This is a genomic window from Massilia sp. Masssp94 (genome assembly GCF_059491305.1).
Window position 1 is genome coordinate 5,578,896 of record NZ_CP168501.1, and the last position, 115,343, is coordinate 5,694,238.

General features: G+C 66.1%; 96 protein-coding genes (2 of these 96 cut by a window edge). 62 read left to right on the forward strand and 34 right to left on the reverse strand.

Translation table 11 applies throughout. The features are described from left to right. The 6 genes in view from smc to ACEN9G_RS24840 are tightly spaced (at most 17 nt apart) and all read left to right on the forward strand, a layout consistent with a single transcriptional unit that may run on beyond the window. Positions 1–1,083: the 3' portion of a chromosome segregation protein SMC gene (gene smc, locus ACEN9G_RS24815; RefSeq protein ID WP_413674711.1), read on the forward strand. It extends 2,442 nt beyond the left edge of the window; only the last 1,083 of its 3,525 coding nucleotides appear in the window; its start codon lies off the left edge, out of view; its stop codon occupies positions 1,081–1,083. Next, on the forward strand, positions 1,080–2,258 hold the full coding sequence (locus ACEN9G_RS24820; RefSeq protein WP_413674712.1) for a cell division protein ZipA C-terminal FtsZ-binding domain-containing protein: 1,179 nt from the start codon (positions 1,080–1,082) through the stop codon (positions 2,256–2,258). Before smc ends, ACEN9G_RS24820 begins: the two co-directional genes overlap by 4 nt. A gap of 7 nt (positions 2,259–2,265) precedes the next feature. After that, complete coding sequence (gene ligA / locus ACEN9G_RS24825) at positions 2,266–4,608, forward strand: NAD-dependent DNA ligase LigA (protein WP_413674713.1); 2,343 nt, start codon at positions 2,266–2,268, stop codon at positions 4,606–4,608. Between the two features lie 17 nt (positions 4,609–4,625). Beyond that, complete coding sequence (gene galU / locus ACEN9G_RS24830) at positions 4,626–5,516, forward strand: UTP--glucose-1-phosphate uridylyltransferase GalU (protein ID WP_413342295.1); 891 nt, start codon at positions 4,626–4,628, stop codon at positions 5,514–5,516. Beyond that, the gene (gene def, locus ACEN9G_RS24835; protein ID WP_413342293.1) at positions 5,513–6,049 is read left to right on the forward strand and encodes a peptide deformylase; all 537 of its coding nucleotides are present in this window, start codon (positions 5,513–5,515) and stop codon (positions 6,047–6,049) included. The genes galU and def overlap by 4 nt, the downstream gene beginning before the upstream one ends. After that, a complete protein-coding gene (locus ACEN9G_RS24840; protein ID WP_413342292.1) occupies positions 6,046–6,528 on the forward strand; it encodes a hypothetical protein in 483 nt (160 codons plus the stop codon). Before def ends, ACEN9G_RS24840 begins: the two co-directional genes overlap by 4 nt. Here the strand turns inward: ACEN9G_RS24840 and ACEN9G_RS24845 are convergent. Then, a complete protein-coding gene (locus tag ACEN9G_RS24845; protein WP_413342290.1) occupies positions 6,520–8,304 on the reverse strand; it encodes a DUF885 domain-containing protein in 1,785 nt (594 codons plus the stop codon). The genes ACEN9G_RS24840 and ACEN9G_RS24845 overlap by 9 nt on opposite strands. A gap of 104 nt (positions 8,305–8,408) precedes the next feature. Continuing rightward, positions 8,409–10,025 carry a M28 family peptidase gene (locus tag ACEN9G_RS24850; RefSeq protein WP_413674714.1) on the reverse strand — a complete coding sequence of 539 codons (1,617 nt, stop codon included), beginning with the start codon at positions 10,023–10,025 and terminating at the stop codon, positions 8,409–8,411. 174 nt (positions 10,026–10,199) lie between these two features. On the opposite strand from ACEN9G_RS24850, the gene ACEN9G_RS24855 reads away from it, so the two are divergent. Genes ACEN9G_RS24855 through ACEN9G_RS24865 form a run of 3 tightly spaced genes read left to right on the forward strand, consistent with a single transcriptional unit; the run spans position 10,200 to position 13,344 of the window. Further along, positions 10,200–10,595 (forward strand): hypothetical protein, encoded by a 396-nt coding sequence (locus tag ACEN9G_RS24855; protein ID WP_413345376.1) that lies wholly within the window; start codon positions 10,200–10,202, stop codon positions 10,593–10,595. Further along, complete coding sequence (locus tag ACEN9G_RS24860; RefSeq protein WP_413345374.1) at positions 10,592–12,052, forward strand: ATPase domain-containing protein; 1,461 nt, start codon at positions 10,592–10,594, stop codon at positions 12,050–12,052. Before ACEN9G_RS24855 ends, ACEN9G_RS24860 begins: the two co-directional genes overlap by 4 nt. An 8-nt stretch (positions 12,053–12,060) precedes the next feature. Then, a complete protein-coding gene (locus tag ACEN9G_RS24865) occupies positions 12,061–13,344 on the forward strand; it encodes a hybrid sensor histidine kinase/response regulator (RefSeq protein ID WP_483127113.1) in 1,284 nt (427 codons plus the stop codon). Here the strand turns inward: ACEN9G_RS24865 and ACEN9G_RS24870 are convergent. From ACEN9G_RS24870 to ACEN9G_RS24885, 4 genes are all read right to left on the reverse strand, one after another. After that, positions 13,334–14,530, reverse strand: coding sequence for a pyridoxal phosphate-dependent aminotransferase (locus ACEN9G_RS24870; RefSeq protein ID WP_483127114.1), 1,197 nt, complete (start codon positions 14,528–14,530; stop codon positions 13,334–13,336). The two genes, ACEN9G_RS24865 and ACEN9G_RS24870, sit on opposite strands and share 11 nt — an antisense overlap. A 43-nt stretch (positions 14,531–14,573) precedes the next feature. After that, entirely contained in the window at positions 14,574–17,432 is a 2,859-nt protein-coding gene (locus ACEN9G_RS24875; RefSeq protein WP_495605464.1) for a putative bifunctional diguanylate cyclase/phosphodiesterase, read from the reverse strand. Between the two features lie 4 nt (positions 17,433–17,436). Beyond that, positions 17,437–18,291: a phosphate/phosphite/phosphonate ABC transporter substrate-binding protein gene (locus ACEN9G_RS24880; RefSeq protein ID WP_483127116.1), complete on the reverse strand. Its 855-nt coding sequence runs from the start codon at positions 18,289–18,291 to the stop codon at positions 17,437–17,439. Positions 18,292–18,445: 154 nt separating this feature from the next. Next, the gene (locus ACEN9G_RS24885; RefSeq protein WP_413344553.1) at positions 18,446–19,948 is read right to left on the reverse strand and encodes a peptide MFS transporter; all 1,503 of its coding nucleotides are present in this window, start codon (positions 19,946–19,948) and stop codon (positions 18,446–18,448) included. 164 nt (positions 19,949–20,112) lie between these two features. Here ACEN9G_RS24885 and ACEN9G_RS24890 point away from each other — a divergent pair, with 164 nt between their 5' ends. The 3 genes from ACEN9G_RS24890 to ACEN9G_RS24900 all read left to right on the forward strand — a co-directional run bounded on the left by ACEN9G_RS24890 (position 20,113) and on the right by ACEN9G_RS24900 (position 26,336). Next, complete coding sequence (locus ACEN9G_RS24890; RefSeq protein ID WP_483127117.1) at positions 20,113–22,317, forward strand: hybrid sensor histidine kinase/response regulator; 2,205 nt, start codon at positions 20,113–20,115, stop codon at positions 22,315–22,317. A 254-nt stretch (positions 22,318–22,571) separates the two neighbouring features. Beyond that, positions 22,572–25,865, forward strand: coding sequence for a PAS domain-containing hybrid sensor histidine kinase/response regulator (locus tag ACEN9G_RS24895; protein WP_495605465.1), 3,294 nt, complete (start codon positions 22,572–22,574; stop codon positions 25,863–25,865). Between the two features lie 150 nt (positions 25,866–26,015). Then, positions 26,016–26,336 carry a hypothetical protein gene (locus ACEN9G_RS24900; protein WP_413339911.1) on the forward strand — a complete coding sequence of 107 codons (321 nt, stop codon included), beginning with the start codon at positions 26,016–26,018 and terminating at the stop codon, positions 26,334–26,336. Between the two features lie 34 nt (positions 26,337–26,370). On the opposite strand, the gene ACEN9G_RS24905 is transcribed toward ACEN9G_RS24900, so the two are convergent. The 3 genes from ACEN9G_RS24905 to map form a co-directional block, all read right to left on the reverse strand. After that, complete coding sequence (locus ACEN9G_RS24905) at positions 26,371–27,117, reverse strand: pseudouridine synthase (RefSeq protein WP_413339910.1); 747 nt, start codon at positions 27,115–27,117, stop codon at positions 26,371–26,373. 167 nt (positions 27,118–27,284) lie between these two features. Continuing rightward, positions 27,285–29,879 (reverse strand): [protein-PII] uridylyltransferase, encoded by a 2,595-nt coding sequence (locus ACEN9G_RS24910; protein WP_413339908.1) that lies wholly within the window; start codon positions 29,877–29,879, stop codon positions 27,285–27,287. Positions 29,880–29,888: 9 nt separating this feature from the next. Continuing rightward, the gene (gene map / locus ACEN9G_RS24915) at positions 29,889–30,713 is read right to left on the reverse strand and encodes a type I methionyl aminopeptidase (protein ID WP_413339906.1); all 825 of its coding nucleotides are present in this window, start codon (positions 30,711–30,713) and stop codon (positions 29,889–29,891) included. Positions 30,714–30,967: 254 nt separating this feature from the next. Here map and rpsB point away from each other — a divergent pair, with 254 nt between their 5' ends. From rpsB to ACEN9G_RS25000, 17 genes are all read left to right on the forward strand, one after another. Further along, complete coding sequence (gene rpsB, locus ACEN9G_RS24920) at positions 30,968–31,714, forward strand: 30S ribosomal protein S2 (protein ID WP_036228556.1); 747 nt, start codon at positions 30,968–30,970, stop codon at positions 31,712–31,714. A gap of 146 nt (positions 31,715–31,860) precedes the next feature. Then, positions 31,861–32,769 (forward strand): translation elongation factor Ts, encoded by a 909-nt coding sequence (gene tsf / locus ACEN9G_RS24925; RefSeq protein WP_371762385.1) that lies wholly within the window; start codon positions 31,861–31,863, stop codon positions 32,767–32,769. Positions 32,770–32,866: 97 nt separating this feature from the next. Next, positions 32,867–33,583, forward strand: a complete 717-nt coding sequence (gene pyrH / locus ACEN9G_RS24930; RefSeq protein ID WP_036228558.1) for a UMP kinase — start codon at positions 32,867–32,869, stop codon at positions 33,581–33,583. Between the two features lie 28 nt (positions 33,584–33,611). After that, positions 33,612–34,172, forward strand: coding sequence for a ribosome recycling factor (gene frr / locus ACEN9G_RS24935; RefSeq protein WP_036228560.1), 561 nt, complete (start codon positions 33,612–33,614; stop codon positions 34,170–34,172). Between the two features lie 108 nt (positions 34,173–34,280). Next, positions 34,281–35,039 (forward strand): polyprenyl diphosphate synthase, encoded by a 759-nt coding sequence (uppS, locus tag ACEN9G_RS24940; RefSeq protein ID WP_413339903.1) that lies wholly within the window; start codon positions 34,281–34,283, stop codon positions 35,037–35,039. Positions 35,040–35,045: 6 nt separating this feature from the next. Then, positions 35,046–35,873, forward strand: a complete 828-nt coding sequence (locus ACEN9G_RS24945) for a phosphatidate cytidylyltransferase (protein ID WP_413339901.1) — start codon at positions 35,046–35,048, stop codon at positions 35,871–35,873. A gap of 127 nt (positions 35,874–36,000) precedes the next feature. Further along, complete coding sequence (gene ispC, locus ACEN9G_RS24950; protein WP_483127119.1) at positions 36,001–37,176, forward strand: 1-deoxy-D-xylulose-5-phosphate reductoisomerase; 1,176 nt, start codon at positions 36,001–36,003, stop codon at positions 37,174–37,176. Positions 37,177–37,204: 28 nt separating this feature from the next. After that, entirely contained in the window at positions 37,205–38,551 is a 1,347-nt protein-coding gene (gene rseP / locus ACEN9G_RS24955; RefSeq protein ID WP_483127120.1) for an RIP metalloprotease RseP, read from the forward strand. A 123-nt stretch (positions 38,552–38,674) separates the two neighbouring features. After that, positions 38,675–41,035 carry an outer membrane protein assembly factor BamA gene (bamA, locus tag ACEN9G_RS24960; RefSeq protein ID WP_413339634.1) on the forward strand — a complete coding sequence of 787 codons (2,361 nt, stop codon included), beginning with the start codon at positions 38,675–38,677 and terminating at the stop codon, positions 41,033–41,035. Positions 41,036–41,073: 38 nt separating this feature from the next. Further along, positions 41,074–41,592 (forward strand): OmpH/Skp family outer membrane protein, encoded by a 519-nt coding sequence (locus ACEN9G_RS24965; RefSeq protein WP_413339633.1) that lies wholly within the window; start codon positions 41,074–41,076, stop codon positions 41,590–41,592. 91 nt (positions 41,593–41,683) lie between these two features. Beyond that, positions 41,684–42,742, forward strand: a complete 1,059-nt coding sequence (gene lpxD, locus ACEN9G_RS24970; protein ID WP_413339631.1) for a UDP-3-O-(3-hydroxymyristoyl)glucosamine N-acyltransferase — start codon at positions 41,684–41,686, stop codon at positions 42,740–42,742. Then, on the forward strand, positions 42,739–43,224 hold the full coding sequence (gene fabZ, locus ACEN9G_RS24975) for a 3-hydroxyacyl-ACP dehydratase FabZ (RefSeq protein ID WP_371760538.1): 486 nt from the start codon (positions 42,739–42,741) through the stop codon (positions 43,222–43,224). The genes lpxD and fabZ overlap by 4 nt, the downstream gene beginning before the upstream one ends. After that, the gene (gene lpxA / locus ACEN9G_RS24980; protein ID WP_056135241.1) at positions 43,224–44,012 is read left to right on the forward strand and encodes an acyl-ACP--UDP-N-acetylglucosamine O-acyltransferase; all 789 of its coding nucleotides are present in this window, start codon (positions 43,224–43,226) and stop codon (positions 44,010–44,012) included. Before fabZ ends, lpxA begins: the two co-directional genes overlap by 1 nt. Next, a complete protein-coding gene (gene lpxB / locus ACEN9G_RS24985) occupies positions 43,996–45,156 on the forward strand; it encodes a lipid-A-disaccharide synthase (protein ID WP_413339629.1) in 1,161 nt (386 codons plus the stop codon). The genes lpxA and lpxB overlap by 17 nt, the downstream gene beginning before the upstream one ends. Beyond that, positions 45,153–45,818 (forward strand): ribonuclease HII, encoded by a 666-nt coding sequence (rnhB, locus tag ACEN9G_RS24990; protein WP_413339627.1) that lies wholly within the window; start codon positions 45,153–45,155, stop codon positions 45,816–45,818. The genes lpxB and rnhB overlap by 4 nt, the downstream gene beginning before the upstream one ends. Further along, entirely contained in the window at positions 45,815–46,594 is a 780-nt protein-coding gene (locus ACEN9G_RS24995; RefSeq protein ID WP_413339626.1) for a TrmH family RNA methyltransferase, read from the forward strand. The genes rnhB and ACEN9G_RS24995 overlap by 4 nt, the downstream gene beginning before the upstream one ends. Positions 46,595–46,645: 51 nt before the next feature. Beyond that, entirely contained in the window at positions 46,646–47,857 is a 1,212-nt protein-coding gene (locus ACEN9G_RS25000) for an EAL domain-containing response regulator (RefSeq protein WP_413339624.1), read from the forward strand. Here ACEN9G_RS25000 and ppsR read toward each other — a convergent pair. Continuing rightward, positions 47,854–48,702 (reverse strand): posphoenolpyruvate synthetase regulatory kinase/phosphorylase PpsR, encoded by an 849-nt coding sequence (gene ppsR, locus ACEN9G_RS25005; protein WP_056135226.1) that lies wholly within the window; start codon positions 48,700–48,702, stop codon positions 47,854–47,856. The two genes, ACEN9G_RS25000 and ppsR, sit on opposite strands and share 4 nt — an antisense overlap. Before the next feature lie 370 nt (positions 48,703–49,072). On the opposite strand from ppsR, the gene ppsA reads away from it, so the two are divergent. Beyond that, positions 49,073–51,430: a phosphoenolpyruvate synthase gene (gene ppsA / locus ACEN9G_RS25010; protein ID WP_413339638.1), complete on the forward strand. Its 2,358-nt coding sequence runs from the start codon at positions 49,073–49,075 to the stop codon at positions 51,428–51,430. 59 nt (positions 51,431–51,489) lie between these two features. Here the strand turns inward: ppsA and ACEN9G_RS25015 are convergent, their stop codons facing one another. Beyond that, positions 51,490–52,443 (reverse strand): tetratricopeptide repeat protein, encoded by a 954-nt coding sequence (locus tag ACEN9G_RS25015; protein WP_483127121.1) that lies wholly within the window; start codon positions 52,441–52,443, stop codon positions 51,490–51,492. Between ACEN9G_RS25015 and ACEN9G_RS25020 the strand changes: the two genes are divergently transcribed. The 6 genes from ACEN9G_RS25020 (at position 52,442) to ACEN9G_RS25045 (ending at position 55,225) form a co-directional block, all read left to right on the forward strand. Next, the gene (locus ACEN9G_RS25020; RefSeq protein WP_413346410.1) at positions 52,442–52,633 is read left to right on the forward strand and encodes a hypothetical protein; all 192 of its coding nucleotides are present in this window, start codon (positions 52,442–52,444) and stop codon (positions 52,631–52,633) included. The two genes, ACEN9G_RS25015 and ACEN9G_RS25020, sit on opposite strands and share 2 nt — an antisense overlap. Next, a complete protein-coding gene (locus ACEN9G_RS25025; protein ID WP_413346412.1) occupies positions 52,634–52,951 on the forward strand; it encodes a hypothetical protein in 318 nt (105 codons plus the stop codon). 102 nt (positions 52,952–53,053) lie between these two features. After that, positions 53,054–53,476: an NfeD family protein gene (locus ACEN9G_RS25030; protein ID WP_483127122.1), complete on the forward strand. Its 423-nt coding sequence runs from the start codon at positions 53,054–53,056 to the stop codon at positions 53,474–53,476. Beyond that, positions 53,473–53,832 (forward strand): hypothetical protein, encoded by a 360-nt coding sequence (locus ACEN9G_RS25035; RefSeq protein WP_413345738.1) that lies wholly within the window; start codon positions 53,473–53,475, stop codon positions 53,830–53,832. The genes ACEN9G_RS25030 and ACEN9G_RS25035 overlap by 4 nt, the downstream gene beginning before the upstream one ends. Before the next feature lie 28 nt (positions 53,833–53,860). Next, complete coding sequence (locus tag ACEN9G_RS25040; protein ID WP_413345740.1) at positions 53,861–54,784, forward strand: SPFH domain-containing protein; 924 nt, start codon at positions 53,861–53,863, stop codon at positions 54,782–54,784. 90 nt (positions 54,785–54,874) lie between these two features. Then, positions 54,875–55,225, forward strand: coding sequence for a hypothetical protein (locus ACEN9G_RS25045; protein WP_440962520.1), 351 nt, complete (start codon positions 54,875–54,877; stop codon positions 55,223–55,225). 24 nt (positions 55,226–55,249) lie between these two features. Here ACEN9G_RS25045 and ACEN9G_RS25050 read toward each other — a convergent pair whose 3' ends face one another. Beyond that, complete coding sequence (locus tag ACEN9G_RS25050) at positions 55,250–57,424, reverse strand: TonB-dependent receptor (RefSeq protein WP_483127123.1); 2,175 nt, start codon at positions 57,422–57,424, stop codon at positions 55,250–55,252. A gap of 117 nt (positions 57,425–57,541) precedes the next feature. Here ACEN9G_RS25050 and ACEN9G_RS25055 point away from each other — a divergent pair, with 117 nt between their 5' ends. The 7 genes from ACEN9G_RS25055 to ACEN9G_RS25085 all read left to right on the forward strand — a co-directional run bounded on the left by ACEN9G_RS25055 (position 57,542) and on the right by ACEN9G_RS25085 (position 63,042). After that, positions 57,542–58,699, forward strand: coding sequence for a PepSY-associated TM helix domain-containing protein (locus tag ACEN9G_RS25055; protein WP_483127124.1), 1,158 nt, complete (start codon positions 57,542–57,544; stop codon positions 58,697–58,699). Further along, positions 58,696–58,887, forward strand: a complete 192-nt coding sequence (locus ACEN9G_RS25060) for a hypothetical protein (protein ID WP_483127125.1) — start codon at positions 58,696–58,698, stop codon at positions 58,885–58,887. The genes ACEN9G_RS25055 and ACEN9G_RS25060 overlap by 4 nt, the downstream gene beginning before the upstream one ends. A gap of 309 nt (positions 58,888–59,196) precedes the next feature. Beyond that, positions 59,197–59,478 carry an alpha/beta hydrolase family protein gene (locus ACEN9G_RS25065; protein ID WP_413346018.1) on the forward strand — a complete coding sequence of 94 codons (282 nt, stop codon included), beginning with the start codon at positions 59,197–59,199 and terminating at the stop codon, positions 59,476–59,478. Positions 59,479–59,572: 94 nt separating this feature from the next. Next, complete coding sequence (gene lepB, locus ACEN9G_RS25070; protein WP_413346016.1) at positions 59,573–60,259, forward strand: signal peptidase I; 687 nt, start codon at positions 59,573–59,575, stop codon at positions 60,257–60,259. 164 nt (positions 60,260–60,423) lie between these two features. Further along, positions 60,424–61,620: a multidrug effflux MFS transporter gene (locus ACEN9G_RS25075; protein WP_413344026.1), complete on the forward strand. Its 1,197-nt coding sequence runs from the start codon at positions 60,424–60,426 to the stop codon at positions 61,618–61,620. 82 nt (positions 61,621–61,702) lie between these two features. Then, positions 61,703–62,440 (forward strand): hypothetical protein, encoded by a 738-nt coding sequence (locus tag ACEN9G_RS25080; RefSeq protein ID WP_413344028.1) that lies wholly within the window; start codon positions 61,703–61,705, stop codon positions 62,438–62,440. Positions 62,441–62,598: 158 nt separating this feature from the next. Then, positions 62,599–63,042, forward strand: coding sequence for an SgcJ/EcaC family oxidoreductase (locus ACEN9G_RS25085; RefSeq protein WP_413344030.1), 444 nt, complete (start codon positions 62,599–62,601; stop codon positions 63,040–63,042). Positions 63,043–63,048: 6 nt separating this feature from the next. On the opposite strand, the gene smpB is transcribed toward ACEN9G_RS25085, so the two are convergent. Continuing rightward, positions 63,049–63,498, reverse strand: a complete 450-nt coding sequence (gene smpB / locus ACEN9G_RS25090) for an SsrA-binding protein SmpB (RefSeq protein ID WP_413344032.1) — start codon at positions 63,496–63,498, stop codon at positions 63,049–63,051. 101 nt (positions 63,499–63,599) lie between these two features. Here smpB and ACEN9G_RS25095 point away from each other — a divergent pair, with 101 nt between their 5' ends. Further along, complete coding sequence (locus ACEN9G_RS25095; RefSeq protein ID WP_413344034.1) at positions 63,600–64,031, forward strand: type II toxin-antitoxin system RatA family toxin; 432 nt, start codon at positions 63,600–63,602, stop codon at positions 64,029–64,031. Next, on the forward strand, positions 64,024–64,323 hold the full coding sequence (locus tag ACEN9G_RS25100) for an RnfH family protein (RefSeq protein ID WP_413344036.1): 300 nt from the start codon (positions 64,024–64,026) through the stop codon (positions 64,321–64,323). The genes ACEN9G_RS25095 and ACEN9G_RS25100 overlap by 8 nt, the downstream gene beginning before the upstream one ends. A gap of 73 nt (positions 64,324–64,396) precedes the next feature. On the opposite strand, the gene ACEN9G_RS25105 is transcribed toward ACEN9G_RS25100, so the two are convergent. Next, positions 64,397–64,882 (reverse strand): hypothetical protein, encoded by a 486-nt coding sequence (locus tag ACEN9G_RS25105; RefSeq protein WP_495605466.1) that lies wholly within the window; start codon positions 64,880–64,882, stop codon positions 64,397–64,399. 117 nt (positions 64,883–64,999) lie between these two features. Here ACEN9G_RS25105 and guaB point away from each other — a divergent pair, with 117 nt between their 5' ends. Together guaB and guaA are read left to right on the forward strand one after the other, a co-directional pair. Next, positions 65,000–66,460, forward strand: a complete 1,461-nt coding sequence (gene guaB / locus ACEN9G_RS25110) for an IMP dehydrogenase (RefSeq protein ID WP_413342975.1) — start codon at positions 65,000–65,002, stop codon at positions 66,458–66,460. 56 nt (positions 66,461–66,516) lie between these two features. Further along, on the forward strand, positions 66,517–68,127 hold the full coding sequence (guaA, locus tag ACEN9G_RS25115; protein ID WP_413342973.1) for a glutamine-hydrolyzing GMP synthase: 1,611 nt from the start codon (positions 66,517–66,519) through the stop codon (positions 68,125–68,127). A gap of 307 nt (positions 68,128–68,434) precedes the next feature. On the opposite strand, the gene ACEN9G_RS25120 is transcribed toward guaA, so the two are convergent. From ACEN9G_RS25120 to ACEN9G_RS25135, 4 genes are read right to left on the reverse strand one after another with little or no spacing between them, the layout of a single operon-like run. Continuing rightward, positions 68,435–69,910, reverse strand: a complete 1,476-nt coding sequence (locus tag ACEN9G_RS25120) for a heavy metal sensor histidine kinase (RefSeq protein ID WP_413342971.1) — start codon at positions 69,908–69,910, stop codon at positions 68,435–68,437. Then, entirely contained in the window at positions 69,888–70,595 is a 708-nt protein-coding gene (locus tag ACEN9G_RS25125; RefSeq protein WP_483127127.1) for a heavy metal response regulator transcription factor, read from the reverse strand. The genes ACEN9G_RS25120 and ACEN9G_RS25125 overlap by 23 nt, the downstream gene beginning before the upstream one ends. 25 nt (positions 70,596–70,620) lie before the next feature. After that, positions 70,621–73,713, reverse strand: a complete 3,093-nt coding sequence (locus tag ACEN9G_RS25130; RefSeq protein WP_483127128.1) for an efflux RND transporter permease subunit — start codon at positions 73,711–73,713, stop codon at positions 70,621–70,623. Beyond that, entirely contained in the window at positions 73,710–74,834 is a 1,125-nt protein-coding gene (locus ACEN9G_RS25135; protein WP_483127129.1) for an efflux RND transporter periplasmic adaptor subunit, read from the reverse strand. The genes ACEN9G_RS25130 and ACEN9G_RS25135 overlap by 4 nt, the downstream gene beginning before the upstream one ends. A 145-nt stretch (positions 74,835–74,979) precedes the next feature. Between ACEN9G_RS25135 and ACEN9G_RS25140 the strand changes: the two genes are divergently transcribed. From ACEN9G_RS25140 to ACEN9G_RS25155, 4 genes are all read left to right on the forward strand, one after another. Then, a complete protein-coding gene (locus ACEN9G_RS25140; RefSeq protein WP_483127130.1) occupies positions 74,980–75,630 on the forward strand; it encodes a VTT domain-containing protein in 651 nt (216 codons plus the stop codon). A gap of 66 nt (positions 75,631–75,696) precedes the next feature. Next, positions 75,697–76,455, forward strand: a complete 759-nt coding sequence (locus tag ACEN9G_RS25145) for a COG4705 family protein (RefSeq protein ID WP_413338166.1) — start codon at positions 75,697–75,699, stop codon at positions 76,453–76,455. A gap of 187 nt (positions 76,456–76,642) precedes the next feature. Beyond that, entirely contained in the window at positions 76,643–78,244 is a 1,602-nt protein-coding gene (gene eptA / locus ACEN9G_RS25150) for a phosphoethanolamine--lipid A transferase EptA (protein WP_413338168.1), read from the forward strand. After that, positions 78,241–78,816, forward strand: coding sequence for a phosphatase PAP2 family protein (locus ACEN9G_RS25155; RefSeq protein ID WP_413338170.1), 576 nt, complete (start codon positions 78,241–78,243; stop codon positions 78,814–78,816). Before eptA ends, ACEN9G_RS25155 begins: the two co-directional genes overlap by 4 nt. Positions 78,817–79,317: 501 nt before the next feature. Here ACEN9G_RS25155 and ACEN9G_RS25160 read toward each other — a convergent pair. After that, on the reverse strand, positions 79,318–80,205 hold the full coding sequence (locus ACEN9G_RS25160; RefSeq protein ID WP_413338172.1) for a LysR family transcriptional regulator: 888 nt from the start codon (positions 80,203–80,205) through the stop codon (positions 79,318–79,320). A 228-nt stretch (positions 80,206–80,433) separates the two neighbouring features. Here ACEN9G_RS25160 and ACEN9G_RS25165 point away from each other — a divergent pair, with 228 nt between their 5' ends. The 5 genes from ACEN9G_RS25165 (at position 80,434) to ACEN9G_RS25185 (ending at position 85,155) form a co-directional block, all read left to right on the forward strand. Then, on the forward strand, positions 80,434–81,846 hold the full coding sequence (locus tag ACEN9G_RS25165) for a KamA family radical SAM protein (RefSeq protein ID WP_413338174.1): 1,413 nt from the start codon (positions 80,434–80,436) through the stop codon (positions 81,844–81,846). A gap of 1 nt (position 81,847) precedes the next feature. Continuing rightward, positions 81,848–83,191, forward strand: coding sequence for an aspartate aminotransferase family protein (locus tag ACEN9G_RS25170; RefSeq protein ID WP_413338176.1), 1,344 nt, complete (start codon positions 81,848–81,850; stop codon positions 83,189–83,191). 34 nt (positions 83,192–83,225) lie between these two features. Then, the gene (locus tag ACEN9G_RS25175; protein WP_413338177.1) at positions 83,226–83,786 is read left to right on the forward strand and encodes a carboxymuconolactone decarboxylase family protein; all 561 of its coding nucleotides are present in this window, start codon (positions 83,226–83,228) and stop codon (positions 83,784–83,786) included. A 12-nt stretch (positions 83,787–83,798) separates the two neighbouring features. Then, positions 83,799–84,137, forward strand: coding sequence for a ferredoxin FdxA (gene fdxA / locus ACEN9G_RS25180; RefSeq protein ID WP_413338179.1), 339 nt, complete (start codon positions 83,799–83,801; stop codon positions 84,135–84,137). 148 nt (positions 84,138–84,285) lie between these two features. Beyond that, positions 84,286–85,155, forward strand: a complete 870-nt coding sequence (locus tag ACEN9G_RS25185) for an SGNH/GDSL hydrolase family protein (RefSeq protein ID WP_413338181.1) — start codon at positions 84,286–84,288, stop codon at positions 85,153–85,155. A gap of 58 nt (positions 85,156–85,213) precedes the next feature. Here the strand turns inward: ACEN9G_RS25185 and ACEN9G_RS25190 are convergent, their stop codons facing one another. The 3 genes from ACEN9G_RS25190 to ACEN9G_RS25200 all read right to left on the reverse strand — a co-directional run bounded on the left by ACEN9G_RS25190 (position 85,214) and on the right by ACEN9G_RS25200 (position 88,793). Continuing rightward, complete coding sequence (locus ACEN9G_RS25190) at positions 85,214–86,644, reverse strand: right-handed parallel beta-helix repeat-containing protein (protein ID WP_413338183.1); 1,431 nt, start codon at positions 86,642–86,644, stop codon at positions 85,214–85,216. A 70-nt stretch (positions 86,645–86,714) separates the two neighbouring features. Next, the gene (locus tag ACEN9G_RS25195; RefSeq protein ID WP_413338185.1) at positions 86,715–87,494 is read right to left on the reverse strand and encodes a rhamnogalacturonan acetylesterase; all 780 of its coding nucleotides are present in this window, start codon (positions 87,492–87,494) and stop codon (positions 86,715–86,717) included. Between the two features lie 264 nt (positions 87,495–87,758). Continuing rightward, a complete protein-coding gene (locus ACEN9G_RS25200; RefSeq protein ID WP_413338187.1) occupies positions 87,759–88,793 on the reverse strand; it encodes a LacI family DNA-binding transcriptional regulator in 1,035 nt (344 codons plus the stop codon). Between the two features lie 295 nt (positions 88,794–89,088). On the opposite strand from ACEN9G_RS25200, the gene aroE reads away from it, so the two are divergent. The 3 genes from aroE to ACEN9G_RS25215 all read left to right on the forward strand — a co-directional run bounded on the left by aroE (position 89,089) and on the right by ACEN9G_RS25215 (position 91,760). Further along, positions 89,089–89,940 carry a shikimate dehydrogenase gene (gene aroE / locus ACEN9G_RS25205; RefSeq protein ID WP_413338189.1) on the forward strand — a complete coding sequence of 284 codons (852 nt, stop codon included), beginning with the start codon at positions 89,089–89,091 and terminating at the stop codon, positions 89,938–89,940. 94 nt (positions 89,941–90,034) lie between these two features. Next, the gene (locus ACEN9G_RS25210; protein WP_413338190.1) at positions 90,035–90,757 is read left to right on the forward strand and encodes a ribonuclease activity regulator RraA; all 723 of its coding nucleotides are present in this window, start codon (positions 90,035–90,037) and stop codon (positions 90,755–90,757) included. Between the two features lie 97 nt (positions 90,758–90,854). Next, positions 90,855–91,760, forward strand: coding sequence for an SMP-30/gluconolactonase/LRE family protein (locus tag ACEN9G_RS25215; RefSeq protein WP_413338192.1), 906 nt, complete (start codon positions 90,855–90,857; stop codon positions 91,758–91,760). Between the two features lie 82 nt (positions 91,761–91,842). Here ACEN9G_RS25215 and ACEN9G_RS25220 read toward each other — a convergent pair whose 3' ends face one another. From ACEN9G_RS25220 to ACEN9G_RS25270, 11 genes are all read right to left on the reverse strand, one after another. Then, entirely contained in the window at positions 91,843–94,569 is a 2,727-nt protein-coding gene (locus tag ACEN9G_RS25220; protein WP_413338194.1) for a TonB-dependent receptor plug domain-containing protein, read from the reverse strand. A 29-nt stretch (positions 94,570–94,598) separates the two neighbouring features. Continuing rightward, on the reverse strand, positions 94,599–95,330 hold the full coding sequence (locus tag ACEN9G_RS25225) for a ribonuclease activity regulator RraA (RefSeq protein ID WP_483127131.1): 732 nt from the start codon (positions 95,328–95,330) through the stop codon (positions 94,599–94,601). Continuing rightward, a complete protein-coding gene (locus ACEN9G_RS25230) occupies positions 95,327–96,109 on the reverse strand; it encodes a polysaccharide lyase family 7 protein (protein ID WP_483127132.1) in 783 nt (260 codons plus the stop codon). Before ACEN9G_RS25230 ends, ACEN9G_RS25225 begins: the two co-directional genes overlap by 4 nt. After that, on the reverse strand, positions 96,106–96,864 hold the full coding sequence (locus ACEN9G_RS25235; protein ID WP_413344694.1) for a GDSL-type esterase/lipase family protein: 759 nt from the start codon (positions 96,862–96,864) through the stop codon (positions 96,106–96,108). Before ACEN9G_RS25235 ends, ACEN9G_RS25230 begins: the two co-directional genes overlap by 4 nt. Beyond that, complete coding sequence (locus ACEN9G_RS25240) at positions 96,845–98,155, reverse strand: MFS transporter (protein WP_413344696.1); 1,311 nt, start codon at positions 98,153–98,155, stop codon at positions 96,845–96,847. Before ACEN9G_RS25240 ends, ACEN9G_RS25235 begins: the two co-directional genes overlap by 20 nt. Continuing rightward, complete coding sequence (locus tag ACEN9G_RS25245; RefSeq protein WP_483127133.1) at positions 98,152–99,141, reverse strand: sugar kinase; 990 nt, start codon at positions 99,139–99,141, stop codon at positions 98,152–98,154. The genes ACEN9G_RS25240 and ACEN9G_RS25245 overlap by 4 nt, the downstream gene beginning before the upstream one ends. Then, entirely contained in the window at positions 99,138–101,144 is a 2,007-nt protein-coding gene (locus tag ACEN9G_RS25250) for a DUF4962 domain-containing protein (protein WP_483127134.1), read from the reverse strand. Before ACEN9G_RS25250 ends, ACEN9G_RS25245 begins: the two co-directional genes overlap by 4 nt. A 17-nt stretch (positions 101,145–101,161) precedes the next feature. Then, positions 101,162–101,917, reverse strand: a complete 756-nt coding sequence (locus ACEN9G_RS25255; RefSeq protein WP_483127135.1) for an SDR family NAD(P)-dependent oxidoreductase — start codon at positions 101,915–101,917, stop codon at positions 101,162–101,164. Between the two features lie 34 nt (positions 101,918–101,951). Then, a complete protein-coding gene (locus ACEN9G_RS25260; protein ID WP_413339445.1) occupies positions 101,952–102,992 on the reverse strand; it encodes a LacI family DNA-binding transcriptional regulator in 1,041 nt (346 codons plus the stop codon). 16 nt (positions 102,993–103,008) lie between these two features. After that, positions 103,009–105,465 (reverse strand): TonB-dependent receptor, encoded by a 2,457-nt coding sequence (locus ACEN9G_RS25265; protein WP_413339444.1) that lies wholly within the window; start codon positions 105,463–105,465, stop codon positions 103,009–103,011. A 368-nt stretch (positions 105,466–105,833) separates the two neighbouring features. After that, positions 105,834–107,354: a hypothetical protein gene (locus ACEN9G_RS25270; RefSeq protein ID WP_483127136.1), complete on the reverse strand. Its 1,521-nt coding sequence runs from the start codon at positions 107,352–107,354 to the stop codon at positions 105,834–105,836. Positions 107,355–107,752: 398 nt separating this feature from the next. Between ACEN9G_RS25270 and ACEN9G_RS25275 the strand changes: the two genes are divergently transcribed. Next, on the forward strand, positions 107,753–108,439 hold the full coding sequence (locus tag ACEN9G_RS25275; RefSeq protein ID WP_483127137.1) for a CE1 family esterase: 687 nt from the start codon (positions 107,753–107,755) through the stop codon (positions 108,437–108,439). A gap of 78 nt (positions 108,440–108,517) precedes the next feature. Here ACEN9G_RS25275 and ACEN9G_RS25280 read toward each other — a convergent pair whose 3' ends face one another. Then, the gene (locus tag ACEN9G_RS25280) at positions 108,518–109,951 is read right to left on the reverse strand and encodes a sugar porter family MFS transporter (protein WP_413339438.1); all 1,434 of its coding nucleotides are present in this window, start codon (positions 109,949–109,951) and stop codon (positions 108,518–108,520) included. Positions 109,952–110,187: 236 nt separating this feature from the next. On the opposite strand from ACEN9G_RS25280, the gene ACEN9G_RS25285 reads away from it, so the two are divergent. Beyond that, positions 110,188–112,380, forward strand: a complete 2,193-nt coding sequence (locus ACEN9G_RS25285; RefSeq protein ID WP_413339437.1) for an OsmC domain/YcaO domain-containing protein — start codon at positions 110,188–110,190, stop codon at positions 112,378–112,380. Positions 112,381–112,694: 314 nt separating this feature from the next. Next, positions 112,695–115,343: the 5' portion of a TonB-dependent receptor gene (locus ACEN9G_RS25290; protein ID WP_413339435.1), read on the forward strand. 66 nt of this gene lie beyond the right edge of the window; only the first 2,649 of its 2,715 coding nucleotides appear in the window; the start codon lies at positions 112,695–112,697; its stop codon lies beyond the right edge, outside the window.

The window sequence follows — 115,343 nt, forward strand, 5'->3', positions numbered from 1 at the left end:
ACGCAGCGCACGCGCATCGAGGAACTCCGCCGCACGATCGCCACCGCCCAGCAGCAGGCGCAGCAAGTCCTGGAAAGCATCGCCGCCGGCAAGCTGGAACTGGAAGCGCTGGAATCCGGCGCGGCGGCCGAGGGCCTGCAAGGCCTGCTGGCAAGGCGCACGGAGCAGGAACGGCTGCTTTCCGATGCGCGCCACGAACTGGACCAGCTCACGCAGCAGTTGCGCGCGGCGGAAGAAGCCCGCATGGCGGCGGAGCGCGGCCTGCAGCCGCAGCGCGAGCGCATCACCGAGATGCAGCTGAAGGAACAGGCCGCGCGCCTGAACCAGGAACAGTTCGCGGAAGCGTTGTCGGCCACGGGTGCCGACGAGGCCGCGCTGTCGGAAAAGCTCGATCCGGAGCTGAAGCCGTCGTACCTGCAGGGCGAGGTCACGCGCCTGACGAATGCCATCGCGTCGCTCGGTGCCGTCAACCTCGCGGCAGTGGAAGAGCTGGCGCAGGCGACGGAGAGAAAGCGCTTCCTCGACGCGCAGAACAACGACCTGCTGGAGGCGATCGGCACGCTGGAAGGCGCGATCTCCCGCATCGACCGCGAATCGCGCGACCTGCTGCAGGACACGTTCGACCGCGTCAACCTGCATTTCTCCGAACTGTTTCCGATCCTGTTCGGCGGCGGCCAGGCCAAGCTCGTGATGACGGGGGACGAAATCCTCGACTCGGGCGTGCAGGTGATGGCCCAGCCGCCCGGCAAGAAGAACGCGACGATCCATCTGCTGTCCGGCGGCGAGAAGGCGCTGACGGCGACGGCGCTCGTGTTCTCGATGTTCCGCCTGAACCCGGCGCCGTTCTGCCTCCTCGACGAGGTCGACGCGCCGCTGGACGACGCCAATACCGAGCGCTTCTGCCGCATGGTGAAGCGCATGTCGGACCATACCCAATTCCTCTTCATCTCGCACAACAAGATCGCGATGGAGATGGCCAACCAACTGATCGGTGTGACGATGCAGGAGCAGGGCGTGTCGCGCATCGTGGCGGTGGACATGGAGTCCGCCGCGAATTTCGCTACTGAGGCACAAGCAGCATGACAGACTTTCAAATGAGCCTGATCGCGGCCGGCGGCGTCTTCGTCGTCGGCGTCATTAGTTACAACAAGTGGCAGGAGTACAAGGCCCGCAAGAGCGTCGAGCGCGCGTTTTCGCACGACCACGACGACGTGCTGATGAACGGCGGCTCGAGCGAGCGCGCGGAACCGCACGTCCAGCGGCACGAGCCCGTGCTGGACGGCGGCCCCGTGCCGGATCACGACGTGCTGATCGAGCCGGGCATCGTCGCCGAGCCGTTCCAGCACGCCGCGCCGGGCCCCACACCCGCGGCCGCGCCGGTGCCCGCGGCCGCGGCTGCGCTCGACCCGGCCGCCGAGCTGCCGGCCGTGAAGCCGGACACGCCGCCCGCGCAACTGGCCGAGAACCTCGTCGACCCGCTGATCGACTGCCTGATCCCGCTGAATTCGGAAGGCCCGCTGCGCGGCGACCGCATCCTGCCCGCGCTGCTGAAACTGCGCCGCGTCGGCAACAAGCCCGTGCACTTCGTCGGCCTCGCGGTGAACGGCGACTGGGAACCGATCGTGCACGGCGGCGTGTACACGAAGCTGCAGGCCGGCGTCCAGCTGGCCACGCGCACGACGGCGCTGAACGAGCTGGAGTACTCGGAGATGGTCACGCGCCTGCGCGCCGTCGCCGACGAGATTGGCGCCGAGCCGGAAGTGCCGGACATGATCGAAGTGATGAGCGAAGCGAAGACGCTGCACCGCTTCGTCGCCGGCCACGATGCGCAACTGGGCGTGAACCTCGCGTCCAAAGGCGCGCCATGGGCAATGGCCACGTTGATCGGTGCGCTGGAAAACGCGGGCTTCGACGTGCGCCCGGACGGCAAGTTCGTCATGCTGGACAAGGAAGAGGGCGGCGGCACCCTGTTCACGCTGTCGACCAACGTCACGCTCGGCGCCGATACGACGTCGCGCCTGACGCTCCTTTTGGACGTACCGTGCGTGGCCCCGGCCCGCGACGGCTTCGGCAAGATGGTCGCGTGCGCGAAAGACCTCGAGCAGCGCCTGGAGGCCGCTATCGTCGACGACTTCGACCAGCCGCTGACGGATGCGGCGCTGGAAGAAATCGCGGGCCAGGTGCGCGAGTTCTACCAGGAGATGGACACGGCCGACGTCGCCGCCGGTTCCACCCGCGCGCTGCGCCTGTTCAGCTGAGGTGAGCATGGCCGACCTGGAACGGATGGCGTGGCTCGTCAAGGAATTGAACCACCACATCTACAACTACCACGTGCTCGACGCGCCGACGATTCCCGACGCCGAGTACGACAAGCTGTTCCGCGAACTGCAGGCGCTGGAAGCGCAGCATCCCGAAGCCGTGTCGGTGGATTCGCCGACGTCGCGCGTGGGCGCCGCGCCGATCCCGGAGTTCAAGCAGGTCACGCATGCGGTGCCCATGCTGTCGCTGAACAACGGCTTTTCCGACGAAGACATCGACAACTTCGACCGGCGCGTGCGCGATGGCCTCGGCCACGCGCAGGTGCGGTATGCGGCCGAGCTGAAATTCGACGGCCTCGCGATGAGCCTGCGCTACGAGAACGGCGTGTTCGTGCAGGCCGCCACACGCGGCGACGGCTACACGGGCGAGGACGTCACCGCCAATATCCGCACGGTGAAGGTGATCCCGTTGCGCCTGCGCGGCGACGATATTCCGGCCGTGCTGGAAGTGCGCGGCGAAGTCCTGATGTTCAAGGAGGACTTCGAACGTCTGAACCAGCGCCAGCGCGACGCGGGCCAGAAGGAATTCGCGAACCCGCGCAACGCGGCCGCGGGCAGCCTGCGCCAGCTCGACGCGCGCATCACGGCGCAGCGCCGCCTGCGCTTCTTCGCCTACGGCATCGGCCTGCTCGAAGGCGCGCCGCTGCCGGAATCGCATTCGAAGGCACTGGACTGGCTCGACCAGCTTGGTCTCCCCGTGTCGAAGGAACGCGCGGTGGTCACCGGATGCGAAGGCCTGCTGGGCTACTTCCACGACATCGGCGCGCGCCGCAAGTCGCTGCCGTACGAGATCGACGGCGTCGTGTACAAGGTCGACCGATTGTCGGACCAGCGCGAGCTGGGTTTTGTCTCGCGCGCGCCCCGTTTCGCGCTTGCGCATAAGTTCCCCGCCGAGGAAGCGCTGACGACGGTGTCCGCCATCGACGTGCAGGTGGGCCGCACCGGCGCGATCACGCCGGTGGCGCGCCTCGTGCCCGTCTCGGTCGGCGGCGTGACCGTCACGAATGCGACCCTGCACAACGAGGACGAGGTGCGCCGCAAGGACGTGCGCGTGGGCGACACGGTCGTCGTGCGCCGCGCGGGCGACGTCATCCCCGAGGTGCTGTCCGTCGTGCTGGAGCGCCGCCCGACGCCGGTACCGCCCGTGTACGAGCTGCCGAAGACGTGCCCCGTGTGCGGCTCGCACGTCGTGCGCGAAGAGGGAGAGGCCGTTGCGCGCTGCTCCGGCGGCCTGACGTGCGCCGCACAACGCAAGGAAGCGATCCGCCATTTCGCGGGCCGCCGCATGATGGACATCGAAGGGCTGGGCGACCGCTATATCGACAGCCTCGTGGAAGCGAACCTGATCCGCGGCGTGGCCGACCTGTATCGGCTCACCCTGGACGACCTGTTGAAGATGAAGCGCCTCGCGGACGAGCGCGACGGCACGACGCCGGAGACGGTCAAGCAGGGCAAGGTCGCGACGAAGTGGGCGGACAACCTGCTGGCCGCCATCGCCGCCAGCAAGCATCCGCCGCTGGAACGCCTGCTGTTCGCGCTGGGCATCCGCCACGTGGGCGAGTCGACGGCGAAGACGCTGGCCGACTGGCTCGGCAGCCTGGCGCTCGTGCGCCGTGCGCCGGCCGCGCTGCTGCGCGTACTGCCCGACATCGGCGGCACCGTCGCGGAAGCAATCGCCGACTTCTTCGCGGAAGAGAAGAACCAGCAGGCGCTGAACGATTTGCTGGCCGCCGGCGTCGCGCCGCAGGGCGAGCATCCGCCGCGCGCGCAGCTGCGCGAAAAACTCGACGACGTGGGCCTGCTGGCCGCGCTCGGGATCCCGAAACTCACGGAGCCGCGCGCGCGCCAGCTGCTGGCCGACGGCCGCACGCTGGACGACCTCGCGCACCTGAAGATCTTCAGCGTGTTCGGCCTGCCGGAAGGCGTCGTCACGGCGCTGGAGCAGTGGATGGCGGTGCCGGGCAACCGCGCGATGCTGGCCGCGCTGGCGGCGCTGCGCACCGAGCTGCTGGCGCTGCTGCCGCAGGATGCCGTCGACGCGGCCGGTCCGCTGGCCGGCAAGACGTTCGTGCTGACCGGGACGTTGCCGACGATGTCGCGCGATGCCGCGGGCGCGCTGATCGAACAGGCGGGCGGCAAGGTGTCCGGGTCGGTGTCGAAGAAGACGTCGTACGTCGTCGCGGGCGCGGAGGCGGGCAGCAAGCTGGAAAAGGCCGAGCAGCTCGGCGTGACCGTGCTGGACGAGGCGGGCCTGCTGGCCCTGCTGGGCGCACAGAATTCAACTCAATAATCAGACGGAGCTTCACAATGACCGCAATCAAGAAAGCCGTATTCCCGGTCGCCGGCCTCGGTAGCCGCTTCCTGCCGGCCACCAAGGCGCAGCCGAAGGAAATGCTGCCCATCGTCGACAAGCCGCTGATCCAGTACGCGGTCGAGGAAGCCGTGGCCGCCGGCATCACGGAACTCGTGTTCATCACGGGACGCAACAAGCGCGCCATCGAAGACCATTTCGACAAGGCCTACGAGCTGGAATCGGAACTGGAAGCGGCCGGCAAGCAGGAACTGCTGAAGCTCGTGCAGCAGGTCATTCCGAAGAACGTCAACTGCATCTACATCCGCCAGCCCGCCGCGCTGGGCCTGGGCCATGCCGTGCTGTGTGCCCGTCCCGTGATCGGCAACGAGCCGTTCGCCGTGCTGCTCGCGGACGACTTCATGGACACGGCCGACGGCCACAAGCCGGTGCTGGCGCAGATGACGGACCTGTACGCGTACGAGAAGTGCAGCGTGCTCGCCGTACAGGACGTGCCGCGCGCGAACACGCGCCAGTACGGCATCGTCAGCGCGCGCGCCTACCGTCCGGACCTGGAGCTGGTGTCCGGGATCATCGAGAAACCGAAGCCCGAGGATGCGCCGTCGACCCTGGCCGTCGTGGGCCGCTACGTGCTGTCCGGCGCCATCTTCGAACACCTGGAAAACCTGGGGACCGGTGCCGGCGGCGAAATCCAGCTGACCGACGGCATCGCGTCGCTGATGTCGCGCGAACGCGTGCTGGCCTACCGCTATGCCGGCACGCGCTACGACTGCGGCTCCAAGCTGGGCTACCTGAAGGCGACGGCCGCCATCGGCATGAAGCACCCGGAGACGGCCGAAGGCTACCGCGAATTCCTCACGCACCTGTGCGCGGACCTGCCGAAATGACGATCCGCGAGATCCTCAAAATGGGCGACCCGCGCCTGCTGCGCGTGGCGGAGCCCGTGCGCGAGTTCGATACGCCCGAACTGCACGCACTCGTTGCCGACATGTTCGAGACGATGCACGCCGTCGACGGCGCCGGCCTGGCCGCGCCGCAGATCGGCGTCAACCTGCAGCTGGTGATCTTCGGCTTCGGCAGGAACCAGCGCTACCCGGACGCGCCCGCCGTGCCGGAGACGGTGCTGATCAACCCGGTGCTCAAGCCTCTGTCGGAAGAAATGGAAGAGGGCTTCGAAGGCTGTTTGTCGGTGCCGGGCCTGCGCGGCAGCGTGCCGCGCTACACGCGCCTGCATTACGAGGGCGTCGACCAGTACGGCAAGCCGATCAGCCGCGACGTGGACGGTTTTCACGCGCGCGTCGTGCAGCACGAGGTGGATCACCTGCTGGGCATCCTGTACCCGATGCGGATCCGCGACTTTACCCGCTTCGGTTTTACGGAAGTGATGTTCCCCGATCTCGATCCGAAGGCCGACGATTGAAAACGCGTTCTCTATTCGCCTTGCTGGCGCTGCTCGGCACCGGCGCCCATGCCGACGACCTGTTCACGAAGATCGACGCCGATCCGAAGAGCGAACTGTGGATCGACAGCGGCTTCGCGACGTACCACTTCGACCGCGACAAGAACCTCAACGGCGGCAACCGCGGCCTCGGGTTCGAATACCGTTTCTCCGGCACGATGGCCGCGGCGGCGGGGCGCTTCGTCAACAGCGACCGCTATTACTCGAATTACGCGGGCGTGCTGTGGCAGCCGTATGCGCTGGGCCCCGTGCGCCTCGGCGCGGCGATCGCGATGTTCGACGGGTACCCGAAGATGCGCGACCGCGGCTGGTTCCCGGCCGTCGTGCCCACGTTTACGTACGAGTATCAGCGCGTGGGCGTGAACGTCGGCGTGATCCCGTCGTACAAGGATCGTCTGTACGGCGGCATCTCGGTGCAGCTGAAGGTCAAGTTATTTTGACGTCGGAGGATACGGCGATTTCCCGCCGTCCTTGATGAACGTATCGATCCGCGCCTTCAGCACCGGCAGCGGCACGGCCCCGAGCTGCAGCACCGTGTCGTGGAACGCGCGGATGTCGAACCTGTCGCCCAGCGCCGCCTCGGCCTTCCGGCGCGACTCGACGATCGCCATCTCGCCCAGGTAATACGACAGCGCCTGCCCCGGCCAGGAAATGTAGCGGTCGACCTCCGTCTGGATCTCGTGGTCGGACAGCGCCGTGTTGTCGTGCATGTAGGCCTGCGCCTGTTCGCGCGTCCAGCCCAGCGCGTGGATGCCCGTGTCGACGACGAGGCGGCTCGCGCGCCACGCCTGGTAGCTCAGCATGCCGAACGTTTCGTACGGCGTCTCGTACATCCCCATCTCGCTGCCCAGGCGCTCGCAATACAGCGCCCAGCCTTCGCCGTACGCGGAAATGTACGCGCGGCGGAATGGCGGCACGCCCTGCTGTTCCAGCGCCACCGGCATCTGGAACGCGTGGCCCGGTGCCGATTCGTGCAAGGTCAGCGCGGGGAGGCTGTACAGCGCGCGCGCCGGCAGGTTGTACGTGTTGACGAGGTAGATGCCCGGGCCGCCGCGCGCCGACGTGTAGTACGGCGCCTGGTCCGGCGGCACCGGCACGATGGCGAAGCGGCGGCGCGGCAGGTAGCCGAAGTACTGGTCGGCCTTGCCGTCGAATTTCTTGGAAATCCACGCCGCGCGCATCAACAGTTCTTCCGGCGTCTTCGCATAGAACTGCGGATCGCTGCGCAGGAAAGCGAGGAAGGCGGGCAGGTCGCCCTTGAAGCCGGCCTTGACCATCGTCTCCTGCATTTCGGCGCGGATTTTCGCCATCTCGGACAGGCCGATCCGGTGGATCTGCTGCGCCGTCATGTCCGTGGTCGTGTACTCGACGATCTTCGACTGGTAGTACGCCTTCCCGTCCGGCAGGCGCTCCGCCGCCAGCGTCGTGCGCGCGTTCGGCACGTACTCGTCGCGGAAGAACTGCAGGGCTTGCGCGTACGCGGGTTTCACGGCACTGTCGATCAGCGCGACGCCCTGCGTGCGCAGGCGCGCCTGCTCGTCCATCGGGATCGTCGCCGGCATCTCCTTGAACGGCGTGTACCACACCGTCTCTTCCGGCGCCTTCGCGTTGACGATGTTCAGCAGCGGCGCATCGCGGCCGGCCAGCGTCACCTGCGGCGGCGTGAAGCCGCGCGCGAGGCCGGCCCGCATGTTGTCCAGTTCTTCGCCGAAGTAGCGGGGCAGGTCGGCCAGCTGGGCGAGGTAGGCGCGGTATTCTTCCGCATTCTTCAGCGGGCGGCGCGCGATGTAGGCGATGTCGGACCAGAACGCGCTGTCCGCGTTCACGGGCTGCTCGTATTCGCGGAAGCGCTGCGCGGCGACGAATGCGGCGATCTGCGCGCGGTACACGGCATAGTTGACCTGCTCGGCGCGCGAGAGGTCCGCCGCGCGGATGCCGTCCAGCTGGCGCAGCACGCCTTCCCACATCGCCAGGCGCGCCGCCTGCGTGTGCGCGTCGACCTTCGGCAGCGCGTCGCGGACGTCGCGCGGCTCGTCCTCGTCCCATGCGATCCGCTGCTTGATCCGCCACTGCCACTCGGCCTTGTAGATGGCCTGGAAACGCGCATCGGCTTTCGACGCCGTTTTCGTGGCGGCGGGTGCGGCGATGGCGGCGACCGGCGCGAACTGCGCGGACAGGGCGAGGGAAAGGGCGGCGGCGAGCAAGGTCTGCTTCATGGTGGTCCTGTGGTCGAGGTGTCGTGAGCGGAGGCGGGGTATTGCCTCAACTCGCGATATTACCCGGCCATATCACGGCAGGCCAGTCGCATTTTGGTAACCCTTCAACGCTTTACCTTGCCGTACGCCTCGCCCGCCTTCCAGGTCGGCATCGTCGGCGCATTCGCGACCGCATAGCCGAGGTTCAGGGTGAACTGCGCCTGCTGCACCATGCCGGACAAGTCCCAGGCCGGATCGTACTGGTCGCTGACCTGGTGGTAGTCCTTCGTGAACGCGCGCATCTTCGCGCCTTCCGCGGACTGGTCGTGCTCGAAATCGAAATGGCCGTCGCCCGAGAACACGGCCGAGCCGACGTTGAACGCGGGGACGCCGGCCTTGGCGAAGTTGAAGTGGTCGGCGCGGAAGTAGGCGCCGCCGAGGTCCGGTACCGGTGCGGCCAGGCTCAGGCCCATCGCCTTCGCGACCGTGGCGGCCGTCGCGTACAGCGAGCTGCGCTCGGCGCCGGCCACGCCCATGTCGCGCGTGCGGCCGACGAAGTTCATGCTGTCCAGGTTCAGGTCCGCCGCGGTCTTCGCCAGCGGCCACACGGGATGGCGCACGTACGCCAGGCTGCCCAGCAGGCCCTGTTCTTCCGCGCACGGCCACAGGAAGATCTGCGTGCGCCTGGCCGGACGCTTGACCGCCGCCTGCGCCATCGCGAGCAGGGCCGCGGTGCCGGAGCCGTTGTCGATGGCGCCGTTCCAGATGTGGTCCGGCTTGCCGTTGTCCGGGTCGATACCCAGGTGGTCCCAGTGCGCGGAATAGATCACAGCCTGGTCGCGCAGCTTCGGATCGGTGCCGGGCACGATGCCGGCCACGTTGTACTCGACGACAGTGCGCACCGCGCTCTTCACGTCGGCCTCGACGCTGGCCGCGAGCGGCACCGGCCTGAAGCCGCGCACTTCGGCGGCGGCGCGCAGGCGGTCGAGGTCCTGGCCGCTGGCCGCGAGCAGTGTCCGCGCCATGTCTTCGCTGATCCAGCCCTGCAGCGCGTTGCCTTTGCCCGCCAGGTGGAATTGTTCGTGCGAGAAGCTGTTGACCGGGACGCTCCACGGATACGACGCGGACGGTGTCGTGTGGATCAGCAGGATGCCGGCCGCGCCCTGGCGCACCGCTTCCTCGAATTTATAGGTCCAGCGGCCGTACCACGTGAGCGACTTGCCGCCGAAGCGGTCCGGCTCCGCCCCGGTCGGCTGCGGATCGTTGACCATCGCGACGAGCACCTTGCCCTTCACGTCGGCGCCCAGGAAATCGTTCCAGCGTTCGTCGGGCGCGTCGATGCCGTAGCCGACGAACACGAGGGGCGCCGACACGCGCGTGGCCGCGCTGCCGTTGGCGTTGCCGAACACGACGTCGTGGCCGAACGTGACGGGCAGCACCCGGCCGCCGGCCACGAAACGGAGCGTGCTGCCGGGCAGCGTCTTCTGGCCGACCAGTTCGACTTTCTGGCGGTAGCCGCCGTCCGCCAGCGGCTTCAGGCCCAGCACGGCGGCCTGGGTCTCGAGGTAGCGCACGGTGAGTTCGCCGCCGCGCTGGCCCGTGCCGCGGCCTTCCAGCAGGTCGTCGGCGAGGAAGGACAGGTGGGCGCGCAGCGGTGCCTCGGCCACGGGCGGGGCGGACTGGGCGTGCGCGGCGCACGTGGCGGCGAGGAGCAGGGAAGCGGCACAGGTACGGAAAAACATGGTGAACGGCTCATGATCGATACAAAAACGCGATGGTAGCACCGCGTGTCGCACGTTGTCCGTATTGACACTCTATTAAAAAAATTGACCTTACATTCACGTTATAATCGGTAGAACGGACGTGCCAAGCCGAGGCCACGCCGCATGGCATGACAACCCCGACACCACCCCTGCATGGATAAAGACGAAAACCGAGCGCAACCGGCTCCCGCCGATCACGCCGCGCCGCTGATCCGGCCCTGGTCGCGCCTGGGCCGGCAACTGGTGCCACTGATCGGCGAAGGCGGTTTCGTCGCGTTGTTCACGCGCTCGGCGCGCCTGCTGGCGCCGCCGCGGGCGTGGCTCAGCGTCGACGCCACGCGCCGCACGAGCACGCTGCTGCTGACCGCTCTCGAGCAGGACCTGGCGGCGGCGGACCCCCAGGAAGCGGCCGCGACACACGATGAATTGATGGGTCTGTTCGTGCGGCAGCTGGGGACCCTCATCGGCCCCGCGTTGACGGCACGGCTGCTGTCCGAAACGGGTGCGGACGGCACGCCGCAAAAGAATCAGGAGGAGCACAAGCAATGAGCGGAAAAGTAACCCTGGAAAAACTGAGCACCGGTGTGCCAGGGCTCGATGTGCTTCTGGGCGGCGGCCTGACCGAGTTTTCGTTCACGCTGATCGCGGGTGCGCCCGGCAGCGGCAAGACGACGCTCGCGCACCAGATCATGTTCGCGCTCGCGAGCGAACAGCGGCGCGCGCTGTTCTTCACCGTGCTGGGCGAACCGCCGCTGAAGATGCTGCGCTACCAGCAGCAGTTCTCGTTCTTCGACATGGACAAGGTCGGACCGGCCGTCCGCTACGTCAACCTGGCCGACGACCTGCGCGCCGGCGATTTCAGCGGCGTGCTGGAACGGATCATGCGCGAAGTGGAGGACTTCGGCCCGAGCCTCGTGTTCGTCGATTCGTTCCGCTCCGTCGTGCAGACGGCGCGCAGCGGCAACGAGGGCCTGTGGGACCTGCAGCACTTCGTCCAGGAGCTGGGTTCGCGCATGGCCACGTGGCAGGCGACCACGTTCCTGATCGGCGAATACAGCCAGGCCGACGTCGAGGCCAACCCGATCATCACGGTGGCCGACGGCATGATCGCGCTGTCGCACAACCTGGACGAGGACGCGGTGGTGCGCAAGATCCGCATCGTCAAGATGCGCGGCCAGGCCCACATGGCGGGCGCGCACACCTTGCGCATCACGGACGACGGCATCCGCGTCTACCCGCGCCTGCTCACGCCGCAGCCCGAGGCCTACCTGACCATCGCCGCCGATCCGGCCCGCATTCCGACCGGCGTCGCGGGCCTGGACGACATGCTGCACGGTGGCCTGCCGCAGGGCCACACGATGCTCGTCTCCGGCCCCACGGGGATCGGCAAGACGATCCTCGGCACGCGCTTCCTGCAGGCCGGGGCGGCGCAGGGCGAGAAGGGCGTCGCCGTGTTCTTCGAAAAACACACGGCGCGCCTGCACAACGCGGAACTGATCAAGCTGGTGCAGGGCGGCCAGGTGACGGTGCTGCAATCGCTGTCGCTGTCGCTCACGGTCGAGGAATTGCTGGACCAGCTGACGGAGGCGATCGAGCGCACGGGCGCGACGCGCGTCGTGATCGATTCGCTGTCGGAGATCGGCCTGTACCTCGCGCCGGAATTCCGCTACGACCTGCGCCTGTCCGTGCTCCGCACGCTGTCGCTGCTGGCGCGGCGCGGCGTCACCGCCATCGTCACCGTCGGCTACGAGGACAACACGCCGAACTGGCGCTTCTCGATCGACAACCTGTGCTTCCTGGCCGACGCGGTGCTGTCGATGCGCTTCGCCGAAATCGAGGGACACGTCTGCAAGTTCATGACGGTGGTGAAAGTGCGCGGCACGGACCACAGCAACGAGCTGCGCGAGTACCGCATCACCGACAAGGGCATCGAGGTCGATCCGCATGCGACGGAATTCGATGCCCTGATGTCCGGTTTCCCCACCCGGCGCCGGCCGCGCGACTGAGGGCGACGATGGGAACGTACGAGCAACAGCCGCCTGTTTCGGAACAACGTTCCTTCGATGAGTCCGCGCTGCTGGACCGTATCCGCGCGCTCGAAGCGGACGTGGCCAGTCTGCGCGAAGCGAACGAGCACCTCGTGCTGGCCACCGTCGACGCCCAGTACCAGCGCGAGGATGCCGAGGCGGTCAATCGCCGCCAGAACGAATTCCTCGCCATGCTGGCGCACGAGCTGCGCAACCCGCTGTCGCCGCTGGCGATGGCCGCGTCGCTGCTGGAACGCGACGCGGACGCCGCGCCGCAGCAGCTCAGGCTCGCGCGCGTGATCGCGCGCCAGGTCGACCACATGGCGCGCCTGCTCGACGACCTGCTCGACGCGGCCCGGCTCAGCAGCGGCAAGATCAAGCTGACGGTCGAGACGCTGGCGCTGGCCGACGTGCTGCGCCACGCCGTCGAAACGGTGCAGCCGCGCATCCTGGAGCGCGGCCAGGTGCTGGACGTCGAACTGCCGGCGGCGACCGTCGCGGTGGAAGGCGACAAGGTGCGCCTCGCGCAGGTGTTCACGAACCTGCTCGGCAATGCGTCGAAGTACACGGGCGACGGCGGCCGGCTGCGGCTCGCCGCCCAGGCAGGATCCGACGAAATCGTGGTGACCATCGCCGACAACGGCACCGGCATCGCGCCCGAGGTGCTGCCCTACATCTTCGACCTGTTCACGCAGGGCCCGCGCTCGCTGGCCCGGTCCGAGGGCGGGCTTGGCGTCGGCCTGAACGTCGTGCGCAACCTCGTGGGCATGCACCGCGGGACGGTGGAGGCCCACAGCGACGGTCCCGGCCGCGGCAGCCGCTTCACGGTGCGCCTGCCGCGCGCCGCCGGCCTGCCCGCGGCGCCGGTCCGGCCCGAGCCGGCCCAGGCCACGCCGCGCCGCCGCATCCTGCTCGTGGAAGACAATGCGGATGCCAGCGCCACGCTGGCCGACATCCTCGCGGCGGAAGGACATGACGTCGTCTGTGCCGGCGACGGCCGGGCAGGCCTGGCGCGCGCGCTCGCGGAGCGGTGGGACGTGATCGTGTGCGACATCGGCCTGCCGGAACTTGACGGCCTCGAGCTGATGCAGGCCCTGCGCGCGCGGCAGGAAGGCGCCCGTCCTTACGCGATCGCGCTGACGGGCTACGGCCAGCCGGACGACGAGGCGCGCGGCTTCGCGGCCGGATTCGACCGCTATCTCGTCAAGCCGGTCGGCGCCGCGGCGCTGCTGGCCGTCGTCGCCGACGCGCCGGCCGACGTCAGCGCCTGATCAGTGTCGCCAGGCGGTCGACCGCCTGTTCGATCCGCTCGTACTTCGTCGCGTAGGAAAAGCGCACGTGCTGCTTCGGCGCGGCGAACCCGAAGTCGTCGCCCGGCACGAGCGCGACCAGCGCGTCGCGCAGCACGGCCATGCCGAACGCGCTGCTGTCGTGCGCCAGCGCGTGGTTCACCTGCGTGATGTCGGCGTACACGTAGAACGCGCCGTCCGGCAGCACGGGCACCTGGAACCCGAGGTCGCGCAGCGCGGGCACGAGGAAGTCGCGGCGGCGGCGGAATTCCCGGCGGCGCTCCTCGAAGATGGCGATCGCGTCGTCGTGGAAGGCGGCCAGCGCCGCGTGCTGGGCGATGGCGGGCGCGCAGATGAACAGGTTCTGCGCCAGTTTTTCGACGGCCGGCACGAGCGATTCCGGCAGCACGAGCCAGCCCAGGCGCCAGCCCGTCATGCTGAAGTATTTCGAGAAGCTGTTGACGGTAATGACGTCGTCGCCGAAGGTCAGGGCGCTCGTCGCGCGGTCGCCTTCATTCTCACCGTAATAGAGACCCTGGTAGATCTCGTCGACGATGGAGAATCCGCCGCGCGCGCGGACGGCCGCGACGACGTCGCGCGTCTGCTCCGGCGTCATCGACGTGCCGGTCGGGTTCGACGGCGACGCGACGATCACGCCGCGCGTGCGCGCCGTCCAGCGCTCGGCCACCTGGGCCGCCGTCAGCTGGTAGCGTTCGGCGGGGCCGGACGGCACGAGGACGGCCCGGCCGCCGAACGCGCTGACGAAATGGCGGTTGCACGGATAGCTCGGGTCGGGCATCAGGACTTCGTCGCCGTCCGCCACGAGCGCCGCGCAGGCCAGCAGCAGGCCGGCCGACGCGCCCGCCGTCACGACGATGCGCTGCGGGGAGATGTCGAGGCCGCAGGCGCGGGCATAGTGCGCGGAGATGGCGTCGCGCAGGGCGGGAAGGCCCAGCGATTCGGTGTACTGCGTGGCGCCGCGCTGGATCGCGTCCATGGCGGCGCGGGCGACCAGGTCGGGGGCCGTGAAGTCGGGTTCGCCGACGCTCATGCTGATGACGTCCTGGCCGGCGCGCACCATGCTGGCTGCGGCCTTGACCATTTCCATCACGCGGAAGGGTTCGATGGCGTCGACGCGGCGCGCCACCTGGAGGGGATTGAAAGACATGATGGGATTCTGAAACGGAGGAATCCCTCTAGTTTAGCCGATCCTAGGCGACCGCGGTCCCGGCCAGCAGCGCTACGCACGCCTGGGCCGGCACGGGGCGGCTGACGTAATAGCCCTGGATCTGGTCGCATCCGTACTGTTCCAGTTCACGCAGCTGGTCCACGTTCTCTACGCCCTCGGCCACGACCTTCAGGCTGAGGCTGTGCGCGAGCCGGATCACGGCCTTCGTGATCGCGGCGTCGTCCGGATCGTCCGGCAGGTCGCGCACGAAGGTGCGGTCGATCTTGAGCGCGTCCAGCGGGAAGCGCTTCAGGTAGGCAAGGCTCGAATAGCCGGTGCCGAAATCGTCCACGGACAGGCGTATGCCGAGGGCCTTGATGCGCGTGAGGATCTCGACAGCGGCCTCCGGGTTCGCCATCAGCATCGATTCCGTCAATTCGAATTCCAGCAGCGCCGGGTCGACGCCGGCGCGCGTGACGATGCGCTCGACGGCGCCCGCGAGATCCGCCTGCTGCAGCTGGCGCGCGGACAGGTTGATCGCTACCGGCTGCACGGCCATGCCCTGCGCCTGCCATGCCTTCAGCTGGCGGCACACTTCGCCGATCACCCATTCGCCGACGGGCAAAATCAACCCCGTGTCCTCGAGGATGGCGATGAATTCCAGCGGCGGCACGAGGCCGCGCTGCGGATGGTTCCAGCGCAGCAGCGCCTCGAAGCCGCTGATGGTGCCGGTCGCCAGGTCGAGCTTCGGCTGGTAGTGCAGCAGGAATTCGGCGCGCTCCAGCGCCTGGCGCAACTGCGTTTCCGTCTGCAGGCGCTGCGTGGCGTTCTCGTGCATCTCCGCGACGTAGAACTGGTAGTTGTTGCGGCCGCCGTTCTTGGCCCCGTACATCGCGGTGTCGGCGTTCTTCAGCAGGGTCTCGGCGTCGCGGCCGTTCTCGGGATACGTGGCGATGCCCACGCTGGCCGACACGAACAGCTGCTGGCCTGCGAGATAGAACGGCTGCGCCAGCGCCTCGATGACGCGGGCGCCGATGCTGGCGGCGATGCCGTCGTCGTCCAGCCCGGGCAGCACGAGCGCGAACTCGTCGCCGCCCAGGCGCGCCACGACGTCGTCGGCGCGCGCGCAGGCCGACAGCCGTTTCGCCGCCTGCACGAGCAGCTGGTCGCCGACACCGTGGCCCAGCATGTCGTTGACGTTCTTGAAGCGGTCGAGGTCGATGAACATGACGGCCGCGCGGCCCTGTGCACGCGCGGCGGCGGCGATCGCGTCTTCGAGGCTGTGCGCGAGACGGCGCCGGTTCGGCAGGCTCGTGAGCGGGTCGTACTGCGCCAGGTAAGTCAGGCGGTTGCGCGCTTCCTGGCGCTCGACGGCGGTGGCGACGATGTTGGCCACGCCGTGCAGGAAGCTGGCGTCGTCGGCCCCGAAACGGCGCGGGTGCGCGGCGTACACGCCCAGCAGGCCGAAGGTGCGCTCGCCGCACACGATGGCCGTGTCGATGCCCGTGTCGATGCCGTGCAGCGCCGCCAGCGGCGCGAACCAGGGCCGCAGCGCGGCGTCGATGCCAGGCGCGTCGCCGTGCTGGCAGGCCAGCTGGAGACCCGTCGACTGCGCCAACCGGCCCGCGCCCGCGCGCACCTGCATGCCGTCCGGTCCCGTTTCGAACAGCGCGGCGCAGGCCGCGCCGAGGCCGCGCGCGGCGGCGTCGGCGGCGTCCGCGAACAGGTCGTCGAGGCCGTTCGCGGCCAGCGCCTTGCGCCCGAGCTCCGCGATCAGGGTCTGGCGCTGCGCGTTCTCGACGATCGTGCGCTCGAATTCCTTGCGTTCCGTGATGTCGATGTCGATGCAGATGTAGCGCTCGACCGTGCCGTGCGCCGCGAACATCGGCACGATGGTGCGGTACCAGTGGCGCCGGCCGTGGCGTCCCGCGATCACGACCTCGCCGTTCCACACGCGGTCCGACGGCTGCCACGGCGGGCGCGCGCCGGCCGGGCGGCCCACGTCGCCCAGGCGCTGCCCCACGACCTCGGGGCGGGTGAAGCCGCTGCTCGTCACGAACAGGTCGTTGACGCCGGTGATCACGCCGGCCGCGTCGGCCTCGCACACGATCGCGGCCTGGTCCATCGCGCTCTTGTGCTGCATGAGGGAGTTCATCAGCGAGTCGATGCGCTGGCCGAACTGGTCGCGCAGGCTCGCCGCGCTGCGGTTGACGGCGCGGATCGCTTCCTGGATCTCGGTCGGCGCGTCGGCCAGCAGCGCCGCCTCGGCCGTGACGCGGCCCGCGGCCACGTCGTGCTCGAACGAGCGCAGCCGGCCCAGGTTGTCGAGCCAGCGGCGCACGAGGGTGCGCATGAGGACGAGGCTCGCGACGAACACGACGAACGCCACGCCGGCGGTCTCCAGCACGAGGCTCCACACCTGGGCCGCCAGCTTTTCCTCGTCGAACTGCAGGCGCACGACACCGTAGTCCTTGCCGCCCACGTTGGCGATGCGATTGACGTCGTACAGCTTGGCGGCGATGCGGGCCGCCAGCCAGCGCGGCGCCAGCGCGCGCGTCACGCGCGGCGCGTCCACGCGGATCGTGCCGCCGCCCACGTCGATGAATTCGGCGCGCTTGAACGGCGACTGGAACAGCATCTTGCCCAGGGTGCGCTTGACGGTGTCGTAGTCGCCGATCACCACGCTGTCCTCGATCGTCTGCGTCGCCACCTCGACGAGTGTCAGCGCGGTGTCCTGCGTTTCCTCGATGTGCTGCAGGAACTGGTAGCGGTAGAACAGGCCCAGGCCCGTCCCCATCGACAGCAGCAGCGTGAGGCTGAACACGGTGAACACGCGGCCGACGAGGGAGCGGGGCAGCGCGGGAATGATGCGCATGACGCGCAGGAATGGAGAGAATGTCATCGCGTCAGCGCACGTTCGGCGGCGCTTCCGCGTAGAACGCGCGGTAGCCGGCATAGTCGGCGTCGCTGGCCGCGACGAAGGCGAGCGGCGCCGCGGCATGCACGAGTTCCGTGGCGGCCGCGAGGATACGGCGGCCTTCCGGGTCCTTGTCCATGCCGATGAAGGCCTGGGCGACGGCGCGGACCTGGTCGGCCGGCACCCGCGGCGACGCCATCAGCGCGAGATCGTTGAACGGTTCCGAACTCCACAGCACGCGGAACGACTTATGTTCGCGCCGCTCGTAGTTCTGCACGAGTTGCGAATTGGCGCCGGCCGCCATCGCCTTGCCCGCGAATATCTGTGCAAAGGCGGCATCCATATTGCCAGCAAAGACGACGTCGACGGGGATGTTCCGGTGCTGCAACTGGGCATACGCCACCTTGTACGCGATTATCGCTTCCGGCCCCGGGAAGGCGACGGACTCGCCGGCCAGTTGCGCCAGGGTCATCACGTGCGAATCGGCCGGCACGACGATCTGCGCCCGCACGGGCGGCGCGTCGCGGCGGCCGAACACCGTCCAGCCCATCCTGGCGCGGTCGGGGCTGAACAGGTGATTCGTGAACGCGAAGTCGACTTCGCGCGCGAGCACGTAGCTCGTCGTATCGGCCGACGTGCGGCCCAGCTTGAGATTCAGCCGGACGCCGCTTTTCTGCGACACGTAGCGGATGATCGGGTTCCAGAAACCGGCCGACACCTGCAGGTTGTACTGGTTGACCGGCGAAAAATTGTAGGCCGGCGGCGGCGCGGCACGCACGGCGCCGGCGGCGGACAGGCAGGCCACGACGGCCAGGAGAGGGCGGACGAAGTAAGGACGATACATGGCTCGTTGACGTGGCGCCGGCGGGGTGTCGGCCGGCATGTCGCAAATATAACATATTTCCGGTTTGCAACAAGCCGAAACGTTTTGCCAAGGTTGTCGTCACGTTGTATCGATGCGTTCCTCATGGAAGATGCCGTGCTTGCGCTCCATGCGGTCAGTTGTGCGCGTGGTGCGTGGCCGACAGTTTGCGCATCAGGGGCAGCACCGCGAGGGCGATCGCCGTGCAGACGAGCGCGCCTACGCCCAGCCTGTTGAACAGGCTCGTGTAGATGGGCAGGGTCTGCACGGGGTCCGTCACGTCGCCCGGCACGCTGGCCAGGTTGGCGACGACGCCGCCCAGGTATTGCGAGATCCCGGTGGCGACATAGTACGCGCCCATCATGAAGCCGCTCATGCGCACCGGCACGTAGCGCGCGACCATCGCGAGGCCGAGGCCGGAGACGAGCAGTTCGCCCAGCGAATACAGGCCGTAGCCCGCGACCATCACCCACGACGACGTCTTGCCGCCGACGGCGAACGTGCCCGCCACACCGTACGCGAAGAAGCCGAGCGCCACGGCGAAGAAGCCCAGCGCGAACTTGCCGGCGATCGACAAGTCCCTGCCGCTGCGGCCGGCGGTACTGTAGGTCCACGCGAGCACGGGCGACAGCACCATGATCCAGATGGCGTTCAGCGCCTGGAACTGGGCCGGCGACCAGTCGAACAGGTGCGCGCCGAGCAGGTTGAATTCCAGGTCGACGTTGCGCAGCGCGAACAGCGACAGCGACGTCGACATCTGCTGGTAGAAGATGAAGAAGAACACGGACTGCAAGGTGAGCACGAGCGCCGCCGTCAGGCCGGCGCGCTCGTTCGGCGCGCTCCTGCGGATCAGGTGGATGAAGATGCCCAGCACGACGAGGCCGGCCAGGTAGACGAAGATGCGGGCCAGCGTCTGGTATTCGAGGATCACGGCCGACACGCCGACCATCACGACGCCGCCCGCCAGCACGGCGGCGAGCTTGCCCACGGCGAGCGGGCGCTCGTCCGGCAGCGAGCCCACGTGGGCGATCGTCGCGCGCATGAGGAGCACGTTGAACAGGCCGACGACGAGGCCGACGCTGCACGCGCCGAACGCGATGTGCCAGCCCACCTCGCCGCCGTACGTCGCGTTGACGTAGTCCTTGATCCACGGCGTGGCCAGCATCGAGATCGTCGAGCCGACGTTCACGGCCATGTAGTACAGCGTGAACGCGCTGTCGATCTTCGAATCGTCGCCTTCGTAGATCTTGCGCACGAGGTTTGCCGTGTTCGGCTTGAACAGGCCGTTGCCGACGACGACGACGCCCAGGGCGCAGAACAGGAACCACGTGTTCTCGGTGGGGACGGCCATCAGCGCATAGCCGACCGTGAGGACGAGGGCGCCCAGCACCATCGAGCGCTTGGTGCCGAGGACCTTGTCGCCGATCCAGCCGCCGATCGCGGGCGAGACGTAGATCAGCGCCGCGGCGGCGCTCCAGACCAGGTTGGCGCGGCTGTCGTCGAAGCCGAGGCGCTGGACCATGAAGTACACGATCAGCGCCTGCATGCCGTAGTAGCCGAAGCGTTCCCACATCTCGATCAGGGCGATGGTGAGGAACGAACGGGATTGCGTGGGGAGGGGAGGGATTTCGGTTTTCATGGAAAGGGTCGGGCAAAGCGTGGATGCTACGCCAGAGACAGGCAGCATGCAACACGCGTATCGCCTGTACTGACAGGGGTTATGCGTTTTTTTGCGTGTGCGCGAGCTGTTTCAAACTTGCAGAAGTTACAATCAGAAGATTCGGATTTTCGTGATCGGAAACCATGAGAGTACGCACGCATTTGGCCCTGCTGGCCGCCGTCGTTTTCCTACCCGTGATCCTGGGATCGGCGATCGCCATCCGGCTGCTGCTCGATGCGGAACGCCAGGCCGTGCTGCGCGGCATGCAGGAGCTGGCGCGCGCCACCGTACTGACGATGGACCAGGAACTCACGGCCGCGCTGGCCAGCGGGCAGGCGCTGACGACGTCGACGGCGCTGTTCCGCGGCGACTTCGCGACGTTCTACAGCCAGGCACGGAGCGCCGACGCCGGCAGCGTCCGCCACACCGTCCTGCTGCGCGCGGATGGCACGCAGGTCTTCAACACCGCCCGGCCCTACGGCGCGCCCGCCGCCGAACCGTTGGCCGGCATGCGCCAGCAGGTGCGCGCGGCGCTCGACCACGGCGGACCGTCCGTGTCCGACCTGATGCTGGGCAGCACGTCGCGCCGCTACGCGGTGGCGGCCCTGACGCCGGTGGCGCTGGACGACGGACGGCGCATGGTGCTTGCGCAGCGGGTGTACGCGGATCGCCTGAACGACATGCTGCCCCGCGACGTGCGGGCGTCGTGGCTGATCACGGTATTCGATCGCACGGGCAACACCATCGCGCGCAACCGCGGCTGGCGCGAATACGTGGCCCGGCCGCCGCGGCCGGAGCTGATGGCGGGCCTGCGCGCCGGCACGGGCATCGTGCGCAGCGACAGCCGCGAAGGCGTGCCGATGGTCGGGGCGGTGGCGCGGTCGGCGCTGTCCGGCTGGACGGCCGCCGTCGGCGTGCCGGTGGCGGAACTGGAGGCGACGGCCGCGCGCGCCGTCGCGCTCACGGCCGGGACGCTGCTGTGCGCGGTGGCGCTCGCGTGCGTGGGTGCGCTGCTGTTCGCGCGCCGCCTGCTGCGCGCCACGGAATACCTGGGCGCCGCCACCGAGGGCATGGTCGACGGCTGGCTGCCGCCGCCGGCCGACCTGCGCATCACGGAACTCAACGCGCTGCAAAAGGTGCTGCACGCCGTGTCCACCCGCCTGATCCGGCTGGACGCGGCACGCCAGCGCCACCTGGCCGAGGCGCAGGCGGCGCGCAGCCTGGCCGAGGCGCAGAACCGCGCCAAGGACGAATTCCTCGCGATGCTCGGCCACGAGCTGCGCAATCCGCTGGGCGCGATCAGTTCCGCGATCGCCCTGGTCCAGATGGGCGCCAGCGGCCCGGCGGCCGAGCGCGCGCACCAGATCATCGGGCGCCAGAGCCGCCACCTGGCCCACCTCGTCGACGAACTGCTGGACGCCAACCGGGTACTGAGCGGCCGCGTGGCACTGGCGCCCGTGCCGCTCGACCTGGCGGCGGCCGTGCGCGACGTGGTGCTGACGCTGCAGACGCAGGGCACGACGGCCGAGCACACCGTCGACCTGGACCTGGCGCCGCTGTGGGTCTGCGCCGATCCGACCCGGCTGCAGCAGGTGATCGGCAACCTGGTCGAGAACGCCGCCAAGTACACGCAGGCGGGCGGCTGGATCCGCGTGTCGGTCCGCCGCGCGACCGAACCGGGCATGGCCGAGCTGGAGGTGGCCGACAACGGCAAGGGCATCGACGCCGACCTGCTGCCCCGCATCTGGGACGTGTTCGTGCAGGGCAAGGTGCTCAGCCGCGCCAAGGGCGGGCTCGGCATCGGCCTGGCCGTCGTCAGGTCGCTCGTCGAGCAGCAGCACGGCAGCGTGGCCGTCGCCAGCGCCGGACCGCAGCAGGGCAGCACGTTCATCGTGCGCCTGCCCCTGGCGCATGCGGCCCTCGCCGACTCAAGCGCGGACGGCGGCGCGGACGGCGGCGCGGACGCGGATGGCGCGCCCGTCGCGCCCGGCCGGCGCGTGCTGCTGGTGGAAGACAACGACGACCTGCGCGAGATGACCTGCGCGCTGCTGCAATCGCGCGGCTGCACGGTCATGACGGCGGCGGACGGCAAGTCCGCGCTGGCGCTGGCCGCGCGCCGGCGGCCCGACGTCGCCTTCGTCGACATCGACCTGCCCGACATCTCCGGCTACGAGGTCGCGCGGACGCTGGCGCGCCAGGGTGGCATCCGGCTCGTGGCCGTCACCGGCTACGGCCAGCCGGACGACGTGCGCCGGGCGCTGGCCGCCGGGTTCGACCTGCACCTGAAAAAGCCCGTGCGTCTGGACGAACTGGAGCGCGCGCTGGGCGAACCCGACCCGGTGCGCTGATCGTTCGCAATCATCGCGAACACAATGAAAATTTTCGCGCCGCCTGTTATCGCTATCTTCTTTATATCGTGAAGCGGGTAGGTGGCCGTTCAAATACCTTGATTTGGCGGGCGTACCACCATTTCGTTCGTCGTTGCCCCGGAATTCGTTAAATATTGTTAAACATGGCGGGCACGATTGAAATTCGATTGGCACTGATCGGATTGTCAAGTAATCTGGGGTTGCAGGGTGTGGGCAACCAAGACTCGACGACCATGGCCGACTCGACATTTGATGCAGCGACCGGAGCCCGCGACGACGAGGTCGTCGAAGCGGTATTGCGCGAACGCGCGGCGCACCTGCCCGCGCGCGACGGCGCGGCGGAGAGCGTCGTGCTGGCGCGGCTGGCGCAGGCGCTGGCCGACACGCCGGAGCACGTGCTGCAGCACCTGGCCGATGCCGTGCGTGCGCTGTGCGGGGCCGATGCAGTCGTCGTGGCGGTGCGCGATGGAGCGGACGGGAGCGACGGCGGCACCGTGCGCTGGTGCGTCGTCTCCGGCGCGCTTGCCGGGCACGAGGGCGAGCGCTGGGGCCTGGACGAGTGCGCGTGCGGCACCGTCATCCGCGCCGACGGCGCCGTGCTGCTGGAACAGCCGGCCGACGCGTACCCTTCGCTGCGCGCCAGCGGGGTGCCGGTCGCCGAGTTTCTCGGCGTGCCGTGGCACCTCCACGGCGCCGCCGCCGGTGCGCTGGCGGCCGTGCTGGCCGATGACGGCACGCATTTCGACGCCGAGGACCTGCGCCGCCTGCGCACCTGCGCGGCGTTCGCCGCGGCCGCGCACCAGGCCGGCGGCGGCGAGATCGAGCGCAAGGTCGAGGAACGCCTGCGGCCCGTCCTTGAAACCAAGGAGCACCTGGAGCGCGAGGTCGAGGAAAGCCGCGCGGCCGAGCGCCTGCTGCGCGAACACAAGGCCCTCATCGACGCCACCCTCAGCATCAGCACCGTCGGCGTGCTGTATTTCGACATCGACGGCACCGTGCGCGACGTCAACGCCGCGTTCGAGCGCATGACGGGATACACGCGCGCCGAACTGCGCACGATGCCGAACTGGCGCGACATGACGCCGCCCGAGTTCTGGGACGTGTCGGCGCGCGCGCTGCGCGACCTCATCGACAAGGGGGTGACGCTGCCGTACACGAAGCAGATGAAGCGCAAGGACGGCAGCCGCTGGTGGGGCCTGTTCGCGCCCGCGCGCATCTCGGGCGACGGCGCGAACGCGCGCTGCGTGCTGTTCGTCATCGACGTCACCGAGAACAAGGAGACTGAGGCGCGCCTGGCCGAGAGCGAGGAACGGTTCCGCGCGATGGTCGAGGGCTTCGCGCAGACCGTGTGGGAGTCGGATGCGCACGGCCGCGTCGTCACCGGTTCGCCCAGCTGGACGGCCTACACGGGCCAGGCGGAATCGGCGTCGCTGGGCGTGGGCTGGATCGAGGCCGTGCATCCGGACGACCGCGCCTACGCGCTGCGCGAATGGCGCGCGGCCGTCGGTACGCGCCGCGTCCTGAACGCCGAGTTCCGCGTGCAGATGGCGTCCGGCGGCTGGCGCTGGACCAATGCCCGCGCGGCGCCGCTGTTCAACCGCGACGGGAGCGTCCGCAAATGGGTCGGCATGCACATCGACGTCGACGAGCGCCGCCGCACCCAGGCCGCGCTGGCGGAGAGCGAGCGGCGCTACCGCATGCTGTTCGAGGCGATGGACGAAGGTTTTCTCCTCGCGACCGTCCGCTTCGACGACACGGGCCGGCCGACGGGCCTCGATTACGCGGAAGCGAATCCGGCCGCCGTGCGCATGGCCAACATCGCCTACGTGGGGCCGGGCCAACTCCGCATGCGCCCGGAGCACGAGCCGTGCTGGCTGGACGCCTGCGCCCAGGTCGTGCGCACCGGCGTCTCCAGCCGCTCGCAATGCTTCTCGCAGCCGCTGGGCAACTGGTACGACTTCTTCGTGTACCCGGTCGGCGGGCGCCAGGTGCCGCGCGTGGCGATCCTGTTCCACGACATCACCGTGCGCAGGCGCGCCGAGGATGCGCTGCGCGAGAGCGAGGGCCGGTTCCGCGCGCTGGCCGATGCGTCGCCCGCGCTCGTGTACCAGTTCGACGTGGACGGCAACGTCATCTACCTGAACCAGCGCTGCGTGACGAACGACGTGTCTGCGGAGGACGGCAGGACCGGCTGGAAGAGCATCGCACGGCCGGACGACATGGACGGGTACCTGCGCGACGTGTACGACGGGATCCGCACACGCGGCGCCTACACCCAGCGTGTCCAGACGGTCGTGAAGGACGGCAGCCGGCACTGGTTCGAATCCCATGCGTCGCCCTGGCATTCGGGCGACGGCGAACACCGTGGCTATGTCGGCATCTCGCTCGACATCACGGGGGCCGTGCAGGCCGAGGAGGCCCTAAAGGAGGCCGATCGTCGCAAGGACGAGTTCCTTGCGACGCTGGCCCACGAACTGCGCAATCCCCTGGCCCCGATCAGCAACGCGGTGCAGCTGATGCGCCGTCCCGACGGCCGGCGCCAGTCCGACCGCGTGGTCGAGATGGTGGGGCGGCAGGTGAAGCAGATGGCGCGCCTCGTCGACGACCTGCTGGAAGTGTCGCGCATCACGCGCGGCAAGATCGACCTGAAGCTGGAGCGGGTGCCGTTCGCCGAGATCGTCCACGGCGCCGTCGAGACGAGCCAGCCGATGATCGACCGCGCCGGTCACCAGCTCGCCGTCGCGCTGCCGGAGCAGCCGCTCGTCCTCGAGGCCGACCGCGTGCGCCTGACGCAGGTGTTTGCGAACCTGCTCAACAACGCCGCCAAGTACACGGACACGGGCGGGCGCATCTGGTTCGACGCGCGGCGCGAGGATGGCCAGGTCGTGGCCATCGTGCGCGACACGGGCATCGGCATTCCGGCTGACGCGCTGCCCTGCGTGTTCGACATGTTCGCCCAGGTTCACCGGTCGGCGGGACGGGGGCAGGGCGGCCTCGGCATCGGCCTGACGATGGTGCGCAGCCTCGTCGAGATGCACCACGGCACCGTCGAGGCGCGCAGCGCCGGACCGGGCCAGGGCAGCGAATTCATCGTGCGGCTACCGCTTGCGCCCGTGCGCGACGTCGACGACGACGCGCCTCCCTTGGGCCAGGCGCGTCCCGCCGCACCGTTCCACGGCCAGCGCATCCTCGTCGTGGACGACAACCGCGATGCCGCCGATACGCTCGGGCTATTGCTCGAAGCGGATGGCGCCGAGGTCCGCGTCGTGTACGACGGCCGCGCCGCGCTGGCGATGGCCGAATCGTTCCAGCCGACCAGTGTCCTGCTCGACCTGGGCATGCCCGGCATGGACGGTTACGAAGTCGCGCGCCGCCTGCGCCAGGACGAACGCTTCGCCGGCGTGCGGATTGCGGCGCTGACCGGCTGGGGGCAGGACGCCGACCGGCGCCAGACCCGCAACCGCGGTTTTTCCCACCATCTGACGAAACCCGTCAGTCTCGAGGAGTTGCACCAGATTCTTGTCTGAAACTGATCATACGACGTTGTTGAAACAATAAGTTACAAAATTGTGACATATGCGAACTGCATTTGGTTCCGCTATGTGCGTTAGCGAACGTCAATGTGCCCGCCGCCTAAGTAGACTGAAATCAACGTCAACCGATGTTGGGAGGCAGCGATGGCGTGGATTTCACAATTCGTCAGATACCTGGGCGTCTTCAACGACCCCCAGTTACACCCCGAAACGATTTCGGACCTCCCACCGTTTGCACTGCGCCAGACGCTCGAAGCGCTGCTGCGGACCGGCTGGATGAAGACGTTCGAATACGATGCCGAGGATGCGTGGGTCGATTACGCCCGCGTGGACTTGCGCCGGGGCCGATCGAAGCTGAGGCTGGAGTGGGACCAGGACAGCGGCGGCACCGTCGAGGCGCCGCGGGCGGTGCTCGCTGAACTGCGCGTGCTCGATCCGTGGATGCAGATGCGGCACGCGCATTGACGTTGCCCTGAGCCCGCCAAAACGCACCGTTGACTCAAAACCTCTCGTCCGCGCCCAGGTAGCGCCACTGCCCGGGCGGCAGTTCGCCGAGCTTCACGCGCCCGATGCGCACGCGCTTGAGGCCGATGACTTTCAGGCCGACCATGTCGCACATGCGGCGGATCTGGCGCTTGCGGCCTTCCCTCAGTGTGAAGCTGAGCTGGTCGTCGTTTTGCCAGCGCACCTTCGCGGGCAGCAGCGGTTTGCCGTCCATCCACAGGCCGTGGTTCAGCTTCTTGAGGTCGGCGTCCGGCAGGCGTCCCGGCTTCGTGTACTGCACGCGTACGAGGTATTCTTTTTCGATGGACGTGTCTTCGCCGATCAATTGCTTGGCGATGCGGCCGTCCTGCGTGAGCACGAGCAGGCCGACGGAATCGATGTCCAGTCGTCCGGCCGGCACGAGGGATTTCAGCTGCGTGGGGTGGAACTGCTCGGGCGACGGATCGTCCGCCCAGCGGTTTTCCGGCTTCACGAGCACGACGGCCGGCTTGTAGCCGTCTTCGGCCTGGCCGCTGACGTAGCCGACCGGCTTGTTCAGCAGCACGGTGACGCGCTTCGCCTGCTGGGCGGCGGCCTGGCGCTCGACGGTGATCTTCTGGTGCGGCAGCACTTTGCTGCCGAGCTCGGAGACCACCTCGCCGTCGACTCGCACCCATCCTTTTGCGATCCACTCGTCGGCCTCGCGGCGGGAAGACAGGCCAAGTTCGGACATGCGTTTGGAGAGGCGTACGGGTTCGGTCATGGTGACTTCAGATAAATACGAAAACAAAAAACACCGTCGTTCCCGCGGAGGCGGGAACCCATGCTGAAGCGCCGAAGTCACTCCGGTGACAGGCTGCAGTCGTTTTCGAATGACAGAATTCTGTGGCTCAGTATGGATTCCCGCTTTCGCGGGAATGACGCTTTAACTTAGATTTTTACGGCATCCAGCAGCTCGGTCTCCAGCTGCACCTGCACCCGCTGGTTATTGAGCGCCTGCCCATCGATGAGGAACACGTCCTCGACGCGCTCGCCCAGGGTCATGATCTTGGCGGTGTGCAGGTTGATGCGATAACGCGCCAGCACGCTCGCGATCGCGTACAGCAGCCCGTTGCGGTCGTTGGCGCCGATGGACAACACCCAGAACTGGCCGCGCTCGTCCGGGCGCATGTCCACGGTCGGCGTGATGGGGAAGTTGCGCGACATGCGCGACAGCCGGCCCCGCAGCGGCGGGCACAAGGGTTCCTGGTGCACGAGCACCTCGCACAGCTCGTGCTCGATCAGGTTGATGATGTCGCGGTAGCTGTTGGCGAAATGCTCGTCCGTGATGAGGAACGTGTCGAGCGCGTAGCCATCCTTCGTCGTGTGGATCTTGGCGTCGAGGATGGAAAAGTTCTTGCGGTCGAAATAGCTGCAGATGCGCGCGAACAGGTCGGGCTGGTCCTGCACGTACACCGTCACCTGCAGGCCTTCGCCGATCGGCGCCAGGCGCGATTTCACGACGGGCTTGTCGCGGCCCAGCTTGTCGACCAGGCAGCGCGTCTGCCAGGCGATGTCGGACGCGTCGTGGCGCAGGAAATATGCCATGTCGAGCTGCTTCCACAGCGCCTCGTGCGCATCGGACGGCAGGCCGAACAGGCGCAGCGTCGCCAGCGCTTCCTGCTGGCGCGCGCGCAGTTCGCGGTCGGCCGACGGCGGCTCGCCGCCCAGCACGCGCAGCGTCATCTTGTACAGGTCTTCCAGCAGCTTCGCCTTCCACGCATTCCACACCTTCGGGCTCGTGCCGCGGATGTCGGCCACCGTCAGCAGGTACAGCGCGGTCAGGTGGCGTTCGTCGCGCACGAGGCGGGCGAAGGACTGGATCACGTCCGGATCGGACAGGTCCTGCTTTTGCGCCACCACCGACATCGTCAGGTGGTGCTCCACGAGGAACACGACCAGTTCCGTGTCTTCCTCGGACAGCGCATGGTCGCGGCAGAATTCGCGCGCATCGACCTTGCCCAGTTCCGAGTGGTCGCCGCCGCGGCCCTTGGCGATGTCGTGGAAGAGGGCGGCCACGTACAGCAGCCAGCGGTCGCGGAAATTCGCGATCAGCTGGCTGCAGAACGGGTATTCGTGTGCGTGCTCCGTCATCGTGAAGCGGCGCATGTTGCGCACGACCATCATGATGTGCTGGTCGACCGTGTACACGTGGAACAGGTCGTGCTGCATCTGGCCGATGATGCGGCGGAAGTTCGGCAGGTAGCGGCCGAGGACGCCCATGTCGTTCATGCGGCGCAGCGCGTGCACGAGGCCCACGGGCGCCTGCAGCACGCGCAGGAACAGGGCGCGGTGCTGCGGATTCGCGCGGAACGCGTCGTCGATGAGGGTGCGGGCGTGCCACAGGGCGCGCATCGTGCGTGCGGTCATGCCCTTGATGTCGGGGCGCTCCGTCATCAGCACGAAGATTTCCAGCACGGCGGAAGGCGTGGATTCGAACGTGTCGTCCGCGGCGATGTCGATGAAGCCGCCCACTTCGTTGAAGCGCGGGTTGATCGGCACCGGTTGCGACGGCGTGGGGAACAGGTAGGCTTCGATGTTCTGCAGCAGGATCGTGTTCAGCTGGGTCACCGTCTTCGCAGCCCAGTAATATCTCTGCATCAGGTATTCGCTGGCGCGGCGCGCATCGAGGCCTGCGCCGGTCGACGTGAGGCCGAACGTTTCCGCGATGGCCGTCTGGACGTCGAACACGAGGCGGTCTTCCCGCCGGTTCGTCTGCAGGTGCAGGCGGATGCGGATGTCCTTGAAGGCGCGCTCCTTTTCCATCAGCTGGCGCGCTTCCTCGCGCGTGATCAGGTCGCGCATCGCGAGCTGGCTCCAGGAATTCGCGAGACCGGCCGCCTTGGCCACCCACAGGATCACCTGCAGGTCGCGCAGCGCGCCCGGGCTTTCCTTGACGTTCGGCTCCAGCGAGAACGGCGTGTATTCGTATTTCGCGTGACGCAGGCGCATCTCGGCCGTCTTGGCCTGGAAGAAGGCCTGCGGGTCCATCGCCTCGTCGTAGCGGCGCAGCAGCTCGTTGAACACGGCTTCATTGCCCGTCACGAGGCGGGCTTCCAGCAGGCTCGTCTGCACGGTGATGTCGGCGGCCGACTCCGTCATGCATTCGTCCACCGTGCGGATGCTGTGGCCGATCTCCAGGCCCAGGTCCCACAGCAGCTGCACGAAGTTTTCCAGCTTCGCCTGCGCGATCGCGTCGGGCGGGTTGCCCAGCAGGATCAGGAGGTCGACGTCGGAATTCGGGAACAGCTCGCCGCGGCCATAGCCGCCCACGCCCACGAGCGCCGCGTCAAGCGGGAGACCGGCCGCGTGCCACGCATCCGCCAGCACGCCGTCGACGCTGTGGCGCAGGCCGCGCAACAGTTTTTCCGGCTTGCCGTTCGCGCGGAAGTCGGCAATGACGAGCTGGCGCTCGGCTTTCAGTCGCTGTTTCAATTGCAGCGGCTGCAGGGGTTGCGGCGGCGGGGCGATGGTGGCAGTGGACATGGTGGCGGATCAGGCGGCGACGGTGTCTTTCGGCTGGATGATGGCGGGAGGCGGCGGGGTGCCGGCCGACGTCGTCAGCACTTCGTAGCCCGTCTCCGTCACGAGGATCATGTGTTCCCACTGGGCCGACAGGCTGCGGTCCTTCGTCTTGATCGTCCAGCCGTCCGGCATTTCGCGGATCTCGCGGCGGCCCGCGTTGATCATCGGCTCGATCGTGAAGATCATGCCGGCTTTCAGCTCCTCGCCCGTGCCCGGGCGGCCGTAGTGCAGCACTTGCGGTTCTTCGTGGAACACCTTGCCGATGCCGTGGCCGCAGAATTCGCGCACGACGGAGTAGCCCGCGTTTTCCGCATGCTGCTGGATCACGTGGCCGATGTCGCCCAGGTGCGCGCCCGGTTTCACCTTGCTGATGCCCAGCCACATGCATTCGTAGGTGATGTCCGTCAGGCGGCGCGCCAGCTTCGACGGTTCGCCGATGAAGAACATGCGGCTGTTGTCGCCGTGGTAACCGTCCTTGGTGATGACGGTGACGTCGATGTTCACCACGTCGCCATTCTTGAGGACCTTGTCGCCCGGAATGCCGTGGCAGATCACGTCGTTGACGGAGGTGCAGACGGCTTTCGGGAACGGCGGGTAGCCCGGCGGCGCATAGTTCAGCGGGGCGGGGACGGTGCCTTGCACGTTGACCATGTATTCATGGCACAGGCGGTCCAGTTCGCCGGTGGTCACGCCCGGCTTGACGAAGGGCGTGATGTAGTCGAGCACCTCGGCGCCGAGGCGGCCGGCGATGCGCATGCCCTCGATGTCTTCCGGGGTCTTGATGGAAATTGCCATATTGATCCGTTCTGCAATAAGTTCTGTGCCGGTCATTATATGTGATTCATAACGCCGCCGGGCCGGCGGCCGCCGCCGCTTTTGAGAGCCGCATGCGTGCCCGAGCTTGAAATTCGTGTCAAATCCCGCTAGAATCTCGGGTTGCTCGTGTCCATATCGAGCAATTTGTGAATGTAAATCGCGAATGCGGCCGACAAGGGTGCCCGGAAACGGGTGTACCGGCCGTCATTCAAGACCCAACCCTGGAGAATACAATGTCTGTCACTATGCGCGAAATGCTGGAAGCCGGTGTTCACTTCGGCCACCAGACCCGTTTCTGGAACCCGAAAATGGCCCCGTTCATCTTCGGTCATCGCAACAAGATCCACATCATCAACCTGGAAAAAACCATGGCGATGTACCAGGATGCGATGAAGACCATCAAGCAGATCGCCGCCAACCGCGGCACGATCCTGCTGGTGGGCACGAAGCGCCAGGCCCGCGACATCATCGCCGCTGAAGCACAGCGCGCCGGTGTGCCGTACGTCGACCAGCGCTGGCTGGGCGGCATGCTGACCAACTTCAAGACCATCAAGACCTCGATCAAGCGCCTGAAGGACATGGAAGCTGCCATCGAGTCGGGCGAAGTCGAGAAGATGAGCAAGAAAGAAGCGCTGATGTTCTCGCGCGAACTGGAAAAGCTGCAGAAGTCGATCGGCGGCATCAAGGACCTGCAGGGCGTGCCGGACGCGATCTTCGTCGTGGACGTCGGCTACCACAAGGGCGCCGTCACCGAAGCCGGCAAGCTGGGCATCCCGGTCATCGGCGTGGTCGATACCAACCACTCGCCGGAAGGCGTGTCGCACGTGATCCCGGGTAACGACGACTCGTCGAAGGCCATCACCCTGTACGCACGCGGCGTCGCCGATGCGATCCTGGAAGGCCGCGCCAACGCGACCAACGAAGTCGCCGAGATGGTCAAGTCGGCTGACGACTTCGTCGAAGTTTCCGAGCAAGCTTAATTGCCCGCGGGTCACGGCCCGCTGAGCTGTAAAGGGGGCGCCGAGCCTAAGATCGAGCGCCCCTTTTTGTAAGCAATTCCTGAACAGATTAATAATATGCAAGACGCCGAAGACGGCGGCTTGCTCCTACTTTTAGGAGAATGAACATGGCAGCGATTACTGCAGCGATGGTTGGCGAACTGCGCGCCAAGACCGACGCACCGATGATGGAATGCAAGAAGGCACTGAACGAAGCCGAAGGCGACATGGCGCGTGCCGAAGAGATCCTGCGCGTCAAGCTGGGCGGCAAGGCATCGAAAGCGGCAGCCCGTATCACCGCTGAAGGTGTCGTGACGGCTTTCGTCGCCGGCAACGTCGGCGCGCTGGTCGAAATCAATAGCGAAACCGACTTCGTCGCCAAGAACGACGAGTTCATGGCCATGGCCAACCTGGCTGCCAAGCTGGTCGCCGAGAACAACCCGGCCGACGTCGCCGCCCTGGCCGCCCTGCCGGTCGACGGCAAGACGTTCGACGACGTGCGTACGGCACTGATCGGCAAAATCGGCGAGAATATGACCGTTCGCCGCTTCCAGCGCTTCGAAACCACCGGCAAGCTGGCATCGTACCTGCACGGCAACCGCATCGGCGTGATCGTCGACTACGACGGCGCCGACGAGCAGGTCGGCAAGGACGTCGCGATGCACATCGCCGCGATGAAGCCGGTCTCCCTGTCGGCAGAGCAAGTGCCGGCCGAGCTGATCGAGAAAGAGCGTTCGGTTGCTCAGCTGAAAGCCAAGGAAGACGCCGACAAGGCCGTCGCCGAAGGCAAGCAGCCGCAATCGGCCGAGATCGTCGCCAAGCGTATCGACGGTTCGGTGCAGAAGTACCTGAAAGAAGTGTCGCTGTTCAACCAGGCTTTCGTGAAGAACGACAAGCAAAGCGTCGAGCAGATGCTGAAGGCCGCCAACACCACCGTGAAAGCATTCACGATGTACGTGGTCGGCGAAGGCATCGAGAAGAAAGTCGACGACTTCGCAGCGGAAGTGGCAGCCCAGATGGCTGCTGCCAAGCAGTAATAAAGAGAACGGGCCGCAAGGCCCGTTTTTACAACCGGGCGGTGATCCCGTCCGGTGCAGTACCGAATATGAACCAATGACCACAGGAGCCCTATTCATGACAAAACCAGCCTACCAACGAGTCCTCCTCAAACTGTCTGGCGAAGCGCTGATGGGCGACGATCCGTTCGGCATCAACCGCGCCACCATCGAGCGCATGGTCGCCGACGTCGCGGAGGTGTCGAAGCTGGGTGTGGAACTGGCAGTGGTGATTGGCGGCGGCAATATCTTCCGCGGCGTCGCGCCGGGTGCGCAGGGCATGGACCGCGCGACGGCCGACTACATGGGCATGCTGGCCACCGTGATGAATGCGCTCGCGCTGGCCGACGCCATGCGCCAGCAGGGCATCACCGCCCGCGTGATGTCGGCGATCGGCATCGAGCAGGTGGTCGAGCCCTACGTGCGCCCGAAGGCGCTGCAATACCTGGAAGAGGGCAAGGTCGTCGTGTTCGCAGCCGGTACCGGCAACCCCTTCTTCACCACCGACACCGCAGCCGCACTGCGCGGTTCGGAAATCTCGGCCGAAATTGTATTGAAGGCAACCAAGGTCGATGGCGTATATACTGCCGATCCGAAGAAGGATCCGCACGCGACCCGCTACGAACAGATCTCGTTCGACGAAGCGATCGCGAAGCACCTGCAGGTGATGGACGCCACCGCGTTCGCCCTGTGCCGCGACCAGAAGCTGCCGATCAAGGTGTTCTCGATCGTCAAGCCGGGCGCGCTCAAGCGCGTGATCATGGGCGAGGACGAGGGTACACTCGTACACGTTTAATCAATAGTTAGAAATACAGGAGAGCAGCATGTCCGTAGCTGACGTTAAAAAAAGTGCCCAGGACAAGATGGCGAAATCCATCGAGACCCTGAGAGGCAACCTGGCCAAGGTTCGCACCGGCCGCGCCCACACCGGCATCCTGGACCACGTGATGGTCGACTACTACGGTTCGCCGACCGCGCTGCCGATGGTCGCCAACCTGACCCTGATCGATGCCCGCACGATCGGCGTCCAGCCGTATGAGAAGAAGATGCTGAACGTCATCGAAAAGGCGATCCGCGAATCCGACCTGGGCCTGAACCCGTCGACGTTCGGCGAGCTCGTCCGCGTGCCGACCCCGGCGCTGACCGAAGAGCGCCGCAAGGAAATGGTCAAGCTGTGCAAGTCGGAAGCGGAAGACGCGAAGATCGCCGTCCGCAACGTGCGCCGCGACGCCAACGAACAGCTGAAGAAGCTGGTCAAGGACAAGGCGATCTCGGAAGACGACGAGCGCCGCGCCCAGGACGATGTCCAGAAGATGACCGACAAGGCCGTCGTCGACATCGACAAGCTGGTTGCCGAGAAAGAAAAAGAAGTGATGACTGTGTGATCCGTATTGCGGCATGATATGCCGCATATCGTCGTGGACGTCGGACCGGCAGGCCAGGCTTGACCGGTCCGTTCCGCCTTTTGTTGTAGCCGCCATTTGGCCAGATTTATGATTTTCAAAAGTTCGACCACCGCAGTCCCCGAAGCGCCGACGGTGCCGCGCCATATCGCCATCATCATGGACGGCAACGGCCGCTGGGCGACCAAACGCCTGCTGCCCCGCGTGGCCGGCCACGTCAAGGGCGTGGACGCCGTGCGCAAGATCGTCGAAGCCTGCGTGGATCGTGGCGTGGAATACCTGACGCTGTTCGCGTTTTCGTCGGAAAACTGGCGCCGTCCGGCCGACGAAGTGTCCTACCTGATGGGCCTGTTCGTCACCGCGCTCGAGCGCGAAGTGTCGAAGATGCATGCGAATAACATCCGCCTGAAGGTCGTGGGCGACCTGTCGCGCTTCGATGCGAAGCTGCAGGACATGATCGCCAACGCCGAGCGCCGCACCGCCAACAACACCCGCCTGACCGTCACCATCTGCGCCAACTACGGCGGCCGCTGGGACATCATGCAGGCGACGGGCAAGATGGTTGCGGCCAACCCGGGCGTGACCGAGTACACCGAAGAGATGCTGGCCGAGCACCTGGCCATGGCCTATGCGCCGGAGCCGGACCTGTTCATCCGCACCGGCGGCGAAGAGCGCATCTCGAACTTCCTCCTGTGGCAGCTCGCGTATTCGGAGCTGTACTTCACCGACACCTTCTGGCCGGACTTTTCGCGCGACTCGCTCGACACGGCGATCGCGTCCTACCAGAGCCGGGAACGCCGCTTCGGCCGCACCGGCGAACAGGTCGCCAACAAGGCTAAACAAGGCTAACCGCTGATGCTCAGAACCCGCGTCATTACCGCCGTCGTGCTGCTGGCAATTTTGCTGCCAGTCCTTTACTTCAACAACTACACGGCGTTCGCGGTCGTGGCGACGGTGTTCTTCGGCGCCGCCATCTGGGAATGCTTTCGGCTGTTCAATCCGGAAACGCATAACGCGCACGTGATCGCGCTCGTGTGGGCCGCCGTATTCGCGATGTCCGTGTTCACGGGGCATACGAATCTGTCGTTCTGGGCCGCGCTGAGCGTGGCCTTGTGGATCGCCCGGTTCGCGCCGTCGCTGAAGATCGGCCTGCCGCCGCTGGGCACGCCCGCGAACACGGTGCTGTCGCTCGTCTACGCGTTCGCCGTGGTCGGCTGCTTTGCCGCCATCGTCGACCTGTATTCGCACTCGCCGCTGTTCCTGCTGTCCGTGCTCGCGATCGTGTGGGTGGCCGACATCGGCGCCTACTTTTCCGGCAAGGCGTTCGGCAAGCACAAGCTGGCTCCATCGATTTCGCCGGGTAAATCGTGGGAAGGCGCGATCGGCGGCGGCATCGCCGTGCTCGTGCTGGGCGGCCTGTCGGTCCAGTTCGGCGGCGACGCCTTCGCGAACACCTTCGCCGTGCGCGTCCAGCACACGTACGGCTGGCCCGTGCTTGCCGTCGTGCTCGTGCTGATGACGGCCGCCAGCATCGTCGGCGACCTGTTCGAATCCCAGCTCAAGCGGCGCGCCGGCATGAAGGACAGCAGCAACCTGCTGCCCGGCCATGGCGGCGTGCTGGACCGCATCGACGCACTGATCCCCGTGCTGCCCCTCGCCGCGCTGATCGGCTCGCGGCTGTAAGACACAGGCCGTTCCAACGCGGGCGGCGCGCCGCCTTCGCGCGCGCCGTGCCAGAATGACTCGGCGCTGGCGGTGGTCTGCAACCCGCCCCGCCCATGTTGGAACGACCTTGACAATGGAACGCAACATGCAAAGCATCACTATCCTTGGCGCCACCGGTTCGATCGGCGTCTCGACCCTCGACGTGCTGGCACGTCATCCCGACAAATACCGTGTGTACGCGCTGTCCGCGCACGAGCGCGTGGATGCGCTCGCCGCGCAATGCCGCGTGTTCCGTCCGCAGCGTGCCGTCGTCGGTTCGGCGGAAAGCGCGGCGCGCCTGCGCGACCTGCTGGCCGGCCTCCCGATCGACGTGGCCCACGGCGAAGCGGCCTTGTGCGAGATCGCATCGAGCCCGGACACGGACACGGTGATGGCCGCCATCGTCGGCGCCGCCGGCCTCGCGCCCACGCTCGCGGCCGCGCGCGCGGGCAAGAAGGTCCTGCTGGCGAACAAGGAAGCGCTCGTGATGTCCGGCCAGCTGTTCATGGACGCCGTCAAGGAACACAAGGCGACCCTGCTGCCCATCGACTCCGAGCACAACGCCATCTTCCAGTCGCTGCCGGGGACGTATGCACGTTCACCGGACGTGGCCGGTGTCGCCAGGATCCTGCTGACGGCGTCCGGCGGCCCGTTCCTGCAGCGTGCCGTCGAGACGCTGGAACATGTCACGCCAGAAGAAGCCTGCAAGCATCCGAACTGGTCGATGGGCCGCAAGATCTCCGTCGATTCCGCCACGATGATGAACAAGGGCCTCGAAGTGATCGAGGCCCACTGGCTGTTCGGCGCGCCGGCCGACAGGATCGAAGTCGTGATCCACCCGCAAAGCGTGATCCACTCGATGGTGTCGTACGTGGACGGCTCCGTGCTGGCCCAGCTCGGCAACCCGGACATGCGCACGCCGATCGCGCACGCGCTCGCGTACCCGGAACGCATCGCGTCGGGCGTCGACCAGCTCGACCTGACGACGTTCGCCGCGCTGCAATTCCACAAGCCGGACTTCGACCGCTTCCCGTGCCTCGCGCTCGCCTTCGACGCCTTGCGCGCGGGCGGTACCGCGCCCGCCTTGCTGAACGCGGCGAACGAAATCGCGGTCCAAGCCTTCCTGGAGCGCCGCATCGGCTTCCGCGACATCGACCGCGTCGTCCGCCGCGTGATGGACGAGAACCCGCATGGCGCGGCGACCAGCATCGAGGCCGTGATGGCCCAGGACGCGCGTGCCCGCGACGCGGCCGGATGCATCGTGCATGCGCTGCGCACTTGAACAACGCGGGCCCTGACGGGAGAGTGTCATGAACCTGATCCACACCGTGCTGGCATTCCTGCTGGCCCTTGGGCCGCTGATCGTCTTTCACGAACTGGGCCACTACGTCGTCGCGCGCCTGTGCGGCGTGAAGGTGCTGCGCTTCTCGATCGGCATGGGGCGCATCGTCTGGTCGCGCCGCTTCGGTCCGGACCAGACGGAATGGGCGATCTCGGCGCTGCCCATCGGCGGCTACGTGAAGATGCTCGACGCGCGCGATCCCTCGACCGCGCCGACCAATGACGCGGACCTGCCGCGCGAATTCACGCGCCAGAACGTGTGGAAGCGCATCGCCATCGTGGCGGCGGGCCCCATCGCCAACTTCATCCTCGCCATCGTCGTGATGGGCGCGCTGTTCATGCACGGGAAAGAGGAGCCGGGCACGCGCCTGCGCGCGATGCCGGAGGCGTCGGCCGTGTACAAGGCGGGCGTGCGCGGCGGCGACGTCGTCACGGCCGTCAACGGCAAGCCCGTGCAGTCGTGGACGGAGCTGCGCTGGGAGATCGTGCGCGCCGCCATCGACAAGCATGCGGCCGAACTGACCTTGCGCGGGCCGAGTCCGAACTCGGCGCCGTACCGCGCCGTGCTGCCCGCGGACCGCATGGCCAGCCTGGATGTCGACAGCGACGTGCTGGGCGTCCTCGGCATGCAGCTGTGGCGCCCGCGGCCCAGCGTCGACAAGGTGCTGCCGGACGGCGCCGCCGCGCGCGCGGGCCTGCGCCAGGGCGACCTCGTGACCTCGATCGACGGCAAGAACATCGCCGACGGCATCGCCTTCATCGAAGCCGTGCGCGGCGCCCCCGGCAAGACCCTGCAGATGGGCGTGCAGCGTGGCGGCCAGTCGCTCGTGCTGCCCCTCACGCCGGACCGCGATCCGCAGTCGGGCAAGGGCCTGGTGAAGCTGATGATCGCGCAGGCGCCGGAGATGGTGACCGTGAAGGCGGGGCCGCTGGAGGCGCTCGCCAAGGGCGCGCAGCGCACGTGGGAGACGAGCGCGATGACCGTCAAGATGATCGCGAAGATGATCGTGGGCGAGGTCTCGCTGAAAAATGTAACCGGCCCGATCACGATCGCGGACGTGGCCGGACAGACCGCCCGCTCTGGCCTGGAGCCGTTCCTGGAGTTCATCGCCTTCATCTCCATCAGCCTGGGTGTAATGAATCTGTTACCAATTCCCGTTCTGGACGGTGGCCATTTGCTGTATTATTCGCTGGAAGTTTTGACCGGGCGCCCCTTGCCCGCGCGGATCGGCGAGATCGCGCAGCGTGCCGGGGTCGGCCTGCTGTTCATGCTGATGGCGCTTGCCGTCTTCAACGACCTGGTGCGACTGCTCTGAACACACGGCACTCCGAACTGTACGCCGCGCCTGCGGCGGGCATCGGAGTGTTCGGCCCAGGCAGGACAAGCCCCGGCGAAGAACACGTAACGTTGTCCAATGACTGACCCATTGATCTAACCGATGAATTTACAACCCGAACGTTTTGCCCAGCCGCGTTTTGCCTTGCCCTCCCGTCGCAGCATGATCGGCGCAGCCGTGCTGGCCCTGTGTGCCGGTCACGCCGCCGCCGTCGCTCCCTTCGTCGTGAAGGACATCCGGGTCGAAGGCATCCAGCGGACCGAGGCAGGCACGGTGTTCAGCTACCTGCCGGTGCGCGTGGGCGAGACCTTCGACGACGAAAAAGGCACGGCGGCGATCAAGGCGCTGTATGCCACCGGCTTCTTCAAGGACATCCGCCTGGAAGAAGAAAATGGCGTGCTCGTGGTCCTGGTCGAGGAACGTCCGGCCATCGCCTCCGTCGACTTCACCGGCACCAAGGAATTCGAAAAGGACATGCTCGTCAAGGCGCTGAAGGACATCGGCGTCGGCGAGACCAAGATTTTCGACAAGGCCTCCGTCGACCGCGCCGAGCAGGAGCTCAAGCGCCAGTACCTGTCGCACGGCCTGTACGGCGTCAAGATCACGACGACCGTCACCCCGATCGAACGTAACCGCGTGAACGTCATGTTCAACGTGGACGAGGGCGACGTCGCCAAGATCAGGCAGATCAATATCGTCGGCAACAAGGCGTTCTCCGACAAGGAACTGCGCCAGCTGCTGCAGCTGAACACCTCCGGCTGGTTCACGTGGTATTCCAAGGCCGACCAGTACTCGAAGCAGAAGCTGACGGGCGACCTGGAGACCATCAAGTCGTGGTACCTGAATCACGGCTACCTGGAAGTGAACGTCGAGTCCACGCAGGTCTCGATCACCCCGGACAAGAAGGACATCTACCTCACCATCAACATCACGGAAGGCGAGAAGTACACCGTCTCCGGCGTCAAGATGGATGGCGAACTGTTCGGCCGCGGGGAAGAACTCAAGAACCTGATCCTGCTGAAGCCGGGCCAGACGTATTCCGGCGACCTGCAGGAAGCGTCGAACAAGCGCATCGCCGACCGTCTCGCGAGCTTCGGCTACGCGTTCGCGAACGTCACCGCAAACCCGGAGATCAACCGCGAGAAGCGCGAAGTCGCCTTCACGTTCTTCGTCGATCCGGGCAAGCGCGCGTACGTGCGCCACATGACCATCTCGGGCAACACGATCACCCGCGACGAAGTGATCCGCCGCGAATTCCGCCAGTTCGAGAGCTCGTGGTACGACCCGACCCGGGTGAAGCTGTCGCGCGACCGCGTCGACCGCATGGGTTATTTCAAGGACGTGACGGTCGAGACGCCGGAAGCGCAGGGCACCAACGACGCCGTGGACGTGAACATCGCCGTCGTCGAAAAGCCGACCGGTAACTTCATGGTCGGCGGCGCGTTCTCGCAGGCCGAGAAATTCACCTTCACCGCGTCCGTCACGCAGGCCAACTTCGCCGGCAGCGGCAACACGGTCGGCATCGAACTGAACACGAGCCGCTACAACCGCACGATCTCGTTCGCGCAGACGAACCCGTACTTCACCGACGACGGCATCTCGCGCGCGTTCCAGCTGTACCTGCGCACGTCGCGTCCGCCGGCGCTGAACATCGGCTCGTACACCGTGCGCCAGCAGGGCGGCAACCTCACGTTCGGCGTGCCGTTCTCGGAAATCGACACCGTCTACTTCGGCGCCGGCCTGGAAAAGACCCGCCTCGAGACGGACGAGAGCTCGCCGACGCTGTACCAGCAGTTCGTGATGCAGAACTCGAAGGACCCGGTCGCGAAGGCGACGGGCGTGGGCGAGGCGACGACGAATGCGATCCCGCTGACCGTGGCCTGGGGCCGCGATTCGCGCGACTCCGCCATCACGCCGACGCGCGGCCGCTACCAGCGCGCCAACCTGGAAGTCGACGTCCTCGGCGACTCCAAGTACTACCGCGTGGTGTACGAACACCAGTGGTACCGCCCGATCACGCGCTGGATGACCCTCGCGCTGAAGGGTGAGCTGGACTACGGCGCGGGCCTCGGCGGTCACGCGTACCCGGTCTTCAAGAACTTCTACGGCGGCGGCATCGGTTCGGTGCGCGGCTACGAGAGCTCGTCGCTCGGTATCGTCGACCCGCGCACGTACGACGCCCTGGGCGGCGCCAAGCGCGTGATCGGCAACGCCGAGCTGCAGTTCCCGTTCCCGGGCAGCGGCCAGGATCGCTCGCTGCGCTGGTTCACCTTTGCCGACGGCGGCCAGATCTACCAGGAGCACGAACCGATCCGCACGTCGCAGCTGCGCTACTCGGCGGGTATCGGCCTGTCGTGGATTTCCCCGGTGGGCCCGCTCAAGTTGAGTTATGCTAAGCCCTTGAACGCGAAGGAGGGCGACCGCCTTGAGCGCTTCCAGTTCCAGATGGGTACCGGTTTCTGACCGGGCCAGTCGTCGAAACAAGGATTGCGAAGAATATGTTGAAAAAATCGTTAGCCGCGCTGCCGCGTAGCCTGGCGCTGGCGCTGCTGTGCGCCGGTGCGATGGCGCAGGCGTCCGCGCAGAGCGGGATGAGCCGCATCGGCTTCGTCTACACCGAGCGCCTGATGACCGAGTCCAAGCTGGCCAAGGCTGCGGACGCGAAGCTGCAGTCGGAATTCTCCAAGCGCCAGAAACAGCTCGACGACGCAGTGCAGAAGTACAAGGTGAGCCGCGAGAAATTCGACGACGAAGCGCCGAAACTGTCGGACGTCGACCGCACCAAGCGCACGCGCGAACTGCTCGACATGGAGAAGGACGTGCAGCGCATGCAGCGCGAGTACAACGAGGACCTGTTCCAGCGCAAGAACGAGGAGCGCGCCGCCATCGCGCAGAAAGCCTATAAACTGATCGAACAGGTGGCCGAGCAGGAACACCTCGACGTCGTGCTGCAGGAAGCCATCTGGACCAGTCCGCGCATCGACATCACCGACCGGATCCTCAAGCTGCTCGACAAGTAAGCATGTGAGCATGTGAGCCAACACGCTTCCCTGACGCCGGCCGGCTTGATGAGCGGTCGGCAGTTTTCACTTCTTTTACGGAACGACCACGATGGGCACTCGACTGGGTGATTTGGTCGAACGCTTCGGTGGCCAGCTGGTAGGTGACCCGGACCTCGAGGTCCAGGGCATCGCACCGCTCGACAGCGCCGGCGCTTCGCACATCAGCTTTCTCAGCAACAGCAAACTGCGCGCGCTGGCCGCGCAAAGCGGCGCCGCGGCGCTGATCGTCTCGCCGCTGGACGACGCCACCGTCGCCACGACCTATGCCGGCGCACGCATCGTCACCACCAACCCGTACGCCTATTTCGCCCGCGTCGCGCAGTACTTCGTGGCGCTCGAAGAGATCGTGCCGCCGCCGGGCATCCATCCGAGCGCCGTCGTGCACGAGACGGCGCGCGTCGCGCCGACCGCGCATATCGGCCCGAACGTGACGGTCGAAGAGGGTGCCGTCATCGAGGCGGGCGTCCGCATCGACGCCGGCTGCTTCGTCGGCCGCGAGGCGGAGATCGGGGCGGACACGCATCTGTTCGCGAACGTGACCTTCCACGCGCGCTGCAGGATCGGCAAGCGCGGCATCCTGCACTCGGGTGCCGTGATCGGCACCGACGGCTTCGGCTTCGCGCGCGAGAACGGCGTGTACATCAAGATCCCGCAGACGGGCCGCGTGCTGCTGGGCGACGACGTCGACGTCGGCGCCAACACGACCATCGACCGCGGCGCGCTGGACGACACGATCATCGAAGACGGCGTGAAGCTCGACAACCAGATCCAGATCGGCCATAACTGCCGCATCGGGGCGAATACGGCCATGGCGGGCTGCGTGGGGGTAGCCGGCAGCGCGCAGATCGGCAAGAATTGCACGTTCGGCGGCGCGGCGATGGTGCTGGGGCACCTGGAAATCGCGGACAACGTCCATATCTCCTCGGGCAGCATGGTGTCGCGCTCCGTGCTCGAGCCGGGGCAGTACACGGGCTTCTATCCGCTCGCCAAGAACGCCGAATGGGAAAAGAGCGCCGCCATCGTGCGCAACCTGTCCTCGCTGCGCGAGAAGATGCGCAGCCTCGAAAAACAGATCAAACAATTGACCGAACCATCAGAACAAAAATGACGACTGAAGCCACCACCGCGACCAACAAGACCCTGGGGATCAACGAGATCAAGGAATACCTGCCGCACCGCTACCCGCTGCTGTTGGTGGACCGCGTGGTCGACTATGAGCTGGGCAAGACCATCACCGCCATCAAGAACGTGACCGTCAATGAAGAATTCTTCAACGGCCACTTCCCGCACAAGCCCGTGATGCCGGGCGTGCTGATGATCGAGGCGCTGGCGCAGACCGCCGCGATCCTGTCGTTCATGACCATGAACGTCAAGCCGGACGAGAACTCCGTCGTGTACTTCGTCGGCATCGACAACGCGCGCTTCAAGCGTCCGGTCGAGCCGGGCGACCAGCTCAAGATGGACATCGAGATCCTGCGCACCTCGCGCGGCATCTGGAAGTACAAGGCTGTCGCCAGCGTCGACGGCAAGGTCGCCGTCGAAGCTGAGCTGATGTGCACCATCCGCGCGAACGAGAAGGCAGGACAGTGATGAGCAAGGTCCACCCGAGCGCGATCGTCGACCCGAAGGCGGAGCTGGATTCCACCGTCGAAGTCGGCCCGTATTCGATCATCGGGCCGGACGTGCGCATCGGCGCGGGCACGGTCGTGGGTCCGCACGTCGTCATCGAAGGCCACACGACGATTGGCCGCGACAACCGCATCTTCCAGTTCGCGTCGCTGGGCGCCGCCCCGCAGGACAAGAAGTGGGCCGGCGAACCGACCCGCCTGGAGATCGGCGACCGCAACACGATCCGCGAATTCTGCACGTTCAACCTCGGCACCGTGCAGGATGCCGGCGTCACGCGCCTGGGCGACGACAACTGGATGTCCGCGTACACGCACCTGGCGCACGACTGCCAGGTGGGCAGCAACACGATCTTCTCGAACAATGCGCAGCTCGCGGGCCACGTGCACGTGGGCGACTGGGCGATCCTGTCGGGCTACTGCGGCGTGCACCAGTTCTGCAAGATCGGCGCGCATGCCTTCATCGGCATGTACACGAGCCTCACGCAGGACGTGCCGCCATTCGTCCTCGTCTCCGGCAACCCGGCCGAGGCGCACGGCGTGAACATCGAAGGCCTCAAGCGCCGCGGCTTCACGCGCGAGCAGATCAACGCGATCCGCACCGCGTACAAGACCATCTACCGTTCCGGCCTGACGCTGGAAGAAGCCAAGGCCAGGCTGGCGGAAGAGGAAGCCGCCGCCGGCGACGCCGCACAGCACATCCGCGCGCTGCGCGACTTCCTCGACAACGCGAGCCGTGGCATCGTCCGCTGAATCCGTGAAGCTCGCGCTGGTCGCGGGCGAAGTGTCCGGCGACCTGCTCGCGGCGCGCCTGATGGCGGGGCTGAAGCCGCGCCTGCCGGGCGTGGCCTTTTCCGGCATCGGCGGTCCGCGCATGCTGGAGCAGGGCCTTGCGTCGGACGTCCCGATGGACACGCTCACCGTGCGCGGCCTGCTGCCCGTGCTGCTGCGCTACCGCGAACTGAAGGGCATCCAGAACCGCCTGCGCGACCGCCTGCTGGCCGAGCGTCCGGCCGCGTTCATCGGCGCCGACTACCCCGGCTTCAACCTCGGGCTGGAAGAGCAGCTGCGCGCGGCGGGCATCCCGACCGTGCACTTCGTCGGTCCGCAGATCTGGGCGTGGCGCGGCGGGCGCATCAAGAAGATCCAGCGCGCCGTCTCGCACATGCTCGTGATCTTCCCGTTCGAGGAAGAGATCTATCGAACGGCCGGCGTGCCCGTCACGTACATCGGCCATCCGCTGGCGGAGACGATCCCGCTGGTGCCCGACGTGCTTGCCGCGCGCCGCCAGCTCGGCCTGCCGGAGAACGCGCGCGTCGTGACCGTCATGCCGGGCAGCCGCATGTCGGAAATCAAGTACCTGACTGAGCCCTACGTCCGGACAGTCCAACTGCTGGCGGCGCGGGATCCGTCCGTGCGCTTCATCGCGCCGATGGCGGGCGAACGGCAAAAAGCGTATTTTATGGAGCTGCTGGCGAAGGCCGGGTTGCAGGACGTGCCGCTCCAGCTCGTCGACGGCGAATCGCATGCGTGCATCGCGGCGGCCGACGCCGTGCTGGCGGCTTCGGGCACCGCGACGCTGGAAGTGGCGCTGTACAAGAAGCCGATGGTGATCGCGTACAAGGTCTTGCAGGCCGAGTGGCTGCTCATCCGGAACATGGGCTATTTGCCGTGGATCGGGCTGCCGAACATCCTGGCGCGCGACTTCGTCGTGCCGGAATTCCTGCAGCACGCCGCGACGCCGGAAGCGCTGGCGGACGCCGTCTGGTTCCAGCTGACGGACGAGAACAACCGGGTGAGGCTGCAGGAGCGCTTCACCGAAATGCATCACAGCCTGCTGCGCGACAGCGCGCGCGAAAGCGCCCGCGCCGTGCTCGAGGTGATAGGCAAAGCATGAGAAAAACGAGAACGAAGGCGGTCGATTTCTACCCGGGCCTCCCGCCGAAGAACCGGCCGTTCACGCTGGACGACATCGTCTGCGGCGTGGACGAGGCCGGGCGCGGCCCGCTGGCCGGCCCCGTGTTCGCGGCCGCCGTGATCCTCGATCCGGCCCGTCCGATCGAGGGCCTGCGCGACTCGAAAAAGCTGACGGAAGCGCGGCGCGACGAGTTGGCCCCGCTGATCAGGGAGCACGCGCTGGCGTGGGCCATCGCCGAGTGCTCGCACGCGGAAATCGACACGCTGAACATCCTGCAGGCGACGATGCTGGCGATGCGCCGCGCCGTCGAACAGCTGGCGACCGTGCCGACCATCGCCCTCATCGACGGCAACCGCTGCCCGCAGTTCGCGCCGCACATCCGCGCGCATGCGGTGGTGGAGGGCGATGACAAGGTGCACGCGATTTCCGCCGCGTCGATCCTCGCGAAGACGGCGCGCGATGCGGCGCTCGTCGCGCTGCATGACACGTATCCGCAGTATGCGTTCGACCAGCACAAGGGCTATTCGACGGCGCTGCACCTCGCGCGCCTGCGCGAGCACGGTCCGAGCCCCGTGCACCGGCGCAGCTTCGCGCCCGTGCGCGCGCTGCTCGAACCCGACCTGTTCGGGGAGCTCGCATGAAGAGCATCACGTCGCGCGACAACCCGTTTTACAAGGAACTGAAACACCTCGCGGGCAGCAGCCAGGCCCTGCGCAAGGCCGGCCGTTCGCTGCTGGACGGCGTGCACCTGTGCCAGGCGTACCTGGACCTCGTCGGACAGCCCGTGCACTGCATCGTGTCCGAAGGCGCGCTGGCGAATCCCGAAGTGGCCGCCATCGTCGACCGCGTGACGGCGCCGGCCACGTCGCTGCCGGACGCGCTGTTCGGCGCGCTGTCGCAGGTCGAACACGGCATCCATCTGCTGTTCCTCGTCGAGACGCCGCGGCCTGTTCGTCCGGACGCCCTGGTGCAATCGGCCGTGCTGCTGGACGGCGTGCAGGACCCGGGCAATGCCGGCTCCATCCTCAGGAGTGCGGGCGCGGCGGGCATCAGGCAGGTGTATTGCAGCCCCGGCACCGCCTCGATCTGGTCGCCGAAGGTGCTGCGCGCCGCGATGGGCGCCCATTTCGTGCTGGAGATCTTCGAGAACGTCGACCTGGCGGACCTGATCCGGAAGGCAGACGTGCCCGTGCTGGCGACGAGCGGCTATGCCAGCGAGCGGATCTACGACGTGGACCTGTCCCGCCCCGTCGCATGGCTGCTGGGCCATGAAGGGCAGGGCGTGTCGGATGCGCTGCTGAACCTGGCCACGCACCGCGTCGTCATCCCGCATGCGGGCGCCGTGGAATCGTTGAACGTGGCCGCGTGCGCGGCCGTGTGTTTCTTCGAACAGCTGCGCCAACAACAGCAGGCGTAGACGCGATAAGCCTGTTCGGTTACGCTTCGTGCACGTTATGACGGAGTCGAGATGGACATGGGGCAAACGCAGTTGCACTCTTTGCACTTCCTGGTCGCGGAAGCGGACCCGGTGCAGCGCCGCGCGCTGATCGAGGCGCTCGGCCAGGTGGGCGCCACGCGCGTTACCGACGTGCCGGACGGCCCGATGGCGCTGCGCACCCTGCAGGCGGGTTTTACCCCGAAGATCGACGTCGCCGTCATCGACCTCGACCTGGGCGGCATGGACGGACTCGAACTGCTGCGCGCGATCGCCGCGCTGAAGTCGGACGTGCGGCTGATCGTCGTCGGCGCCCAGCCGGCAAGCGTGCTGTTCTCCGTCGAGAGCCTCGCGCAGGCGCATGGCGTCGACCTGCTGGGTACTGTCGCCAAGCCCGTCACCAGCACGAAACTCAAGGCCTTGCTGGACAATTACCAGGCGCCGCGGCGCGCGCCGGCGGCAGCGCCCGGCCCCAGCTTCACGTTCGCCGAAGTGGGCGTGGGCCTGCAGAAGCGCCAGTTCGAGCCGTTCTTCCAGCCCAAGATCGAACTGGCGACGGGCCAGGTGAAAGGCCTGGAGACGTTCGCCCGCTGGCGCCATCCCGAGCACGGCGTGCTGGGACCTGCTTCCTTCATCGGCGCGCTGGAAGCGAACAACCGCATCGACTTCCTCGACTGGACGATGCTGGAAATGTCGGTGGAGCGGTGCCGCCGCTACCACGACCAGGGCATCCCGATCTCCATCTCGCTGAACCTGGCGCCGGAGACGCTGGCGCATCCGAACTTCATCCGCCAGGTGACGTCGACGATGCAGCGCCACGGCGTGCTGCCGGACTACCTGACGTTCGAGATGACGGAATCCTCGATCCTCAGCTTCGACGCCGACTTCATCGAACGCCTCGTGCGCTTGCGCATGCTGGGCTTCGGCCTCGCGATCGACGACTACGGCACCGGGCGCTCGAACCTGCAGATCCTGGCGCGCATCCCGTTCTCGGAACTCAAGATCGACCGTTCGTTCGTGGACGGCGCGTCGAAGAAGCGCCAGCTGGGCACCGTGCTGAAATCGTGCCTCGGGCTGGCGCACAGCCTCGATCGCATGTCCGTCGCCGTCGGCGTGGAGACGCGGCAGGACTGGGATTTCCTGCAGGGGCTCGGGTGCACGTATGCGCAGGGGTACCACATTGCCAATCCGATGCCGGCCGACGAGTTTCCCGGCTGGCTCGAGGATTGGCGGCATTTCTTCTAATATTCACGCCGGTCCGGCTTGATCTCCTGGAGGATGGTCGTCGCGATCTCCTCGATCGACTTGGTGGTCGACGACAGCCACCGGATCCCCTCGCGCCGCATCAGCTGCTCGGCCTCGTTCACCTCGTAGCGGCAGTTCTCCAGCGACGCATACTTGCTGCCCGCGCGCCGCTCGTTGCGGATCTCGGACAGGCGTTCCGGCGTGATCGTCAGGCCGAATATCTTGTGCTTGAACTGCGGCAGCGCCGACGGCAGCTTGTTGCGCTCGAAATCGTCCGGGATCAGCGGGTAGTTCGCCGCCTTGATCCCGTACTGCATCGCGAGGTACAGGCTCGTCGGCGTCTTGCCCGAGCGCGACACGCCCACGAGGATCACGTCCGCATCCGCCAGGTTCTTGTGCGACTGGCCGTCGTCGTGTGCCAGCGAGAAGTTGATGGCCTCGATGCGGTTCTTGTATTCCTCCGTGTCGACGACGTTGTGGATGCGGCCGATCGTGTGCGTCGACTTCACCCGCAATTCCTGCTCGAGCGGGGCGACGAACGTCTGGAACAGATCCATATGCATGCCCTGCGCGGCGCGGATCACGGCGGACAGGTCGTGTTTCACGAGCGTGGAAAATACGATCGGGCGCTGGTTGTCGGCGATCGCGGCGTCGTTGATGCGGCGGGCGGCCGCGTAGGCTTTGTCGATCGTGTCGATGAACGGCAGGCGGATCTGCCGGAAGCGCATCTCGAACTGGCTCAGCACCGCGTGGCCGAAGGTTTCCGCCGTGATGCCCGTGCCGTCGGAAACGAAGAAAACGGTGCGCGCGGCGCCCGGACTGCCTGGGGTGTTAGCGAAAGACATGATGTTTTTTAGACAGATAATGACAAAGTTGCAGCTCGTTGGGCTGTGAAACCCGGTCGCGCGCGGTAAAATGCTTGGGAACGGGTTGTTGGATTGTGCTTTACGACGCCAAGAATAACAAGAAATCCCCCGGAAACTCGACCAGCCTGCCGCGCGAAGCCCGCCTTGAGCAACGATTGCTCGGCGCGCCGCCGCTGCCTAGCCAGGCTCGTCCGTCATCCGGCCGTCGGCGCATCCGCCGTACAGATTTCCATCATCAAAAAGGTGTTTTACCATGACTAACCTGTCGAATGCAGTATTGAAGGCGCCCGATCCCACAGCGGCCGGCGCGAGCGAAGCGGTCTACGTCGCCTCGTTCGAGACCCTGCGCATGACCGACGTCGAGTCGGTCGGCGGCAAGAACGCGTCGCTCGGCGAGATGATCAGCCAGCTGGCCGAGGCCGGCGTGCGCGTGCCGGGCGGCTTCGCCACCACGGCCCAGGCCTTCCGCGACTTCCTGAACCACTCGGTCGACGGCGGTCCCTCTCTCGGTGACCGCATTGCCCGGCGCCTGGAAGGCCTGGACATCGACGACGTACGTTCACTGGCCACCGCGGGTGCAGAGATCCGCCAGTGGATCATCGACACCCCGTTCCAGCCGCGCCTGCAGGCCGAAATCGAAGCCTTCTACGACCGCCTCGTGGCCGATTCGGACACGGAAGTGTCGTTCGCCGTGCGCTCGTCCGCCACCGCGGAAGACCTGCCGGACGCCTCGTTCGCGGGCCAGCAGGAAACGTTCCTGAACGTCGTCGGCATCGACAACGTGCTGGAAGCGATGAAGCACGTGTTCGCGTCGCTGTACAACGACCGCGCGATCTCGTACCGCGTCCACAAAGGCTTCACCCACGCCGAAGTCGCGCTGTCGGCCGGCGTGCAGCGCATGGTCCGTTCCGACACGGGCGCCGCCGGCGTCATGTTCACGATCGACACGGAATCCGGCTTCAAGGACGTCGTGTTCGTCACGTCGAGCTACGGCCTGGGCGAGACCGTCGTGCAGGGCGCCGTCAACCCGGACGAGTTCTACGTGCACAAGCCGATGCTGGAACAGGGCAAGAAGCCCGTCATCCGCAAGAACATCGGTTCCAAGCTGATCAAGATGGAGTTCACGAAGGAAGCCAAGGCCGGCCGCTCCGTGCAGACCGTCGACGTGCCCATCGAAATGCGCAACCGCTACTCGCTGCTAGATGAGGAAGTCGTCGAGCTGGCGAAATATGCCGTCATCATCGAGAAGCACTACCAGCGCCCGATGGACATCGAGTGGGGCAAGGATGGCCGCGACGGCAAGCTGTACATCCTGCAGGCGCGTCCGGAAACCGTGAAGTCGCAGCAGAAGGCGACGGATTCCCAGCAGCGCTTCAAGCTGAAGGGCACGGGCACCGTGCTGACCTCGGGCCGCGCCATCGGCCAGAAGATCGGCGCCGGTCCGGTGCGCGTCATCAACGACCCGTCCGAGATGGAAAGAGTGCAGCCGGGGGACGTGCTCGTCGCCGACATGACCGACCCGAACTGGGAACCGGTGATGAAGCGCGCCTCCGCCATCGTGACGAACCGCGGCGGCCGCACGTGCCACGCGGCGATCATCGCCCGTGAACTGGGCGTGCCGGCCGTCGTCGGCTGCGGCGACGCGACGGAAACGCTGAAGGACGGCACGTTCGTGACCGTGTCCTGCGCCGAAGGCGACGAGGGCCGGATCTACGACGGCCTGCTGGAAACGGAAGTGACGGAATCGGCGCGCGGCGACCTGCCGGCCATCCCGACCAAGATCATGATGAACGTCGGTAACCCGCAGCTCGCGTTCGACTTCCAGTCGATCCCGAACGGCGGCGTGGGCCTGGCCCGCCTGGAGTTCATCATCAACAACAACATCGGCGTGCACCCGAAAGCGATCCTCGAGTACCCGAACATCGACAACGACCTGAAAAAGGCCGTCGAGTCGGTCGCCCGCGGCCACGCGTCGCCGCGCGCATTCTACGTCGACAAGCTGGCCGAAGGCGTCGCGACGATCGCCGCCGCGTTCTGGCCGAAGCCCGTCATCGTGCGCCTGTCCGACTTCAAGTCGAACGAGTACAAGAAGCTGATCGGCGGTTCGCGCTACGAGCCGGACGAGGAAAACCCGATGCTGGGCTTCCGCGGCGCCGCGCGCTACCTGGCCGAGGACTTCGCCGAGTCGTTCGAGATGGAATGCATGGCCATGAAGCGCGTGCGCGACGAGATGGGCCTCACCAACGTCGAGATCATGATCCCGTTCGTGCGTACCTTGGGCCAGGCCGAGAAGGTCATCGCGCTGCTGGCGAAATATGGCCTGAAGCGCGGCGAGAACGGCCTGCGCGTCATCATGATGTGCGAAGTGCCGTCGAACGCCATCCTGGCCGAGCAGTTCCTGGAGTACTTCGACGGCTTCTCGATCGGTTCGAACGACCTCACGCAGCTCACGCTGGGCCTGGACCGCGACTCCGGCATGGAACTGCTGGCCAAGGACTTCGACGAGCGCGACCCGGCCGTGAAAGCCATGCTGACCCTGGCGATCAAGGCCTGCCGCGCGAAGGGCAAGTACGTGGGCATCTGCGGCCAGGGGCCGTCGGACAACCCGGACTTCGCCGTGTGGCTGATGGAGCAGGGCATCGAATCGATGTCGCTGAACCCGGACTCGGTGATCGATACGTGGCAGAAGCTGGCGTCGATGCAATAAGCCGTTGAGCTTCCAATGAAAAGCCGCTGCGAGGTGCAGATCACCTTGCAGCGGTTTTTTTATGCGTGGGCTTCGGTCCCGTGCAATTGGTGGAACGCGCGTTCAAACTCATCCAGGTGGCGTGTAAAAGGCGGCGGCGAAACGGCCCGCAGGCGCCCCAGCAGCGCCTCGCCTTCGGCCACGCGCTCCGTTTCCAGGCAGGCGCGCAGCAGGTGGAAAGCGGCCTGCGGACCGTGCCGGGTGGGGTCGTAGACGGGTCCGACGAGCGTGACGATCAGGCCCGTGTGGCCATACTGCCCGAGGTCGGCCGCCATCGTCATCAGGGCGCTGCCATCCACGTCCTCCTCGGCCAGCACGGCCGTGTACTGCTCGCGCGCCGCCGGGAGGTCGCCGGCGGCGAGATGGTGCCGGGCCAGCAGGAGCCGCGCGCGCCAGCTGCGGGGGAGGGCGCACGCTTCCTGCAGCGCCTGCAGGAAGCCCGCTTCGCCCGCGCGCGCGCGCTCGACGGCCAGCCAGCCGTTCAACCCGTGCTCGAAGTTCGGGTCGAGCCGGATGGCGCGCCGCAACAGGTCGGACGCGCCGGCCGAGTCTTCCCGGTCGTGCTTCACCTTGGCGAGGTTGGTGAGCAGCGCGGCCGTCTCGCCGCAGTTTCGGATGCCGGCCTGCAGCACGGCCTCGGCCTCGTCGTGCCTGCCGCTTTCCAGCAGCACGATGCCATGCGTGACATGGCTGCGTTCCGGCAGGCCGTCGATCTCGACGAGGCGCGCGGCCGCCGTCAGCAACTCGGGCGCGAAGCCGTCGGACAGAGCGGTAAGGATGGTGCCGTACAACGCGTCCGCCGTGTCCCAGTGCTGCTTGAGTTGCGGATGCAGCACCTTGTCGCGCCATTCCTCCCGCGCCATGACCACCTGGCGGCCGTGTTCGTCACAGGCCGTGATGACATCGTCGATGGCGGGCGCCGGGGCGGCGGCGGTCGTGCGGGTGCGGAAGGCGGCGAACAGACGTCTGAACATGGCGGATCTCCAGAAGGCGATGCATCGCATTATTGGCGTTTATTTCCACATGGAAATTGATCTTCCGCGGCAAGCGGGTTACGACGCGATATGCATCAACGCGGGCACGATGTTGAGCCTGAAGCAACAAGTTGTTGACTTGGCACGGAAAAACGTTACACTTTGGCAAATAGTTTTGTCGGGGATGTGAATGAAGCGCCTGGCCTGGTTGACAATCATGATGGGAGCACTGTGGGCAGGCGCGGGTCATGCCGCCGATGCAAGCCTGTGCAAGTCGATGTGCAGCGCCGAGAAGCGCGAATGCCGGGCGAATGCGGAGGGGCTGGCCCTGGACGACGGGGGCTCGCTGCTCGACCTGCCCGAGAAAAATCCGATGGCGCGCGCGGCACAGGAGCAGGTGCCTTCGGAGGCGGCGCCTGCGCCGCGCCGGCCGACGCCGTACTCGTCAGGCCGAAGCAGGACCGTTGACTCCGCGCACAGACGCGCTAGACTGGCGATAACGATTTGATCACCGACACAATCATTGAACCCGATATCAATTACGCGACCCTCGTCACCCGTAGCGGGCGGCGGGGGTTTTTTATCTTTCGATCCGACCACGGAGGAAACCATGGCTGAATGGATGGGCTGGCTGGTAGCGGCCGGCGTGCTCGTGATCCTGGAGCTGTTCACCGGGACGTTTTACCTGCTGATGATCGCCATCGGTCTCGCGGTCGGCGGCATCGTCGCGCTCGCCGGCGCCGGCGGTCCCGGGCAGGCGATCGCCGCCGCCGCAGTCGGCGTGCTCGCGACGTGGCTGCTGCACCGCTCGCGCTTCGGCCATCCGGCGCGGGCGGATGCGCAGCGCGACCGCAACGTCAACCTGGACATCGGCCAGCGCGTGACCGTGCCCGCCTGGGACAACGGCCGCGCGCGCGTCATGTACCGCGGCGCGCTGTGGGACGTGGAGCTCGGGCAGGGCGTCGCGCCGCATGCGGGCGAATTCCGCATCGTCGAAGTGCACGGCAGCCGACTCGTGGTGGGCAATCCATGACCAAGAAGCACGTCCTGACCCTGCTGGTGGCGTTGACCCTCGTGTTCGGCGTCGTCGACGCGCGCGAGATGGCACTGGGCGTCCAGTCGAACGGCTGGGCCGTCCTGTCGACGGTGCTGTTCAGCTTCCTGAGCTTTTGCTGGTACCGCCTCGACAGCGACGCCCACCAATACCGCCGCACGGCGCTGCTCAACGTGGGCATCGTGATGTTCGCGGTCCTCGCCGTGCCGTATTACCTCGTGCGCAGCCGTCCGTCCGGCCAGAAGGGCCGCGCCCTGCTGCGCCTTGGCGGCTTCTGCCTCGTGCTTGTCGTCGCGGCGGGGCTCGGCAGCGTCGCCTACGAACTGCTCGCCTGACCATCACCTTTTTCAAGGAAGGAAACCCATGGAATTCACGTTCGGAACCGTCGCGCTGGTGATCTTCATCATCGCCATTGTGTTCGTCATCAAGACCATCAATGTCGTGCCGCAGCAGCACGCATGGGTGGTGGAGCGGCTCGGCAAGTACCACGCTACCTTGGCGCCGGGCCTGAACATCGTCGTGCCCTTCGTCGACCGCATCGCCTATAAACACAGCCTGAAGGAGATCCCGCTCGACGTGCCGCCGCAGGTTTGCATCACGAAGGACAACACGCAGCTGCAGGTCGACGGCATCCTGTATTTCCAGGTGACGGACGCCATGCGCGCGTCGTATGGCGCGTCGAACTACATCCAGGCCATCACCCAGCTGGCGCAGACGACTTTGCGTTCCGTGATCGGCCGCATGGAACTGGACAAGACGTTCGAGGAGCGCGACCACATCAACACGACGATCGTCAACGCGATCGACGAATCGGCCGCCAACTGGGGCGTCAAGGTGCTGCGCTACGAGATCAAGGATCTCACGCCACCGGCCGAGATCCTGCACTCGATGCAGCGCCAGATCACGGCCGAGCGCGAGAAGCGCGCGTTGATCGCCGCGTCGGAGGGCCGGCGCCAGGAAGCCATCAACATCGCGAGCGGCGAGCGCGAAGCGGCCATCGCCCGCTCGGAAGGCGAGAAGCAGGCCGCCATCAACCGCGCGCAGGGCGAGGCTGCGGCCATCATCGCGCTGGCGGAGGCCAGCGCCAGCGCGCTGCGCCAGGTGGGCGAGGCGATCCGTTCGCCGGGCGGCATCGATGCCGTCAACCTGCGCGTGGCCGAAGAGTACGTGCACGCCTTCGGCAACCTGGCCAAGACGAACAACTCGGTCATCGTTCCGGCCGACATGGGCGACATGAGCGGCCTGATCGCGTCGGCGCTGACGATCGTGAAGTCGCAGAAGGCGTGATGATGATCAACGGCAACTTCAGCCGCTTCCGTAAGCTGTCCGACGTCATCAAATCGCGCTGACGGATTCGCCGCGGCGCAAGGAGCCGCGATGAGTCACCAGCGTGTCGTGTTGTGGATCATGGTCCTGATGGCCGGCACGGGCCTGCTCGATGCCGGCCATGCCGACGCGGCAGCGCAGCTGCACTTCGTCGTCGGCGTCGCCGTCAGCTACCTGGGTTTTTTATGGTACCGCGGCGACAGCGATGCGCGCGGGTTCCGCAGGTCGCGCTGGCTCAGCGTGGCGGTCGTGGCGCTCACGGTCGCCACGATTCCCTACTATCTCGTGCGCAGCCGCGATGAAGCGGAGCGCGGGCGTGCCCTGGTGGCGTACGCCGCCTGCCTCGCGGCGGCGGCGTTCGCCGTGTGGGTAGGCATGGCTATCCACATCGGCCTGACGTGATGACGCCGGCGCTTGGCGCGAACGTCAGAAGTCGACCGTCGCCGACACGGTGAACGTGCGCGGCGCGCCGAGCACCAGATAGCCGTAGCCCGGATAGCCGCCCGCCGACGCCCAGTAATTCCGCCCGAACGCATTGTCCACGCGCGCCCGCACGGTCACGTCGCGGTCGAGTACGCGCGTCGCATAGGTGGCGCCGAGGTCGAGGCGCGTCCACGACGGCAACTGCTGCGTATTGGCCGCATCCGCGTACTGGTGCGACGTCGTGATGGCGCGCGCGTTCAGCGACAGGCCCGCCACCTGCGGCACATCCCAGTCGGCGCCGAGGTTCAACTGCGTGCGGGGCACGCCGATCGCATCGTTGCCGTCGTTGATGCCGCCGACCGTGCGGCGCTGTTCGGCGTCCAGCAGCGTGAGGCCGCCGAGCACGCGCAGGCCGTGCATCGGCAGGCCGAACACGGACAGTTCCAGGCCCTGGTTGCGCTGTTCGCCGAATACGCCGAACACGCCGTTCTCAATATAGCCCAGCGGCTGCGCCGTCGAGAACAGCGCGGCGCTCATCCCCAGCTTGCCGCTGTCGTACTTCACGCCCACTTCCTTCTGGCGCGAGGTGTACGGCGCGAAGATCTGGCCCTGGTTGATGACGCCGACGCCGGATGCGGTCGGCCCCTGCTGCAGCGCCTCGATATAGTTCGCGTAGATCGACACGTTTTTTAAAGGCTTGTAGACGATGCCCGCGACCGGCGTGTTGGCGCTTTCGTCATACGCGCTGTTCTGCGCACCCGTGTTGTAGTCGTAGCCGTAGGACTTGATGCGCTGGTGGCGCACGCCGGCCGTCACGCGCACGGTGTCGTCCAGGAAGGACAGCGTGTCCGCCACCGCATAGCTGGACAGGATGCTCTTTGCTGTCAGCAGCGGGTTCGCGAGCGAGCCGCCGGTGAAGGCGTTCGCGGCCGGCGCCGCGACGTCGACGGGGCGATACAGGTTCGAGTTCCAGCCGGCGAAGTCGCCGAAGGCGTATGCATTGTCCGACTTCGATTCGAACGCGGACGCGGTGGCGCTGACCGTGTGTTTCACGGAGCCGGTCGCGAAGTCGCCGCGCACGCCGATCTCGCCCGTGCGCACATTGTCCTTGCGCTCGTTGTCGAAGCGCGTCATCACGGTGCCGCCGTTGTTGTCGGTCGTCGTCGGCGAGGAGATCACGTTCGATTCGCGGCCTTCGCGTGCGCCCAGTGCCGCCCACGCGACGACGTGCGGCGCCAGGTCGACTTCGCCCCGCAGGGTGCCGAACGTGTCGCGCTCGTTCGAATGTGTCCACGGCTGGGCGAAGTTGCTGTCGGCTTCCGGTGCGGCCGGGATCGCGCGGCCGGAGCCCACGGTCGCGCTGGGGCGGCCGTTGCGCAGCTGATGGTCCTGGTAGCCGACGTCCGCCGACACGCGGTAGTTGTCGCCGCGGTAGTCCAGGCCCACGGAAAACACGGACAGCTCGCGCTGTTCGCGGTCGACCGCCGTGTCGCCGTCGCGGCGGACGGCGTTCACGCGGATGCCGGCGCGGTTGTCCGGGCCGAAGCGGCGCGCCACGTCGGCCGCGACGTAAGCCTGGCCGCCCGATTCGACGCCGGCCGTCACTTCGTTCAGGGGCGCGTTCGGCGCGCGCTTGGGCAGCAGGTTGATCATGCCACCGATGCCGCCGCCGCCCGGCGCCGCGCCGTTGATGAAGCTGTTCGCGCCGCGCAGCACTTCCACGCGTTCCAGCAGCTCGCTCGCCACGAACTGGCGCGGCAGCAAACCGTATAAACCGTTATACGCGAGGTCGTCCGAGTTCACCGCGAAGCCGCGGATCACGTACAGCTCCTGGTAGTTGCCGAAGCCGCGCGCCACGCGCACCGACGGATCGTTCTGCACGACGTCCGCGACGCTCCTGGCCTGCTGGTCCTGGATCAGCGCGTGCGTGTAATTGGTGGCGTTGAACGGCGCGTCCATGATGTCCACGTTCCCCAGCAGGCCGAGACGCCCGCCGCGCGCCACCTGGCCACCGGCATAGGCGGACGGCAGGCCCTGCGCCGACGCGTCGGCGGACGCGGTGACCACGACGGTGGCGATGCCGTCGTCGGTCGTCTGGGCCGAGGCCGAGGCGGCGAGGAGGAGGGCACCGACGGCGATCGGCGTGAGGATGGTGCGGGGAAACGGTGCGGACTTCATGGTAACGTTGTTTGTTTAATGAGAATAATTCTCATTATACGGAGCGTTCTTGCGTTCGTAAATGAGAACTATTATTATTTAGCCTCAGCCGCAACAATCCCGCCCCGTTTCCCGCTCATGTCTCCCGCACACCTCCGCCGCTGGTCCTGGATCCATACCTGGAGCAGCCTCATTTGCACCGTCTTCATGCTGCTGCTGTGCCTGACGGGTCTGCCGCTGATCTATCACCACGAGATCGGCCACCTGCTCGGCAACGACATCGAGGCGCCGCAGTTGTCGGCCCCGCAGGCGCCGGCGAGCCTCGACCGCGTGATTGCCGCCGGCCAGGCGCGCTATCCCGACAAGGTCATGATGTACATGTCGCAGGAGCCGGACGAACCGTCGCTGTGGTTCCTGACGATGGGCGCTCACGCGAACGACCCGGATTTCAAGAGCATCGCCATCGACGCGCGCACCGCGCAATTCGTCGGCGAGCCGCCGATCGAGGGCGGCGGCGTGATGCAATTCCTCTTCCACCTGCACGTCGACCTGTTCGCAGGCGTGTGGGGCAAGCTGTTCCTCGGCTTCATGGGATTGCTGCTGCTCGTGGCCATCGTGTCCGGCGTCGTGCTGTACGCGCCGTTCATGCGCAAGCTGGAATTCGGGACCGTCCGCCAGGGCCGTACGGCGCGCCTGAAATGGCTCGACCTGCACAACCTGCTGGGCATCGTCACGCTCGCGTGGGCGCTCGTCGTGGGCGCGACGGGTGTCGTGAACACGCTGGCCGACGTGCTGCTGAAGGTGTGGCAAGTGACGGAGATCGCCGAGATGACGAAGCCTTACGCGGGCCAGGCCGCGCCCGTGACGCTCGCGTCGATGGAGGCGGCGGTGCGCCATGCGGAAGCGGCGGCGCCCGGCATGCGCGTCGGCTTCATCGCGTTCCCCGGCACGCCGTTCGCGACGCCGCACCACTACGGCGTGTACATGCATGGCGACGCGGCACTGACGTCGCGCCTGTACCAGCCGGTGCTGGTCGACGCGCAGACGGCCGCCGTGACGGACCGCAGGGAGCTGCCGTGGTACCTCAAGACCCTGCTGCTGTCGCAGCCGCTGCACTTCGGCGACTACGGCGGCGCCGGCATGAAACTCGTGTGGGCGCTGCTGGACGTGGCGACGATCGTCGTGCTGGGCAGCGGCCTGTACCTGTGGCTGCGGCGCGGGCGCGCGGCGGCGCGGACGGCACGTGCGCAGGCGGACGCCGCACCCGCGCTCGCACGTGAAGGAGAGGTGCGATGACGGCGTCGTTGGGCCGCGTGTGGGGCATGCCGCTGCTGCTGGGCGCGGCGACCGTGTTCGGGCTCGTCGCGGGGCTGCTGGCAGACGGCGTGTGGGACGTGATCGCCGCGGCCGCGCTGGCGCTGCCCGTGCTGGTCGGGACCTGGTTCGCGTTCAGGCCCGCGCGACCTGTCGATCCGGCGAGGTGACGGCCGCGCCGGCCCGTGCGACCATCGCCATTCCGATTCGACGAGGAGGTGGCAGATGGCAGGTTCGATTCCACGGCTGGCGGCATGCATTGCGCTGATCACGGCAACGGCGGCGCATGCCGCCGGGTACGCGGCACACACGCTGGCGCGGCCGGAAGGCGAGCGCCGCTACCTCGTGCTCGACCCGGGCGTGCCCGAGGCGCCGGGCAAGCGTCCCGTGGTGATCCTGTTGCATGGCCACGGCGAAGCGGCGGCCGCGGTCCTCGGCCGGGAAAGCTTCGGCGGCTACACGCCGCGCGACAGGCGACGGTGGCGGCATGGCGGCAGGCGGACGGCCTGTCCGGCGCGCCGGCCACGTTCCGCTTTCCGCATCTGCGCACCGACGATCCGACGACGGCCACGCGCATGGTGTGGGGCGGCGACGCCGCCGGTGTACAGGTCGAGTTCCTGCGCATCGACGGCGGCGGCCATATCAACGCGTCGAAGGACGAGGAACTGCCCTGGCTGTTGAAGAAAATCCTCGGTCCGATGAATCACGACGTCGATACGGCCGACGAAGCGTGGCGTTTTTTTCGCACGAAAACCCGGTGAGGCCTATGCATACGCGCGTCTTAATTCTCGGTTAAGTCAGCGCGCGTATAACATCGGCAGAGCGACAAGAACATTCCACGAGCGGGAGACCTGAATGAAGAACTGGGCGCGCAACAACAAAGGCTTTCTGGCGTTTCTCGTCCTGTTCGGCGTGTTCCGCACGGCGGTCGCGGACTGGAATCCGATCCCGTCCGCGTCGATGCATCCGAACCTGCTGGAAGGCGACGTCGTGCTCGTGAACCGCCTCGCGTTCGACCTCAAGGTGCCGCTCACGAACGTCGTGCTCGCGCACCTGGGCGAGCCGCAGCGCGGCGACATCGTCACGTTCCGCTCCCCGCGCGACAACACCCTCTTGATCAAGCGCGTCGTCGCGCTGCCGGGCGACGTCGTCGAGATGCGCAACGAACGTTTGTACATCAACGGGAAGGGTGCCGACTACCGCGTCGTCGAACACTCGCTCGATTCCGTCGGCGGCACCGCGATGCGCGCGCTGCAGCTGGCCGAGACGTGGGGCGACAAGGCCGCGCGCGGGCCGCGCCACATCCAGATCATGCCGGACGTGCTGGCACCGCGCACCTTCGGTCCCGTCACGGTGCCGCAAGGCGAATACCTGATGCTGGGCGATAACCGCGACAACAGCGCCGACTCGCGCGTGATCGGCCTCGTGCCGCGCAAGCTGCTCGTGGGCCGCGCCGAACGCGTGCTCGTCTCCGCCGACTACCAGGGCAACTGGATGCCGCGCACGGAGCGTTTCGGCATGTCGCTGTACCATCCCGACTGATCGCGTGCGCGCAGGCGGCACTGGCTGCGCCTGCGTGCCCTCGGTGTTCCGGCGCGCCGCCTCGTGAACGGCGGCGCGCTGCACGGTTGATCCAAATCCCGCTACAATTTCGTCCCTCGGACGCTCGCATCCTGCAGAGCCGATGTTTTATTCAAGGCATGCATATGCAAAGACTCCTCACCGTCATCCTCGCCTGCCTCGGCATGGTCGGCGCGCTCGCCATCGACACCTATCTGCCGTCGATTCCCGCCATCGGCCGGGCATTCGACGTCGGCCCCGTGGCCGTGCAGCAGACGCTGTCGGTCTTCCTCTTCATGTTCGCGTTCATGATGCTGTTCTACGGGACGCTGTCCGATTCGTTCGGCCGCCGTCCCGTGATCATGGTCGCGCTGACGGTCTACACGCTGGCCTCCGCCGGCGCCGCGCTCGCGCCCACGTTCGGCTGGCTGCTGCTGTTCCGCGCGCTGCAGGGCATGTCGGCGGGGGCCGGCTCCGTCATCGGCCAGGCCATCGTGCAGGACCGCTTCACGGGCGCGGACGCCCAGCGCATCATGTCGCACATCATGATGGTGTTCGGCCTCGCGCCCGCGATCGCGCCGGTGCTGGGCGGCTGGTTGCACGTGACGTTCGGCTGGCGCGCGACGTTCGTGTTCCTCGCGCTGTTCGGCACCGTGATGCTGCTCGCGACCTGGAAGCTGCTGCCGGAAAGCCTGCCGCGCGAGAAGCGCCACGCGTTCCACGGCGTGGCCATCGCGCGCAACTACCTGAAGGTGCTGGGGCATCCGCAATTCGTGCTACTGTCGCTGTCCGTGGGCCTCGCGTTCGGCGGGCTGTCGCTGTACATCGGCTCCGCCGCGAACTTCGTGATGGAGATCCTGCACCTGCCCGAGACGGCGTTCGCGTGGATGTTCATCCCGCTGATCAGCGGCATGGTGATCGGCTCCGCGTGGGGCGGCAAGCGCGCCGCGCGCATCCCGGCGCCGCGCATGCGCGCCATCGGCTTCGGCACGATGCTCCTCGCGTGCGTGCTGAACGTCGGCTACACGGCGGCCGCCGGCGACGCGGTGACGATCCCGTGGGCCGTGCTGCCGCTGATGGTCTACACGTTCGGCCTCGCCGTCGCGATGCCCGCGATCCAGGTGAGCGCGCTGGGCCTGTTCCCCGACAACCGCGGCCTCGCGTCGTCGATGCTGGCGTTCATCCAGATGATGTCGTTCGCACTCGTCTCCGGCCTCGTCGCGCCGCTGCTGTTCGACAGCGCGTTCAAGCTTGCGTGCGGGGTGGCGGTGGGGCTGGTGGCCAGCTTCTGCGCGTGCCAGCTGGGCAATGCGATGGCAAAGGAGCGGGTGGCGGCGGCCTGACGAACCTTACGAATCCGTAAGTGGTCAGGCCGGGATCATCCCGGCAATAATTCCTCATTCAATTCCGTGGAATGGGGAAACGATGCATCGAACGATACTGGCGGGTCTGGTTGCGGCGGCGCTGTTGAGCGCTTGCGGGGGCGGAGGAAGTAGCGGCGGCGCCCCAGCGCAGGCGGCGGCAACGGTCACTTACCGTTTCGTGCCGCCGAAAGCGGGCGCGCATCTCGTCTATGTCGACCAGCAGGCCGACACCCTGAACAACACGTTACACCGCACGACGGACGACGACGTCACGGCGGTCAATGCCGATGGCACGTTCGCCGTGCACGAAGAAGATCCCTCGCACAACCGCGTCGTGTCCGGCGCGGTCGACCAGACCCTGTACCCGACGGACTTCCAGTACGACGCGGCCGGGCAGGTGGCCGCGATGACGATCGATAAGGGCACGGCCGTGACGCACTGCACGTACCAGGGCAGCCAGGGGGCACCGGCAACGCTGGCCGTCGGCGCCGGCTGGGCCGCGCAATACACCGAGACCTGCAACGGCGGTGCCGGTGTGACTTACACGCAGAACGGCACGCTGTCCGGCATCGAGACGATCACGATCGCCGCGGGCACGTTCAGCGCCTACAAGTTCGTCTCGACGACGACCTGGACCGTCAACGGCATCACGCGGACGGAAAGCGCCACGCGCTGGCGCGATGCGTCCGGCGGCGACACGCGCACCCTCAAGATGGTGCGGGCAATCGCCTACAGTGGCGGTACGCCGGCCGCGGGCTCGCTGGTGACGGGATCGCGGGAATTGCAGAGTTATCGGTAAAGCCCTGCGCGGGGCGCGGAACGGATCGGCATCGGTGCTGTCCAACGGTTGTCATGAATCGGCATGGTCGCCGAAAGGAGCATCCAATGCGTGTCTCCGGACGTCAGGCGCGTGCGTCCAGGGTCTTGGGCCTGGGCATCCCACCCGCGATCTGTTGCATGCTGGCGGGCTGCGCTGGGTCGCCGGTCGCGCCGGACGCGCAACCCGGGCACTGCCGGCGCGCCAGCGAACAGGAGATCACCGCGCTGTTCGACCGCTGGAACGCATCGCTCAAGACGGGCGATCCGCACCAGGTCGTTGCCAATTACGCTGAACGTTCGATCCTGTTGCCGACCGTGTCGAACGTGCCGCGCCTGACGCCGGCCGACAAGGAAGACTACTTCAGGCACTTCCTGGAGAGCCGGCCGTCCGGCGTCATCGACCTGCGCTTCGTCGACATCGCCTGCGACACGGCGGTGGACGCCGGCCTGTACACGTTCACGTTCGGCGCGACGGGGCAGGTGGTCCATGCCCGCTACACGTTCACGTATCGGTGGGAAGGCGGGAAATGGCTGATCACGAGCCACCATTCGTCGGCCATGCCGGAGCCACAGCCGCACTGATCGGCATCAGCGGCGATGCTGCTTCATCGCCTTGTCGACCTCGCGCTTGGCGTCGCGGTCTCTCTCGGTATCGCGCTTGTCATGCTGTTTCTTGCCCTTGGCGAGGCCGACTTCGCATTTCACGCGGCCGCCCTTGAAGTGCAGGTTGAGAGGGAGAAGCGTGTAGCCGGAGCGCTCGACCTTGCCGACCAGCTTGTCGATCTCGGCCTTGTGCAGCAGCAGCTTGCGCGTGCGCAGGGCTTCCGGATGGCTCCAGGCGGAGGCGGTCGTGAGGGCGCTGATGTGCGCGCCGAACAGGTACAGTTCGCCGTTGCGTACGACGACGTACGCTTCCTTGATCTGCACGCGGCCGTCGCGGATCGCCTTCACTTCCCACCCTTCCAGCACGAGGCCGGCCTCGTAGCGGTCCTCGATGAAGTAGTCGAAAAAGGCTTTTTTATTGTCAATAATACTCATGAAATCGCTAATTTCCGCGCGTCGGTTAAACTACCGTCGTCGCGCTTCTGAAATGTCGAGCGCGACGCAACGTAACCAACATCATAACAAACGGTTGACCAATGGCAGTAGTGCACAAATCAGTTTTCCTCGGGTACAGCGCGGAACAGATGTTCGATCTGGTCGCGAAAGTCGAGGACTATCCGAAATTCCTTCCCTGGTGCAGCGGCGTGAAAGTGCTCGAACGCAGCGATGAGAAGTTGGTGGCCTGCCTGCAAATCAACTTCCACGGGGTCAAGCAGAGCTTCACCACATCGAATCACAACCAGCGTCCGGGCCAGATGAAGATGCACCTCGTCGACGGCCCTTTCAAGATGCTGGAGGCCACGTGGAACTTCAAGTCCCTGCGCGCCGACGCCTGCAAGATCGACTTCGACATGCAGTACGAGTTCTCGAGCATTATCCTCGAGCAGCTCGTCGGGCCCGTGTTCGGCATGATCGCCAACACAATGGTCGATTCGTTCTGCAAGCGTGCCGAGGTGATCTATGGCTGAGCAGGCGGAATTGCAAGTCTACGTCATGTACGCGTTGCCGCAGAACGAGTTCATCCGGCCGCTGCGTGTCGCACCCGGCACGACGGTCGGGCAGGCGATCGAGCAGAGCGGCGTGCTGGCCGCGTTCCCGGACATCAATCTCGTGACCCAGCCGGTAGGCATCTACGGCAAGAAAAAGACGCTGGAGACCGCGCTGCGCGACCGCGACCGCGTGGAAATCTATCGCCCGCTCGTGGCCGACCCGAAGGATTCGCGGCGCAAGCGCGCGGCGAAGAAGCAGACCGCTGCGTAGCGGTGGGCACCCCTGTGCCCACGCGCAACGCCAACACGCCACATACGTCACGCGTGGGCACGTGGTGCCCATCCTACCGGGACGGACAGTCCGCCAGCACGCGCCGGGCCTGAACCAGCCGGCGCGCCTTTTCTTCGTCCGTCACGAAGACGCGCTCGCCCTTGTCATCCATCTCCGCGATGCGCACGCCCGACGTCAGCACGGCCTCGCTGCGGCGGGCCGCGGCGCATTGCGCGGCGTCGTCGGCCTTGCGCTGCTCGTCCGCCGAGGCCTTGCGTTCGTCCGCATCGCGCTCGGCCGCGCGCTTGCGGAAGTCGGCGTCGCGGTCGGCCAGGGTGGGGGCGTGGGCTTGTTGGCCTCGGCTGGCGTGGCTTCGGTCGACGCCACGCCGCGCGGCGTTTTCAGGATGCGCGACGGCGGCGTGCCGGGCGGCGGCGGGCGGTCCGAAAACACGCGGGTGCCGTGGTCGTCGATCCAGGAATACTGGGCGTAGGCCGGTGCGGCCAGGAAGGCGGCCAGCAACAGAAGAGGGTAACGGTTCATGTGCTGATTTCGCCATGCCTGGCGGCCACTGTCAATCGCGCGTTTCGGGTGATTTCAGTCGTTTTTTGCCAGGCTTGCGACGTTTTCCTGGAGTTTCTGTATAATTCGCTTTTGCGCCTATAGGAAATAAACTATGCGTCTCCTCCAGAAAGCACTCACGTTCGATGACGTGCTGCTCGTCCCGGCCTACTCCAACGTCCTCCCGGCCAACACGTCACTGCGCACCAAGCTGACCCGGAATATCTCGCTGAACATTCCGCTGCTGTCCGCCGCCATGGACACCGTGACCGAAGCCCGCCTCGCGATCGCGATGGCCCAGGAAGGTGGTATCGGCATCATCCACAAGAACCTCCGTCCGGCCGACCAGGCGCGCGAAGTGGCGCGCGTGAAGCGTTTCGAAGCCGGCGTGCTGCGCGATCCGATCACGATTCCGCCGACGATGAAGATCCGCGAAGTCCTGGCCCTGGCCCAGCAGCATGGCATCAGCGGGTTCCCGGTGGTGGAGGGCAAGCAGGTGGTCGGCATCATCACCAACCGTGACCTGCGTTTCGAAGAGGATCTGGACGCCGAGGCGCGCGCCAAGATGACCCCGCGCGACAAGCTCGTGTACGTCAAGGAAGACGCCGGCACGGATGAAGCCAAGCGCCTGATGAACAAGTTCCGCCTGGAGCGCGTGCTGGTCGTCAACGACGAGTTCGAACTGCGCGGCCTCATCACCGTCAAGGACATCCTGAAGTCGCACGAACACCCGAACGCGTCGAAGGATGCGCAGGGCAAGCTGATCGTCGGCGCGGCCGTCGGCGTGGGCGACAAGGACAAGGAACGCGTCGACCTGCTGGTGAAAGCCGGCGTCGACGTGCTGGTGGTCGACACGGCGCACGGCCACTCGCAAGGCATCCTCGACCGCGTGAAATGGATCAAGACGACGTACCCGCACGTGGACGTCATCGGCGGCAACATCGCGACGGCCGCCGCCGCACGCGCGCTGGTGGAAGCGGGCGCCGATGCAGTGAAAGTCGGCATCGGCCCGGGCTCCATCTGCACGACGCGTATCGTGGCTGGCGTGGGCGTGCCGCAGATCACCGCGATCTCGAACGTGTCCGAAGCGCTGGCCGGCACGGGCGTCCCATGCATCGCCGACGGCGGCATCCGCTACTCGGGCGACATCTCGAAGGCGCTGGCCGCCGGCGCGCACACCGTCATGATGGGTTCGATGTTCGCCGGCACGGAAGAAGCGCCGGGCGAAGTGATCCTGTACCAGGGCCGCAGCTACAAGGGCTACCGCGGCATGGGTTCGCTGGGCGCGATGGCCGAAGGTTCCGCTGACCGCTACTTCCAGGAAGCGTCGAGCAAGGCCGACAAGTTCGTCCCGGAAGGCATCGAAGGCCGCGTCGCCTACAAGGGCAGCGTGCTGGCGATCATTTATCAGCTGGTCGGTGGCGTGCGCCAGTCGATGGGCTATTGCGGTTGCGCGTCGATCGAAGAACTGCGCGAGAAGGCGGAGTTCGTCGAGATCACGTCGGCCGGCATGCGTGAATCGCACGTGCACGACGTGCAGATCACCAAGGAAGCGCCGAACTACCGTACGGAATAAGATCCCCCGAAACGCGGCCAGCCGGCCGCGTTTTTGCATTGACTATCAAAACATACATGCACTCGAAAATCCTCATCCTCGACTTCGGTTCCCAGGTCACCCAACTGATCGCCCGCCGCGTGCGCGACGCCGGCGTGTTTTCCGAGGTCTATCCCTACGACATCGGCGACGCTTTCGTCCGCAACTACGGCGCCTCCGGCGTGATCCTGTCCGGCAGCCACAACTCCACGCTGGAAGGCGATTCGCCGCGCGCGCCGCAGGCCGTGTTCGAACTGGGTGTGCCCGTGCTGGGCATCTGCTACGGCATGCAGACGATGGCCGCGCAACTGGGCGGCAAGGTCGAGAACGGTAAAGTCCGCGAATTCGGCTACGCCGAGGTGCGCGCCCGCGGCCATACGAAACTGCTGAACGGCATCAACGACTTCGTCACGGACGAGGGTCATGGCATGCTGAAGGTGTGGATGAGCCACGGCGACAAGGTCCTCGACATGCCGCAGGGCTTCAAGCTGATGGGCTCGACGCCGAGCTGCCCGATCGCCGCGATGGCCGACGAAGAGCGCGGCTTCTACGCGCTGCAATTCCACCCGGAAGTGACGCACACGACGCAGGGCGAAGCCATCATCGGCCGCTTCGTGCACGAGATCTGCGGCTGCAAGAGCGACTGGAACATGCCGGACTACATCAGCGAGGCCGTCGAAAAGATCCGCGCGCAAGTCGGCAGCGATGAAGTGATCCTGGGCCTGTCGGGCGGCGTCGACTCGAGCGTGGCCGCCGCGCTGATCCACCGCGCCATCGGCGACCAGCTGACCTGCGTCTTCGTCGACCACGGCCTGCTCCGCAAGGACGAAGGCAAGATGGTCATGGACATGTTCTCGAAGAACCTCGGCGTGAAGGTGCTGCGCATCGACGCGTCCGACCAGTTCATGGGCCACCTGGCCGGCGTCAACGACCCGGAGCAGAAGCGCAAGATCATCGGCCGCGAATTCGTCGAAGTGTTCCAGGAGCAGGCCAAGCAGCTGACGGCCGCACGCTGGCTGGCGCAAGGCACGATCTACCCTGACGTGATCGAATCGGCCGGCAAGGGCAAGAAGGGCCAGACGATCAAGAGCCACCACAACGTGGGCGGCCTGCCGGAAACGCTGAACCTGAAGCTGTTGGAACCGCTGCGCGAACTGTTCAAGGACGAAGTGCGCAAGCTGGGCGTCGCCCTGGGCCTGCCGCATGACATGGTGTACCGCCACCCGTTCCCGGGCCCGGGCCTGGGCGTGCGCATCCTCGGCGAAGTGAAGCGCGAATATGCCGACCTGCTGCGCGAAGCGGATGCGATCTTCATCGAAGAACTGCGCAAGACCCCGTTCGAAGTGCCGCACGTGCCGGGCATCGACGCCGGCAAGGCGCCGACCAACTGGTACGAGGCGACGTCGCAGGCGTTCGCCGTGTTCCTGCCGGTGAAATCGGTGGGCGTGATGGGCGATGGCCGTACTTATGAATACGTCGTCGCGCTGCGTGCCGTGCAGACGCTGGACTTCATGACGGCGCAGTGGGCGCATCTGCCGCATGAGTTGATGGGCAAGGTCTCCAACCGGATCATTAACGAAGTGCGCGGTATCAATCGCGTCGTGTATGACATTTCGGGGAAACCGCCGGCGACGATTGAATGGGAGTGAAATTTCCTTTTGGAAATATTGCTCTCGTAATTTGAAAAAAGCTCGCTTCGGCGAGCTTTTTATGCAGCATAAATACTCGGTGCAGAACTGTTTTAAGCGTGCTCAAAGCCCGTAATCATTAGTTGTGTTGCGGCGCCGAAGCGATTATGCAGCAGCCTGCAAAGCGCTTTAGGCGGGTTCGATTCCCATCCCCTCCTCGAGCATATCTGTAGATCAGCGCTTTTGCGCTGATGTATGCCATTTTCATTTCTGGTTGTCGCGGTCGCGCACATTAAACATTTTTTCGCGCGACACACGCCTACCGAACTCATGACAATTCATTGCGCATGGTCTGCCTGGCCGGGAAACGCAGCGTAAACGTACTGCCTTTGCCGGGTGTGCTAATGACCTCGGCTGTCCCGCCATGAAGTTCGGCGATCGAGCGCACCACCGCCAAGCCCAGACCCGTGCTGTCAGCCGAACTGCGTGCGGCGTCGGCACGGTAGAAGCGGTCGAATAGAAAGGGCAGGTGTTCGGCGGCGATACCGTCGCCGTCGTCGCTGACCGCGATCACGACAGCGTCGTGCTCCCACGCGGCCGACAGCCTCACCGTGCCGCCACGGGGGGTGTAGCGCAAGGCATTGGTCAGCAGGTTCGACAGGGCGCGGCGCAGCAGTACGGGGTCGGCGTCCAGTTCGGCCTCGCCGTGGATCGCCAAGGTGATGCCCTGTTCTTCCGCCGCGATGTCGTAGAAGTCGGCCAGCGTGCGAAATTCGACGGCCAGCGCCACCCGTTCCAGGTGCAGGTGCTGACCGGCGTTGTCGGCGCGCGCGAGGAACAGCATGCTCGACACCATGCGCGAGAGCCGCTGGCCTTCCTCGACCACGATGCCGAGGGTGTTCTGGTATTCCGCCGGCGCGCGCGCGCGCGCCAGCGTGACGCTGGCAGCGGCGACCAGGTTGTTGATCGGCGACCGGAACTCGTGCGCGAGGTCGGAGGAAAAGCGGGTCAGCTGTTCGAACGACTGCTCCAGCCGGGCCAGCATGTCGTCGAAGGCGCTGGCCAACACTCCCAGGTCGGATGGCCAGGCCTCGCTCGCCATACGGGCATGCAGTTTCTCGGCGTTGATGCGGCCGATTTCCCGGCTGATTGCCCGCACCGGAGCCAGGCCACGCCGGGCGAGCAGCCAGCCGGCGCCCGCGGACAGTACGATTGCCAGGGCGATCACACCTGCCAGCTTGGCGCGGTAGGCGCTCAGCACGTGCTGATCCTGCGAGACATCCAGCACGCCGCGCAGGAGCGTGCCGCGAGGACCGAGGGAAGGACCCCGCAATTTCGCCGCTTCGCGGCCGGGCAGATCCGCCGCAACGTCGAGTACAAGGTAATAACGCACCGGCTGGCGCGACCGGTCGGCCCACCTCACGAAGCCCGACCGCATACCGGCATGCGCGAGCGCGGCGCCAAATAGCGCCGTGTTCGACGATGCAGCCAGGACAAGTCGGTCCGGCGCCACCAGTTGCCAGGCAAATTTCTGGTAATCCTCCTGGTACTCACCCCACTCGTGCTGCCACTGGCTGGGGACCTGCCTGCGCGCCAGGTGTTCGAGCACGTCGCGCTGGATCTGGAGGTCGTCGCGCAGCTCGGCTTCCTCCTTGTCGCGCAGCTGCTCCACCAGCTCGGAGTACATCATGACCGAGACGCCGATCACGATCACTGCGGTCGCCGTGCCGAAGAACAGGCTCAGGCGCGCCGTCAGCGACCAGCGCCCGGCGTCGAACAGCTTAATTGCGCACTTCGAGAACATAGCCGACGCCGCGTACCGTATGCAGGAGCTTGACGGAATAGGGGTCGTCCAGCTTGGTGCGCAGGCGCCGGATCGCCACCTCGACGATGTTCGTGTCGGACTCGAAATTCATGTCCCAGACCAGGTCGGCGATCACGGTGCGCGACTGTACTTCGCCACGGCGCCGGACCAACAGCGACAGTAGCGCGAATTCCTTGGGAGTCAGTTCGAGCCGGTCGGTGCCACGTGTGGCCCGATGTTTGAGCAGGTCGACCCTGAGATCGCCCAGTTCGAACACGGTTGGCTCACTCGTCGCGGGCGAACGCTCATTGCGGCGCAGGATAACGCGCACCCTTGCCAGCAGCTCGCTGAACGCGAACGGCTTGACCAGATAGTCCTCGGCCCCCAGTTCGAGGCCGCGCACGCGGTCGTCGATGGCATCGCGCGCAGTGACGAACAGCACCGGCGTCTGGCGCTGCGCACGGCGTGCGGTTTCAAGGATGGTCCAGCCGTCGAGGCCCGGCAGCATGACGTCCAGGATCGCCAGATCGTATTGCACGGTCAGCAGCAGGTGCAGGCCATCGGGCCCGTCGTGGGCGACGTCGACCACCATGCCTTCTTCCTTGAGGCCCTTGGACAGGTAGGCGGCGGCGGTAGGCTGGTCTTCCACCAGCAGAATCTTGGTCACGTTCTCGATCGCTTTCAAACCGTTTATTATCCCTGGCGCGGGCTCATTCCACCGTCGCCTCAATCGGCGCAGCGACACGCCGCGGAGACGTGCGGCGCGGTGCGGCGAGCCGGTCGAACCACACATACAGCACTGGCGTGATGAACAGGGTGATCAGCTGCGACAGCAACAGGCCACCGACGATCGCGACGCCAAGCGGCTGGCGCAGTTCGGCGCCGCTGCCCAGGCCCAAAGCGATCGGCAGGGCCCCCATGATAGCGCACAGTGTGGTCATCATGATCGGGCGGAAGCGCAGCAGGCAGGCCTGGCGCACCGCGGCGTCCGGCCCCAGCCCCAGGCGGCGCTGGGCGTCGAGCGCGAAGTCGATGATCATGATCGCGTTTTTCTTGACCACCCCGACCAGCAGCAGGATCCCGATCATGGCGACGAAGCTCAGGTCGAGGCCGGTCATGCGCAGGGCCAGCAGGGCGCCCACCGCGGCCGACGGGATGCCCAGCAAAATCGTCACCGGATGGATCCAGCTTTCGTACAGCATGCCGAGGATGACGTAGATGGCGGCGACGGCGATCGCGATCAGCCACAATTGGCTGCTTTGCGATTGCTGGAACAGCGCAGCCTGCCCGGCGAAGGCGCCGAAGACGGTCGCCGGCAGCGCGATCGCGTGGCGCGCCGCGTCGATGGCGGCGCCGGCGTCGGACAGCGACTTGCCGGGTGCCAGGTCGAATGTGATGGTCACCGCCGGCAACTGGCCCTGGTGATTGACCGCCATCGTGCCGGGGCCGCGTCCGACGCGTGCGAACGCGCTCAGCGGAACCAGGGCGCCCTGGCTGCTGCGGACGTGGATTTTTTCCAGGCTGGTCTCGTCGCGCCGGAAGCGGTCTTCCAGCTCCATGATGACCTGGTAACTGTCCTCGGGCGCATAGATGGTCGACACCTGGCGCGTGCCGAACGCCGCATACACGGTCGCGCGCACGGTGGCCAGGTCGACGCCGAGCTGCGCGGCCTTGTCGCGGTCGACCTCGAGGCGCGCTTCCAGGCCGTCGCGCTGGGAGTCGGTGGCCAGGCCGACGAACACCGGCGACTTGCCCAGCTCCTCGACGAGGCGGGCGGCCGAGGTCTCGAGCGAGGCGGGACTGACGGCCTGCAGCGTGTACTGGTAGGTGCTTTTCGAGCCACGTCCGCCGATCCGGAGGTTCTGCACCGGGCTGAAGAACACCTTGACGTTCGGCAGGAAGGCGGTCTCCGCGCGCAGCTGCCCGAGCACTTCGGCCAGCGGTGGGCGCGCGCCGCGGGGCTTCAGGGTGAGATAGAGATTGGTGGTGTCGTGGTCGACCTTCGAGGCGACGTCGCTGACGCCGGGGTCCTTCATCAGCACCGCTTCGATCCGCTTGAGCACCGCCAGGCGACCTTCGTACGACATGTCCTGCGGGGCGTCGACGTTGACTGTCATCTGGCCGGTGTCTTCCTGCGGGAAGAAGCTCTTCGGCGCCGCCAGGTACAGCCAGGCGGTCAGGAGGCAGGTGGCCAGTGCCGCCAGCAGGACGGCGGCGCGGCGCGCCAGCGCCAGGTCGAGGGCGCGGCCGTACAGTGCCAGCAGGCGCGCGAAGCCGCGTTCGAAGGCGGCGCTCCAGGCCGGCGCCGGTCCCGGCGCATGCGCGTCGTGCGCCATGAACATCGGCACCAGCACGGGGATCAGGGTCAGCGAGGCCGCCGCCGACACCAGCACCGCCAGCGCCACCACCAGCGCGAACTCGTGGAACAACAGGCCGATCGTGCCCGGCATGAACAGCACCGGGATGAACACCGCCACCAGCGACACCGAGATCGACACCACCGTGAACGCCACTTCGCTGGTGCCCTTGATGGCGGCGTCGCGGGGCGCCATTCCATCCTCGACATGGCGCATGATGTTTTCGAGGACGACGATGGCGTCGTCCACCACCAGTCCGACCGCGATGGTGAGACCCATCAGGGAGATGTTATTCAGGCTCATGCCGAACGCGAACATCAGGCCGAAGGTGCCGACCAGCGACACCGGCAGGCTGATCGATGGGATCAGCGTGGCCGCCAGGCGCCGCAGGAACAGCAGGATCACGAGTACCACCAGCGCGATCGTCAGCAGCATCGTCAGGTTGACGTCATGGACCGCATCGCGAATCGATACCGAGCGGTCGTTCAGGACCGTCACCTTGACCGAGCTGGGAAGCTGGGCGACCAGCTTCGGCAGGGCGGCGCGGATCGCGTCGACGGTCGCCACCGTGTTCGCTCCAGGCTGGCGCTGGATCTGCAGCAAGATCGAACTGGCGCCATTGATGCCGCTGGTATTCTGGTTATTCTCGACGCTGTCCAGCACCTGCGCCACTTCGCTCAGCCGCACCGGGCGCCCGTCTACGGTGGCGACGACGACAGGGGCGAAGTCGGCGGCCTTCATCAGTCCTGTCGCCATCTGGATGCTCATCATCTGGCGGCGCGTGTCGAGCTGGCCCAGCGGCGCATTCGAATTGGCGGCCTTCAGCGCCGCGGCGACGTCCGGCAGCGCCAGGCCGAGCGCGTTCAGGCGGTCGGGATCGACCTGGACGCGCACCGCATAGCGGCTCTGCCCCGACACGTTGACCTGCGCCACCCCGCTCAGGGTCGAGAGCGCGGGCACCATCAGGTTGTCGGAAAAGGCATTCAGGTCGCTCAGGCGCAGGGAAGGGGAGCTCAGGCCGATCAGGAGGATCGGCGCGTCGGCCGGGTTCACCTTGCGGTAGGAGGGCGGCGTCGTCATCTCGGCCGGCAGCGAGCGCGATGCGCGGAACAGGGCGGCCTGCACGTCGGCGGCGGCGGCATCGATGTTGCGGCTGGCGTCGAATTCCAGGGTGATCTGGGTCTCGCCCTGGATGCTGCTCGAGGTCGTGGCGAGCAGGCCGGGGATGGCGGAGAACTGCTTTTCGAGCGGCGTCGCCACCGAGGTCGACATCGTTTCCGGACTGGCGCCGGGCAGGCGCGCGCCGACTTGGATGGTGGGCATGTCGTAGACCGGCAGGGCAGCCACCGGCAACTGCAGCCAGCAGGCGAAGCCCGCCACGATGACGCTCAGCCACAGCAGCAGGACGGCGATCGGCCGTTGCAGGCAGAAGCGGGCCAGGTTCATGGCGTCTCCGGCGCGGCGATGCGCACGCGCATGCCCGGCCGCAGGTTCTGGCCGCCTTCCAGCACGACGCGCACGCCTCCTTCGACACCGGCGACCACCGCCAGTTCGTCCTGGATGCGCAGCAGCCGCACCGGCCGGGGCGCCACCTTGCCGTCGGCCCCGACCAGGTAGACGAAGCGTCCGTCCGGACCTTCCTGGACCGCTTGCGGCGGCAGGACCACCGCGCCGTGGCTCGTCCCGGCATGCACGACCACCCGCACGAAGCCGCCGGGCCACAGCATCTGCTTCGGATTCGGGAAGCTCGCCTTCAGGGCGATGGTCGCGCTGCCGCGGTCGATGGCATTGTCGACGAACGCCAGCCGGCCTTCGGCGCTGGCGCCGGCCGCGTCGGTGACCGACACCGCCACCGGACCGGCCGCGCGCGCCGCCAGCAGGGCCGGCAGTTCGTGTTCCGGCAGGTTGAAGTCGACACCGACCGGCGAAAACTGCGAGATCGTGACCAGCGGCGCGGGCGCGCCGGCCTGGACCAGGCTGCCCGGATGCACGACCACGGCGCCGGCGCGGCCCGCGAGCGGCGCCACGATCCGGGTGCGCGACACGGTGGTGCGGGCGGCGGTGGCTTCGGCCTGCGCTGCGCGCAGTTGCGCCGCCAGGGCGTCGACCTTGCTGGCGGCGGTATCGACCGCGCTCGGGGCGATGAACCCGGAGGCGGCCAGCGCCTGCGCCCGCTGCTGCTCGCGCCGCGCGTCGGCCAGCTGGGCCTGCACCAGGCCGACCTGGGCCTCGGCCCTGGCGAGTGCGGCGCGGGCATCGCTGTCGTCCAGCGTGAACAGCAGCTGGCCACGGGCAACCGCATCGCCTTCATGGAAATGGACGGCCAGCAGCGTGCCGTTGAGTTGCGGCCTGACGTCGACGAAATCGAGTGGCACGACGTGGCCCTGCGCCGCCAGGTCGACCGGAATGTCGACGGCGCGCGTAGCGGTCACGCTCACGAGGGGCTCCCTGGCGGGCGCCGGCGCGCTCGCCGCGCCGGCCTGGTCGTGCAGCGCCGCGGCCGCGAGGGCCGCGCCGATGGCCAGCGCACCGGCCGCGACGATCATCTTCTTGCGTACGGAAGCCATGAAGGGAAGAAAGTTGGAGGAGGCGCTATTGTGGCCGCACGCGAATGACGGAATGCGGACGCCGCGATTACATTTTTGTCAGGTTCGGCGTGCGCATGGCACGGTTCGCTATCCTGTCGCTTCGATACGCTATCCGAATGCCTGGATGATGAGCTCATTGATCGACTGGATCCTGCACCTCGACACGCACCTTGCCGCGCTCGCGTCCAGCCACGCGGTCCTGGTCTACGTCGTGCTGTTCGCGGTGATCTTCATCGAGACCGGGGTCGTGATCCTGCCCTTCCTGCCGGGCGACTCGCTGCTGTTCGTGGCGGGAGCGATGGCCGCCCAGGGCACGTTCGGCCTGCCCGTCCTGGTGCCGCTGCTGGCCCTGGCGGCCATCCTCGGCGACAGCATGAACTTTGCGATCGGCGGCCAGTTGCGCGCGCGGATGCTGGACAAGCAGCGGATCCGCTTCATCAAGCCGGAGCACCTGGAGCGTACCCACGATTTCTTCGACCGGCATGGGCGCAAGACCATCGTGCTGGCCCGTTTCGTACCGGTCGTGCGCACGTTCGCCCCCTTCGTGGCGGCGCTCGGGCATATGGCTTACAAGACTTTCCTGGCTTACAACATCGCGGGCGGCCTGTTGTGGGTGGGCGCGCTGGTCGGCGCCGGGGTTGCTTTCGGTAACCTGCCATGGGTCTCCGAGCACCTGACCGTGGTCATCCTCGGCATCGTCGCTGTCTCGCTGCTGCCGGGCCTGATCGGCTGGCTCTCGGGAAAAAAACAGGGGGAAGCGAGCACGAGTCGCTGACAAGCTATGTCTCGGCTCGGTTTCGTCTGGACCGTCATGCCGACCAGCACAAGGAGGATTGACCACATGGAAAAAACCAAAGAACATCCTTTAGCTAAAGTTCCCGAAGTCACGCTGGGCTTCTGGATCATCAAGATCGCCGCCACCACGCTGGGAGAAACCGGCGGCGACGCGGTGTCGATGTCGATGAACCTCGGCTACCTGATCGGCACGGCCATCTTCGCCGTGGTATTCCTGGCGGCTGTCATTGCACAGATCAAGGCCAGGCACTTTCATCCCTTGCTGTACTGGGTCACCATCATCGCCACCACGACGGTCGGCACGACGCTGGCGGACTTTGCCGATCGCTCGCTCGGCATCGGCTACGCCGGCGGCTCGGCCTTGCTGCTGCTCTTGCTGTCTGGTTCGCTTTTCATCTGGCATCGCAGCCTCGGCTCCGTGTCGGTGAGCACCGTGAGCTCGCCCAGGGCCGAAGCGTTCTATTGGGTCACGATCATGTTCTCGCAGACCCTGGGCACGGCACTGGGCGATTGGACCGCCGATAGCGCGGGTATGGGCTATTCCGGCGCCGCCGTCGTGTTCGGCGGCACGCTCGCGCTGGTCGCGGCCGTGTATTACTGGACCCAGATGTCACGCACCATCCTGTTCTGGGCCGCGTTCATCCTGACCCGTCCGCTGGGGGCCGTGGTCGGCGACTTCCTGGATAAGCCCCTGGACCACGGCGGCCTGGCATTGAGCCGGTATTCCGCGTCGGCCGTGCTGTTTGGGTTCATCCTGACCAGCCTGCTGTTGTTCCGGCAACGGGCGGCCCGCGCCGCACACTGAACGCGGAAGGTGGATGTTCCGATGCTGAGAAGCGGACCGGCTTGAGCGTGCGGGTCATCCTGCGCGACCTGACAAAATTGTAATCTCCAGGTCGGATTGCTGTCATGTCCGGTCGGCCATAATGAGCGGCTGCCCTGCGCGAGCGTCATGGGCCAGCTGACGATCCACGGACATGAGAACAAGCTTGTTGACAACCTGGCTCCGCCCTTCTGCGGGCAGCCGCGAAGCCGGCGCAGTACGCTTCATCCTGGCGCTGGCGCTCGCCAACACGGCGTTGTTCCAATGGCCGTTGTATGCCCTGGCGGCATCCACCCGCGCAAGCTTCGACTGGAGCAGCGCGCTGGCGATCGGCACCCTGTTCGTATTCCAGCTGACGATTTCGCTGGGGGTGCTGGGCTTGTGCGCCCTCGTTTCGATCCGGCTTCTCAAACTGGCGTGCGCCGTGTTCGCCATCGGTAACGCCGCCGCCCTGTATTTCATCGTCCAATACGGAATCGTCATCGATGCGACGATGGTGGGAAACATCGTCAACACGAATGTGAAGGAAGCTTCGGAACTGGCGCATCCGAAGCTGCTCCTGTACGTGATTGCCCTGGGGCTCGTGCCGGCCGCGCTCATCCTGCGCCAGCGCGTCGCCGCTGCGCACCGTGTGCGCAGCGCCATGGTGCTCGTGCTCGCGCTGGTGCTGGGTTCCGCCTGGCTGTACGCGAATGCGCAGAGCTGGCTATGGATCGACAAGAACGCGAAGGCATTCGGCGGCCTGATACTGCCGTGGTCCTACGTGATCAACGCGGCGCGGTACTACAAGTCGGAGGCGGAGCGCCATCGCGTTGTGGAGCCGCTGCCGCCGATTACCGCCGAGCGGCCCGGCGGCATGGTGTTCGTGCTCGTGATCGGCGAGGCCGCGCGCGCGCAGAATTTTTCCCTGTTCGGCTATGGCCGCGAAACGAACCCCCGGTTGCGGCAGGACGGCGTGCTGGCCTACCCGGGGGCGCACGCCTGCGCGACGTACACGACCGCGTCGCTGCGCTGTATGCTTTCGCATCGCGGTGTGGACGGAATCTCCGGCAACGACGAACCCTTGCCGAGCTATCTCCATCGCCACGGCGTCGAGGTGATCTGGCGTACGAATAATTTCGGCGAACCGCCGCTGCAGACGAGCCGTTACGACACCGCCGACCAGATCCGGAAAGCGTGCACGCAGGATTGCGCGCGCCTCGACTACGACGAAGTGCTCCTGCACGGCCTCGATGCGATCCTGCACGACGGGAAGCCCGACACCAAGACCCTCGTCGTCCTGCACCTGGGCGGGAGCCACGGACCGCAGTACGCCAAGAAATATCCGCCCGAATTCGAGCGGTTCAAGCCGGCCTGCCAGAGCGTCGACCTGCAGAAATGCAGCCCCAGCGAACTGGTGAATGCCTACGACAACACGATCGTGTACACGGATGAGGTCCTGCACCGCGTCATCCAGCTGTTGAAGTCGGCGACGGCCAGGCCGAGTGCGATGCTCTACATGTCCGACCACGGCGAATCGCTGGGGGAGGGCGGCCTGTACCTGCACGGGGTGCCGATGGCCATCGCACCGGAGGTGCAGTACATGGTCCCGCTGCTGGTATGGACGTCCGACGAATTCGTACGGCGCGGTGGCACCCTGACGACGCCGCAGCGTTTCCGCAAGCCGCCCTCCCACGACGTCATCTTCCATAGCGTCATGGGAGCGATGGGCTTGCGCAGCGCAGTCTATGTCCCGGAAAACGACCTGTTCCAATTTATCACCCAGCCATGAACGACCGATCGATATTCCGTCTCGCCTATACCGAAGTCCGGCGTCCGCTCGCGCTCGTCGCCATCCTGCTCGTCGGGATCGTCCTGAGCGCGGCGTTTCCGAGCAAATTGGCGAGCTATCCGGTGTTGCCGGCAGGCACCAGCGTTCCCGCGGAGGTCAGGTTGACCGAGAACTATGTGCGCTTCGTCCCGACCGCCGTACAGATCGTATTGCCGCTCGTGCTGGGCGATAAAGTCGGGCTCGTCCAGCTGCTTTACGTGGGCGTGTCGACCACCGTCGTGACGCACGGATTGAAGCATTTTCTCGATGACAGATGGGTGGATCGCACCCGGCTTGGCCAGCGGCCGAATGGCGGATCAATCAACATGCCGTCCGGACATTCGTCGATGGCGTCGTGCGCGGTGTATTTCATCGGCAGGCGCTACAGCCTTTGGCTCGGACTGTTGCTCTCGGTAATCGTTGCGATGACCATGTATGCGCGGGTCATGCTAAATGCGCATACCATTTCCGCGGTGATCGCCGGGGCCCTCGTGGGATGCCTGACCACGGCATGGTTTACCTCGCAGAAGTAGTGGCTGTGCGAGCAGCGCGCCCGGGACGAACCTTCCCGAGTTTCGCATGCTCGCCAGGGCGGCTCTCGGCGTGCAACTGTGGCCGACAGGCACGTGACTGGCGGGCATGCACCGAACTCATCTCGTATGCAGGGTTCGCGGGCCGTCGGCAGATCCCATTCGCGTTACCATGTCCGTAATGGCCCAGAGCGCGATGGCGAGCACGATCGGGAATATCGATTGCCTGATGCCGGTTATTGCCAGTCGCGTATCAATGAATTCCGCGTGGTATCCCGGATGGTACTAAGCCGAACGTGCCGTTAAAACGCTAGTCGATTCATGGGCTTAGCTCAGCCATTTATGATCGAATGGGGAGTGAAGAGTCGTCGTAACTAATTTTTAAGTAAGATTTGGCGAGCCGTTGATCGTTCAGGTTGGATGATCAACGGCTTTTCTATTTCTTCACGAGATAAGGCGCGGTCGCGACCATGCGGCTTGCGACCCGGTGCGATGCCGGAGTCGTCAACACCGCGTCGAAGCGCGGTACTCACGCGCTATGCTGAGCAGCCATTGCTTGAACGGCTGAAGCGAAGGCGCGTTCTGCTTCGATTCGGGATAGACAAGGTAGTAGCCCTTGTCGTTGAGCAGTGACATCTCGTTGGGCACGATCAGTTCTTTGCTTGCCAGCTCGGCCAGGACGAAGAAGCGGGGCACCAGCGCTACCCCGAGTCCTGCACGCGCGGCCTCCACCAGCATGGAAAATAATTCGTAGCGTTGGCCGCTCATGCAGTCGACATCGTGCACGCGCGCCTGCGCCAGCCACTGGCGCCAGGCATCGGGGCGGGCCGATTGATGCAGAAGCGGCAGCCGTGCCAAGGCCGACGGCGCCAGGGACCCTGACCCGTTCAGCAGTTCCGGACTGCATACCGGAACCATTTCTTCGCCAAATAAATGCTGGGTGATGGCACCTGGCCATACGGGATTGCCGAAGTGGATGGCCGCGCTGAACGGCGTATCCGTGAACAGGAATGGCTCGGAGCGGGTCGTGAGGTTGAGCGTGATATGCCCGTGTTGCGCGTAAAACTGCGGCAAGCGCGGGATCAGCCAGCGTGTCGCGAACGTTGGAATCACCGCGAGCTCGAGGATGCCCTCGGCGCCGCTCCGGGTCGCGACCGCGAGGGTGTCGCGTTCGATCCTGTCCAGGTTGTCGCGCACCTGTTTCGCATACGTCTCGCCGACCTCGGTCAGGCTGACACGCCGCCTGACGCGGTTGAACAGGGGCAGTCCCACGTAGTCTTCCAGCGTTGCGATCTGCCGCCCGATCGCGCTGGGCGTCAGCGCCAGTTCGTCCGCACTGCGGGTAAAGCTCTGGTGCCGCGCCGCCGACTCGAACGCGATCAGGGCTTCCATGCTCGGGAGTTTTCTTCTCACCGTTGTTTCCTCAAACGCACAATGTCGCGCATTTTTATCGTTTGTGCCACAGGGTCTTTGAACGAATACTAAGCACTGCTGCAAGTCAATCTTACGTACTTCGAATTTTCGCATTGCGAAACTGCTTTGATGTTTGCGTTGAATCAAAGCATTGCACTGCCAGTACGCAGCGCCATCGCAAATCATCAATGGGACATGGAGGAAGACATGCTAGTCGAAGTTGCCGCACCCCGATTCAAGCCCTACACCCGACTGACGATCCAGCAGGCGCCGCAATGGGCGGCGATGCCCACGCATTTGCAGGAAGCCGTGCTGGTGGTATCCCGCGTCCTGCCGTTCCGCACGAACCAGTATGTGATGGATGAACTGATCAACTGGGACAATGTGCCGGACGATCCGATCTATCGCCTGACGTTCCCGCACGAAGACATGCTGGCGCCGGAGGACTATGCGCTGCTGCGCGACCTGGTGCTGGTCAAGCAGGACGAAGTCGCCATCGAACGCGAGGTGCGCCGCCTGCGGCTCGGCATGAATCCGCACCCGGCGGGCCAGATGACGCACAACGTGCCGTCCATCGACGGCGTGCCGCTGCGCGGCCTGCAGCACAAGTACAAGGAAACGGTGCTGTTCTTCCCCAGCGCCGGCCAGACCTGCCATGCGTATTGCACGTTCTGCTTCCGCTGGCCGCAATTCGTCGGCATGGACGACCTCAAGTTCGATGCAAAGGAATCGAACGAACTGGTCAGCTACCTGAAGCTGCACCCCGAAGTGACGGACGTGCTCATCACCGGCGGCGACCCGTTGATCATGAGTACCCGCGCGCTCGCCGGCTACCTCGAGCCGCTGCTGGCGCCCGAGCTGGCGCACATCCAGAATATCCGTATCGGCACCAAGTCGGTCTCGTACTGGCCGCACCGCTTCGTCACGGACAAGGATGCCGATGAACTGCTCCAGCTGTTCCGCAAGGTGGTCGACGCCGGCAAGAACCTGTCCGTCATGGGGCATTACAACCACCCGGCCGAACTGCGCCCGGCGATCGCGCAACGCGCCGTCAAGCGGATCGTCGGATCGGGCGCCACGCTGCGCATGCAGGCGCCGCTGATCCGCCACATCAACGAGGATCCGGCCGGCTGGGCGGAATTGTGGACCACGGGCGTGCGGCTGGGCGCCATCCCGTACTACATGTTCGTGGAGCGCGATACGGGTCCGAGCCACTACTTCCGCCTGCCGCTGGCCAAGGCCTACGAGACCTTCCAGGCGGCTTACCAGCAGGTGTCGGGACTGGCGCGCACGGTGCGCGGGCCGTCGATGAGCGCGTTCCCCGGCAAGGTGGCGATCGACGGCATCGTCACGATCGGCGGTGAAAAAGTCTTCGCCCTTCAATTCCTGCAGGCGCGCAATCCGGACTGGGCGCGGCGACCGTTCTACGCGAAGTTCGATCCCGAGGCCACCTGGCTGGACGACCTGGTGCCGGCCTTCGGCGAGGTGCGGTTCTTCTTCGAGACCGAGGAAGAAGAACCGCACCGCGTGATCCCGATTGCCGCGCCGCGGGTGCATGCCCACGCCGCCACGGCCGGCGATGGCGCAGGGGATATGGACACCATGAGCACGGGAACCTGACATGACGCGCTTACTGCATCGGCAAATCCATCATGCCTATCCGCGCGCCGTCGGCGGCGAGGGCATCCATCTGATCGACGCGGCGGGCAGGCGCTATATCGACGCCAGCGGCGGGGCGGCCGTGTCCTGCCTCGGCCACCAGCATCCGGCGGTGCTGGCCGCGCTGCACGCGCAGCTCGACCAGGTGGCCTACGCCCACACGAGCTTCTTCACGACAGACGTCGCCGAGGCGCTGGGCGAGGAATTGCTGGCCCAGGCGCCGTCCGGGATGTCGCACGTGTACCTGGTGTCGGGCGGCTCCGAGGCCGTCGAGGCGGCGCTGAAGATGGCGCGCCAGTACTTCGTGGAGCGCGGCGAGCACCAGCGCCGCTACTTCATCTCGCGGCGCCAGAGCTACCACGGCAATACGCTCGGGGCGCTCGGGGTCGGGGGCAACGCTTGGCGGCGTGCCCAGTTCGCGCCCATCCTGGTCGACAACCACTACATCGATCCCTGCTACGAATACCGCTACCGGCACCCGCATGAGACCGGCGAGGCATATGGCGTGCGCGCCGCCGCCGAGCTGGAGGCGAAGATCCACGAACTGGGTGCCGCCAACGTCATTGCATTCGTGGCCGAAACGGTCGTCGGCGCCACCCTCGGCGCCGTCCCGCCGGCACCCGGCTACCTGGCGCGGGTCCGCGACATCTGCACCGAGCACGGCATCCTGCTGATCCTCGACGAAGTCATGTGCGGAATGGGACGTACCGGCACGCTGCATGCTTGCGCGCAGGACGGCGTGGCCCCCGACCTGATGACGGTGGCGAAGGGCCTGGGCGGAGGATATGCGCCGATCGGCGCGACGTTCGTGGCCAGGCACGTCTACGACGCGTTCGCCAAGGGTTCGGGGATGTTCCAGCACGGTCACACGTATGTAGGCCATCCGCTGGCCTGCGCCGCTGCGCTGGCCGTGCAGCGCACGGTCCGCGAGGAGCGCCTGCTCGACAACGTGCAGGCCCGCGGGATCCAGCTGGAGCAGGCCTTGCACGTGCGTTTCCGCGATCATCCCCATGTCGGCGACATCCGCGGCCGCGGCTTGTTCTGGGGCGTCGAACTGGTGGCGGACCGCGGCTCGAAGCTGCCCTTCGATCCGGGACGGCGCCTCCACGCCGACATCAAGTCGGCGGCCATGCAGCGCGACCTGATGGTGTATCCGATGGGCGGAACGATCGACGGCCGCGCCGGCGACCATGTACTGCTGGCGCCCCCGTTCATCTGCGACGCCGCGGCCATCGACGCCATCGTCCTGCGGCTGGGAGAGGCTATCGACGCGGCCATCGCCGGCCGGCGCGCAGGCGACCATTGACCACCGCATCACTGAAATGCAAAGGAACGACACCATGTCCCGTATTCCCTATGCGGCGCCCGGCCCGGAGGCGCCGCAGGATCTCGTCGACGCCATCCTCGCCCGCCGCGGCGGACGCCTGCTGAACCTCGACCGCATGCTGCTGCGAAGCCCGGCTTTCGCCAGGGGCTGGAACGCCTTCCTGGGCGAGGTCAGGACCGGCCTCGGCTTGTCGCCCAGGCTGCGCGAACTGGCCATCTGCCTGGTGGCCGTCCTGAACGGTGCCGATTACGAGTTCCACCATCACGCCCCCGAGTTCATGAAGGCCGGCGGCACCGCCCAGCAACTGGCCGCGTTGCAGCGGCTCGAACACGGTGTGCCGGACCCGGCCCTGTTCGATGCGAGCGAACGCGCCGTCGTCCGGCTGACGTTCGAGATGACGCGCGACGTGCGCACTGCGGACGCCACGTTCGCGGCGGCGATCGCCGCGCTGGGCAACCACCAGCACGTGGTGGAACTCGTCGGCGTGATCGCCACCTACAACATGGTGTCGCGCTTCCTGCTCGCGCTGCATATCGAGCCCGAAGCAGTGGCGCCCCGACCATCCCGACCCTGAAGAGGCAACGCAATGACGTACGTGGTCACCGAAAGCTGCATCAACTGCAAACATGCCGATTGCGTGGAAGTCTGCCCCGCGGAAGCCTTCCACGAAGGAGCGAACTTCCTCGTCATTCATCCCGAAAAATGCATCGACTGCGAGATGTGCGTGAGCGCCTGTCCGGTCGACGCGATTTTCTTCGAAGCGAACGTGCCGCTGGAACAGAAGGAGTTCGTCGCACTCAACGCCCACTACGCGGCAGTCTGGCCCGTCATCCTGGACAAGAAGCCGGCCATGCCGGACGCGGGATACTGGCACGGCCGGCCGGGCCGGCGCCAGCTGCTCGATCCGGCGCCGGCGCCGGCCTAGTATCGCGACCCGGCAAAGTATCGAACAGGGCATGACTTCGGCTGTGCGATTGACATTTTTAGTGGGATCAGCACGTTACCCCGGCTGTTGATCATCGAAGGGGGAGCGAGTTTCCTTTCTTCGTCTTGGCGGGCTTTTTTCCAGAAGGATGCATGCCAGTGCCGGCGCGGCGCGCGAGCGTCATGCCCAGCACCGCGCCGGCGCCGAGGCAGAAGGCGATGCACAGCGCGGCGGCGACGAAGGCGTGCGCGATCGGCGCCGGGTCGTCCCGTCCACCGAGGACCGTGTAGAAGATCCCGCCGATCAGGGCCACGCTGAGCGCGGTGCTCACCTGCCGCCCCGCCCGGACGGCGCCTACGGCCTGGTGATCGACGGACGAAGGGTCCGGCAAGGCACGATCCCTGGCGGACGTGTCCTGCGCATCGACCCGTCGACATGGTCCTCGGGCACGGCGCCGCAGGCAGAGGTCGAGGAAGGGCGGCCTGGCCTGTTGCGCTTCGCCGACCTGCCGGCGGGCAGCAAGGAGGTGGAAATCTGGCTGCCTCACGACGAGGCCACCGAGCTCTTCACCTTGCGGAGCAACGCAGCGCTGGACGCTTCCGGGCACAGTGGCCGAAAAACCTGGCTGCATCACGGCAGCTCGATCAGCCACGGCTCCAACGCCCGGCATCCGACGGGCATCTGGCCGGCCATGGCGGCCCGTCTTGCCGGCGTCGATCTGGTCAACCTGGGCTTGGGCGGCAGCGCGCTGCTCGATCCCTTCGTGGCCCGCACCATCCGGGACCAGCAGGCCGACTTCATCAGCCTCAAGCTCGGTATCAACGTCGTCAACATGGATCTGATGCGCCTGCGCGGTTTCGGTCCGGCCGTGCATGGCTTCCTGGACACGATCCGCGAAGGCCACGAGGCGACACCACTCCTGGTCCTGTCGCCCATCCTCTGCCCTATCCATGAAGATACGCCCGGCCCCTCGCTGCCCGTTTTTTCGGGCGGACAGTTGGTGCGACACACGCGCTGATGGGTGAGCGGTTTGCCGCCGCAGCCTTCGGCGAGGGCGGCCATTTGCTTGAGACCGACTACCACGTGGACTGGATAATATTGCCGCTGTCGAGGCTGGCTGCATCCTTGAATGCTGTCCCGCTGTTGGTTACCGTGTTGCCGCTGATCGTCCAGTTTTTCGGACCGCCTGCAGGTTCCGTGCCCTCGGCCGTATTGTCTGCCAGATAAACAGCGACAAATCCCGGTACGGTGTTATTCGAGATGGTATTGTTGCTGACTACAGTGCCGGTGCTGCTGCCCAACAAAATGCCGCGCGGGGAGACAGGAGAGAGCGACGCATTGTCACGAATCGTGTTGTTCTCGATTGTCGTGCCTTGGGTGCCGTATTCAACCGAAATACCCAGGGTATTGCCGACCAGATCGTTATCGTGGATCCAGTTATAGACGCCAGTCTTGTCATGGGTGGAGCCGGAATTGCCCAGCGCGATGGCCGCACGCTGCGAATTGGTGATCGGGTTGTTGGTGACCTCGTTGGCGTATTCGTCTTCACCGTGCAGATCAATCGAGTCGAGTCTGGTGCCGTCGAAGTGGCTATTGGTAATCAGGTTATTGTGCGCCCAGTATTGGACAATCACGCCGTGGCGAATATATGGCGCCACAGTCGTATTGTTGTCGAACTTCACAAAATAAGTGTCTTTCAGCGGGTTACCCAGGAAAGGGTTGGTGCCGGCATCCAGGTGGGAATCACCGGTGATGACAAATCCGTAACCTGCTCCGCCCCCGCCGACATCGGTGGCATTACGGGCGATCGAACTTTTCACCAGGATGTCATGCGAACCGCCGCCAATACGCACGCCGATGCGGTCGAACTTTTCGCACACGACGCTGTCGATCGTGACATTGTAGGTATTCTTGCCGGTCGCAATCATGTTGAGAGGACCTCCGGCAGACGGATTGTTGTGCGCCGTATCGGTGGAATAGGTACCAGCCCAGGTCGAAGTGAACGTCAGATGGCCCACCACGATATCGTGCAAACCGATGATGGTCATGGCCGAACCGGCCAGGGAAAGGTCGGATTTGATGATGGCACCGTCGCGACTTTGCCCCATGATATGGACCCCGCTCTTTTTCAAAGCGATGGTGGAAACGTTGTACGTTCCGTTCGGAAAATATACGGTGCTCCCAGGTGCGACATCGGCGAGAACGGCATCGATGGCTGCCTGGTCACTGCTCGCGTTATCGGCCAGATCAATGTTCTTGCCTAATTCGGCTGCCCGGGTGACGACATTGACGATCGTGGGTGCGGCGGCTGGAGCAGGAATCACATGGAGAGTGCCGTCTGATTCGCGCAGACCGGGATTGCCCGGCGGGACTGTCGTGGCGATGGTGGATAACATCCTGCTGGTCCCGGTGCTGCTGACCGTATTCCCGGCACCGCAACCGGCAACCAGCATCGTCACGGTCAAGCCTGTACCCACTATGTTGAAATTCAGATTCTTGATATGCATTGTCGCCTCCAATCGTTTTATCGGTCCTTGAGTACGCGGTGTGGAGAAACATTGGCCAACAATGGTTGGCCTACTGCTTGAGGTAAGGTTTGATCGACGGAATCGCTGCCGTCAATTCCGCCTGGACGATCCCGGCGAAAAAATCCGCGCCCTTGGCCCCGACGTGGGTATAGTCGAACGCCCGTTTCGGTGCGCCGGCGACTTCGACGCCGTTCGGATTGGAGGAGACGGGTTCTTGTTCCGGCGGCGCCACCGCCAGCGTGTCGGCTTCTTTCGGACCCATCGCCTGCACTGCAGCAATGCTGTCGGCATGCAGGTCAAGGAAGACAGCCTTTTCGCGAGCCGCGGCCACGCGGGTGGCCTGAGCCCAAGGCCCGAGTGTGTCTTTCAAATAGGGGCCCTTGAAGGTCCGGCGAGCGAGCGGCGAGACCAGGACCGGCACGCCGCCGAGCGCTTTTGTCTCGCTCGCGTAGCGCGCCATATTGGGCCCGAACCCGGTCACGAGGTCGGTCGAGCGCTCACCCTTGCCAGGCTGGTCGTTGTGTCCGAACTGGATCAGCACATAGGTGGCGCTGAAGGCGTTCCCGTCGCGCAACAGGGTCTCGACTTCGGCCCAGCGTTGTTCCTTTCGGAACGTTGACGTGCTGCGGCCACCGCGCGCCAGGTTGATGCACTTGACGTCGGCAACAAAGCGCGCGCACAGGGCGTCACCGTAGCCGCTCCCGCTTGCCATGGTCGAGTCGCCGACGAGGATTACGCGGATAGGCCTGGGTAGGTCGGCGGCAGCGGAAAGATCGCTGCAAAGTACCAGGGCAATCGATACGAAGAGAGTCGAGAAGCGTCGTGACATGGTGATCTCCCGAATGTAGAGGTCGTCGTTTACCGCGTGCCGATCACCATCTCGTCGAGGATGGCCAGCCCGGTGCGAGCCAATCTACAGGATAAATCGTTCGGGTGCAACGATTTAGTGCATCGATTTAGTTGATCGGCAACGGCGCATGGTTGCAGCCAATTCGTATGGGAAGAATGTGCCGGTCATCATGCCGGCGAGGAAACTTACGCCGGTTTGGCTGGCCGCGATCGCGTCATGATGTCCTCATGTCGCGCTTGCAAGTTAGCGCGAGGGCGGCGCGGTCGATGCCCGCACGATCAGCTCCGGCGCGAACAAGGCGCCGCCGGGGGCGGAGGCGGGCGCCAGGATGCGCTGGACCGCTGCGTCGGCCATGGCCTGGATCGGCTGGCGTATGGTAGTCAGCGCCGGATCATGGGCGGCCGCGAAAAAAATGTCGTCGATGCCGATCAGCGAGCAATCCGCGGGAATCCGCTTGCCCAACTGCTTGAGGCCGACCCCGACGCCGATTGCCATCATGTCGTTGATGGCAATGGCCGCGGTCGGCCTGGAGGGCGCCGCCAGGATGCGCGCCGCGCTGCTGCGGCCCATCCCGAACAACTGGGTGTCGCCATGCGGGTCGCTGGGTATGTCGGACGCGTCGGTAATCAACAACTCGCCGCTGATGCCGGCTTCGGCGACGGCGTGCTGGAAACCGCGCACCCGCTCCTGCCGGTTCAGGGTGAAGGGCGGGGGCGTCAGGAGCGCGATCGCACGGTGGCCGAGCGCGGCCAGGTGCGCCACCGCGATCCCGGTGGCAGCCGCGTTGTCCATCGAAATGGTGTTGATGTGGGAATGGCGCTCGTCAGTTTGCTTGATGTCGAACGCCACCACCGGACAGCGCGCCGCAATCGATGCCAGGTGATCGGTGTCGCTGAGTGCCGAGCCGGTGATCACGCCCTGTACGCCATACGCCAGCAGGTCTGCCGTCAGAGTGCGCTCGCGCTCCGGGTCGCGAAATGTGCTGAAGGTCATGACGTGACAATGGTAGCGCGCGGCGGCGGCCTCCACTGCGCAGGCCAGCGCCCCGAAGAACTGGTTGGCCAGCGACGGCACGAGCAGGCCGACCATGGCGGCGACGCCGGTCTTGAGCTGGCGCGCGGCAATGTTCGGGCGGTAGCCCAACTGCTTGATCGCCCATTCGATTTTGGCCTGCGTCTCCGGGCGCATTTGGCCCATCCGGTTGTTCAGGTAGTTCGAGATGCTCGAGGGGGATACGCCCGCCAGGCGCGCGACGTCCTGAATCTTTGGTTCGCTCATGGTTTCTCAATCGGCTCAACATCCGGCGCACAGCATTGTCGCCTGGACAACCGCATTATAGTCCATGGTTCTAGTAAAACGTTGCAAATGAGAGCCCCGCGAAATGCAGCGTCATCCGGCAGGACACCTTGAAACCGATTGCATCAACCTGGCGAGATCCCCCGAGACCGATTGATGCCCGGTTGACGCGAACACGATTTGACAGTAACCTGCGCTGCCGCTACTAAATCGTTACAGTAAATCGGTTTAGTGTGGCAGAGCGTGGGAATCTCATACAAATTGAAAGAAGCAACGAATGAACGCACCTGATCGATACGCGGTGATCGGCCATCCGGTCGCCCACAGCAAGTCACCCCAAATCCATGCCGCGTTTGCCGAGCAGACCGGACAGAATCTCACCTATGAGCGCTTGCTGGCCCCGCTGGACGGCTTTGCCATCTCCGTGCGTGGTTTCGTGGCGCAGGGCGGCAAGGGTCTGAGTGTGACCGTACCCTTCAAGCTCGAGGCGCACGGGCTGGCCGACACGCTGACCGGGCGCGCCCGTGCGGCCGGCGCGGTCAATGCCCTGCATATCGTCGATGGACGTATCGTGGGCGACAACACCGACGGCGCGGGCCTGGTGCGCGATATCGAACACGGCGCAGGTGTCGCGCTCAAGGGCAAGAAGGTCCTGATGCTCGGCGCGGGCGGCGCGGCGCGCGGTGCCATCCTGCCGCTGCTGCAAGCGGGCGCGGCATCGCTGACGATCGCCAATCGCACGGCGGCGAAGGCGGCCGGACTGGCTGCGGGGTTTGCTGCACACGGGACCATCCTGGCCCGCGATTTTCATGCCCTGCAGGGCAGCTTCGATGTCGTCATCAACGCCACGTCGGCCAGCATGGACGATCAGTTGCCGCCAGTGCGCCCTGATGTGTTCGCGTCCGGCGCCCTGGCTTACGACATGATGTACGGCAGGGAGCCAACCGTGTTCATGCGCTTTGCGGCCGAGCACGGCGTAGATACGCGAGACGGCCTGGGCATGCTGGTCGAACAGGCCGCGGAAGCCTTTCTACTGTGGCGCGCAGTGCGCCCCGACACGGCGCCGGTGTACGCCGCACTGCGTGCCGGCGACCAGCGCACCCCGCCGACAGCGGAACCATCGCAATGAAGCGGCTGCCACCGTGTCGACCGCAAGCATCCCTCACGGTGCGGGCACCGGGCAGGTGGCATTGATCATATCGACTATTTAACCGGACCAAAACATGACTCAAGCAGTATCCCGCAGCACATTAGACACCCTCAAGACCGTCAGCACCGCCACCCTGACTTCCTTGCTGTATAAACGTGGCTTTCGCAATGTGTTCATCCAGGGGGCGCGCCCGCTCAAGCCCGGGCAGCGCCTGGCCGGACCGGCTTACACCTTGCGCTATATCCCGTCGCGCGAGGATCTGGACGGCATCGAGACCTTCCGCGACCCGCGCCACCCGCAGCGCGTGGCGGTCGAGGAGATCCCCCCTGGCGCGGTGCTGGTCATGGACTGCCGCGGCGATGTCTCGGTGGCGTCGGCCGGCAGCATCCTGGCCACGCGCATGCAGGTGCGCGGCGCGGCCGGCATTGTCACCGACGGCGGATTGCGCGATGCCAGCGGTATCGCCCGGCTCGCTATGCCGGCCTGGTGCTCCGGCGCCTCGGCGCCGACCAATCTGATCCGTCACCATGCGCTGGACCTGAACGCGCCCATCGGCTGCGGTGGGGTCCCCGTGTATCCCGGCGACATCATGGTCGGCGATGACGACGGCGTGGTATGCATCCCGGCCCACCTGGCCGAGGAGATCGCGCGCGACGCGCTCGAGATGGAGCGTTTCGAGGACTTCGTGCTCGAACAGGTGGCGGGCGGCGCATCGATCATCGGCCTGTATCCCGCAACGGCGCCGGAGACCTTGCCGCTCTATGAAGCCTGGCGGGCACGCCGCGGCGCCGAATAACCACGACACCCGGCGTGCGGGGAAACGGGCTGGGCGAACAGTGGCGTTTCCCTGGATGCGGCGAACCGGCGCTTCAAACCATCATGCAAGGATCCACATGACTCACATGACAAACACACACGGCGTCGACATGGTCGCCGGCGTTCGCTGCAGCGTGGGGGAAAGCCCGCTGTGGTGCGCCGACCAGGCCGCATGGTACTGGGTCGACATCCTGGCCAGGACGATCTGGCGCCTGGATGCGGCGTCGGGCCGGCTCGACACCTGGCAAACGACGGAAATGGTCGCATCGATCGCGCTCAAGCAAAGTGGCGGCTTGATAGCGGGCATGGAGAGCGGCATTTTCAGCCTCGAACTGGGCAGTGGCCCGATGGCTGCCGAACAGAAGCTGGCGACGCCGGCCGGGGGCCTGGATCCCGGCATGCGTTTCAACGACGGTCGTTGCGATCGCCAGGGGCGATTCTGGAGCGGCACCATGTGCGCGGATATTGCCGCCAACCGGCCGCTGGGCAACCTGCATCGCTACACCGCGGAGCACGGCGTATCGGCGCCCATCGTCTCCGGCCTCCTGGTGCAGAACGGCCTGGCCTGGTCGCCCGATGGGCGCACCATGTATCTGTCCGACTCGCACCCCCGACGCCAACTGGTGTGGGCATTCGACTACGACGTCGACGAAGGCATGCCGGGCAGGCAGCGCCTGTTCGTCGACATGAATGCGTTTGCCGGGCGGCCGGATGGGGCGGCGGTCGACAGCGACGGCTGCTACTGGATCTGTGGCAATGATGGCGGGTGCATCCTGCGCTTCACGCCGGATGGAAGGCTGGACAGGCGCATCGATGTACCGATGTTGAAACCCTCCATGTGCAGCTTTGGCGGCGCCAGGCTCGACACCCTGTTGGTGACGTCCATCTCCGCCGGCAAGGTCGAGGGGGACGATTGGGCCGGGGCGGTCGTCATGCTGCGCCCCGGCGTCACGGGCGTGGCGGAAACACCGTTTCACGGTTGAGTGCGCCGATGCCGGGCGAACCCGGCATCGATGCGGGCACTGTAACGTTACAGTCACCCGCCGTGGAAAAGCTGCCGCCCGTTCAGAACGAGTAGGTCGCTCGCAGGTTGAACGCGCGGCCCACCGGACTGGCTTGCCCGCTGAGGTAACCCTCGTTGCGGTAGTTCGCGGCCGGCGGGTCGCGGTCGAACACGTTGTTCACCCCGCCCATGATCGACCACTTGCGCGAACCCGTGTAGGCGAGCGACCAGTTCACCAGCAGGTAGGGGTCGATGCGGTGGTAGAACAGGGAGCCGGCGTTCAAGTCTTCAAAGCTCTGCCGGTACTGCTCCGACAGCGTCGAGCTCCAGTGGCCGCCGCTGCTGCGCCATTTCTGCGACGCCGTGTAGCGCCAGCGGTAGGTGAACACGTTGGCGTCGAGCGGGCCGAAGGTGTTGACGCTGTCGATCCAGGGGCTGTCGTTGGTCAGGCGGGTGCGGAAGCTGTGCACGTAGGTGCCGTCGAACTGGACGCCGAAGGTGCCCCAGCGCGTGCGCGGCAGCGTGTAGGTGGCCGTCACGTCGATGCCGTCGGTGCGCTGGCCGCCCATGTTGTTCAGGCGGTCGTCGATGTACAGCAGGGCGTTGGTCTTCGGATCGCGTACGAACAGGCTCGCGTATTGCGGCTGGAACAGCGTGGCCTGCGCCATCTGGCCGATTGCGTCGCGCAGGCGCACATTCCAGTAGTCGAGCGAGACCAGCAACGACCTGGTCGGCGTGAGCACGACGCCGAAGTTGATCGTACGCGACTTCTCGGGCCCGATCGAGGGGTTGGCGCCGGTGTTGATCGGGAGCCTGGCGGTGCACACCGTGGTGGGCGAATAGCCGGGCAGGGCGGTGCCGCCCGAATTGCCGCCTGGCGCGCCGCCCGGGCACAACAGCGGGTCGTTGTAGGTCGTGGTTGTCACGCCGGTGGGGCCGTTGACGGCGCCGAAGTAGCGCTCGCCCAGCGTCGGCGCGCGGAAGCCCGTGCCGACCGCGCCGCGCAGCATCAGCCAGCCGGACGGCTTGTAGCGGAAGCTGATCTTGGGATTGGTGGTGCTGCCGAAGTCGTTGTAGCGGTCCGTACGCACGGCGATGTCGACGTCCAGTGCCTTGGTCAGCGGCGCGTCCAGTTCCACATACATCGACGCGACGTTGCGTGACGCGTGTACGTCGAGCGCGGCGGTGGCGGAGCCGGTCTGGCCGCCGGACAGCGCGACGGTTGGCGGCACGAACGAGCGGCCAAAGTCGTGATAGGTCGTGGCGCCGGCGGCGACGGCCAGCGGGCCGCCCGGGAGCGGCATCAGTTCCCGGGTGATGGTGAGGTCGGCGCCGGTCAGGCGCGTCAGTCCCTTGCCCGCCAGTTCGCCGTTGGTCGAGATACTCGCGAGGTAGGCTTTCCCCTTGTCGTCCTGCAGGCCGAAGGGATTCAGCACGCCGTTGGCCACGCCGGCCAGGAGACCATAGCTGTTGACGAAGCCGGAACGGAATGAGGAATTGGTCGCGTAGACCGCGTTCCATATACCGACCTTGTAGTCCCAGGCGCCGAGGCGGCCTTCGTCCTCGAGCGTCACGCGCGACTGCGACTTCTGGTAGTTCAGCACGGTCGGGCCGAGGTCGCCGATCAGCGACCAGGCCAGCGTCAGCGTCTGGTCGGTGATGCCGGCCATCGCGGGCGTGATGCCCTTGCCCGGATAATACGGGCTGCCCGGCGTGATGGTGAGGGCCGGGAAATTCTGGATCGAGGCGTCCAGGCCCGTGGTCGGGTTCTTTACCGGACGGACATAAATCGTGGAATACAGCACCGTGGCCGTCAGCTTGTTGTCCTCGGATAGCATCTTCGAGCCCTTGAGGAATAGCGAGGACTGCTTCTTCGCCGTGGTCAGCGTCAGCGTGTTGGCGTTCGCGATCGCCGAGCAGGTGTTGCTGGTGCCGGGCTTCGAATACGGCGGCAGGCAGCCGCGGTCGAAATAGGGGTTGCCGGTGATGGTCTTGTTGCCGACCTTGGTCGAGCCGTTGGCCAGCGTGACGTTGGCCGGCACCGCGTTGGTGCCCTTGGTCAGGTGCGGTGCCGCGAAGCCGGCGCTCATCAGCCGTTCGGTACTGGTGATGTTGGGGCGGGCGTCCTGGCCGAGCGGAATGTTGTTGTTCAGGTCGCCTGTGACGTAGACATTCCAGCCGTCGCTCGATAGATTGCCCTTGCCGGCGATGAAGGAGAGCCCTTCGGTCTCGCCGCCGCCGCTGCGCTGCGGCACGCTGCCCTTGACCGTGAACGAGGCGCCGCTGTACGCCTTCTTCGTGACGAAGTTGATGACGCCGCCGATGGCGTCGCTGCCGTACACCGACGAGGCGCCGTCGCGCAGCACCTCGGTGCGGTCCAGGGCGCTGACAGGGATCGTGTTCGGGTCGATTGCGCTGTCGGACAGGCGCTTGCCGTCGAGCAGGACGAGGGTGCGTGCGGTCCCGATGCCGCGCATGTTCGCGCCGTTGCCGTTGCCGGCGCCGGTGGCCGGCTCGTAGTCGGCCGCGGTCGACATCGACATCAGGATGTCCGCAACCGTGATCGCGCCTTGGGCGACCCAGTCCTCGGCCTTGGTGACCGTGACCGGCAGCGCCTGGTCGGCGGCGGCGCGCTTGATGCTGGAACCGGTGATCTCGACTTTGCTGACCGTGTCTGCGGCCGGCGTTTGCTGGGCGCGGGATGCGGGCGCCAGGCCCAGCAGGGCCAGGGTGACTGCCGCGGCGATCGGTGCGCGGGTGAACTGGCGGGGGTGAATTATCGTATGCAAAACCTTATCTCCTTGGTGTTGTAGTTGGTTTATTGAGCAGTGCGCGCAGCCAGCCACGTTTCGAAGCGTGCGCGGGTCTCGGGTGCCGTCGGCGGATACAGGCCGATGATGCTGGCGCCGTTCGCCACTTCCTCGAGCACGAAATCCTCGAAGCGCTCCTGCTCGGCGCCGTCGCGCGCGACGTCGTGGGCCAGGTGGGCCGGGATGCAGACCACGCCATCGTCGTCGCCGACCATGATGTCGCCCGGATAGACGGCAACCCCGCCGCAGCCGATCGGCGCATTCAGGTCGAGCGCATGATGGCGGATCAGGTTGGTCGGCGCCGACGGGCCCGAGCACCAGGCCGGCATCTCCAGGCGCGCGATGCCTGCCGCGTCGCGCAGGCCGCCGTCGGTCACGATGCCCGCGACCCCGCGCACCTGCATGCGGGTGGCCAGGATGCTGCCGGCGGACGCCACCGAGACGTCGCCGCGGCAATCCATCACGAGCACGGCGCCCGCCGGAATCCGTTCCACGGCGACGCGCTGCGGGTGGCCCGGGTCGCGGAAGACGTCGATGCCGTCAAGGTCTTCGCGCGCCGGGATGTAGCGCAGCGTGAACGCGGGACCGGCCATGCGCTGTCCGGTCTTGAGCGGACGTGCGCCCTGGATGAACACGTTGGCCAGGCCGCGCTTGAACAGCTGCGTGGTCAGGGTGGAGGTGGAGATCGTCTTCAGCGTCGCCAGCAGGTCAGGGTCGATCGGCAGGCCCGGGGCGGTCATGGCTGGGCTCCTTCGCGCTCGAAGACGGTGTTGGTGAAGTCGACGTGCTCGGCCGTGATGCGGTTGGCCGCGTAGTAGCGGTCCCATTGGGCGCTGCTGATCGTGTGCTTGCCCGTGTCGGGGTCGAGCGCCTGCAGGTAATCGCCGAACTTGAAATAGATGACGCGCTCGTCCCCCTTGATGCGGGCATGCCCTTCGCGCCGCACGCCGTCGGGACCGACGGCCGCCACGCTCGCATCGCCGCCGCTGAACCGGATGTCCAGGTCGAACGGCTGGCCGGAGCGCACCGTGCCCAGCGCCGTGGTGGCCTCCTTGCCGTCCGTGCCGGGCATGCGCACCAGGATGTCGAACACGCCGTTGCGGCCGTTGCCGTCCAGGCCCTGGCGGTCGGCCGTGTCCTGCACGTAGACCTTGACGATCGTGTCCAGGCCTTCGACGTGGTACTGGGCGACGATGGTCTTGGCGCCGTCCGGCATCCGCGGCGTCACGCGCGCGGCGAAATGCTCGTGCGTCTGCGCCGCGCTGCGACGCAGCTTGCCGGCGATCTTCAGTTCGTTGCGATAGCCATGGCCATGGCCGGAATCGTACTTCGAGTCGAGCGCGCTGAAATGCAGCGTGCCGTCGTAGGGCGCCGCGTACGGCGTCTTGCCTTCGACGTCGAACCAGCGTTCCAGCGCGTCGCGCGGCGTGAAGGCCGGCGCGGCGGAAACGGGATGCGGTGCGGTCGTCAGCGACGCCAGGGGCAGGGCGAAGGCCAGACTACGGACGGTGTTCTTCATTTGAGCATCTCCTGAAGCAGCGGTTGCATGGCGTCGGCCCACAGCTGGTAGCCTGCGGGACCGGGGTGCAGCTGGTCCGGCATGATGGTGGCGGGGATCTTGCCGTCCTGGCCCAGGAACACCGCGTTGATGTTCAGGAAGCGGATGTCGCGGCCGTTGTCCAGCAGGGCCAGGTCGCGGTTCACGGCGTCGATGGTGCGCATGCGCCTGGCGGCTTCCTCGACGCCCGCTTCGGTCACCGGCTTGCCGGTGCGGTCGCGCGGGCCGCGCGGAAAGATGCCGAGCACCAGGATCTTCGTGTCCGGCAGCCTGGCGCGGATCATGCCGACGATCTTGCGGTCGGCGGCCGCGATCTCCTCGGGCGGGTAATCGAGGCTGTTGTTGGTGCCAAGCATGAAGACCACGAGCTTTGGCGCAATGCCGTCCAGTTCACCGTGCTCGATGCGCCAGATCACGTGGTTGGTACGGTCGCCGCCGATGCCGAAATTGGCCGGCTGGTACTTGCCGTAATAGGTCTCCCAGATGTGCGGGGCGATGTGCCAGCGCTCGGTGATCGAGTCGCCCAGGAACAGCAGCCCGATCGGGCCGCTCTTCGCGCGCGCCAGGATGGCTTCGTGTTTTTTCAGGAACACGCCGTCGTCTTTCTTCTCGACCGCCTGCGACGCGCCCGGTTTGTTCGAAGCGGCTTGTGCATGGAAAGGGCTGGCCGCGAGCGTGAGCGCCAGCAGCAGGGAATTACAGAACGCAGGTTTCATCGAGGTCTCCAGTCTTCTTGTGGGATGGGTGGGGCTGCACGCGATCGACGCGACCGCCCAGCCAGAGGGATAGGAATACGAGGGGCAGCAGCAGCGCGCCCAGGATGAAGAAGGGCGTGTAGTCGCCGCCCACGGTCAGGGCCGGCACCAGTTGCATGCAGACGATGACGCCGAGCACGGCCGAGGTGCCGCTCAGCCCCGCGAGGGTACCGACGGTCTGGCCGGAGTAGAAATCGCTGGGCAGCGTCTGGATGTTGGTGATGGCCGCCTGGAAGCCGAACAGGATCACGCCGATGGCGAGCACCGCCAGCACTGGCGTGGCGGCCGCGGCGCTCAGGATCAGGGCCGGGAACATCAGCAACAGGCCGGCCGCGATCACCGACTTGCGGGCCCGGTTCACGCTCCAGCCGCGGGCCAGCAGCCTGCCGCACAGCCAGCCGCCGGCCAGCGCGCCGACCGCGGCGCCGACGTAGGGCACCCAGGCGAACATGCCGATCTCCTTGACGTCGAAGCCGAAGCGCTCGTTCAGGTACAGAGGCAGCCAGCTGACGAACAGCCACCAGACCGGATCGATGAAGAAGCGCGCGGCGATCACGCCCCAGCTCTGGCGATGACGCAGCAACTGGGCCAGCGTGGGGACGTATTCGCCGTGCGCCGTTTCGGCGCCCCGTGGGCCGGACAGGATCAGCGCGCGTTCGTCGGCGCCGATCCACGGGTGCGCGGCCGGGCCGGCTTTGTACACGATCAGCCAGGGGACGATCCAGATGAAGCCGAGCGAGCCGATCAGCACAAAGGTCGCTTTCCAGCCGTACGCCGCATACAGCAGGGCGACCAGCGGCGGCGCGATCACGGACCCGAGCGACGCCCCGGCGCCGAAGATGCCCTGGCCGAGCGCGCGTTCGCGCACCGGAAACCATTCCGCGATGGCCTTGGTGGCGCCGGGCCAGTTGCCGGCTTCGCCCACGCCCAGCATCGTGCGGAACAGGCCGAACGACAGCGCCGAGCGCGCCACGTAGTGCAGTGCGATCGCGCCGGACCAGACCAGGATCGACAGCACGAAGCCGATCCGCGTGCCGAGGGCGTCGAACACCTTGCCGAACAGCGACTGGCCGACGGCATAGCCGATCAGGAAGATCGTCACGATGTTGGCGTAGTCGCGCTTGTCCATGCCCAGTTCCGATGCGATGCCGGGCCACATGACCGCCAGCGCCGAGCGGTCGATGTAGTTGATGACCGTCGCCACCGCCACCAGCGAGATGATCAGCCAGCGCAAGCCTTTGATGGTTTTCATGCCTGTGTCTCCATATTGGTTCTCGTCCTGCCGATGCGGGCCGGCACGTCGGCCAGTTGCGCGCGGCCCGGCAAGCCTTCGCAGTCGCCGCGGAACTGCACCACGCGGGCGCCGATGGCGCAGCCGCGCGCAGCTGCTGCGCGCAAGTCCAGGCCGTCGAGCAGGGCGCTGATGACGCCGACCGCGAAGCCGTCGCCGGCGCCGACCGTGTCCACGACGCGGGGCACCGGCACGCCGGGCACGACGCCTGGCTCCACGTCGGCGCCGGCGACGTAGGCGCCTTCCGGTCCAAGCTTGACGACCACCTGCCGCACGCCCCGTTCGAGGTAGTAGCGGGCGATGCCGGCCGGGTCGTCGCAGGCGGTCAGGAGCCGTCCCTCGGCCAGGCCCGGCAGCACGATGTCGGCTTCGCAGGCGAGCGCGTTGACCGTCTCGATCATCGCGGTCCGCGATTGCCACAGGCGCGGCCGCAGGTTCGGGTCGAAGCTCACCGTGCGGCCGCCGGCGCGGGCCTGGCGCGCCAGGGCAAACGCGAGCTCCCTGCAGCCGCGCGACAGGGCCGGACAGATGCCCGTCAGGTGCAGCAGGCGCGCCCGTCCGAAATCGCTGTCGGGCGCCGGCATGTCGCGTGCCGACAGGTGACTCGCGGCCGAGCCGCGCCGGAAGTATTCGACCTCGGGATCGGCGCCGTCGGCGGCCATCTGTTTCAGCATCAGGCCGGTCGGGTAGCGCGCGTCCAGCCACAGGTGGCGCAGGTCGAGCCGCTCGCCGGCCATGAAGGCGCGCAGGTAGCGCCCCGGGCTGTCCTGTCCCAGGCTGCCGATGTAGCCGACGTGGAAGCCCAGCCGGGAGAGGCCGACGGCGACGTTCAATTCGGCGCCCGCGGTGGCGCGCTCGAATTCGTCGACGGCCTCCAACGGGCCCGGCGTGCGCGCGATCAGCAGCGCCATCGCCTCGCCCACGGTCACGACGTCCGGAACCGTCATGGGCGGCGCTCCGCGATCGACAGCGTGGTCACGAGCGTGGCGGCGCGGCTGGCGGGCAGCGACAGCCGCAGCACCGTGCCGCGTTCCTCGGTCGGGCCGCGGTCGACGTGGCCGGGCGGTCCGGCGGCAACCACGATCCCCGGTTCGATCACGGCCTTGGCGGCCGCCGTGGCGACGTCGACCGCCAGCGCGGCCGGGGCGCCCTGCACGAGATAGCGCCGGGCGCCGGCCTTGGCGATGGCGCCGTCGCCATGGACCTGCGCGGTCAGCACCACGGGCTTGCTGGCGCGCAGCGTATCGGTCACGGTCCACGCGCCGCGGGCATAACGGAAGTGCCGCTGCAGCTTTTCCACGCCGAGTTCGGGGCGGTAGGCACCGGCCAGGTCGGCGACCAGGTCGGCGCCGTCGGGGCCCAGCTTGACGCTGGCGAAGCGGATCGCGTCCAGGCGACCATACGGGTAATCGCGGAAGGCGTCGTGCCCGCCGCCCTCGTTGGCCTGGCCGTGGCCGTCGATCAGCAGCGTATTGCTCAATCGGCTGGTCGGGATACCCGCATAGCCCATCGGTCCGGTCAGGTAGGTGCCGGCGCCGTACAGGATGAAGCTGCCGGCGTCGGGGTGCGCGTGGCCGGTCTCGAGATGCCAGTCGGGCAGCTTGCCGATCAGGGACGCGACGTGGTGGCCTTCCGGCGGTCCGGCGCGGAACGCGAATGCGGTGGCGCGCGGCGTCCAGTCGCTGCGCCAGTACACGGTGCCGAGGTCGTCGAAATGGTGGTAGGTCGGCAGTGCCGCCATCGACGCGGTCTGGATGGCCGGGTCGCGCCACAGCAGGGTCCAGAAGTCTTCCGCGCAGACGTGACCGAGCGAGGCCATCCAGTCGGCCACGCCTTGCGCCTGCGGGTCGGAAAAGCGCGCGGCCAGCCGGTACAGCAGGTTGTAGTTCGAATTCAGCTTGCCGCCGGGGTGCGTGCGCGCCGGCTCCTCGCCCTTGCGGGCGCGCGTGACCGGACCCTCGAACACGTCGCCGAAATCGTACACGTCCTGGCCGTTGGGCGTCAGCGAGTGCGCCATGTACAGGTGGGCGCGGCGCAGGGCCGGCGTATCGTACAAGTCGTCGCCGGCGGCGTGGGCGAAGGCATCCAGCGCGTGGACGATCCACGGCATCGAGAAGATCCAGTACTCCACGCCTTCGTAGAAATATCCGTCGGGCGAGGCCACTTCGAGCACGCGGCTGAAGATGGCGCGCGCCAGGGCCGCCCAGCGCGCCGCGTCCGGCGTGTCGTCCCACAACGCGTAGGCGGCCACGGCCAGGCCGGCGACCGGGATGAAGCAGTGGTTCTGGCTGTACGAGTACGACTTGCCCGGCGCCGGCATGAAATGCTCGGCCAGGATGCCGGCCTGGCGCACCAGCTTGTCGCGGTAGCGCGTGCGCTCGGCCGGTTCGAGCACGTCGTACAACAAATCGTAGCCTGCGCCCAGGCCGTACAGCAGGTGGCCGGCGGCCAGGTCGATGTCGGGTTTGCTGTAGGTATAGCCCCATACCGGGTAGCTGACGGCGGCGTCCATGTAGCGCCGCGCGGCTTCGAGGTAGCGCGCGTCGCCCTCGATGCGGTAGGCCAGGGCCGCGCCGATGATGCCGATCGCGGTATCGTTCTGCGCGCGCCGTTTCTGCGCCGGCGCCTTTGCCGGCGGCTGGCGCAGGGCGACCAGGCTGGCCAGCGCGGCCTGCCATTGCGCGCGGTGGCTGCCCCTGGCGCGCCGGCGCAACTGGTCCAGGCCGTCGGCGGTGACGAAGACGCGCGGATGCACGCCCTGCAGCTCGCGGCGCAGCGGTGCCGGGTGGGCGGCCATGAGGGTCTGCAAGGGATGCGGACCGGCCGTCGGCATGCCCTGGCCGGTGCCCAGCGATTCGCGTTCGTCCTGTGCCAGGGCGTTTTGCAGGGCCAGCGCCGGCAGCGACAGGCCGGCGCCCAGGAAGCGGCGTCGTGTGAAGGTGGAATTCATCGCGTGCTCCGTTCCGCTCAGTACAGGCCTAGGCCGCCGTTGACCTGGACGATCTCGCCGGCCAGGAAGGCCGCGCGTTCGGAAGCCAGGAAGACCACGACATTGGCCACGTCCTCGGGCGCGCCTTCGCGCCGTACCGGCGTGCGCTCCGCAATGGCCTGGCGGTTGGCCGGCGTATTGAACGTGTCGTGGAACCGGGTGGCGATCAGGCCCGGCGCCACCCCGTTGACGCGGATGCCCAGCGGACCGGCCTCCTTCGCCAGCGCGCGCGTGAACCCGGCCACGGCCGCTTTCGACGCGGCGTAATGGGTCGAACCCGGGCCGCCGCCGTCGAAGGCCGCCAGCGAAGACATCGTGACGATGGATCCGCGCCGGCGTGGCTCCATGCGCCGCATGGCCGCCTGGCAGATCGCGAAGGTGCTGGTGAGATTCAGGTTCACGGCGTCGTCCCACAGGGACAGCGGCATCTCGGCGACGCGGCAGCGCTGGATCAGGCCGCCGATGTTCGCGAAGACGACGTCGATCTCGCCGATCACGTATTCGGCTTCGACGAACACCCGTTCGGCCGCGCCGCTATCGCTCATGTCGGCCTGGATCGCATGCGCGCGCCGGCCCATTGCGCGAATCTGTGCCACGACCTCGTCGGCCTCGGCGCCGCTGCTCCAGTAGGTCAGTACGACGTCCGCGCCCGCCTGCGCCAGCGCCAGCGAGCTGGCCTTGCCGATGCCCGATGCGCCGCCGGTGACCAGTGCTTTTTTTCCGATGAGTTCCATATCCTTTGTCTTCCTCTTCATGGTTGTGGTGTTGCTAGGTACGCGGTGCGGCGGTCGAGGCCCGGACGACCAGTTCCGGTGCGAACAGCCCGCCGTCGTCGGCCGTGGCGAAGCCAGGTGCCACGATACGCTGGACGGCGGCGTCCGCCATGGCCTGGATCGGCTGGCGCACGGTGGTCAGGGGCGGATCGTGGGCGACCGCGAAAAAGATGTCGTCGATGCCGATCAGCGAAAAATCGCGCGGCACCTGTTTGCCCAGCTGCCGCAGGCCGACGCCGATCCCGATCGCCATCATGTCGTTGATGCCGATCGCCGCGGTCGGCCGGCTCGCGGCCGCCAGCAAGCGCGGCGCGGCGCTGCGCCCCAGTTCGAACAGCTGGGTATCGCCGTGCGGGTCGCGCGGCGCCTCGTTCGCGTCCGCGATGATCAGTTCGCCGGTGAGCCCGGCGCGTGCAACGGCCTGCTGGAAGCCCTTCAGGCGATCCTGGCGGTTCAGCGTGTACGGCGGCGGCGTCACCAGCGCGATCGACCGGTGCCCCAGGGCGGCCAGGTGCTCGACGGCCAGCGTGGTGGCGGCGACGTTGTCGACCGAGACGGTGGTGATGCGGTCGTGGTTGTCGCCGGAACGCCGGATATCGAAGGCCACGACCGGACAGCGCGTGGCGATCGTCGCGAGATGGTCGGTATCGTTCAGGGCCGATCCCGTGACGATGCCTTGCGCGCCGTAGGCCAGCAGGTCGGCCGTGACGACGCGCTCGCGGTCCGGATCGCGGAAGGTGCTGAAGGTCATCACCTGGCAGCCATGGCGTGCGGCGGCCGTCTCGATCGCGCAGGCCAGGGCGCCGAAGAACTGGTTGGCCAGCGATGGCACCAGCAGGCCGACCATGGCCGATACGCCGGTCTTGAGCTGGCGCGCCGCGCTGTTGGGGCGGTAGCCCAGTTGCGCGATCGCCTGCTCGATCTTGAGACGGGTGTCCGGCCTCATCTGTTCCATCCGATTGTTCAGGAAATTCGAGACGCTCGTGGTCGAGACACCGGCCAGCCTGGCGACGTCCTGGATTCTGGGTTCGTTCATGGTGTCGGCCGGGCTGTCAGAACGTCATGTCAAGCCGGATCGACGTGTAGCGGAAGGCGTCGCGGGCCGGCTGCCAGCCATACGACTTGATGTCGGGTCCGCTGGTCTGCTTGAAATTCAGGAAGGAACCGACGTTGCCGACCGCGTAGTGTTTGTCGAGCAGGTTGCGCACGCCCACGGACAGCTTGTAGCGACCCCTGGCGTCGCTGACGTGGGCGCCGAGGTCGAGGATGCCGTAGCCCGGGCGGTCGAGGCCCGGGTCCTGGCTGATCGCGCCGCGCACGGCCGACTGGGTGCGCCACTGGGCATTCACCGCGACCGGATAGGGTAGCCACGCGGCTTGCGGCAGCGTGTATTCGGCGCCCATCGACAGCTTCCACTTGGGCGAATTCGGCATCGCGCCGCCGCTGGCGTCGCGCAGGAAGGCGCCGGGCACCAGGCGGTTCGGGATCGTGCAGTCGGTCGCGCCCGTGTAGCAGGCCCCCTGGTCCCAGGAGCGGATCGTGGCGCGCGTGAAGGCCAGGCTCGCGTTCAACAGCAGCGCGCGCGTCGCCAGTACGGTGGCGTCGGCCTCGAAGCCGCGCGTCTGGATCGACGGGATGCTGTACAGGACGCTCGCCTGGCTGCCGTCCGAGAAGCGCTCCGTGGCCGAGGTCTGGTAGTCGCGGAACCGGGTCTGGAAGACGGCGGCGTTGAACGTGGCGCGGTTGTGCCACAGGTTGGCCTTCAGGCCGGCTTCCAGGCTGACCGCCTTCTCGGCCGCCAGCGGCAGGTGGGCGAACACGTTCGGGTTGTTGGCGCCGCTGGTCATGTCGTAGGCGACGCCTTTGTTGCCGGTGGAGGCGGTGCCATAGGCCATCACGTCCGGCGTGACGTGGAAGCTGTAGCCCAGCTTGCCCGTCACCGCCGTTTCCTTGTGCTGCGGGGCGACGTAATAGTGCTCGCCGGTGTGGACGTTGTTCGGCGCCGACGACGAGAGGCTGTCGATCGTATGGAAGGAATAATTGTTGGCCTCGCGGTTCAGGCGCAGGCCGGCACTCACACTGTGGCGCGGCGCGAAGTCCCAGTTCGTGTTGGCATAGATCGCGTGGTTGAGGACGCCCGAATCGGTGAGGTAGTTGGTGAAATTTGTTTCCTTCACAAACGGGTTGCCGCGGTAATACGTCCGATAGATCGTATTGCGCGACGCCCACACGCCGACCAGGTAGCGGAATGCACCGCCGTCCGGCGAGGTCAGCCGGAATTCCTGGGTCGAGGTCTTGCTGGCGGTGGTGCCGTTGAGCATGGGCGGATCGGCGATGCCGGACGGCTTGCCGCTCGCGTCCACCTGGTAGTAGGTCGAGATCAGGTCGATATTGTCGTTGTCGCGGAAGTCGTTCGACAGGTTGTTGTCGACCGAGGTGATCGAGGTCAGGGCATGGCCGGCGAGAGGCGAGCCGTCCGGGAACGCATAATTGACGCGCACGCCGACACCGCGGTCGGTCGACTCCAGCCCGGTGGGCGAATCGTTGCGGATCTCCCGGTTCCACGGGCCGATGTGGATGCCGCGCAGGACGGCGGTGTTCGACAGCGCCGTGTATTTCTTGTTGTACAGGTAGCCCACGCCCGGATCGATGGCGACGATGGCGGCCGTGTTCCCGGTCGACAGCGAGTGGTCGAAATGCGGGGCGATCATCAGGTCGAGGTCGGGCGTCACCCGCCACTGCAGCTTGGCCAGGAAGCTCCTGCCGCCCGAGCCGTTCTGCATCGTGTCGTTGGTCAAGTTGTGCAGCATCCCCGGAAAGTTCGTCTTGCTGGCGTAGAGGCGCAGGCCGACGTCGTCGCTCAGGCGCCCGCTCAGGGCGGCGGAGGCGCGGTATTCATGGTCGCTGGTGCGGTACAGGCTCACGCGCGTCCGCATTGGCCCTGATCCGATCGGCTTGGTCGTCATCAACACCGCGCCGGCGATCGAACTCTTGCCGAACAGCGTGCTTTGCGGACCCTTCAGCACTTCCACGCGCGCCACGTCGGACGCATCCTTGAACGCCTGCTGCGCCTGCGCGTAAGGGATGTCGTCGACCAGGACCGCGACGTCGCCCTCGATGCCGAGGTTGTTCGAGGTGGTGCCGATGCCGCGCATGTTGATGCTGTTGGTGCCGACCTGGGTCCCGACCGAGATCGACAGGGCGGGAGACAGGTTGACGATGTCGACCAGCTCGCGCACGTTGTTCCGCTGCAGGGTTTCCTCGCCCAGCACCGAGATCGATGCGGGGACGTCCTCGAGCTTTTCGACCCGGCGGTTGGCCGTGACCACCACTTGCTCGAGCTTGGGCTGCGGGGAAGAAGAAGCTTGCAGGTCTGGCGGCTGCAGCGAGTCGTCGTTGCTCGGCTGTTGCGCCTGGACGGGCGCCCAGGCCAGCAGGGCCAGCGTGGTCGCGGTGGCGATCGGGACGCGTGGGAAGCGCGTGGGCCTGGCTACGGTTCTACTCAACATATCGTCTCCTTCATTATTTTTATTTCAACTCACGCCGTCTTCTGTATCGTTACAGTAAATGCTTAAAAAAAATCGGTTGGTTCAGGGACTGATCTGACGTGGACTCAGCATCTGTATCGATCTACTGTAGCGATGCAGTGAAGGATATACGAACGGTTCGGCGAGTCAACTGTTTTTTATTCATGAACGATCCGGCGCGGCAGATGCGGTCGCCGTCATCAGGTAGCGCACGACGTTCTGGTATGGGCATGACGAGATCGGCAAAGGATCTTTCTGTCCCTGCGCTGGATGTTGCGCATCCCGCCGGGATGGATGCCAGCCGAGGCGTCCGGGAAAGCGCGGGCGCCAGTTGTCCGGACAACAGGGCGTCAGGGCGGGGCCGGGGTCGAGGTCGACAGCAACTTCATCACCTCGCTCGCGTCCTTGCCGGCCTTGATCGCTTCGAGCGCCTTTTGCACGCGCGCCGCCTGGGCCGGATTGTGGGGATTGTTGCCCAATGGGGCCAGCGCGGCGGCGGCTCTGTCGCGCCGGTTGTCGAGCAGATTGACCGAGAAATCGAATAACGCGTATTCCCATACGGCCGGCGCCAGGTAATGCGCAGTGTCGGCGGCATTCAGCACGTTCGCATCCGGAAAATTCGGCTTGTTGCTGAAGCTGCGTGCCAGGTAGTACAGGTTCGGGGCGTCGAGCTTGTTGGCGCGGTAGGCGCTAATGAAGAACCCGCGGGCCTGGTCCATGCGTTCGGATTTCGCCGCGCCTTCCGCTCTTTCTGCCTGGGCGAAACGCACTCGGCCCATCAGGTAATTCACCTCGAAATCGTCGGGACGTGCGGCGTGGATCTCGGTGAGGGCAGTGTCCGCCTCGCCGAGTTCGCCAAACAGCAATTGCGCCTTGGCCAGATCGAGGCGGTATTGCGGATCGCCGGCGAGCGCCGTCTTCCGGGCGGCGATGCCTGCCAGGAGCGTCTTGCCGTACTCCCATGAAGGGCAGGTGGTCAGGAGCGACGCCTTCAGCACGTATTGCTCCGAACCCTTGGGCAGGCGCGTGACGCGGATCGACGATTCCGGATAATCCGCAAGCGGCACGTTCATGAACAACATGTTCTCGCTGTAGCGTTGCAGCACGCGCTTCAGCATATCGATCTTGATGCCGGTGGCGCTCTCCCAGCTGGCAATGGGATCGGCGCCGCCGCCCACCGCCGTGAAATAGGCATACAAAGCCCTGCTGCGCGCGGGATCGCTGAGCATATAGTGCGCGAGCAGCCAGGACTGCGCGTAGAAGCGCCAGACCGTGCGCGTATCGGCATCCTTGTCGCCGTCGATGCGGAATTTGGGATCGAGGATCTTGTCGAAGCCGATCCAGTTCTCCGTGCCCAGCGTGTAGCTGCGCATGGTCGAGGATTCGCCGATGGAAATCGAGCCGCGGGCCGGATAGGCGGTGCTCAGGTATTCCGCGAAGCCTTCGATGAACCAGGCCGGGTAATGGGTGCGCGCATGCTGGAACGTCACGTGGTGCGCATATTCGTGAAACAGCGTCGTCAGGTTCTGCTCTTGCCGGCTGTAACCCGGCGCCGTTGCGTACGCTTTGCTGCCTTCGCCGCAGTGGAAATACACGCCGCCCACGTTGTCGGAGAAATTCGGGCGTACGACTTTCATCTGCGCCGGATCGTCGAGTAGATAGACCTGGAACTTCGCCTGCGCGGTGCCCCCGGCCCCGGTCAGCAGCATGTTCGTCAGCGTGCGGAACGCTTCGAGTTTCTGAACGTAGCTGACCGTCTTGGCTTCCGTCGTGCTGCTGGTGACGACGAAATGCTCGGACTCCGCCCGCACCCAGTCTTCGGCGGCGTGAGCCGATACGCCGAGGCAGGCGGACAGTCCCAGGACCCGCAAACATGTTCCCAACACTGTCATCGATGGATCCCCATTTATTGTTACATTTTTGCAATTAGTTCCTGTTGTCAATACTACCGCAGCGATGGCCGCTTTTCTCGTCGGAATTCGAAAACATGTCGGTTCCTGGCGAAAAACATAAAACACCGTGGCGAACGCGGCCATTAGAATCGGGCGAAAAAACATCCGGTCACCGACCCGACCCAACGCTTTGACAAGGAGGAGATATGAGACATGCAGGGGCCGCGTTGGTATTCGCCACGCTCGTTGCTTGCGGAGGGGGCACAGGCGCCGCCGGCACTTCGACACCAACACCCGCGTCGGCATCGCCACCTCCCGTCGCCGTGCCCGCTACCGGCACCGCGGGCTGCGGCAGCGGTTCCAAGTTGACGACCGGCATGCATTCGCTCACCAGCGACGGAACCGAGCGCAGCTACTGGATCGAACTACCGGCCACCTATGACCGCAACAAGGCCTATCCCGTGATCATCGGGCTGCACTGGCGCGATGGCAGCGCCGCCGATGTCTACGGTTGGAGCGGCTTTTTCGGTCTGAAGAATTTGTACGGCGACAATGCGATCTTTATTGCCCCGCAGGGCCTGGACAAGGGGTGGGCCAACACTGGCGACCGCGACATCCGCTTCCTGCGCGCCATGATCGGCGACGTCCAGCAGGGCACGTGCACCGACCCTCGGCGTGTGTTCGCTACCGGCTTCAGCTTTGGCGGCATGATGTCCAACGCCATCGGATGCCAGATGGGCGACGTGGTGCGGGCGATCGTGCCCATGGCCGGTTCGCTCTGGAGCGGCTGTGCCGGTTCTTCCTACAAGGTGGCGGCCATGTTCGTCCACGCCAAGGACGATAACACCGTGCCGTACTCGGCGGGGATGGAGGCGCGCGATGTTTTCCTCAAGCGCAATAGCTGCAGTGCCGCCACGGTGCCCGTGGGGAGTAACGGCTGCATGGAGTACCAGGGCTGCGACAGCGGCAAGCCCGTGGTTTGGTGCGGCACCGAGACGGGTGGCCACTGGTACCCGGGTTTTTCGGCGCAGGAATCGAAGGCCTTCTTCGATCGGTTCAAGTAGTCCCGGAAAAAACGAAAGGTCGTTGATGATGCGGATGCGCTCATCAACGACCTTTTGCTTGGGGGCTACCGCGCGCGATCAGCCTTCCATCTGCTCCAGTTCCTTGCCGCGCGTTTCATGCACGTAGCGCAGCACGAAGTAGACCGAGATCACTGCGGCCACGGTGTACAGGCCGTAAGCGCCCGCCAGGCCGATGCTCGCGAGCAGCATCGGGAAGGTCACCGTGATCAGGAAGTTGGACGTCCATTGGGCCGCGCCGGCGACCGCCAGGCCCGAGCCGCGGATCTGGTTCGGGAACATCTCGCCCAGCATGACCCACATCACCGGACCCCAGGAAATGTTGAAGAAGATCACGTAGATATTCGCCGCGGCCAGGGCGACCACGCCCATCGTGCCGGACAGGGCCAGTTTGCCGTTCGCGTCGAGCGAGGCGCTGGCAAACGCGAACGTCACGATGCCGAGCGTCACCGCCATGCCGGCCGAGCCGATCCACAGCAGGGGTTTGCGGCCGATGCGGTCGATCAGGAATACCGTGACGATGCAGGCGCCGATGCTCAGGCCGCCCGACAGGACGTTGATCAGCAGGGCATCGCTTTCGGAAAAGCCCACGGCCTGCCACAACACCGCGCCGTAATAGAACACCACGTTGATGCCGACCAGCTGCTGGAACGTCGCCAGGCCGATGCCGACCCACACGATCGGGCGCAGCTTGCCGGTCGTCTTGTTGACCAGGTCCGACAGGCGCGGACGGTGGTGGTCTTCGGCCAGCGACACATCGATCGCGGCGAACTTCGCGCGGGCCGAGGCTGCGCCGTACAGGCGTTGCAGCACGGCCAGTGCTTCGTCCTTGCGCTTCTTGGCGACGAGGAAGCGCGGGCTTTCCGGGATCGTCAGCAGCAACAGCAGGAACAGCACGGACGGGATGGCCATCATCCAGAACATCCAGCGCCATGCCTCCTGTCCCAGCCACAGCACGCCGGTCGAGGCGCCGGCCGCGTGCGCCAAGAAATAGTTGCTCAGGAAGGCGCAGAACAGGCCGCTGATGATGGCGATCTGCTGGACCGTCGCCAGCCGGCCGCGGTAGCGGGCCGATGCCACTTCGGCGATGTACGCCGGCGACATCACGCTGGCCGCGCCGACCGCGAAGCCGCCCAGCACGCGCGCGGCGACGAAGACGACCGAGCTCGTTGCAAAGCCCGCGCCCAGTGCCGACATCAGGAACATCACGGACGAGATCAGCAGCACGGTACGGCGGCCCCAGAGGTCGCCCAGCCGGCCGGCGGTGAAAGCGCCGAGCGCGCAGCCCAGCAGCATCGACGCGACTTCGAAGCCGAGTTCGGCGTCGGTCGAATGGAAAGCCTGCTTCAGGCCGTCGACGGTGCCGTTGATGACGCCGCTGTCAAAACCGAACAGGAAGCCGCCGATCGTGGCGACGCAGCTGATCAGGACGATGAGGCGGGTATTTTCCGCCTCCTGAATGGTGTGTGTGCTCTCGACGGCACTGGTGTTCATACAAGTCTCCTTGGATAGTCTTGGTTTGTCATCGCCGTCGGTGCAGGTCTATAACATTCTGTACCATCAAACCAATAGCGCTAACATCTTGTCGAGTCTGTACGATTTCCGTTCTCGTGTCAATGCATTCCGAGACCCTGCATTCGCCCGCGGGCAATGGATCGGGTAAGATGCGTGCCTTACCCTGCAAAGCCCTGTATTCACGGGGCTTTGTGTTGAAATACTAGGAATCTCCGATGGAAATCAAGGTCAACTTTCTCGACAAGCTGCGTCTGGAAGCCAAGTTCGATGACTTCACGGTCATCGCGGATCAGCCGATCCGTTACAAGGGCGATGGCTCGGCGCCGGGCCCGTTCGATTATTTTCTGGCCTCGTCGGCCCTGTGCGCGGCGTACTTCGTGAAGCTGTACTGCAACACCCGCGATATCCCCACCGACAATATTCGCCTGTCGCAGAATAACATCGTCGACCCGGAGAACCGTTACAAGCAGATCTTCAAGATCCAGGTCGAACTGCCGCCGGACATTTCGGAGAAGGACCGCCAGGGGATCCTGCGTTCGATCGATCGCTGTACCGTGAAAAAAGTGGTGCAGACCGGGCCCGAGTTCGTGATCGAAGAAGTCGAGAACCTGGATGCCGACGCGCAGGCGTTGCTGACGTTGCAGCCTGGCGCCGACGCGGCCACCTATATTCCCGGCAAGGACCTGCCGCTGGAACAGACCATCGCCAATATGTCCGGGCTGCTGGCCGGCCTCGGCATCAAGATCGAAATCGCATCATGGCGCAACATCGTGCCCAACGTGTGGTCGCTGCATATCCGCGACGCGCACTCGCCGATGTGTTTTACCAACGGGAAGGGCGCGACCAAGGAAAGCGCGCTGGCGTCCGCGCTGGGCGAGTATATCGAGCGCATCAGCAATAACCATTTCTATGCCGGCAGCTACTGGGGCGAGGAGATCGCCAACGCCGCCTTCGTCCATTATCCGGACGAGCGCTGGTTCCAGCCCGGCCCCGACGATGCAGTGCCGGACGAGATCCTCGATGCGTACTGCCGCGCCATCTACGATCCGGAAGGCGAATTGCGCGGCTCGCATCTGGTCGACACCAATTCGGGCAACGTGGCGCGCGGGATCGTGTCGCTGCCTTACGTGCGGCAGTCGGACGGCGAGACAGTCTATTTCCCGTCCAACCTGATCGAGAACCTCTACGCCAGCAATGGTATGAGCGCCGGTAATACCCTCGCCGAAGCGCAGGTGCAATGCCTGTCGGAGATTTTCGAACGTGCGGTGAAACGCGAGATCCTGGAAGGCGAGATCGCGCTGCCGGACGTGCCGCAGGAAGTGCTGGCGAAATACCCGGGCATCGTGGCCGGGATCCAGGAACTGGAAGCGCAGGGTTTTCCGGTGCTGGTCAAGGATGCGTCGCTGGGCGGCGCCTATCCCGTCATGTGCGTGACCCTGATGAACCCGCGGACGGGCGGCGTATTCGCCTCGTTCGGCGCGCACCCGAGCTTCGAGGTGGCGCTGGAGCGGAGCCTGACCGAACTGCTGCAGGGCCGCAGTTTCGAGGGCCTGAACGATCTGCCGCAGCCGACCTTCGCCAGCGAAGCCGTGACCGAGCCGTACAATTTTGTCGAGCACTTCATCGATTCCAGCGGCGTGGTGTCGTGGCGCTTTTTCAGTGCCAAAGCGGACCACGATTTCGTCGAATGGGATTTCACCGCGCAGGGCGACAATGCCAATGCCGAGGAAGCCGCGACGCTGCTCGGGATTCTCGAGGAGATGGGCAAGGAAGTGTACATGGCGGTGTACGACGAACTGGGCGCCACGGCGTGCCGGATCCTCGTGCCCGGCTTTTCGGAAATCTATCCCGTCGAGGATCTCGTCTGGGACAACACCAACAAGGCGCTGCTGTTCCGCGCAGATATCCTGAACCTGCACCGCCTGGACGACGACGCCCTGGCCGCGCTGCTGGATCGCCTGGAAAACAATGAGCTCGACGAGTATTCGGACATCGCCACGCTGATCGGCATCGAGTTCGACGAGAACACGGAGTGGGGCCAGTTGACAGTCCTCGAGCTGAAGCTGCTGATCCATCTCGCGCTGCAGCAGTTCGAGGAGGCGCACGAACTGGTGGGCGCCTTCCTGCAATACAACGACAACACCGTCGAGCGGCGCCTGTTCTACCAGGCGCTGAACGTGGTGCTGGAGGTGGTGCTGGACGACGAGCTGGAGCTGGACGACTACGTGACCAATTTCCGCCGGATGTACGGCAATCCGGGCATGGACGCGGTGCTGGGTTCGGTCGACGGCAGCGTGCGCTTCCACGGCTTGACCCCGACGAGCATGAAGCTGGAAGGGCTCGACCGGCATCATCGCCTGATGGACAGTTACCGCAAGCTGCATGCGGCGCGGGCCAGGTCGAGGTAAATGCGTGGAGAAGAGCCCCTGATTCCAGGGGCTTTTTCTTTGGTCGCATGCTGTTGTTATCCGATCACACACAAGTATTGACATTGGATTCATTCTCAGCAGACAATGGTCCTGAATTTGGCAACGTTTCCAAATTTTTTTTCATCGGATTTGGCAACGTTTCCAATTTAGCTGTCGCACGCGGCTGATCGGACGCGTCGCAAGAGGAAGACGACCGAATCGCGTCCAGCGTGCGTCACGAATTGGCAACGTTTCCATCCGCGCGGATGGATGCGCTTCCAGGATCGCATTAGTTCAAACAACGAGGAGACACCATGCACCGACCCGGCAAAGTCCGCCCCCAGCAACGCATCCTGACCACCACCCCGATCGCCGCCGCCTGCGCCGCGCTGCTGTGGGGTGGCGCAGCCGCCGCGCAAACCACGGAAGACGCCACCGCGAACACCGTGGTCGTCACCGGCATCCGCGGCAGCATCGAGAGTTCGATGGCCATCAAGCGCGAATCCGATTCGATCGTCGAAGCGATCACGGCCGAGGACATCGGCAAGCTGCCGGACGTGTCGATCGCCGAGTCGATCGCGCGCCTGCCGGGTCTCACGGCCCAGCGCGTGGCCGGCCGCGCCCAGGTGATCTCGTTGCGCGGCCTGTCGCCGGACTTTGCCGGCACCTTGATGAACGGGCGCGAACTGGTCAGCACGAGCAATAACCGCGGCGCCGAATACGACCAGTATCCGTCCGAGCTGATCAACGGCGTCACCGTGTACAAGACGCCGGATGCGTCGCTCGTGGGGCAGGGGCTGTCGGGCACGGTGGACCTGCAGACCGTCCGTCCGCTCGACCGCCGCGAGCGCGCTCTGGCGTTCAACGTGCGCGGCGAGCGCAACGGCAACGGCAAGCTGAACGACGAATCGTCGGCCTGGGGCCAGCGCGTCAGCTTCGCCTACATCGACCAGTTCATGAACAACACGCTGGGTGTCGCCGTCGGCTACGCGCACCTGGATTCGCCGGGCCAGCAGAAGGAATACAAGGCCTGGTGGTGGGGCGACCAGAACAACCTGCCGCCCGGGAATGCCGATGTGGTGGCCCTGAAAGGCGCGGAAGTCACGGCGACCTCGCGCAAGCAGGTGCGCGACGGCCTGATGGCCGTGCTGGACTACAAGCCTTCGCGTGAATTCCGCAGCACGCTCGACCTGTACTACTCGCAATTCGACCAGACGGAAATCATGCGCGGCATGATGTGGAACTCGCACCAGTGGAGCGCGGTGACCTACCGCGATCCGCAGATCGAGACGATCGGCAACGTGAAACTCCTCACGGGCGGGACGCTGGTGAACCTGGAACCGATCGCCCGCAACGACTACAACACCCGCAAGGACACGTTGAGCGCGCTCGGCTGGAACAACAAGTACCGGACGGGCGAATGGGAATTCATCGGCGACCTGTCGTACTCGCAGGCCAGGCGCCACGAGCAGGTGCTGGAAACCTACGCCGGCCTCGGCCCGGCCGGGTCGGGCATCACGGACAACGATTTCCAGTTCAGGATCCCGGTCGAAGACGGCATCCCCAGATTCACGCCGAGCATGGATTTCACGAACCCGGCCCTCATCAAGCTGACCGATGTCGGCGGCTGGGGCAAGGATGCGGACATGCACCGTCCGAAGGTCGACGACACGCTGGGCTCCCTGAAAGTCTCGGCGAAGCGCAGCCTGGCCGGCATGTTCAGTTATGTCGAGGGCGGCCTGAATTACTCGAAGCGCGACAAGAAGCACTCGGACATCAACAACTACTACTTCCTGAAGAATAACCACGCGCCGGTGTCGGTGTCGCCGGACCTGGTCAAGCCAGCCACGTCGCTGTCGTTCGCGGGCATCCCGGCCGTGCTCACGTACGACACGCTTGGCGTGCTGGCCAGGTACTACGACCAGCAGGCCGCGCGCAGCGCCGACCTCGCGATCCAGAACTGGAGCGTGGAAGAGAAGGTCACCACCGGCTACGCCAAGCTGGGCATCGATACCGACCTCGGTCCCGTCCCCGTGCGCGGCAACCTGGGTGTGCAGGTGATCGGCGTGAAGCAGGGATCGGACGGCCTCGCGGTGGACGGCGACAAGATCACGCGGCTGCACGGCGGCAGCGACTACCGGGACGTGCTGCCCAGCCTGAACCTTAACTTCGACCTGAGCCACTTCGTCGACCGCACCGCGCTGCGCTTCGGCGCGGCGAAGACGGTGGCGCGCCCGCAGATGCAGGACATGCGCGCCGGCGCGTCGGGCGGCATCAGCGACACGACGCGCGAATGGAGCGGCAGCGGCGGCAATCCGACGCTGGAACCGTGGCGCGCCCGCGCGTTCGACCTGTCGCTCGAAAACTACTTCGCCAGGAGTAGCTACGTCGCCGTCGCCGCATTCTATAAAAACCTGACCAACTACATCTACAACCAGCAGACGGCGTACGATTTCACGGGCTTCCCGACGCAATCGAAGACGGTCCCGATCAGCAATATCGGCACGATGAACCGTCCCGCCAACGGCCAGGGCGGCATGGTCAAGGGCCTCGAACTGTCCGGCTCCCTCGAAGGCGGGCTGCTGTGGCGTGCGCTGGACGGCTTCGGCATCCTCGGCAGCTATTCGCTCACCGCGTCGTCGATCCACCCGAACGGTCCGGGGACGAGCGAGAAGCTGCCGGGCCTGTCGGGCAGCGTGTCGAACGTGACGCTGTTCTATGAAAAGAACGGCTTCTCGGCGCGCGTCAGCCAGCGCTACCGCTCCGCGTTCCGCGGCGAAGTCACGGGCCTGTTCGCGCTGCGCTCCTTCAGCGAGATCCTGGCCGAGAAGCAGATCGACTTCCAGGCCGGCTACGCGTTCGAGCAGGGCAGCCTGAAAGGCCTGTCGATCCTGCTGCAGGTGAATAACCTGAACAACTCGCCGTACCAGACGAAGCAGGGCAGCCCGTTCGCGAGCGGCGCC

Coding starts and splice junctions, on each gene's coding strand:
- ACEN9G_RS24820 (WP_413674712.1), top strand. CDS start 1,080: ATGACAGACTTTCAAATGAGCCTGATCGCGGCCGGCGGCGTCTTCGTC.
- ligA (WP_413674713.1), top strand. CDS start 2,266: ATGGCCGACCTGGAACGGATGGCGTGGCTCGTCAAGGAATTGAACCAC.
- galU (WP_413342295.1), top strand. CDS start 4,626: ATGACCGCAATCAAGAAAGCCGTATTCCCGGTCGCCGGCCTCGGTAGC.
- def (WP_413342293.1), top strand. CDS start 5,513: ATGACGATCCGCGAGATCCTCAAAATGGGCGACCCGCGCCTGCTGCGC.
- ACEN9G_RS24845 (WP_413342290.1), bottom strand. CDS start 8,304: ATGAAGCAGACCTTGCTCGCCGCCGCCCTTTCCCTCGCCCTGTCCGCG.
- ACEN9G_RS24850 (WP_413674714.1), bottom strand. CDS start 10,025: ATGTTTTTCCGTACCTGTGCCGCTTCCCTGCTCCTCGCCGCCACGTGC.
- ACEN9G_RS24855 (WP_413345376.1), top strand. CDS start 10,200: ATGGATAAAGACGAAAACCGAGCGCAACCGGCTCCCGCCGATCACGCC.
- ACEN9G_RS24860 (WP_413345374.1), top strand. CDS start 10,592: ATGAGCGGAAAAGTAACCCTGGAAAAACTGAGCACCGGTGTGCCAGGG.
- ACEN9G_RS24865 (WP_483127113.1), top strand. CDS start 12,061: ATGGGAACGTACGAGCAACAGCCGCCTGTTTCGGAACAACGTTCCTTC.
- ACEN9G_RS24870 (WP_483127114.1), bottom strand. CDS start 14,530: ATGTCTTTCAATCCCCTCCAGGTGGCGCGCCGCGTCGACGCCATCGAA.
- ACEN9G_RS24875 (WP_495605464.1), bottom strand. CDS start 17,432: ATGACATTCTCTCCATTCCTGCGCGTCATGCGCATCATTCCCGCGCTG.
- ACEN9G_RS24880 (WP_483127116.1), bottom strand. CDS start 18,291: ATGTATCGTCCTTACTTCGTCCGCCCTCTCCTGGCCGTCGTGGCCTGC.
- ACEN9G_RS24885 (WP_413344553.1), bottom strand. CDS start 19,948: ATGAAAACCGAAATCCCTCCCCTCCCCACGCAATCCCGTTCGTTCCTC.
- ACEN9G_RS24890 (WP_483127117.1), top strand. CDS start 20,113: ATGAGAGTACGCACGCATTTGGCCCTGCTGGCCGCCGTCGTTTTCCTA.
- ACEN9G_RS24895 (WP_495605465.1), top strand. CDS start 22,572: ATGGCCGACTCGACATTTGATGCAGCGACCGGAGCCCGCGACGACGAG.
- ACEN9G_RS24900 (WP_413339911.1), top strand. CDS start 26,016: ATGGCGTGGATTTCACAATTCGTCAGATACCTGGGCGTCTTCAACGAC.
- ACEN9G_RS24905 (WP_413339910.1), bottom strand. CDS start 27,117: ATGACCGAACCCGTACGCCTCTCCAAACGCATGTCCGAACTTGGCCTG.
- ACEN9G_RS24910 (WP_413339908.1), bottom strand. CDS start 29,879: ATGTCCACTGCCACCATCGCCCCGCCGCCGCAACCCCTGCAGCCGCTG.
- map (WP_413339906.1), bottom strand. CDS start 30,713: ATGGCAATTTCCATCAAGACCCCGGAAGACATCGAGGGCATGCGCATC.
- rpsB (WP_036228556.1), top strand. CDS start 30,968: ATGTCTGTCACTATGCGCGAAATGCTGGAAGCCGGTGTTCACTTCGGC.
- tsf (WP_371762385.1), top strand. CDS start 31,861: ATGGCAGCGATTACTGCAGCGATGGTTGGCGAACTGCGCGCCAAGACC.
- pyrH (WP_036228558.1), top strand. CDS start 32,867: ATGACAAAACCAGCCTACCAACGAGTCCTCCTCAAACTGTCTGGCGAA.
- frr (WP_036228560.1), top strand. CDS start 33,612: ATGTCCGTAGCTGACGTTAAAAAAAGTGCCCAGGACAAGATGGCGAAA.
- uppS (WP_413339903.1), top strand. CDS start 34,281: ATGATTTTCAAAAGTTCGACCACCGCAGTCCCCGAAGCGCCGACGGTG.
- ACEN9G_RS24945 (WP_413339901.1), top strand. CDS start 35,046: ATGCTCAGAACCCGCGTCATTACCGCCGTCGTGCTGCTGGCAATTTTG.
- ispC (WP_483127119.1), top strand. CDS start 36,001: ATGCAAAGCATCACTATCCTTGGCGCCACCGGTTCGATCGGCGTCTCG.
- rseP (WP_483127120.1), top strand. CDS start 37,205: ATGAACCTGATCCACACCGTGCTGGCATTCCTGCTGGCCCTTGGGCCG.
- bamA (WP_413339634.1), top strand. CDS start 38,675: ATGAATTTACAACCCGAACGTTTTGCCCAGCCGCGTTTTGCCTTGCCC.
- lpxD (WP_413339631.1), top strand. CDS start 41,684: ATGGGCACTCGACTGGGTGATTTGGTCGAACGCTTCGGTGGCCAGCTG.
- fabZ (WP_371760538.1), top strand. CDS start 42,739: ATGACGACTGAAGCCACCACCGCGACCAACAAGACCCTGGGGATCAAC.
- lpxA (WP_056135241.1), top strand. CDS start 43,224: ATGAGCAAGGTCCACCCGAGCGCGATCGTCGACCCGAAGGCGGAGCTG.
- rnhB (WP_413339627.1), top strand. CDS start 45,153: ATGAGAAAAACGAGAACGAAGGCGGTCGATTTCTACCCGGGCCTCCCG.
- ACEN9G_RS24995 (WP_413339626.1), top strand. CDS start 45,815: ATGAAGAGCATCACGTCGCGCGACAACCCGTTTTACAAGGAACTGAAA.
- ACEN9G_RS25000 (WP_413339624.1), top strand. CDS start 46,646: ATGGACATGGGGCAAACGCAGTTGCACTCTTTGCACTTCCTGGTCGCG.
- ppsR (WP_056135226.1), bottom strand. CDS start 48,702: ATGTCTTTCGCTAACACCCCAGGCAGTCCGGGCGCCGCGCGCACCGTT.
- ppsA (WP_413339638.1), top strand. CDS start 49,073: ATGACCGACGTCGAGTCGGTCGGCGGCAAGAACGCGTCGCTCGGCGAG.
- ACEN9G_RS25020 (WP_413346410.1), top strand. CDS start 52,442: ATGGCGGATCTCCAGAAGGCGATGCATCGCATTATTGGCGTTTATTTC.
- ACEN9G_RS25015 (WP_483127121.1), bottom strand. CDS start 52,443: ATGTTCAGACGTCTGTTCGCCGCCTTCCGCACCCGCACGACCGCCGCC.
- ACEN9G_RS25025 (WP_413346412.1), top strand. CDS start 52,634: ATGAAGCGCCTGGCCTGGTTGACAATCATGATGGGAGCACTGTGGGCA.
- ACEN9G_RS25030 (WP_483127122.1), top strand. CDS start 53,054: ATGGCTGAATGGATGGGCTGGCTGGTAGCGGCCGGCGTGCTCGTGATC.
- ACEN9G_RS25035 (WP_413345738.1), top strand. CDS start 53,473: ATGACCAAGAAGCACGTCCTGACCCTGCTGGTGGCGTTGACCCTCGTG.
- ACEN9G_RS25040 (WP_413345740.1), top strand. CDS start 53,861: ATGGAATTCACGTTCGGAACCGTCGCGCTGGTGATCTTCATCATCGCC.
- ACEN9G_RS25045 (WP_440962520.1), top strand. CDS start 54,875: ATGAGTCACCAGCGTGTCGTGTTGTGGATCATGGTCCTGATGGCCGGC.
- ACEN9G_RS25050 (WP_483127123.1), bottom strand. CDS start 57,424: ATGAAGTCCGCACCGTTTCCCCGCACCATCCTCACGCCGATCGCCGTC.
- ACEN9G_RS25055 (WP_483127124.1), top strand. CDS start 57,542: ATGTCTCCCGCACACCTCCGCCGCTGGTCCTGGATCCATACCTGGAGC.
- ACEN9G_RS25060 (WP_483127125.1), top strand. CDS start 58,696: ATGACGGCGTCGTTGGGCCGCGTGTGGGGCATGCCGCTGCTGCTGGGC.
- lepB (WP_413346016.1), top strand. CDS start 59,573: ATGAAGAACTGGGCGCGCAACAACAAAGGCTTTCTGGCGTTTCTCGTC.
- ACEN9G_RS25075 (WP_413344026.1), top strand. CDS start 60,424: ATGCAAAGACTCCTCACCGTCATCCTCGCCTGCCTCGGCATGGTCGGC.
- ACEN9G_RS25080 (WP_413344028.1), top strand. CDS start 61,703: ATGCATCGAACGATACTGGCGGGTCTGGTTGCGGCGGCGCTGTTGAGC.
- ACEN9G_RS25085 (WP_413344030.1), top strand. CDS start 62,599: ATGCTGGCGGGCTGCGCTGGGTCGCCGGTCGCGCCGGACGCGCAACCC.
- smpB (WP_413344032.1), bottom strand. CDS start 63,498: ATGAGTATTATTGACAATAAAAAAGCCTTTTTCGACTACTTCATCGAG.
- ACEN9G_RS25095 (WP_413344034.1), top strand. CDS start 63,600: ATGGCAGTAGTGCACAAATCAGTTTTCCTCGGGTACAGCGCGGAACAG.
- ACEN9G_RS25100 (WP_413344036.1), top strand. CDS start 64,024: ATGGCTGAGCAGGCGGAATTGCAAGTCTACGTCATGTACGCGTTGCCG.
- ACEN9G_RS25105 (WP_495605466.1), bottom strand. CDS start 64,882: ATGGCGAAATCAGCACATGAACCGTTACCCTCTTCTGTTGCTGGCCGC.
- guaB (WP_413342975.1), top strand. CDS start 65,000: ATGCGTCTCCTCCAGAAAGCACTCACGTTCGATGACGTGCTGCTCGTC.
- guaA (WP_413342973.1), top strand. CDS start 66,517: ATGCACTCGAAAATCCTCATCCTCGACTTCGGTTCCCAGGTCACCCAA.
- ACEN9G_RS25120 (WP_413342971.1), bottom strand. CDS start 69,910: ATGTTCTCGAAGTGCGCAATTAAGCTGTTCGACGCCGGGCGCTGGTCG.
- ACEN9G_RS25130 (WP_483127128.1), bottom strand. CDS start 73,713: ATGAACCTGGCCCGCTTCTGCCTGCAACGGCCGATCGCCGTCCTGCTG.
- ACEN9G_RS25135 (WP_483127129.1), bottom strand. CDS start 74,834: ATGGCTTCCGTACGCAAGAAGATGATCGTCGCGGCCGGTGCGCTGGCC.
- ACEN9G_RS25140 (WP_483127130.1), top strand. CDS start 74,980: ATGATGAGCTCATTGATCGACTGGATCCTGCACCTCGACACGCACCTT.
- ACEN9G_RS25145 (WP_413338166.1), top strand. CDS start 75,697: ATGGAAAAAACCAAAGAACATCCTTTAGCTAAAGTTCCCGAAGTCACG.
- ACEN9G_RS25155 (WP_413338170.1), top strand. CDS start 78,241: ATGAACGACCGATCGATATTCCGTCTCGCCTATACCGAAGTCCGGCGT.
- ACEN9G_RS25160 (WP_413338172.1), bottom strand. CDS start 80,205: ATGGAAGCCCTGATCGCGTTCGAGTCGGCGGCGCGGCACCAGAGCTTT.
- ACEN9G_RS25165 (WP_413338174.1), top strand. CDS start 80,434: ATGCTAGTCGAAGTTGCCGCACCCCGATTCAAGCCCTACACCCGACTG.
- ACEN9G_RS25170 (WP_413338176.1), top strand. CDS start 81,848: ATGACGCGCTTACTGCATCGGCAAATCCATCATGCCTATCCGCGCGCC.
- ACEN9G_RS25175 (WP_413338177.1), top strand. CDS start 83,226: ATGTCCCGTATTCCCTATGCGGCGCCCGGCCCGGAGGCGCCGCAGGAT.
- fdxA (WP_413338179.1), top strand. CDS start 83,799: ATGACGTACGTGGTCACCGAAAGCTGCATCAACTGCAAACATGCCGAT.
- ACEN9G_RS25185 (WP_413338181.1), top strand. CDS start 84,286: ATGCATGCCAGTGCCGGCGCGGCGCGCGAGCGTCATGCCCAGCACCGC.
- ACEN9G_RS25190 (WP_413338183.1), bottom strand. CDS start 86,644: ATGCATATCAAGAATCTGAATTTCAACATAGTGGGTACAGGCTTGACC.
- ACEN9G_RS25195 (WP_413338185.1), bottom strand. CDS start 87,494: ATGTCACGACGCTTCTCGACTCTCTTCGTATCGATTGCCCTGGTACTT.
- ACEN9G_RS25200 (WP_413338187.1), bottom strand. CDS start 88,793: ATGAGCGAACCAAAGATTCAGGACGTCGCGCGCCTGGCGGGCGTATCC.
- aroE (WP_413338189.1), top strand. CDS start 89,089: ATGAACGCACCTGATCGATACGCGGTGATCGGCCATCCGGTCGCCCAC.
- ACEN9G_RS25210 (WP_413338190.1), top strand. CDS start 90,035: ATGACTCAAGCAGTATCCCGCAGCACATTAGACACCCTCAAGACCGTC.
- ACEN9G_RS25215 (WP_413338192.1), top strand. CDS start 90,855: ATGACTCACATGACAAACACACACGGCGTCGACATGGTCGCCGGCGTT.
- ACEN9G_RS25225 (WP_483127131.1), bottom strand. CDS start 95,330: ATGACCGCCCCGGGCCTGCCGATCGACCCTGACCTGCTGGCGACGCTG.
- ACEN9G_RS25230 (WP_483127132.1), bottom strand. CDS start 96,109: ATGAAGAACACCGTCCGTAGTCTGGCCTTCGCCCTGCCCCTGGCGTCG.
- ACEN9G_RS25235 (WP_413344694.1), bottom strand. CDS start 96,864: ATGAAACCTGCGTTCTGTAATTCCCTGCTGCTGGCGCTCACGCTCGCG.
- ACEN9G_RS25240 (WP_413344696.1), bottom strand. CDS start 98,155: ATGAAAACCATCAAAGGCTTGCGCTGGCTGATCATCTCGCTGGTGGCG.
- ACEN9G_RS25245 (WP_483127133.1), bottom strand. CDS start 99,141: ATGACGGTTCCGGACGTCGTGACCGTGGGCGAGGCGATGGCGCTGCTG.
- ACEN9G_RS25250 (WP_483127134.1), bottom strand. CDS start 101,144: ATGAATTCCACCTTCACACGACGCCGCTTCCTGGGCGCCGGCCTGTCG.
- ACEN9G_RS25255 (WP_483127135.1), bottom strand. CDS start 101,917: ATGGAACTCATCGGAAAAAAAGCACTGGTCACCGGCGGCGCATCGGGC.
- ACEN9G_RS25260 (WP_413339445.1), bottom strand. CDS start 102,992: ATGAACGAACCCAGAATCCAGGACGTCGCCAGGCTGGCCGGTGTCTCG.
- ACEN9G_RS25265 (WP_413339444.1), bottom strand. CDS start 105,465: ATGTTGAGTAGAACCGTAGCCAGGCCCACGCGCTTCCCACGCGTCCCG.
- ACEN9G_RS25275 (WP_483127137.1), top strand. CDS start 107,753: ATGCATTCGCTCACCAGCGACGGAACCGAGCGCAGCTACTGGATCGAA.
- ACEN9G_RS25280 (WP_413339438.1), bottom strand. CDS start 109,951: ATGAACACCAGTGCCGTCGAGAGCACACACACCATTCAGGAGGCGGAA.
- ACEN9G_RS25285 (WP_413339437.1), top strand. CDS start 110,188: ATGGAAATCAAGGTCAACTTTCTCGACAAGCTGCGTCTGGAAGCCAAG.